The 105,476-nt window shown below is 50.9% G+C and carries 90 protein-coding genes, 2 pseudogenes and 1 other annotated feature (1 of these 93 running past the window's edge); of the genes and pseudogenes, 6 read left to right on the top strand and 86 right to left on the bottom strand.

Annotated features, from left to right (window positions below; translation table 11 throughout):
* Positions 1 to 146: 146 nt before the first annotated feature.
* Positions 147 to 378: a binding site (T-box leader), on the bottom strand.
* A 263-nt stretch (positions 379 to 641) separates the two neighbouring features.
* From NE473_RS04065 to NE473_RS04040, 6 genes and pseudogenes are all read right to left on the bottom strand, one after another.
* Positions 642 to 1,733: an immunity protein Imm33 domain-containing protein gene (locus NE473_RS04065; RefSeq protein ID WP_055650086.1), complete on the bottom strand. Its 1,092-nt coding sequence runs from the start codon at positions 1,731 to 1,733 to the stop codon at positions 642 to 644.
* 89 nt (positions 1,734 to 1,822) lie between these two features.
* Positions 1,823 to 3,175 (bottom strand): permease prefix domain 1-containing protein, encoded by a 1,353-nt coding sequence (locus tag NE473_RS04060; protein ID WP_055650085.1) that lies wholly within the window; start codon positions 3,173 to 3,175, stop codon positions 1,823 to 1,825.
* 162 nt (positions 3,176 to 3,337) lie between these two features.
* Positions 3,338 to 3,664 (bottom strand): annotated as a pseudogene (locus NE473_RS04055) (PadR family transcriptional regulator); the annotation flags it as partial.
* Between the two features lie 299 nt (positions 3,665 to 3,963).
* Positions 3,964 to 4,776 carry a hypothetical protein gene (locus NE473_RS04050; RefSeq protein ID WP_022033657.1) on the bottom strand — a complete coding sequence of 271 codons (813 nt, stop codon included), beginning with the start codon at positions 4,774 to 4,776 and terminating at the stop codon, positions 3,964 to 3,966.
* Positions 4,773 to 5,996, bottom strand: a complete 1,224-nt coding sequence (locus NE473_RS04045; RefSeq protein ID WP_055650084.1) for a DUF5716 family protein — start codon at positions 5,994 to 5,996, stop codon at positions 4,773 to 4,775. Before NE473_RS04045 ends, NE473_RS04050 begins: the two co-directional genes overlap by 4 nt.
* 15 nt (positions 5,997 to 6,011) lie before the next feature.
* Positions 6,012 to 9,626 (bottom strand): DUF5717 family protein, encoded by a 3,615-nt coding sequence (locus tag NE473_RS04040; protein ID WP_055650083.1) that lies wholly within the window; start codon positions 9,624 to 9,626, stop codon positions 6,012 to 6,014.
* Positions 9,627 to 9,982: 356 nt separating this feature from the next.
* On the opposite strand from NE473_RS04040, the gene NE473_RS04035 reads away from it, so the two are divergent.
* The 3 genes from NE473_RS04035 to NE473_RS04025 all read left to right on the top strand — a co-directional run bounded on the left by NE473_RS04035 (position 9,983) and on the right by NE473_RS04025 (position 12,144).
* Positions 9,983 to 11,137, top strand: a complete 1,155-nt coding sequence (locus NE473_RS04035; protein ID WP_055650082.1) for an NAD(P)-dependent malic enzyme — start codon at positions 9,983 to 9,985, stop codon at positions 11,135 to 11,137.
* A 24-nt stretch (positions 11,138 to 11,161) separates the two neighbouring features.
* A complete protein-coding gene (locus NE473_RS04030; protein ID WP_006775996.1) occupies positions 11,162 to 11,683 on the top strand; it encodes a DUF4364 family protein in 522 nt (173 codons plus the stop codon).
* A gap of 77 nt (positions 11,684 to 11,760) precedes the next feature.
* Complete coding sequence (locus NE473_RS04025) at positions 11,761 to 12,144, top strand: hypothetical protein (RefSeq protein WP_055650081.1); 384 nt, start codon at positions 11,761 to 11,763, stop codon at positions 12,142 to 12,144.
* Between the two features lie 52 nt (positions 12,145 to 12,196).
* Here NE473_RS04025 and NE473_RS04020 read toward each other — a convergent pair whose 3' ends face one another.
* The 21 genes from NE473_RS04020 to NE473_RS03920 all read right to left on the bottom strand — a co-directional run bounded on the left by NE473_RS04020 (position 12,197) and on the right by NE473_RS03920 (position 40,681).
* Positions 12,197 to 14,791: a family 78 glycoside hydrolase catalytic domain gene (locus tag NE473_RS04020; RefSeq protein WP_055650080.1), complete on the bottom strand. Its 2,595-nt coding sequence runs from the start codon at positions 14,789 to 14,791 to the stop codon at positions 12,197 to 12,199.
* Positions 14,792 to 14,836: 45 nt separating this feature from the next.
* The gene (locus NE473_RS04015) at positions 14,837 to 16,192 is read right to left on the bottom strand and encodes an MATE family efflux transporter (protein WP_022033668.1); all 1,356 of its coding nucleotides are present in this window, start codon (positions 16,190 to 16,192) and stop codon (positions 14,837 to 14,839) included.
* A 10-nt stretch (positions 16,193 to 16,202) separates the two neighbouring features.
* Positions 16,203 to 17,069 (bottom strand): carbohydrate ABC transporter permease, encoded by an 867-nt coding sequence (locus tag NE473_RS04010; protein WP_006775991.1) that lies wholly within the window; start codon positions 17,067 to 17,069, stop codon positions 16,203 to 16,205.
* Positions 17,059 to 17,970, bottom strand: coding sequence for a carbohydrate ABC transporter permease (locus NE473_RS04005; RefSeq protein WP_022033670.1), 912 nt, complete (start codon positions 17,968 to 17,970; stop codon positions 17,059 to 17,061). The genes NE473_RS04010 and NE473_RS04005 overlap by 11 nt, the downstream gene beginning before the upstream one ends.
* A 72-nt stretch (positions 17,971 to 18,042) precedes the next feature.
* On the bottom strand, positions 18,043 to 19,362 hold the full coding sequence (locus NE473_RS04000) for an ABC transporter substrate-binding protein (protein ID WP_055650079.1): 1,320 nt from the start codon (positions 19,360 to 19,362) through the stop codon (positions 18,043 to 18,045).
* Positions 19,363 to 19,475: 113 nt separating this feature from the next.
* The gene (locus NE473_RS03995; RefSeq protein ID WP_055650078.1) at positions 19,476 to 21,002 is read right to left on the bottom strand and encodes a response regulator transcription factor; all 1,527 of its coding nucleotides are present in this window, start codon (positions 21,000 to 21,002) and stop codon (positions 19,476 to 19,478) included.
* On the bottom strand, positions 20,983 to 22,746 hold the full coding sequence (locus NE473_RS03990) for a cache domain-containing sensor histidine kinase (RefSeq protein ID WP_055650077.1): 1,764 nt from the start codon (positions 22,744 to 22,746) through the stop codon (positions 20,983 to 20,985). The genes NE473_RS03995 and NE473_RS03990 overlap by 20 nt, the downstream gene beginning before the upstream one ends.
* Positions 22,747 to 22,905: 159 nt before the next feature.
* Positions 22,906 to 23,622, bottom strand: coding sequence for a cupin domain-containing protein (locus tag NE473_RS03985; RefSeq protein ID WP_055650076.1), 717 nt, complete (start codon positions 23,620 to 23,622; stop codon positions 22,906 to 22,908).
* A gap of 105 nt (positions 23,623 to 23,727) precedes the next feature.
* Positions 23,728 to 24,996, bottom strand: coding sequence for an ABC transporter substrate-binding protein (locus tag NE473_RS03980; protein WP_242866120.1), 1,269 nt, complete (start codon positions 24,994 to 24,996; stop codon positions 23,728 to 23,730).
* Positions 24,997 to 25,340: 344 nt separating this feature from the next.
* A complete protein-coding gene (locus tag NE473_RS03975) occupies positions 25,341 to 26,084 on the bottom strand; it encodes an amino acid ABC transporter ATP-binding protein (RefSeq protein ID WP_022033677.1) in 744 nt (247 codons plus the stop codon).
* A 2-nt stretch (positions 26,085 to 26,086) separates the two neighbouring features.
* Positions 26,087 to 26,881, bottom strand: a complete 795-nt coding sequence (locus NE473_RS03970) for an amino acid ABC transporter permease (RefSeq protein WP_171038682.1) — start codon at positions 26,879 to 26,881, stop codon at positions 26,087 to 26,089.
* A 112-nt stretch (positions 26,882 to 26,993) separates the two neighbouring features.
* On the bottom strand, positions 26,994 to 27,911 hold the full coding sequence (locus tag NE473_RS03965; protein WP_055650073.1) for a transporter substrate-binding domain-containing protein: 918 nt from the start codon (positions 27,909 to 27,911) through the stop codon (positions 26,994 to 26,996).
* 93 nt (positions 27,912 to 28,004) lie between these two features.
* Positions 28,005 to 28,595, bottom strand: coding sequence for a ribosome biogenesis GTP-binding protein YihA/YsxC (yihA, locus tag NE473_RS03960; RefSeq protein ID WP_055650072.1), 591 nt, complete (start codon positions 28,593 to 28,595; stop codon positions 28,005 to 28,007).
* 12 nt (positions 28,596 to 28,607) lie between these two features.
* Positions 28,608 to 30,941 carry an endopeptidase La gene (gene lon, locus NE473_RS03955; RefSeq protein WP_055650071.1) on the bottom strand — a complete coding sequence of 778 codons (2,334 nt, stop codon included), beginning with the start codon at positions 30,939 to 30,941 and terminating at the stop codon, positions 28,608 to 28,610.
* Between the two features lie 146 nt (positions 30,942 to 31,087).
* A complete protein-coding gene (gene clpX / locus NE473_RS03950; RefSeq protein WP_055650070.1) occupies positions 31,088 to 32,389 on the bottom strand; it encodes an ATP-dependent Clp protease ATP-binding subunit ClpX in 1,302 nt (433 codons plus the stop codon).
* Positions 32,390 to 32,435: 46 nt separating this feature from the next.
* Entirely contained in the window at positions 32,436 to 33,023 is a 588-nt protein-coding gene (gene clpP, locus NE473_RS03945; RefSeq protein ID WP_006776205.1) for an ATP-dependent Clp endopeptidase proteolytic subunit ClpP, read from the bottom strand.
* An 81-nt stretch (positions 33,024 to 33,104) separates the two neighbouring features.
* Positions 33,105 to 34,391 carry a trigger factor gene (gene tig, locus NE473_RS03940; RefSeq protein WP_022033682.1) on the bottom strand — a complete coding sequence of 429 codons (1,287 nt, stop codon included), beginning with the start codon at positions 34,389 to 34,391 and terminating at the stop codon, positions 33,105 to 33,107.
* Positions 34,392 to 34,491: 100 nt separating this feature from the next.
* Positions 34,492 to 37,542 (bottom strand): bifunctional diguanylate cyclase/phosphodiesterase, encoded by a 3,051-nt coding sequence (locus NE473_RS03935; RefSeq protein WP_155560766.1) that lies wholly within the window; start codon positions 37,540 to 37,542, stop codon positions 34,492 to 34,494.
* Between the two features lie 2 nt (positions 37,543 to 37,544).
* Positions 37,545 to 38,999, bottom strand: a complete 1,455-nt coding sequence (locus NE473_RS03930; protein WP_055650100.1) for an extracellular solute-binding protein — start codon at positions 38,997 to 38,999, stop codon at positions 37,545 to 37,547.
* A 19-nt stretch (positions 39,000 to 39,018) separates the two neighbouring features.
* A complete protein-coding gene (locus NE473_RS03925; protein ID WP_006777654.1) occupies positions 39,019 to 39,579 on the bottom strand; it encodes a DJ-1 family glyoxalase III in 561 nt (186 codons plus the stop codon).
* Between the two features lie 28 nt (positions 39,580 to 39,607).
* Positions 39,608 to 40,681, bottom strand: a complete 1,074-nt coding sequence (locus NE473_RS03920) for a galactose ABC transporter substrate-binding protein (protein ID WP_055650069.1) — start codon at positions 40,679 to 40,681, stop codon at positions 39,608 to 39,610.
* Between the two features lie 143 nt (positions 40,682 to 40,824).
* Here NE473_RS03920 and NE473_RS03915 point away from each other — a divergent pair, with 143 nt between their 5' ends.
* A complete protein-coding gene (locus NE473_RS03915) occupies positions 40,825 to 41,274 on the top strand; it encodes a CYTH domain-containing protein (protein WP_055650068.1) in 450 nt (149 codons plus the stop codon).
* 206 nt (positions 41,275 to 41,480) lie between these two features.
* Here the strand turns inward: NE473_RS03915 and NE473_RS03910 are convergent, their stop codons facing one another.
* The 51 genes and pseudogenes from NE473_RS03910 to NE473_RS03655 all read right to left on the bottom strand — a co-directional run bounded on the left by NE473_RS03910 (position 41,481) and on the right by NE473_RS03655 (position 92,682).
* Positions 41,481 to 43,136 carry an ABC transporter permease subunit gene (locus tag NE473_RS03910; RefSeq protein ID WP_022033688.1) on the bottom strand — a complete coding sequence of 552 codons (1,656 nt, stop codon included), beginning with the start codon at positions 43,134 to 43,136 and terminating at the stop codon, positions 41,481 to 41,483.
* 18 nt (positions 43,137 to 43,154) lie between these two features.
* The gene (locus tag NE473_RS03905) at positions 43,155 to 44,663 is read right to left on the bottom strand and encodes a sugar ABC transporter ATP-binding protein (protein ID WP_006777111.1); all 1,509 of its coding nucleotides are present in this window, start codon (positions 44,661 to 44,663) and stop codon (positions 43,155 to 43,157) included.
* A 103-nt stretch (positions 44,664 to 44,766) separates the two neighbouring features.
* Complete coding sequence (locus tag NE473_RS03900) at positions 44,767 to 46,083, bottom strand: substrate-binding domain-containing protein (protein WP_373237731.1); 1,317 nt, start codon at positions 46,081 to 46,083, stop codon at positions 44,767 to 44,769.
* A gap of 219 nt (positions 46,084 to 46,302) precedes the next feature.
* The gene (locus NE473_RS03895; RefSeq protein ID WP_055650066.1) at positions 46,303 to 47,334 is read right to left on the bottom strand and encodes a galactose ABC transporter substrate-binding protein; all 1,032 of its coding nucleotides are present in this window, start codon (positions 47,332 to 47,334) and stop codon (positions 46,303 to 46,305) included.
* 16 nt (positions 47,335 to 47,350) lie between these two features.
* Complete coding sequence (locus NE473_RS03890) at positions 47,351 to 48,358, bottom strand: substrate-binding domain-containing protein (protein WP_006776858.1); 1,008 nt, start codon at positions 48,356 to 48,358, stop codon at positions 47,351 to 47,353.
* Complete coding sequence (locus NE473_RS03885; protein WP_055650065.1) at positions 48,355 to 50,148, bottom strand: sensor histidine kinase; 1,794 nt, start codon at positions 50,146 to 50,148, stop codon at positions 48,355 to 48,357. The genes NE473_RS03890 and NE473_RS03885 overlap by 4 nt, the downstream gene beginning before the upstream one ends.
* Positions 50,149 to 51,771: a response regulator gene (locus NE473_RS03880; protein ID WP_055650064.1), complete on the bottom strand. Its 1,623-nt coding sequence runs from the start codon at positions 51,769 to 51,771 to the stop codon at positions 50,149 to 50,151.
* 17 nt (positions 51,772 to 51,788) lie between these two features.
* A complete protein-coding gene (locus tag NE473_RS03875) occupies positions 51,789 to 52,439 on the bottom strand; it encodes a precorrin-8X methylmutase (RefSeq protein WP_006776854.1) in 651 nt (216 codons plus the stop codon).
* Positions 52,436 to 53,995 (bottom strand): cobyric acid synthase, encoded by a 1,560-nt coding sequence (locus NE473_RS03870; protein WP_055650063.1) that lies wholly within the window; start codon positions 53,993 to 53,995, stop codon positions 52,436 to 52,438. Before NE473_RS03870 ends, NE473_RS03875 begins: the two co-directional genes overlap by 4 nt.
* The gene (locus NE473_RS03865; RefSeq protein ID WP_055650062.1) at positions 53,977 to 55,101 is read right to left on the bottom strand and encodes a pyridoxal phosphate-dependent aminotransferase; all 1,125 of its coding nucleotides are present in this window, start codon (positions 55,099 to 55,101) and stop codon (positions 53,977 to 53,979) included. Before NE473_RS03865 ends, NE473_RS03870 begins: the two co-directional genes overlap by 19 nt.
* Positions 55,102 to 55,153: 52 nt before the next feature.
* Positions 55,154 to 56,176: an adenosylcobinamide-phosphate synthase CbiB gene (gene cbiB, locus NE473_RS03860; RefSeq protein WP_055650061.1), complete on the bottom strand. Its 1,023-nt coding sequence runs from the start codon at positions 56,174 to 56,176 to the stop codon at positions 55,154 to 55,156.
* Between the two features lie 10 nt (positions 56,177 to 56,186).
* Positions 56,187 to 56,624 (bottom strand): bifunctional adenosylcobinamide kinase/adenosylcobinamide-phosphate guanylyltransferase, encoded by a 438-nt coding sequence (locus NE473_RS03855; protein ID WP_022033697.1) that lies wholly within the window; start codon positions 56,622 to 56,624, stop codon positions 56,187 to 56,189.
* A gap of 33 nt (positions 56,625 to 56,657) precedes the next feature.
* Positions 56,658 to 57,425 carry an adenosylcobinamide-GDP ribazoletransferase gene (locus NE473_RS03850; RefSeq protein WP_055650059.1) on the bottom strand — a complete coding sequence of 256 codons (768 nt, stop codon included), beginning with the start codon at positions 57,423 to 57,425 and terminating at the stop codon, positions 56,658 to 56,660.
* Between the two features lie 228 nt (positions 57,426 to 57,653).
* On the bottom strand, positions 57,654 to 58,292 hold the full coding sequence (locus tag NE473_RS03845; protein ID WP_256265166.1) for a helix-turn-helix transcriptional regulator: 639 nt from the start codon (positions 58,290 to 58,292) through the stop codon (positions 57,654 to 57,656).
* A gap of 19 nt (positions 58,293 to 58,311) precedes the next feature.
* The gene (locus NE473_RS03840) at positions 58,312 to 59,502 is read right to left on the bottom strand and encodes an aminotransferase class I/II-fold pyridoxal phosphate-dependent enzyme (RefSeq protein WP_022033700.1); all 1,191 of its coding nucleotides are present in this window, start codon (positions 59,500 to 59,502) and stop codon (positions 58,312 to 58,314) included.
* 14 nt (positions 59,503 to 59,516) lie between these two features.
* Positions 59,517 to 59,891 (bottom strand): RidA family protein, encoded by a 375-nt coding sequence (locus NE473_RS03835; RefSeq protein WP_006777268.1) that lies wholly within the window; start codon positions 59,889 to 59,891, stop codon positions 59,517 to 59,519.
* A 31-nt stretch (positions 59,892 to 59,922) separates the two neighbouring features.
* Positions 59,923 to 60,882 carry an ABC transporter ATP-binding protein gene (locus tag NE473_RS03830; protein ID WP_022033701.1) on the bottom strand — a complete coding sequence of 320 codons (960 nt, stop codon included), beginning with the start codon at positions 60,880 to 60,882 and terminating at the stop codon, positions 59,923 to 59,925.
* On the bottom strand, positions 60,875 to 61,843 hold the full coding sequence (locus NE473_RS03825; RefSeq protein ID WP_006777266.1) for an ABC transporter ATP-binding protein: 969 nt from the start codon (positions 61,841 to 61,843) through the stop codon (positions 60,875 to 60,877). The genes NE473_RS03830 and NE473_RS03825 overlap by 8 nt, the downstream gene beginning before the upstream one ends.
* Positions 61,844 to 61,858: 15 nt before the next feature.
* The gene (locus NE473_RS03820) at positions 61,859 to 62,938 is read right to left on the bottom strand and encodes a M24 family metallopeptidase (RefSeq protein ID WP_055650057.1); all 1,080 of its coding nucleotides are present in this window, start codon (positions 62,936 to 62,938) and stop codon (positions 61,859 to 61,861) included.
* A gap of 19 nt (positions 62,939 to 62,957) precedes the next feature.
* Entirely contained in the window at positions 62,958 to 63,854 is an 897-nt protein-coding gene (gene opp4C, locus NE473_RS03815; RefSeq protein ID WP_022033703.1) for an oligopeptide ABC transporter permease, read from the bottom strand.
* 10 nt (positions 63,855 to 63,864) lie between these two features.
* The gene (locus NE473_RS03810) at positions 63,865 to 64,824 is read right to left on the bottom strand and encodes an ABC transporter permease (RefSeq protein WP_022033704.1); all 960 of its coding nucleotides are present in this window, start codon (positions 64,822 to 64,824) and stop codon (positions 63,865 to 63,867) included.
* 16 nt (positions 64,825 to 64,840) lie between these two features.
* Positions 64,841 to 65,302 carry an aminopeptidase P family N-terminal domain-containing protein gene (locus tag NE473_RS03805; RefSeq protein WP_022033705.1) on the bottom strand — a complete coding sequence of 154 codons (462 nt, stop codon included), beginning with the start codon at positions 65,300 to 65,302 and terminating at the stop codon, positions 64,841 to 64,843.
* Between the two features lie 43 nt (positions 65,303 to 65,345).
* The gene (locus tag NE473_RS03800) at positions 65,346 to 66,608 is read right to left on the bottom strand and encodes a M20/M25/M40 family metallo-hydrolase (RefSeq protein ID WP_055650056.1); all 1,263 of its coding nucleotides are present in this window, start codon (positions 66,606 to 66,608) and stop codon (positions 65,346 to 65,348) included.
* A gap of 3 nt (positions 66,609 to 66,611) precedes the next feature.
* Positions 66,612 to 67,814 (bottom strand): M24 family metallopeptidase, encoded by a 1,203-nt coding sequence (locus tag NE473_RS03795; RefSeq protein WP_055650055.1) that lies wholly within the window; start codon positions 67,812 to 67,814, stop codon positions 66,612 to 66,614.
* A gap of 31 nt (positions 67,815 to 67,845) precedes the next feature.
* Positions 67,846 to 69,246, bottom strand: a complete 1,401-nt coding sequence (locus NE473_RS03790) for a M20/M25/M40 family metallo-hydrolase (RefSeq protein ID WP_242866118.1) — start codon at positions 69,244 to 69,246, stop codon at positions 67,846 to 67,848.
* Between the two features lie 91 nt (positions 69,247 to 69,337).
* A complete protein-coding gene (locus NE473_RS03785; protein WP_022033709.1) occupies positions 69,338 to 71,050 on the bottom strand; it encodes an ABC transporter substrate-binding protein in 1,713 nt (570 codons plus the stop codon).
* A gap of 276 nt (positions 71,051 to 71,326) precedes the next feature.
* A complete protein-coding gene (locus NE473_RS03780; protein ID WP_055650053.1) occupies positions 71,327 to 71,749 on the bottom strand; it encodes a helix-turn-helix domain-containing protein in 423 nt (140 codons plus the stop codon).
* A 216-nt stretch (positions 71,750 to 71,965) separates the two neighbouring features.
* On the bottom strand, positions 71,966 to 73,186 hold the full coding sequence (hydF, locus tag NE473_RS03775; protein WP_055650099.1) for a [FeFe] hydrogenase H-cluster maturation GTPase HydF: 1,221 nt from the start codon (positions 73,184 to 73,186) through the stop codon (positions 71,966 to 71,968).
* Between the two features lie 54 nt (positions 73,187 to 73,240).
* Entirely contained in the window at positions 73,241 to 74,656 is a 1,416-nt protein-coding gene (gene hydG, locus NE473_RS03770; protein WP_055650052.1) for a [FeFe] hydrogenase H-cluster radical SAM maturase HydG, read from the bottom strand.
* Between the two features lie 53 nt (positions 74,657 to 74,709).
* On the bottom strand, positions 74,710 to 75,789 hold the full coding sequence (gene hydE, locus NE473_RS03765; RefSeq protein WP_172682253.1) for a [FeFe] hydrogenase H-cluster radical SAM maturase HydE: 1,080 nt from the start codon (positions 75,787 to 75,789) through the stop codon (positions 74,710 to 74,712).
* Positions 75,786 to 76,037 (bottom strand): TM1266 family iron-only hydrogenase system putative regulator, encoded by a 252-nt coding sequence (locus NE473_RS03760; protein ID WP_006776790.1) that lies wholly within the window; start codon positions 76,035 to 76,037, stop codon positions 75,786 to 75,788. Before NE473_RS03760 ends, hydE begins: the two co-directional genes overlap by 4 nt.
* A gap of 344 nt (positions 76,038 to 76,381) precedes the next feature.
* Positions 76,382 to 76,960, bottom strand: a complete 579-nt coding sequence (locus NE473_RS03755) for a hypothetical protein (RefSeq protein WP_055650051.1) — start codon at positions 76,958 to 76,960, stop codon at positions 76,382 to 76,384.
* Between the two features lie 188 nt (positions 76,961 to 77,148).
* On the bottom strand, positions 77,149 to 78,093 hold the full coding sequence (locus NE473_RS03750; RefSeq protein ID WP_055650050.1) for a DNA/RNA non-specific endonuclease: 945 nt from the start codon (positions 78,091 to 78,093) through the stop codon (positions 77,149 to 77,151).
* Entirely contained in the window at positions 78,090 to 78,503 is a 414-nt protein-coding gene (locus tag NE473_RS03745; RefSeq protein WP_006776786.1) for a hypothetical protein, read from the bottom strand. Before NE473_RS03745 ends, NE473_RS03750 begins: the two co-directional genes overlap by 4 nt.
* A gap of 13 nt (positions 78,504 to 78,516) precedes the next feature.
* Entirely contained in the window at positions 78,517 to 79,167 is a 651-nt protein-coding gene (locus NE473_RS03740; RefSeq protein ID WP_055650049.1) for a GyrI-like domain-containing protein, read from the bottom strand.
* Between the two features lie 67 nt (positions 79,168 to 79,234).
* On the bottom strand, positions 79,235 to 79,885 hold the full coding sequence (locus tag NE473_RS03735; RefSeq protein ID WP_055650048.1) for a bifunctional adenosylcobinamide kinase/adenosylcobinamide-phosphate guanylyltransferase: 651 nt from the start codon (positions 79,883 to 79,885) through the stop codon (positions 79,235 to 79,237).
* A complete protein-coding gene (gene cobT, locus NE473_RS03730; RefSeq protein ID WP_432762475.1) occupies positions 79,879 to 80,964 on the bottom strand; it encodes a nicotinate-nucleotide--dimethylbenzimidazole phosphoribosyltransferase in 1,086 nt (361 codons plus the stop codon). The genes NE473_RS03735 and cobT overlap by 7 nt, the downstream gene beginning before the upstream one ends.
* A 60-nt stretch (positions 80,965 to 81,024) precedes the next feature.
* Positions 81,025 to 81,477: pseudogene (locus NE473_RS33065) on the bottom strand (GNAT family N-acetyltransferase); the annotation flags it as partial.
* Positions 81,477 to 83,504, bottom strand: a complete 2,028-nt coding sequence (locus tag NE473_RS03720) for a cobyrinic acid a,c-diamide synthase CobB (RefSeq protein ID WP_341465600.1) — start codon at positions 83,502 to 83,504, stop codon at positions 81,477 to 81,479. The pseudogene NE473_RS33065 and the gene NE473_RS03720, both read right to left, overlap by 1 nt.
* Positions 83,501 to 84,994 (bottom strand): precorrin-6A reductase, encoded by a 1,494-nt coding sequence (cobK, locus tag NE473_RS03710; protein ID WP_055650047.1) that lies wholly within the window; start codon positions 84,992 to 84,994, stop codon positions 83,501 to 83,503. The genes NE473_RS03720 and cobK overlap by 4 nt, the downstream gene beginning before the upstream one ends.
* Positions 84,987 to 85,727 (bottom strand): precorrin-3B C(17)-methyltransferase, encoded by a 741-nt coding sequence (gene cobJ / locus NE473_RS03705; RefSeq protein ID WP_081034863.1) that lies wholly within the window; start codon positions 85,725 to 85,727, stop codon positions 84,987 to 84,989. Before cobJ ends, cobK begins: the two co-directional genes overlap by 8 nt.
* Positions 85,724 to 86,812, bottom strand: coding sequence for a cobalt-precorrin 5A hydrolase (locus tag NE473_RS03700; RefSeq protein ID WP_055650046.1), 1,089 nt, complete (start codon positions 86,810 to 86,812; stop codon positions 85,724 to 85,726). Before NE473_RS03700 ends, cobJ begins: the two co-directional genes overlap by 4 nt.
* Positions 86,809 to 87,603, bottom strand: a complete 795-nt coding sequence (gene cobM, locus NE473_RS03695) for a precorrin-4 C(11)-methyltransferase (RefSeq protein ID WP_055650045.1) — start codon at positions 87,601 to 87,603, stop codon at positions 86,809 to 86,811. Before cobM ends, NE473_RS03700 begins: the two co-directional genes overlap by 4 nt.
* A gap of 2 nt (positions 87,604 to 87,605) precedes the next feature.
* Positions 87,606 to 88,283: a precorrin-2 C(20)-methyltransferase gene (cobI, locus tag NE473_RS03690; protein WP_006776912.1), complete on the bottom strand. Its 678-nt coding sequence runs from the start codon at positions 88,281 to 88,283 to the stop codon at positions 87,606 to 87,608.
* Positions 88,283 to 89,482, bottom strand: a complete 1,200-nt coding sequence (gene cbiD, locus NE473_RS03685) for a cobalt-precorrin-5B (C(1))-methyltransferase CbiD (RefSeq protein ID WP_055650044.1) — start codon at positions 89,480 to 89,482, stop codon at positions 88,283 to 88,285. The genes cobI and cbiD overlap by 1 nt, the downstream gene beginning before the upstream one ends.
* Positions 89,483 to 89,744: 262 nt before the next feature.
* Positions 89,745 to 89,957, bottom strand: coding sequence for an alpha/beta-type small acid-soluble spore protein (locus NE473_RS03680; protein WP_006776910.1), 213 nt, complete (start codon positions 89,955 to 89,957; stop codon positions 89,745 to 89,747).
* A gap of 192 nt (positions 89,958 to 90,149) precedes the next feature.
* Positions 90,150 to 90,341, bottom strand: a complete 192-nt coding sequence (locus tag NE473_RS03675) for a PspC domain-containing protein (protein WP_022029991.1) — start codon at positions 90,339 to 90,341, stop codon at positions 90,150 to 90,152.
* Between the two features lie 43 nt (positions 90,342 to 90,384).
* Positions 90,385 to 91,347 (bottom strand): DUF4097 family beta strand repeat-containing protein, encoded by a 963-nt coding sequence (locus NE473_RS03670; protein ID WP_055650043.1) that lies wholly within the window; start codon positions 91,345 to 91,347, stop codon positions 90,385 to 90,387.
* Positions 91,344 to 92,072 carry an HAAS signaling domain-containing protein gene (locus NE473_RS03665; RefSeq protein WP_006776599.1) on the bottom strand — a complete coding sequence of 243 codons (729 nt, stop codon included), beginning with the start codon at positions 92,070 to 92,072 and terminating at the stop codon, positions 91,344 to 91,346. The genes NE473_RS03670 and NE473_RS03665 overlap by 4 nt, the downstream gene beginning before the upstream one ends.
* Positions 92,069 to 92,389, bottom strand: coding sequence for a PadR family transcriptional regulator (locus NE473_RS03660; RefSeq protein ID WP_006776598.1), 321 nt, complete (start codon positions 92,387 to 92,389; stop codon positions 92,069 to 92,071). Before NE473_RS03660 ends, NE473_RS03665 begins: the two co-directional genes overlap by 4 nt.
* Before the next feature lie 41 nt (positions 92,390 to 92,430).
* The gene (locus tag NE473_RS03655; protein ID WP_006776597.1) at positions 92,431 to 92,682 is read right to left on the bottom strand and encodes a PspC domain-containing protein; all 252 of its coding nucleotides are present in this window, start codon (positions 92,680 to 92,682) and stop codon (positions 92,431 to 92,433) included.
* A gap of 243 nt (positions 92,683 to 92,925) precedes the next feature.
* Here NE473_RS03655 and NE473_RS03650 point away from each other — a divergent pair, with 243 nt between their 5' ends.
* Entirely contained in the window at positions 92,926 to 94,908 is a 1,983-nt protein-coding gene (locus NE473_RS03650; RefSeq protein WP_055650042.1) for a sodium-translocating pyrophosphatase, read from the top strand.
* A gap of 61 nt (positions 94,909 to 94,969) precedes the next feature.
* Here the strand turns inward: NE473_RS03650 and NE473_RS03645 are convergent, their stop codons facing one another.
* Positions 94,970 to 96,202 (bottom strand): D-alanyl-D-alanine carboxypeptidase family protein, encoded by a 1,233-nt coding sequence (locus NE473_RS03645; RefSeq protein ID WP_006776594.1) that lies wholly within the window; start codon positions 96,200 to 96,202, stop codon positions 94,970 to 94,972.
* Between the two features lie 227 nt (positions 96,203 to 96,429).
* Here NE473_RS03645 and NE473_RS03640 point away from each other — a divergent pair, with 227 nt between their 5' ends.
* Positions 96,430 to 97,824, top strand: coding sequence for a polysaccharide deacetylase family protein (locus NE473_RS03640; protein WP_055650041.1), 1,395 nt, complete (start codon positions 96,430 to 96,432; stop codon positions 97,822 to 97,824).
* A gap of 115 nt (positions 97,825 to 97,939) precedes the next feature.
* Here the strand turns inward: NE473_RS03640 and NE473_RS03635 are convergent, their stop codons facing one another.
* The 7 genes from NE473_RS03635 to feoB all read right to left on the bottom strand — a co-directional run.
* Positions 97,940 to 98,893, bottom strand: coding sequence for a TIGR03943 family putative permease subunit (locus NE473_RS03635; RefSeq protein ID WP_055650040.1), 954 nt, complete (start codon positions 98,891 to 98,893; stop codon positions 97,940 to 97,942).
* 4 nt (positions 98,894 to 98,897) lie between these two features.
* Entirely contained in the window at positions 98,898 to 100,106 is a 1,209-nt protein-coding gene (locus tag NE473_RS03630) for a CobW family GTP-binding protein (protein ID WP_055650039.1), read from the bottom strand.
* 182 nt (positions 100,107 to 100,288) lie between these two features.
* Positions 100,289 to 100,993 (bottom strand): hypothetical protein, encoded by a 705-nt coding sequence (locus NE473_RS03625; RefSeq protein ID WP_055650038.1) that lies wholly within the window; start codon positions 100,991 to 100,993, stop codon positions 100,289 to 100,291.
* Positions 100,965 to 102,020, bottom strand: a complete 1,056-nt coding sequence (locus NE473_RS03620; RefSeq protein ID WP_147418923.1) for a hypothetical protein — start codon at positions 102,018 to 102,020, stop codon at positions 100,965 to 100,967. Before NE473_RS03620 ends, NE473_RS03625 begins: the two co-directional genes overlap by 29 nt.
* The gene (locus tag NE473_RS03615; protein ID WP_006776158.1) at positions 101,986 to 102,501 is read right to left on the bottom strand and encodes an RNA polymerase sigma factor; all 516 of its coding nucleotides are present in this window, start codon (positions 102,499 to 102,501) and stop codon (positions 101,986 to 101,988) included. Before NE473_RS03615 ends, NE473_RS03620 begins: the two co-directional genes overlap by 35 nt.
* Positions 102,502 to 102,770: 269 nt before the next feature.
* Positions 102,771 to 103,040, bottom strand: coding sequence for a transcriptional repressor (locus tag NE473_RS03610; protein WP_006776160.1), 270 nt, complete (start codon positions 103,038 to 103,040; stop codon positions 102,771 to 102,773).
* A gap of 280 nt (positions 103,041 to 103,320) precedes the next feature.
* Positions 103,321 to 105,476, bottom strand: the 3' portion of a protein-coding gene (gene feoB / locus NE473_RS03605; protein WP_055650036.1) for a ferrous iron transport protein B. The gene runs 1 nt beyond the window's last position; only the last 2,156 of its 2,157 coding nucleotides appear in the window; its start codon straddles the right edge of the window (only 2 of its three bases are visible, at positions 105,475 to 105,476); the stop codon is at positions 103,321 to 103,323.

Here is a 105,476-nt window from a genome sequence, read left to right as displayed (position 1 = left end):
ATGATGGGAACAGTGGGTTTTTTATTTTTTAACCATCTCCTATCGTCTGATTGTGGTGCTCTGCAAAGGCAGAACACCAAGTTTACATAATTCCATTTTTACGAGAACTTTCCTATTACACAAAAAAACCCTCTGCATATATCTATGCAAAGGGCGAATCATCCGCGGTACCACCTTTTTTCCTGCGGCAGACTGTGCCGCAGCTCTCACGGTCTTTAACGCAAACCACGCGTGAGCACCTACTGAACACAACTACTGCATTTCAGCACTCCGGTTCCAAAGCTACCTTCTGCACACACTTCCTTAACCATCTTTCAGCCGGTGAATGGTTCTCTCTGTCAGGGTTATGAACATACTCCTCTTTTTCCTTACCTTTTTCTTTATGGTGATATCATAGGGGTTTTTTAATCATTTGTCAACCCCTGTAAATAGAATTTTGCTCTATGGCATCAAGTATAAAAAGCTTAAATCCCTGTCGATCTTTTTATTTTTTAATTTCTTCTTCGAGAATGTTGGTCCTGATTCTGGTCATTTCTATATTACTTTCAGATTTAACCGCGTCATCTGGCCGTCTGTTAATGATCTGATGTCCTTCGGCCAGGATCTCAATGTTACGATTCGTAACATTTTCAAGTGTAAGCTTAAACACCCGCATCCACATAGAATTCTCCGTCATCACCGCGGAAAAATGCCATGCCCGCGGGGGCGTCAAGCAGCGGAATGATATCGGGATCATAGTTTGCCACCGTGTTCAGATCATAGAGTCCGAAGTTCCCGCTGTCCTCACAGTATTCCCGGTCTTCCGATCCCTCATAGAAAATCCACCCGCTGTCCTCCGGGTGTTCCTCCTGCGGTTCATTGCGCACCATATAACCCACTTTAGAGCCTTCCACCATAATCTTGTCTGTAGCGATTCCAAACTGCCCGCTCTTAAGCAGCGGCTTTATCTCTTCCGCCTTCATGAAAAACTTTTTACGCCTCGGAAGCTCCGGCATGGGAATGTCGTAGGCCTCCGGGTCGATAAAACGGACCACCAGACACGCTTTGTCCCCATTCTCATCAAACCCCCAGTAGCCGCTGTACGCACCGTCACCGAAACCACTGGTAAAGAGAATCAAGTTTCCATCGCTTCCCGGCGGGCACCAGTCCAGATAATCGCCATCCTCCCGCTGATAACGAGGATATGCTTCCGCATAAGCCTTCATAACCTCCTCAAAGTAGTCGTCATAGAGGTTTTTGTCCGGATTCTTCCTGCGCCATTCTTTTATGAAATCATCATAGACGGCAGACACGGCACGGTCACAGATACAGGCCAGCCCCGTGTCTACGCCGAACATGGCAAACACTCCCGGTTTATCCTTATCTTCAATCGTACAGCCCTGAGGCATGGCCAGTTCATAGCGGACCGGCGTCTTTCCATTTACGTCCAGTTTCGCCGCCAGAAAACGGAATCCAAAGACCGGATGATCGATTACAGACAGGGATACCGGATAGCTTCCCGGCTCCACCGTCTCCTCCAGCGTACAGGAATACTTTGTATTCATATAGCAGAGCGGATCTCCAATCTCTATCCTGCCGGTATTTAAGCGCACCTCTCCGATCGTCAGCTGTTCATATGCGCCTTCACTGTCAAACAGGGTATTGAGTCCCGCAGTTTCCGGTTCTTTTTTCATTCGTTCCAAATTCTTTTCAAATATCTCCTGAAATACGTTCTGCCATATATTATCACCCATAGCATCCTCCTGTCAGAACGGTTCGCTCTCAGTATGACCGTTCAGATTCTACAGGCTTTAGTGTATCATATCACAGCAGTTTTTTCCACTTACGATTCTATCCGTTCCAGCCGTATCTTCCATTTTCCCCGGGTTCCATGTCTTTCAGAGACAATATCCTTGTTTCTGTGGACGCTGAGAATCAGTCCGAGCAATATGTAATTCACAAGGGTGCTCTGCCCTCCGTATGACAGAAACGGAATCGTCATGGGTTCTACCAGCGGTACGCCGAAATTGGCCGCCACATAGACCATCATCTGAATGGTCAGAACCACGGAACACGCCGTCCCTACGAGAAATCCAAGGCGGTTCTTCTGTCTCCGCGATATGGAAAACGCCTTCACCGCTGTGACGGCAAGTATGGACAGCATGGCGGTTCCGGCGGCAATACCGTATTTGGCAAAAACAAAAAAGACAACGTAGTCGCAGTTTAAGGATTTCATTGCCTTCGGCACCGGAGCCGTCGATGAGCCAAACATTCGAAAACCGGAGACGGACTCCCAAAGATAGGGAATAATCCCTCCATTGGAATTGTAATCAAGCATATCCGGACTGAACACGTACTGAAGCCTGGCCAGCTGGTAATGATGCAGCAGCCCCAGATCAGCTCCCTTCCAGTAAAGGAGGAGGGACGTGATCAGAGGCAGAGCGATCAGTGCTGCTATGGTCCGGGTCTTCCTGACATGGAAGATTCCTTTGCACACGGCAATCAGCAGAAGCAGGAAACAGCCGCCGGCAAGCTCCAGGCTGCCGTGTACCAGTATCGTCTTCAGTCCCACGAAAAACGGCATGAAGCTTAAGAGATAACAGACAGCTACCGCTCCGTATCCCTTTGAGCGGAACCTGTAGAGCACCCCCGCGTAGAGAGGCAAAAATAGTGTCAGATAGTTATAGATTCTCACTTTTCCCATGATTACGGTATGGGTATTTGCTATGATAAATATAACAGCAAAGTAACCAAACCACAAAAGGAGGGGATAGCGGCCGAGTATCGTGTAATCGACGATATAGACTGCGGCGAGGACGCCGAGCCCTGCGACGGTAAAGAAACACTGGCGTTTCCAGAAATAGTCTGCAAGATCGCTGGAAAAACCTCCGAAAAGTCCGGTATAACATGTCATGTATTGAAGCGCAAGGCCTAAAGCGCTTAACAGAAGCACCAGAATGAGGAATTTCCATTCCAATTGCGGCCGGTGAATCCGGTTTAAGGCAGTTCCCGTCTCTATAGGATCTCCCATCTGGCGGACCGCCTCTCTCATCGCCTCAGGAGCCATCATGCCATCGGCCTCATATGCTTCCGCCTGTTCCTGCACATGGTTTTTTAGTTCCTCCCTGACCATGGTTCTGGCCCTTTTGCAACGAATCTGCTCCGATACGGTATCAAGATATTCAGAAAGTTCCATAGACTGCACCTCCTAGTACTGCGTTGCATAAATAACTGGGTTATAGTGCCTGATATCTGCGTCAGGTGTGCGTCCGCGAAGCGACGGCGTAGCGGACCCTACGTCTAGCTTCGCGGGCGTGCTCCTGGCGTAGATAGCGGGTGCTATAGCGCAGGGATTTATGCAATGCAGTGCCAGTACTCCGGATACCGCTCCGGCGTATTGCTTCCATTCCTCTTCTTTTCCTTTTAGGTAACGCTTTCCCTCGCCGGTGATGCTGTAGTATTTGCGTACCTTGCCGGAAGCCTCCTCTTCATAGGAGGTTAAATATCCTTTCTGTTCCAGGGAATGTAAAAGAGGGTAGAGGGTTCCGGCTTTTAGTTCAAATACATCGTTGGATTTCTTCCGGAGGGTTTCTATCATCTCGTATCCATACATGTCTTTTTCCGTTAGAAGCTTTAGAAGAAGCATGGAAGTGCTGCCTGAGATCAGGCTTTTGTCGATGGGCATGGGGGGACCTCACTTTCTTTTTTGTGGTTTTTATGTAGATGATCTTTATATGTAGATTATCTATATATTAATTGATGAGGAAGAAAATGTCAAGGGGGAATGTGAACTTCTTTTAGAGCCTGGTTTGTAGTGTTGCCCGCTGGTCTGTTGTGTTGCCCGCTGGCCCGCAGTGGCCGCTCGATTCCGCTTTGCTCCATCTCGCTGACGGGCGTTCGCCCTATGAAAAAAGCCATAAGCAAATTTACTTATGTGCAAGCACAACGTAAATTTGCTTATGGCTTTTTTCGCACTGCTCAGGGCTATATCATGTTTCGGTACTCCCCCTTCCAGCTTTTTACCATGTCGGCGGCGCCTTTCATGCGCTTTATTGGATCTTTTAGAAATAACTCTTCTAGTTTTTCTAAACTCTCGGCCTTCTCTGCTGCTTCTTCCGCGTTCTTCATCTCTTCGTCCCATCCTGTCTTTACGTCTTCCGTAATCAGAGTCCGGAAACGGTCTTTTAAGACCAGATTGGGATTCCATTTCGATAAGTAGTAAATGCGCTTCAGCACGTCGCCGCTTTTTGCCAGATCAAAGGACTTCTGATAGGCCTGATACGCTTTCTCCATAGAAAATAACCGGGCATAGGCGGCCCCTAAGTTGTTATAGATCTTTGCATAAAATGCGTCGTCTGCGGAAGACTCTTTGGGCATCTCTAAAATCCCCTCGTATTCCGCAACCGCCTTGCCGTACTGTCTTCTCGTAAAAAGATAATCGGCTTTGGCCTTGGCAAATTCGTGCGGAGACATCTTTCGGTAGGTCTCGATCTTCTGACGGAAATGTTTAATCTCAGCCGCATTGTAATAGTCACATTCCGTCAGAATTAAAAACAGGAGTTCGTCCGCGTCTTCTCCGCTCTGCTGCCATTTTTCCAGCTTGGCGGCCATAAATCCCATCTCCAGCTCGTCACGGATAAATTCTATTAAATGCTCATCCACGAAATGATCCAGTACCAGAAGAGGATTCTGATAGATTACATAGCAAAGCTCCTGGGAGGAATAAAGGTGGACTCCCAGGCCTTCGAAATAAAAAGGATGTTTAACCGGCTCCTGCCGGCATAGGATCAGGCTCATATCATAACCTCTTGTCTGACTACGGCATCGGAGGCCGGGAACAGCTCCCCAAAGCCCTTGTCCTTAAGGACCACCGCCATCGTCTTCTCATCTAAAAATCCCACGCTGATCCCCACGCGCGTCGTCCTCGCCGGCCGCTTCGGGAATCCCTCCAGGGGAATCTTTACCAGTTTTTTCTGCTTCGGGTCCATAGGGGTTACTAAAAACTCTATGTAATCCTGGTTGTCCACGATTAAGTCCACGCTGCTTCTTGACTCATACCAGTTGTCACCGGCCGCCGCCACGATCAGCTGGCTCTCCCGGTTCTTATGCAGTACCTTCATCGAAATCGTCGAATGAAGCCTTCCTTCACAGACACAGACAAAGGGATACGACGTCTTCTCATGAAGATAATCCATGCCCTTAAAAGCCGCGCCTCTGGCAAACAGCTCCTGATCCATATAAACCTTCCGCCTGGAGCAGAGAAGCTTCATGAAATCCCCCGCCCAGTCCTGACGCTCGAATCCCTTTCCGGTCAGAAAAATGGAAGAAAACAGCTTCTTGGAGAGCAGCCGCTCCGCACAGGAGCTGAGGATCTTATCCGCCAGCTTTCCTCCGGACGGGGTGTTTAAAATATCGAGATTGAAGCTTTCCTCCAGCGCCTCATCCTCTGCCACCACGGTCATCTGCTTCATCCCCCGCTGAACCTTTAACTCATGGTAATGAAGCGAGTCCTCGGATAAATCGAAGACCGCCACCTGGTTGTTCCATACTTCCTTTTTCTGACTCAGAACGTAATAGACAAAGCCCTCCGTATGGCTGATAATATGTACCCGTTCTCTGGGAATCTCTAAGTAATCAGCACAGTACATCAGCGCGTCCATCAGCTTGACCTCCACCTTTTCCAGTGTGATCACCAGTTCCTTTACCTCATCGGAAAAAAATTCCTCCTTTGCCAGCGCCAGTATTTTCTTCAGATAGATCTTCAGCAGGGTGGTTCCCTCGTATTTCACGCCTCCCAGCGTAGCGGTCCCATCCTTCATGACCATCTTTATAAGCTTGTCTACAATAATGCCCTCCCCCACCAGGGTGTATGCGTAAGCTTCTTCCCCCACATACCACTCGTCATCGTCCTTCTTCCGGCAGATAACCGTCGGCAGACACCACGTTTTTTCACGTTCGTGACAGCACAGCCTGGTATAGGCATCACATAAATCAAGTCCAATTATCAATCCGTCCATCGACAATCCCCTTATCTACATCAGTGGAAATAATTCTTCCGCGGCAGCATTCTTCGTTAAATACTCCCGCATCCGTTTCTTAAGCCCTTCCTCATCTTTAAGGCTTAAGCACAGGCTCATTTCATTTAAACAGGCAAATCTGCTTTCCGTATCACCGGCCGCCGATACAGCGTCACAGCTGACGCTTCCTTCTTTTTTCAGCACCCACTGGCCGTCTTCCAGTTCACTGATCCGGTACTCCATGATTTCCCCTTCAAACAGGACCTTCTTCTTTACGAAGATCCCCTGGTATGTCCTTCCGATATCCTCACAGTGGTATTCCTCCTCATCAGGCAGAATCCGTACCTCAAAATCGATCCGCGCGTTCCTGTCCGAATGGTACTGGATCATAGCCTTATCCATGATATCCTCCGGCATGGGAACGTATTTCGCCAGCGTCTTGAAGTACGGGAACACCAGCCCCGCCTCTAAGAGAACCGCAGTCGTGCTTCGCAGCAGTTCCTTCTGCTCCTCCTCCAGCGAGGAAAGCTCTGAATAATATTTGGTCAACGCCAGCAGATAGATCGTCGGTATCCTCTCCTTATCCGCAGAGCTGTTGACCGCGCCTTCCAGATAGGCAAAAACCTTGTCGTCCGGAGTCTTATCTTCAAGGAAATATTCCGAACTCTTAATCGTAAAATAAGCCCGGACGATGTTGTCGCTCGTCTTCTTTTTATTCATATAAAGGCTGAAAACCCGGTCTATGGTCTCCGTACAGCCAGAAAACATCATCTGTGCCACCAGACGCTCCTCAAGATCATACGTCTCCACATGCTCGGAAATTCCCTGTAAAAGCACCCGGTACATCTGATTCGTCAGACCGTTGTAGTGTTCGCAGAGGTAATCCAGAATGACGCTGTCGCTCATGCCTTCCAGAAATACCCGGTACGACAGATGAAGAAGCAGCGGATCTTCATCAAAAAGATTCTTAAGTATCATCCTGGTACACAGCTTTAAGAGCCGCTTGCTCTGAATATCCTCGCATCCGAATTCCCGTATCATGTCAAAGGCTTCTTCGATATAATTACGGCTGATTAACGTCTCACAGATTCCCTGGCGCTCTTCCTTCGTAAGAAGACGCTTGTCAAGACGCACCAGATACGTATCTCCCCCGGAGCTGTCTTCATCTGCAGCCTGAAGCGGAATATGCTGGTAATACTCGATAATCCTGGAAAGCAGAAGTCTCTGGTACAGTGGCTGAAGCCTGCCGTCCTCCATGGCATCCTCCAGCATCTCCGCCTCCTTCTCATCCGCAATTCCCCTCTTTAAGACCTCATCGCACGCCCGGAGTCTGAGCATTGGATGATCGGGATACAGTTCAAAACAGCGCGCTTCCAGATCCGGCTTGTCCATCACCGGCGTCTTCTCGTAAGGAACCGTACTGTATCGGTTCCCAAAGGCATCCTGGAACAAAAGAATGCTGTGTTCGGAAAACAGAGGCACGTATGCCACACCGTCATCCAGAAGAAAGGCGTCCTCCTCCTGCAGCTCCTCGTAACAGACAATCACATACTTCATCTTAATGTTTTTGCACTCCACGCGGTAAGAGCGCAGAATGGATGGCAGCACCTTTGCCATGGGCAGGTCAATGACATCCTTATAAATCATGTGTTCGTAAATAACCGCCAGATTACTTCCGATTCTCGATTCAAACAGCTGCTCTGTGGCAAACTTTTCAATGTCGCGCTCGTATTCCTCGTACAGCGGATCCGATTCCTTTAAATAAACCAGTACATTTTTATAGAGCAGCGCCCTGCTGTGGCGGTCCAGTTCACTTCCGCCGTAGGAGAAATAGAGGAGCACTTCCTTGGGAAGCAGATAGCGGTAATCCTTTGGAAGCGCATACAGATAATACTCGTAAAGCCGCGTCAGGCTGATTCCCTCTTTGATTCCCTTCTCATACCACTTAAATGATTCCGCGCTCCTGCTCTCGCCCCGGATCAGAATGGAGCAGACTGCTTCCAGTATTTCTTTTTCCGGATACTTCTCATACAGGCGTCCCAGTGCCCTGTAGTGAAGCCGGTTAAAATGTCTGGAGGTCAGCGTAAGCCTCGCCGCCGCCAGCGCAAATTCCTTCCCTGCGGCACCGTATCTGGCGCCAAAGGACAGCACCTGCAGCTCGAACGGGCCAATGCTCCGGATCAGATCCGGCTCCTCCGAAAGCAGCCGGCAGGCATGCAGATAGAGAAACGGGCTTCTCATGCCCGCTTCGAACTGGCGTCTCATCATGGATAAGGCTCCGCCCGGATTCTCACTCATCCGGCGGTCCAGTTTTAAGAGAATCAGGAACAGATTATGGAGATCCGGATTCTCCTCCAGATATTTTCTAAGCAGACGGACCAGCGATTCCTTCTGGTACTCATCCGGCTGCAGAATCAGTCTCAGATACTGATAGTAACAGTAAAGTTCCAGCTTTTCCTGCCGCTCCGCCAGGATCTTCTCCCGGCATTCGTCCATCAGCAGGGCCGCCTGGCTTTCCCTGCCGTCTGAAAGGTATATCTCAGCCCTTAAAAGCTTAATCGCTTCCAGCTGTCCTTTCATCTCTTCGATCTCGTCCAGCGCCCGAAGCATCCGGTTATGAGGAACGTCCCCCTCATCCGTGTCCGCCGGAACGCGGAGCACGGCTTCCCCATATTCCTCCGCCTCTTTCTGCAGACGCAGATGGAGATACGCTGCCACCGCTTCCTTTGTGTAGGCATCCTCCGCAGAAATACCTCCGCCCGGATTCACCATCGCAGTCACGGGAACCACGAAACGCTCTTCAATTCCGGTTATAATAATACGGCCCTGGTTCAAGCCCTGATGCATACGTCCCGGATGGATCCGATAGACGATCTCACAGATGTCATCGGTAAAATCCTGATCCCCGATATTTCTCACCGGAATCTCTATAAAATCGCAGTCAGCCGTCACCTCCAGGCTTACGTATCCCCAGCAGCTTCTGGTTACCGTTATGCGTTCCTCAATTACTCCTGCCGGCTCATCAAACCGCCGTTCGCTCTCGTCTGCGGACAGTTTTACCGACTCCTTGACGCCAAGACCGGTTAAGAATTCCTCCAGTTCCTTCTTTCTGTCCGGTCTTCCTTTTAAGCCACCGTAAAGGGCCCTCACATGCAGATCCTTCATGAAGGGGGCCTCGTAGAAATCTCTATATTCAAATAAGCGAAGCGCTGTCTCATAGTCGTTCTTCGCTGTCGCAGCGAAATCCTCCGCCGTCTTTAAGTCGCTCAATGCTTTCCCTGACGTACTCAGTTCCACACGAAAAGAATAAGGGACTTCTCTCTCTCCACCATTGGTAACCAGATAAAAAGCTCCCTTAATCACATCTCCGTCTTCCAAAAAACTGGTATTCACCTCATAGACCAGATGGTTGTAGGTGCCGCCAAACGCTCCGTTTAAAAGCCTTACGCGGAAATTGGAAGAATATGCAAGTCCTTTTATATGCAGATTATTCTCACTGGTAACGACAAGTTCCCGCCTCGTGGCTCCGCCGGAACGCACCACGTCGGTGGTTTCTTTCGGAGTGACCTTAATCACGGGAACCTCCGAATCGATGATGCCTTTCGCCAGCCTGTTGATTCGTTCTCTCATAGTACCACCTGTATCTTGTGTTCTGTATCTTATGTTCCGTTTTTATGTTCTGTATCTTATACTCTATATCTCATATTCTATATCTAATCTTCTTTATCTGACAGCTTTAACCTCTCAGTTTAATTACTCTATATTCTAACATACTTTCTATTGATTTAAAACCCTTAATTCTCTGTTTCCACATTTTGCCCGCACACCTGTATTTCTTCTCCCGCTTTCATATTTGATTATCTGAGCCATATCGCTTTACAGCCTTTAGCTGCTGCCATATTGTAATATATTTGTAAATGATTCTTGATTTAGCCCTCCAAAATTGGTATGATAAAGTAAAAACTGGTAAAAGAAGGACGAGACAAATGACGACGAACGAAAAAGCATTATTATTACACGAAGAATGGAACGGAAAGCTGGAAACCACGTCCAAAGCCGAGGTGAAAAGCAGGGAAGATTTAGCCCTTGCCTATACCCCGGGCGTTGCGGAACCCTGCAAGGTCATCGCGAAAGACCCGGAAGCCGCTTATAAATATACGATCAAATCCAACACGATCGCAGTCGTTTCCGACGGCAGCGCAGTTCTTGGCCTCGGCAACATCGGTCCCCTGGCCGCTATGCCGGTCATGGAAGGCAAGGCGGTTCTTTTTAAAGAATTCGGCGGCGTCAACGCCTTCCCCATCTGCCTTGACACCCAGGACACGGAAGAGATCATAAAGACTGTGGTCAACATCGCCCCCGCCTTCGGCGGCATCAACTTAGAGGATATCTCCGCTCCCAGATGCTTTGAGATTGAAGAGCGTTTAAAAGAACTGCTCCCCATCCCAGTCTTCCACGATGACCAGCATGGAACCGCCATCGTCGTTCTGGCCGGAATCATCAACGCCTTAAAGGTAACCGGCAAGAAGAAGGAAGAATGCCGCGTGGTTGTCAATGGCGCCGGTTCCGCCGGAATCGCCATCACAAAGCTTCTCTTAACCTATGGGTTCCCCCACATCACCATGTGTGACCGCGCCGGAATCTTAAAGAAGGGTATGGACGGTTTAAACTGGATGCAGGAAAAGATGGTGGAGGTGACCAACTTAGAGGGCGCATCCGGCAGCCTGGCCGACGCCATGAAGGGCGCCGATATCTTTGTCGGCGTATCCGCACCGGGAATCGTCACGAAGGAGATGGCCGCGTCCATGAATAAAGATGCGATTCTCTTCGCCATGGCAAATCCTGTTCCGGAGATCATGCCTGACCTTGCGAAAGAGGCCGGAGCCAAAATTATCGGCACCGGAAGGTCTGATTTTCCTAATCAGGTCAATAATGTAGTTGTATTCCCCGGCATCTTTAAGGGGGCTCTGGAAGGACGGGCCACCGCCATCACCGAGGAGATGAAGCTGGCTGCCGCCGCTGCCATCGCAGGGCTGGTGGATGAATCCATTCTGGATGAAAACCATATTCTGCCGGAGGCATTCGACCCCCGTGTAGCCGATGTCGTCAGCCGTGCAGTGAAAGATCATATACAAAAGTAATAACTACTATATGGAGGGTGTCCTATGTTGTCAGAACCCATGACGCTTTATAAATTAATGATTTTGTATATGCTGAAGCAGGTCAATTTTCCCCTTACCAGCGCGCAGCTGTCAAATTTTTTCCTGGATCATGAATATACCACATATTTCACACTGAACCAGGCATTAAACGAACTTCTGGAGGCAAAGCTCCTCCATGTGGAGACCAACCACAACAGCAGCCGCTATGAGATCACACGGGAGGGAGAGGAAACCCTGTCGTTCTTCGGCAACAAGATATCCTCCGCCATCATTGAAGACATCGATGAATATTTGAAAGAGAACAAGTTCCGCCTCCGCAACGAAGTGGGTGTGACCGCGGATTTCTACAAATCCACCAGTCAGGATTACATCGTCCACTGTGAAGTGCGTGAGGGGAAAAGCTGTCTGATCGATTTACAGCTGGCCGTTCCCGACAAGGACCAGGCGGAGATCATGTGTGACCACTGGAAGGCCAAGAGCCAGGAAATCTATGCATTTGCCATGAAGGCGCTTATGAGCGATTAATATAAAAACCGTATAAGACCGTTTAAAAGAAGATCGCTTTTGAGTAAGAAACTATCGATTATCAGGGGGAACTTTTCATGCAGATTAAAAAACAGAGATCCATCATACAGGAAATCAGAGACGAGTACCAGGCCGAACTAAAAAGACTGAAGCGCAGGAAATTTCTCTTAAAAGCCAGGATCATACTGACTGTCATTCTTCCTGTTTTCATCATCCTGCTCTCGGTAAAGGTCATTAAAACCTTCATACGGATTAAGGTTCGCAGCCTCTTCGCCCAACCGCAGCAACCCCAGGAGGAGAAGAAAACACCGCCCAGACCGGCTGTTCCTGTGCCGGCTGAGATGAAACCGGTGGAAAAAGAGATCGTAAAGCCGGTTCCCGTAAAGCCGGTTCCCGTGGAGACGGCGGCCGTGGAGGAAACTGGCTCGGTGGAATCGGTTCCTATAGAGCCGGTTGGTTAAAATCATAATTAAAAAGGAAGGGTGCACGTCAAAGTGCTTCCTTCCTTTTTAATTATGATTCTATCCGGCACTGAAATTCGTATTTTCCCGATCCCACACTATGACTCTCTCCGCTTCCCGGCAGGGTAATACGGCAGGCAGTATTGGCCGGCACCGTCACGTGCAGAAGAAAATTTCCCGCCTCCACACTCCATTTTACCTCCAGAAGCCCATATGGAGTATGGCAGCCGCCCTCCGCCCAGGTGATCCCGCCTCCCGGCACCGGGGCCACGATACTTTCCCGATATCCCGGACCGTTCTCGGAAGTATCGATTCCCAAAACTGTGCTGTAAATCCAGTCGCCAATACAGCCATACGCGTAATGATTAAAAGAATTCATGCTGTCGCTCCAGAAACTTCCGTCCGTACGTATGCTGTCCCAGTGCTCCCAAACTGTGGTTGCCCCTTTTGTAACCGGGTACAGCCAGGAAGGGTATTCTGTTTTAGTCAGAAGACGGTAGGCTGCGTCCACTCTTCCGTTATCCCTCAGCACATGGCAGATATGCGGTGTACCCAGAAATCCGGTACTGAGCCCGTTCCACTCACCGATCAGTGTCTCCAGATCATCGATCGTCCTCTGCCTGTACTCTTCTCCCGTCAGATCAAAGGCCAGCGCAAGTACATGGGCCGTCTGTGTTCTGGCCCACAGATGCCCCGCCTCATTATAAAACCGGTTCCGAAACGCTTCTTTGATCCTGTCAGAGAGTCTGCCATACGTTTCGGCATCCTCATCCTCGCCAAGGATGACAGCCGCTTTTCTCACCAGTTCAGCCGAATGGGCATAATATGCGGTCGCTGTCAGCTCATTGGGCGTTTTTCCAAACCGGCCGCCCGGTTCGGCATCGAGAGCCAGCCAGTCGCCGTACTGATAGCCGGAATTCCAGATCACCCCATCCTCCGCCTGACTTTTTATATAGTCCACCCAGCGCTTCATCATGGGATACGATTCTTCAAGAAGCCTTCTGTCCCCAGAGTATAAGTATGCCATGAAAGGACACACCGTGGCTGCATCGCCCCAGCCGCTTGCCGAGTGGTTGGCTTCCGCGTCCCTCACATCCCTGTCCTGGTATGTCAGAATATCCGGAACCACATAGGGGATCCCTCCGTCCGGCAGCTGTGCCGCCTGCAGATCGCGAAGCCATTTTCGGAAAAAGGGGGCTGTCTCCATCAGATATGACGCTGTTCTTGCAAACACCTGAATATCTCCCGTCCACCCCATCCGTTCATCTCTCTGCGGGCAGTCCGTAGGAATATCGATAAAATTGCCCTTCATTCCCCATCGGATATTTTCTTCCAGCCGGTTAATGAGAGGGTTGGAACACTGGAAGAAGCCGCTCTGCCTTAAATCAGAGTAGATCACAACTCCCGTGAAATCCTTAAGTTCCGGAGTCCCCGGATAATGGTCGATTCGGACATACTGAAATCCCTGCCAGGTAAAATGAGGTTCAAATACCTCCGTCTCCTGCCCTTTCAGAATATATTTAACACGCTGCCGTGCCTCCCGCAAATTGCCGGTATAGAGATTTCCCTCCTGATCCAAAATTTCGGCATGGCTCAGTTCCACATAATCCCCGGCCTCTCCCGACACCCGGACCGCTACCCAGCCTACCATATTCTGTCCGAAATCAAGAATCAGATCGCCGTTCGGTGTACGGAACAGACGTTTTGGAGCCACAGTCTCCTTTCTTCTCACAAATACCCCGTCCATGGGGACAAGCGTATCAACCGGCTGGTCCGTCTCTGTAACAGGCGCCCATTTTTGCCCTGTCTCCTCCGCAAGTCTTGCATCCCAAATCTCTCCATGGTAAATCTCAGAGTATACGGCCGGCGAATAACACCACTGCCAGCTCCGGTCCGTCACGATCCACCGTTTTCTGCCATCCCTGTACCGGATCATCAGCATTGCATTAAAACCGGTCGTATGACCGTAAACTCCCCGCAGATGAATCCAGCCAGCCAAATCCCCCTTGTACCATCCCGGTCCCACATGAGCACAGATCGTGTTTTTCCCTTCCGTGAGCGCATCTTTCACATCGTACATCTGGAAAAGAAGCCGTTTCGCATATTCCGTCCAGCCCGGTGTCAGCAAACCATCCCCCGCCCGGATTCCATTGACAGAGACCTCATAAATCCCATGCGCAGTTGCAAAGAGATATGCCGCATCAACCTCAGCCACTGACAGTTCAAACTCTTTTTTCATATAGCGGCCGGAGGATGTGAATAAATCAGCTTCACTCTCGGCTGTGATCCATCTGCCTGCCCACGCCTCTCCCCCGGAAATAAGTGATGTCACAAAGCAGTGAACATCAGAGAATGGTCCCGCCTCCCCGTTCTGATCCCACAGACGCACCTTCCAGTAGTATTTTACCGCCGGCTCAAGCGGCACGCTGCCGTCATAAACAATGTGGACCGACTGCCCGCCCATCCGCTGTCCCGTATCCCACACGATCCTGGCAAATGCCCCGTCGATGGCGGCCACGATCTGAAAGGCCGACTGAAAGACCGGATCACAGTCCCCCTCCATTCTCCAGCTGAATGCCGGTTTTCCCGTTGCAACACCAACAGGATTTTCCTCATATTCACATAAAAGATGATATGCTTTTATCATACTCTGTCTCCTAATTAATCAGTATACGTTCTTTCCTGCCTGCTTCTACATGCGCTCCACCGATACGATTCCGCGTCTCCATCTCCCGGACAATACCCAGAAGCTGTACATCACAACAGAGGAAAGCGGTCCAATCAAAACGGCGGCCCCTACTCCGGGGAATCCATAGAGATGGCCAAACAAGAAAGAAAACGGAATTCGAAACACACACTGTGCCACAAAACCAACGGCGACGCTGGCTGTTACGTTACCCGTCCCGCGGATAAATCCGATCAGAGGACCGACCAGGGCAAACAGTACATAGGACCACACCGTCACATGGAGAAAGCATACTGTCCAGTTCACCACCTCCGGATCACGGTCAAACAGCCGGCTAAGCTGCGGTGCCGCCGCAAATACAATAACAGACGTGACTGCTGCGATGGCCGCAGATATCTTTAAGCATTCCTTCAGTCCCTGCATCGCCCTCTTTTCTTCACCTGCCCCGATATTCTGGGAGGCGAAAGAGGACATGGTCTGATTCATGGCACCATCGGAAAAGATTGCAAAGCTGTTGATCCTGCTCCCGATTCCGTAAGCAGCACTCTGTGCCAGTCCAAAAGAATTGGCTACACCGCTCACTGTCAGCATCGCTGCATTGACCATCACCTCGTTAAACGCGGTCGGAATGCCAAACCACAGGATAGATTTTAAATGGCGCCGGCTGAATCCCATATTCCGAATACGAAGCCTGATTACATGACCGCCTGTCTGAAACTCCCACAGTCCCATAAAGAAAGATACCATCTGCGCCGCCACCGTAGCCGCGGCTGCGCCTCCCGTTCCCATAGACAATCTTCCGACCAGCAGGTAATCCAGCGCAATATTCACAACAGCGGCCGTCACCACATAGCGCAGGGAAGATAAGGAATCTCCCAGTCCCCGCTGAAGCGCTCCAATTAAATTGTAGCCGAACAGGAACACAATTCCCAGAAACATTACCCGCAAATAAATGAGAGCGTGATCATACGCCTCCCGCGGAGTCTGTACAAGCATCAATACCTGCGGTGCAAACAGGAATCCTGCAGCGGTAACCACGGCAGCCATGAGAAAGTAGAGGGTAAACGCTGTATTTGCCGCATCTGCGATCTCCGCACTGCCTTTCCTTCCTGCCAGCGAGCCAATCACCACGGTGACTCCGGCCGACATACCGGACAGCGTTACGATCATCACGTTCATCACCGGTCCGCATACAGAGACGGCTGACACGCCCGCCGTCCCCGCATACGCGCCGACAAAATACATATCCACAGCGTTGTAGGTCGTCTGAATGAGATTTGAAATCATCAGCGGAACCGCAAATCCCAGAATACCGTTTACGACTGGCCCCTTTGTCAAATCGTACTGAAGCCTCCTCTTCATCCCGGTTTCCTCATCCCTTCACGCCTCCGGCTGTAAGCCCTGCGATAAAATATTTCTGTGTAAACAGAAACAGCGTATACAGCGGCAGAACAACGATAATGATGGCTGCGCACAACTGCGGCCAGTTCGTGGATATCTGTCCCTTGAAATTTAAAAGACCTACTGTCAGCGGAAGTCCCTTATCGGTCAGCAGTGTGGAAATCTGAGCCCACATCAGTTCACCCCAGACAAAATTTAAGTTCATGGTCGCCACTGTACAGATTGCACTCTTCATCAGGGGAAGCGTGATTTTAAATAAGCTTCTTATCTCTCCACATCCATCAATTCTGGCCGCCTCTAAGAGTTCCTGCGGCACGGTATCAAAAAAATTTTTCAGGATAATGGTGGAACCCGGAATGGACCAGCCCACATAAGCGAGAATAATCGGAACGTACTGCAGCCTCATAAAGCCAAGCTTAGTCATCTCCACGTAGAGAGGAATGATAATCGTCTCTGTCGGCAGAATCTGGAGTGCGAAAAAAAGGAGCAGGATCAGATTCGTATGCGGAATTTTCAGCCTCGTAAGTGCGTAAGCCGCCATAGTGGAAAACAACTGGATCAGGACAATGGACAGGACCGCAATCAATACACTGTTGAAAAAATATTCTCCGATCTTTCCTGTGTAGAACGCATCCACATAGTTGCGGTACAGGAATTTCTGCGGCATTGCCCAGATATTGGTATAGAATTCCGGAAGCGTCTTAAATGAAGTGATTCCGGCAAATATGATGGGGTAGACGTAAATTACAGCAAACACCACCAGTACAGCCCGGATCGTAATGCGAACCCAGTCCTCCCCGTTCCATTTTCTTTTGACAGCCGCCGAATCAGTACTCATAGATTTCACTCTTCATTGCCCTCCTCACTAATGTAATGCATACCAGCACAATCACGGTGAACACCAGGCCGATTGCGGAAGCGTATCCGAATTTATTGTAGGTAAACGCGTTCTGAATCATCGTAATCGGCGCTGTCTTTGACATGGATCCCGGTCCTCCCTGTGTCATGGTCCAGACCATATCGTACGTCTTGAAGGACCACATGACTTCCATGGAAAACACCATACAGATCGTCGGCTTAATCAGCGGCAGAATGATCAGCTTCACTTCCTTCCAGTAATTGGCCCCATCCAGCTTCGCCGATTCAAACAGTGATTCCGGTATACCCAGAATTCCGGTATAAACCATCATCATTATTGTTCCGCTGCCCTTAAAGCCGGATACGACTGCCAGGGTCGCCAACACCAGTCCCGGCTCAGACAGCCACGCATGCTGCAGTGATTTAAGCCCTACGACTGCAAATAAATTGTTTAAAAGTCCGTCGTCCGGAGACAGGACGAAGACAAATAAGAGACCTGCGACCGTCATCGGCATCATGCTCGGACTGTAAAAGATAAAGCGAAAAATCGAGCCTTCCCTCTTCCCCATCTTATAGATCATCAGAGCCAGCATAATCCCCAGCAGCATGGAAACTGCCGTGGATCCGGCCGCTACTACCATGGAATTGCCTATGGTTTTCATGGTCGGTTTATCCGTAAATACTTTTATATAGTTTTTCAGGCCGATAAATTCCATCGGACCATTGCCGTTCCACTCACAGAGTGATAATACGCCGTTCCAGACAATAGGAACGAGAGTAGTAAATATAATCAGAATTGCTGCCGGAAGCAGAAACACGATGCCGATTCCCATCAGGTGCCGGTCCAGCCTGCTGTATTTTTTCTTTGCCGGTCTGTTCACGAAATCCCCTCTTTTCCTTAATTTTATGGGGGTGCCCCGGGAACCTCATTCCCCAAGCACCCCCAACTGTTTTTACTGCGCCGAAGTTCTCAAGGATTCCAGTTCCTCAAGGGTACCTTCCTTGTCATAAAAATAGTTTGCACCGATATTATAATTGATGTAATCGTTCATCTCTGCAGAAATCGCCATGATCTCCTTCGGATAAACCTTGGACGAGTCGCGGGCAAATTCCTCGTCGGTTCCTCCCTCCACATTGGCCGGAACCACATCCCCATCATCAACCTGAAGTTCAAATGCTTCTTTGCTGGTTAAATACTTCAGGATATTGATGCTCGCCTCCGGATTCTTTGTATTGGAAGATATAAAATAGCCGTCACAGCCTCCCAGCACGTAATCACACTCTCCTGCCGCCATAGTCGGCCAGCTGATGGTGCGGATATTCGTTCTTCCAGCCTCTTCCATGACAGTGCGGATAGTCTTTCCGCCGTTATTCACATTGAAGAGCATCGCGATCTTTCCCTGTGAAAATGCCGCCTTTGTCTGATCCTTAGTCTGTGAGAACGCTCCGTTACCCGGATAGGCGTATTCCTTTGCGAACAGGTCGTTGATCTTGTCAAGAGCCGTCACAACGCGTTCGTCCTTAAAGGAAATCTCTCCCCGGTTAAACGCCTCCAGTTCCTCTTTCGTATCCCATATCTGCAAAAACGCGTTGCGCTGGAACCAGCCTACACGGGTATCGCAGATTGCAAACGGGAACACATCCGTATTCTGCTTGATCTTCTCACAGGCCGCCACAAATTCATCCCAGGTCCAGTGCTCCTTTACCTCCACTCCTGCTTCTTCAAAAATATCGACATTTACATCAATATCCGGATACACTGTCGTAATCGGCAGACAAAACAGCTTACCGCCGTATGTTCCGATGTCCAGGGCATTTTCCGTGAAGATACTCTTCCACTCGTCATCCATATATGGTGTCAAATCCAGCGCCATATCTGAGGAAATAAAAGTCTCCATCTGGTTAGGAAACCACTTTACAATGTCTACGGCTTCTCCGCCGGCAAATGCCGTTTTTACCGTCTTCTCCACCTGTGACTGATCCCAGGTCTTAGACGTGATACTGTATTCCGGATATTTTGCTCTGATGTTTTCCAGAAAGACCGGATAGTAGTTCACATTTGGCTCTTCGATCAGCATAACCAGGCTGGCTTCTTCCGCCGTTTTGTCCGGCTTCTCCGCCGCCGTTCCGGCAGAACTGCCTTCTGTGGTCACATCCTGTTTGCTCTCCGGAGCCGCCGTACCCGTGCTGCTCTTTGAGCCGCACGCCGTCATTCCCAATACCATACAGCCCGCCAGGGCCAGGGACAGCATCTGTTTCACCTGTCTTCTCATAACAATTCCTCCTATTTTTTTCGTTTTCCTGTAACTGATGGAATCATTATAAAATAACAGAACCGGATGAAATATCCGAAAAACCTACACAATAATGAAAAAATCTACGATATTTACAATTTCGACCGCCCGCGCATGCTGGTGGGGGAGATGCCTGTCATCTTCTTAAATACCTGAGAAAAATACGTATAATCACTGTAGCCTACCTGCTCCGCAATCTCATAGATCATCATATCAGACTCCTCAATCAGTTCCTTCGCCCGCTCAATGCGGTAATGGTTCAAATACTCCCGGAAGGTTACCCCTACTTCTGTCCGGAAAATACTGCTGAAGTAATTAGGCGTCTTCCCGATATAGGCAGCAACTTCTTCTACCAGCAGATCCTTTGCATAGTACTCCTGGATATAGGCAAGTGCCTTCCTGATATTCGCGGAATAATGGCCATTTCGGCTTTCCTCATACGAATTCACAATCCTCCGGCACTCTTCCTTCCATAGACAGAGACAGTCTGTAAGCCACCAGACGTCTTCCCATTCCCGGCTACAGTCCGTGTTCTGGCCCATCTCCTGAGCAAGACGCACGATCCCGTTTATCATCAGATTTTTTACCCGTCTCTGATCCGTAATTTCCTGCTTCGAAAGTTCTGCTCCAAAGTGGTCTATGGCATCCAAAATTTCCTCAAGTTCATGTTTTTTCAGCCCGCTCTCATATTCCGGTGGCAGGTGCAGCCCGGTTTCCTCCGGTTTTCCCTGCCTGTCCAGGATCTTACAGCTTCCCGGACCGTTTAGAAACCGACAGCCCAGCGCCTGCAGAGCAGTCTCATAGCCCACGGAAATTTTCTCGGCCGGCACCATGCCGGAAATCCCCGCCGATATGGAAAATCCGCGGCCTGTCCCATACTGCTTCATCTGATACCATACTGTTTTTAAATGATTTTGTCTTTCCAATGTATACATTGTGGAATCCTTCGTCTTTGACAGGACGACATACTGATTCCGGTATTCAAACAAAATCTGATCTTCTCTCAGAAGAGAGTTCAAATACGCCCTGTTCTCAGCACTCACAGCCGGAGTGGCACTTGTTCCCCCAGCCGGATCACCGGCCAGAATCATGCAGACAAGGTTCCTCGCGTCCTCCAGATGAAAATGCATCCGCAAAAGCTCTATGATAACGTTTCTGTCCGTAATTTTTCCTGCAAAAAGCTCTTCCACCATCTTTTCCCGGTAGGAGGCCGCATACCGCTCATAAGACTCCTTTCCCTGCTCCTCTTTTCTCACCAGCTCGATCATCTCCTGAATCTTCTGAATCAGGTTTCCCACCTTTAACGGCTTAAGCTCATAACCGGAGGCCCCCAGCTGAATCGCCCTCTGACAGTATTCAAAATCTGAATAGGCACTGATCAGGATAACCTTCACCGTGTCCGACCGCTCTTTTACACGCTTTAAGAATTCCAGGCCATCCATAGCAGGCATGCGGATGTCAGCCAGGATAATGGAAGGCGAAAAGGCGTCATAATCCTCCAGTGCCTCAATTCCGTCACCATAGCTTTTCACCCCCGTAATTCCGATCGTATCCCAATCGATCCCGTACTGTATTCCTTCCCGGATCTGTATATCGTCATCAACAATCATCAGCTTCATCGTTCTCCTCCTCCAGCGGCATCACAACCAGCACTCTCGTTCCCTCCCCCGGTTTCGACTCAAAACGGAGGCCGTAGGAATTTCCATACCGGAGCCCGATTCTGTCATCAATATTTTTCAGTGCGAACGTGTCCTTTCCGCCATCCCCGTCCTTCATCTTTTTCACAATCTCAGCCTCATCAGCTCCCACTCCGTCATCTTCCACGGCAATCACCAGCTTTTTTTCCCTCTCCGCAATGGTGATAAGAATCGTTCCACCCTCTTTTTTCGGCTCCAGACCATGCAGAATCCCATTTTCCACCAGCGGCTGAATAATGAGCTTCGGAATCATCACCTTCTCAAGCCCCGGTTCCGTCTGAATCTGGATTTTCACGCGCCGGCCGAAGCGCGACTCCATAATAGCCATATAGTTCTGGATAAATTCTACCTCGCTGGCAATCGTCACACAATCCTCGCCCCGGTTCAGCACATGACGAAAGATGGCTGCCAGTGCCTCCAACTGCTCACCGACAGAGTAATCCCGGTTCTTTATGGCCATCCAGTGAATCGAATCCAGCGTATTGTAAAGAAAATGGGGGTTAATCTGTGCAATCAGCGCATTCAGTTCTGCCTCCTGCTCCTTGATTTTTGTCGTATAGACCTCCTCGATCAGCCTCTTTAACCGGCGGGACATCTCGTCAAATTCCTGATTTAAAGCGCCGATCTCGTCGCCGGGATAGACAGTGTCCTCCTCCGTAAAATCGCCCTCCTTCACCCTGTCAATCTTCACCACCAGTTCCCGGATAGGGCCTATCACGAATCGCTTCTGAATCAAAGCAAATGTGATGCCAAAAAATATACACAGCAAAAAAGAGCAGACGATTACCAGCATGCTGGTCCGGCTGCCCGTAAGAAATGCGCTTCGGGGCACAAGATTTATGAAATACCAGTCATTTACAGAGCTTTTCACGTAAAAGGCCACCACCCTCTGACCTTCCAATCCGGCCGTCACGTAGCCGCTTCCCTGCTGTCTCCACGCCTTCGAAACCGTATTAAATACAGGAAACACGGTTCCCAGCATCTCCTTGTCAGTAGAAGAAAGCACGGTTCCCTTCCCATCTGTCAGGCAGGTAAGCAGAGACTGAGGAGTCACAAAGCCGCTGTACCTTCGGCTCAGCTCCGCCTCGTCCACATTGACGATCATGGCTGCCTCAACTTTTCCAATCTGCTCATAATTATTAATCCCACAGTAGTACGATAATACCATATCCTCCTTCTGCATTCCACCTCCCGCCACACGCTTCGCCTGTCTTGGGCCAATCCAGAACCCGCCGGACACCCTGGCCTTTGCCTGGCGGATTCGTTCCTCCTCCTCACTGACGAGATATGTCCCCCGCTGGATCATCACCTCACTCTCATCTGCGATACAGATGGAATGATAGCATTTCTCATTGCGAATTATGGAATCGAGCCAGTTTCCAACAGAACTGTAGTCAGCCACATTCCCTTTTCCCGTAATGATATCCTGCAGGCTGAAATCCGTCAGACAATCGTACTTCAACTCCTGTACATTGTTCAGAAGCTCATCTAAATCACCCGCCACCTCACTCACCAGCGTCTGGTTGATCTGATACTCCTTTTTTCTCGTATTCCCCGCCACGTAAGAATTCAGAAACAGCCCCAGTACAGTCAGCGGTACGACAATACAGATGATCAGTGCCGCAACCAGCTTTTGCTGCAGCGGATAATCGCGGTAACGTTCCATCAGCGGCCTCCCCCCTTTTCCCCATTATACTACATCATACAGATTTCTTCAAAAACACCCTGCAGCGAAGCCGAAACAAAGACAGGACAGCAACAGCTGTGGCTGTCTTCGTTCCGGCCCCTCCCGCAGGGCCGTCCATGAAAGCTTATGCGGCTGCCTTTAAGAGGGCTTTACCTCTGCAACCATGTGTTCGAACCAGATATAGAACACCTTTTTTCCTTTTTCAGAAACGAGGGAATGATCCAGACCCGCCGGAACGTAACTCCAGTCTCCCTCCTTCGTATTGATCGTCTCCCCGTCGACCGTGAGCTCAAAATCTGCCCCTTCCAGCGCGTAATTATACTGTGCCACTGACGGGTGGCCTTTCTCGATGGTTCCTTCCCCTTCCGCACAAACGATTCCCATTAAGACTCTCGCCAGATTTCCGCTGTGGATTACGCTCCAGCTCCTGGTATTTGGTCCCTTGCAGCTCTGATCGTACGGCTCCGTCTCCGAGAAACGTTTAAAGGCTGGCAGTACCATGTGAGTATCCTCATATGCCGCCTTGTCCGACTCCAGCAAATCTACAACAATCTTCATAATTTCCATATCGCTGACTGCATGAATACAGAACTCTCTCGAAAAATCCGGAATATAGAAACTCAGTTCATCAATGTTGTATGCCTTAAGTCCGTCCGTTATGTAGCCGGTCCCTCTGGTAAAACAGTATATGGCGGTTTTATCCGCATATACCTCAGGCTTTACATCATGACCTGCCTTTAAAACACACTTAAATCCACGGACCAGCGGATACACGCCCGGAAGTACCTCAGTCTCACCGTATCCGTTCTCAACCCTGTACTGAATTTCATTGGCTCTCGCAATTGCAATCGACATTTCTTATTACCTCCCGATAATTATTTTTGATGGTTATAGAATAACACCACCGTCTCCGCAGAGGTATTTGGCATAACTACGAAAATATGTAAATATCTATAACGTTTATCTCACGCTTACAGCCTCCAGGCGCATCGTTTCCAGTTCCTTCAGCGTATTTTCCTTATCCATATAATAAGCGGCAGGAAGCTCATAATTTATATAATTGTACAGCCTGGAAGATAAATTCATCAGTTCCTGGGAAAAGACCTTACCAGAATCCGAAGTGATCTTTTTCTCCTCCTCCCCAAGGTTTACCGGCACCGTGAAGCCCTGGTTTTTCAGTTCCGTAAATATCCTGCTGCTTGTCAAAAATTTCAACAGGCGGATGGCTTCATCCGGATGGTCTGTGTTCGAGGGTATAAAAAAGCCCTCGCAGCCACCTAACAGATAATCGCAGTCTGCCGAAGCCATAGTCGGAAAGCTAATCACCCGGATTCTGCCTCTGCCGGCGGCTTCCATACGCTCCAGACTTTCCTTTACACTGTTGTTGACATTAAACATCATGGCGATCTCGCCCCTCTCGAAGGCTGCATCGATCTGCTCGTTCGTCTGAGAGAACGCTCTCTGGCCCGGATAGGCATAATCCTGGCGGAACAGGCTCGTGACACGGTCAAAGGCCTCCGCGATTCTGGAATCATAAAAGGAAAGTTCTCCGGACTGAAACCGTTTCATCTCTTCCGCGTCATCCCATATCTGCAGAAGAGCATTACGCATAAACCAACAGACACGGGAATCCCGGATTCCAAAAGGATACACGTCCGTACGGCTCTTAATCCGCCCGCACGCTTCCACGAACTCTTCCCATGTCCACGCTTCCCTTACAGTGACTCCCGCTCGTTCCAGGATCTCCTCGTTCACTTCCAGCACAGGATAGACCACGACGGAAGGAAGACAGTAGACCTTTCCGTCATACGTACCAATATCCAGAGCCCCGTCCTCCCATATATTTTTCCACTCTCCGTCCATATAGGGAGTCAAGTCCATGGCAGCGCTGCTGGATATAAAATTCTCCATTTGATTGGGGAACCACTTTACTACCTCAATGGACTCCTTGCGTGCCATTGCCGTTTTTACTGTCTTTTCCACCTCCGGCAGACTCCATTCGATGGAGTGGATCCCATATTCCGAAAATTCCAGTCTCAACTCCTCAACCATATCACGGTAATATAACACCGTGGTCTCATCGATCATCACTGTCAAATCCACGTTTTCAGTCTGATCCGCTCTGCTGCCTGCGGACTCAAGCGTTCCCATCTCCACACCTGTACAGGCGGTCAGTAAAAGCACCGCTGACAGCGCCGCCATTACACAGACTTTAGTACCCCTTTGCATAAAATTCACCGAATCCTTCTCGTTTTTTATGATACGGTCAGCAGCCTTTGCCGCCAAAAACATATCTTATATTTATTACTCTTTTATCATAGCGTAGTTTTTGCTGGCCGTACATAAGAGAAAACTACAATTCCTTTAAAATATCCATGATTTCGCATCCTCAATCCAATCCCTCCCATAAAACTTTCCGGCATAATTTCTTCCTCCTGACTGCTGTCATATTTGAATTTATGCCCATTATAGAAAGAGGACTGTGCAAAATCAACAGACTTTGCACAGTCCCTATATCGGATTGCGATTTCCATATATAATCTTTAGACCGCCTGAACCAGGCGCGCGATTTATTACCCCTGCATAAACCTGCTCAAAAATTCCTTTGTCGAAGTCTTCTGCGGATTTCCGAAGATATCCGCCGGCGCTCCCTCTTCCTCAATGACACCGTCAGCCATATAGACCACATGGTTCGAGACATCTCTGGCAAACGCCATCTCGTGGGTTACAATGATCATGGTCAGCCCTTCCCTCGCCAGCGTCCTCATGACGGCCAGTACCTCCCCGACCATCTGCGGATCCAGAGCCGAGGTCGGCTCATCAAACAGTAGAATCTCCGGTTCCATGGCAAGCGCCCTGGCGATGGCCACACGCTGCTTCTGGCCGCCGGAAAGCTGTCTCGGCTTTGCATTAATATACGGAGCCATCCCTACCTTTTCCAGGAACCGCATGGCATTGCGCTTCGCATCTTCCTTACTTTTCTTTAAAACCTTAACCTGGCCCACCATACAGTTGTCCAGAACCGTCATGTTGTTAAATAAATTAAAGCTTTGGAACACCATGCCCACTTTCGTCCGGTATGACGCGGCGCTCATCTTTCCGCTGGTAATATCCGTATTGTGATACAGAATATCCCCCGTAGTCGGTGTCTCCAGTAAATTTATGCAGCGAAGCAGCGTGGATTTACCAGACCCGGAGGCCCCGATAATACACGTAACATCCCCCACTGCAACGGAGAAATCAATATCCCGGAGGACCACATTGGTCCCGAAGGTCTTACTTAAATGATGGATTTCCAATACTGTTGATCCAGCCATAATTACTTGTCCTCCTTCTCATTTGGATCAGGGAATTTCACCATGCCGCTGGTATAGGCAAGCGTATCGGTGGTCGCAAGATCGTAGCTGTCCGGACCATCCATTTTCTTTTCCCAGTACCGTAAGATTCTGGAGCAGGTGAACGTGAGGATAAAATAGATCACCATGGTGATGGTAAACGCCTCAAAATACGTATAATACGCACCGGCAACCCCCTTCGTGGCGTAGAACAGCTCTACCACACCGATCACGGACAGCACGCACGTATCCTTGATATTAATAATCAGGTTATTGCCGATCTGCGGCATGATGTTGCGCAGCGCCTGAGGCATAATGACGTTAACCATAGTCTGGAAATGCGTCATGCCGATGGCTTTCGCTCCCTCAGTCTGGCCCGGATCGATGGAAAGGATTCCCCCTCGCACCGTCTCCGCCATATAGGCGCCCGTATTGATGGAAACGATAAAATAGGCGGCAAACATCGGAGACATGTTAATGTCGAAAAGCACGGAGGATCCATAGTAAATAAACATGGCCTGGACCATCATGGGCGTTCCGCGGAATACCTCCACATACACATTCAGTATCAGCTTAATAAAACCCAGGATCACCCTTTTTACCGGGTTGTCCGACTTATCTACAGGGATCGTCTGAACAATTCCGACTGCGAAGCCAATCAGGCAGCCGATAAGGGTGCCAACGATGGCAATCACCATGGTCTTTCCTGCACCGTCTAAAAATGATACCCCGTACTTCTGCAGGATAAACACAATCCTTCCAAAAAAATCTGAGGGCAGTGACATAAGATTCTTCTCCTTTTTGCAAATTTTTGTCCGAACAGAACAAGCGGCACGGAAATCGACTACACTGTCCCGTGCCTGCAAGCCCTGAAGATCTCTCTTATTCTAATTATTCAGATAACGGCTGTACGGAAATCGCCTCTTCCATCATCCTGTTAAAATCATCCTCGGTCATCGCAGCGAGCACGCCATCGATGGCTTCCTTCAATTCTGCATTTCCCTTCTTTAAAGAGATACCAATGTTGATGTCTTCATCTGATACCTTGAATTCACCCTCGGTACCGGTAAAATCAAGAAGCTTGAAATCCGGATATGCAATAAGCGCGGCCTGTCCCGTAGGCTTATCGGTCACCACCAGATCACATCTGCCTGAGCTTAACGCTACCAGCATGGCCGGTGCGGATTCCTGTGCCGGCTGAATGGTTGCATCCTGGATCTGCGGCAGACAGTTGTCATACCAGATTGTATTCATCTGGGAGGTAGCGGTTGCACCTGCAAGATCTGCGACACTGGCCGCATTCTCATACTTGCTTCCTGACTTGACCAGAGTCACGATTGTTGCATAATAATACGGCTCTGTAAAATCGACGGACTGAAGACGCTCGGAGGTGATCGACTGGCCTGCAATCACACAGTCTACCTTTCCGGACTGTACTGCCGGCACCAGGGAATCCCAGTCCAGCTTCACGATCTCCAGTTCATACCCCAGCGTATCAGCAATCTTCTTCGCCATCATAACATCGTATCCGTATGCAAAATCAGAGCTTCCCGAGATCGGCACGGCTCCGTTGGCATTGGTAGGCTGGGTCCAGTTGTACGGTGCATAGCTGCATTCCATTGCAACCTTTAAGACCTTCTTCTCTCCCTCATTCCCGGCAGCAGCGTTCTCTGCTCCCGCCGCAGTCGTCTCCGTTCCGGCGGCCGCTGTATCCCCCGCCGGGCTCTTGCTTCCACATGCAGTCAGCGCCGACACGGCTAAAACCGCCGCAAGACACGCTGCTGCCAGACTTTTTCCTGTTTTTTTCATAACCGTTTTCTCCTCTTCTCTTATGAAATGAAACCTATGTATCAAAAAGCTATATCATAAATAGGTTCATTATAAAAAGATTTTTACTTCTTGTCAAGACTCTCCAGTCATTTCCTCAATCAGGGTCCATATTTCTTCTCTGCCCTGCTTTGTCTCAGCAGAAAACGGAATAACCGTTACCTCCTGGCCAATCCCCAGTCCCTGGCGCACCATTTTCAAATGCTTCTGCACCTGGCTTCTCTTGATCTTGTCCAGCTTCGTCGCTATAATCACCGGCTGATACCCGTTAAAAACAACCCAGTCATACATGGTCTTGTCGTTCACAGACGGCTCATGGCGAATATCTATCAGAAGAAAGACACACTTCAGCATTGGGGATTTGTGAAGGTAGTTTTCGATCATCTTCCCCCACTTGGCCTTTACCTCCTGTGTTACCTTTGCATAGCCGTAGCCGGGTAAATCCACGTAGTAAAGAGTGTCGTTAATGTTGTAAAAATTAATGGTCTGTGTTTTGCCCGGCTGGGAGGAAGTTCGCGCATAAGCCTTGCGGTTCATCAGCGCATTGATTAACGACGACTTTCCCACATTGGATTTCCCTGCAAATGCAAACTCCGGCCTTGTATTTTCCGGAAGCGTGCTGGTGATTCCGCACACAGTCTCCAGTTCTACGGTTTTGATAATCATATTGATTCCTTTCTATTCGCTCACTGGCGCAGGTGATACCAGAGCTTCCTTAAGCACATCAGCCATATCCTTCACAAAAATAATGGTCAGCCCTTTTGTGATCTCCTTCGACAGCTCCGCAATATCAGGCCTGTTCTTATCCGGTACGAGAACTCTCTTCATATGAGCCATCCTGGCTGCCAGGATCTTCTCCTTTAAGCCGCCGATCGGAAGCGCCCTTCCGCGCAGCGTAATCTCACCCGTCATAGCCAGCTTTGCATCCACTTTTCTTCCTGTCACAGCCGAAAGCATGGCGGTTGCCATGGTAATGCCGGCTGAAGGACCGTCCTTCGGCACCGCTCCCTCCGGAATATGGAGGTGAATATCGTGTTTTTCAAAGTAATCGTCCGCTACGCCGTATTCCGGGCAGATGGAACGAATGTAGCTTAATGCCGTCTGAGCCGATTCCTTCATCACATCGCCCATCTGGCCGGTCATCTGAAGCGTTCCCTTCCCCGGCATAACGTTGACCTCGATCTGTAAGGTATCTCCACCCACACTGGTCCAGGCCAGTCCTCTTACGATTCCCACCTGATCTTCCTCGTTGACATCCTCAAAGGTAATCTTTTCCTTGCCCAGATACTTTTCCAGTCCGTTTTCCGTGATCCGGATTGCCTTTTTCTTATCTTCCAGAAACTCCCTGGCCGCCTTCCTGCAGATATCGCCGATCCGGCGTTCCAGATTTCTCACTCCCGCTTCCCTGGTATAATTATGGATAATCTTCTCCAGAGCCTTATCGGTGATGGAGACCTGTTCCTCCGTCAGTCCGTTCCGTTCCAGCTGCTTCCTTACCAGATAGTTTTTCGCAATATGGAACTTTTCATTCTCCGTATAGCTGTTTACTTCAATTACTTCCATACGGTCGAGAAGCGGACCCGGAATCGTCTGCGTCGTATTTGCCGTTGCGATAAACAGCACATTGGACAGATCAATGGGCAGTTCCACATAATGGTCCCGGAACTTCACATTCTGTTCGCTGTCCAGAACCTCCAAAAGCGCCGATGAAGTGTCTCCCTTATAATCGCTGCTCACCTTGTCGATCTCATCCAACAGCATCAGCGGATTGCTGACGCCCGCCTGGCGCATGGCTTCCACAATTCGGCCCGGCATGGCTCCGACATACGTCTTCCGGTGGCCTCTGATCTCCGCCTCGTCATGGATTCCTCCAAGGCTGATGCGGACGTACTGCTTGTTCAGCGCCCTTGCCACGGACCGGGCGATGGATGTTTTACCGGTTCCCGGAGGTCCCACCAGACAGATAATCGGGCTTGTCCCCTTCTTCGTCAGAATGCGGACAGCCAGATATTCCAGAATCCTCTCCTTCACCTTTTCCAGACCGTAATGATCCGCGTTTAGGATCTCTTCGGCGTGAGTCATATTGTTGTTGTCCTTCGACATTTTTTTCCACGGAAGATCCAGCACCGTCTCCAGATACATCCGGAGTACATTGGCTTCCTGGCTGCCTCCCGGCATGGCCTTAAACCGCTCGATTTCCCTGTGGATTTTGTCCTTCGTCTCCTTGTCCGCCTTCAGAGCCTTCAGCTGCTTCTCATATTCATCCGCATCGGACAAAGGATTATCCTCCCCCAGCTCCTCGCGGATTACCTTTAACTGCTCCCGCAGGATATAGTCCTTCTGGTTCTTATCTACATTCTCCTTGACACGGCCCTGGATCTCCCGTTTTACGCGGGTAATCTCGATCTCTGTCAGGAGATTTCCCATGACAGTCTCATACCGTTCTTCCAGCAGTACACATTCCAGAATCTGCTGGCGGCTCTTGTAGTCCCACGGAAGCTGGATCGCAATCTGATCCAGAAGCTCGCCTAAATCTGTAACCATCATCAGGTTCGGGAAGACTTCCTTCAGCATCCTGGGGTTTTCCCTGCCGTATTCTTCCAGTTTTTCCTTCAGGATCCGAACCATGGCCTGTCTCGTAACGCAGTCCAGGGAATCATCCGATTCCGTCAGACCTTCAATTTCGCCTACAAGCATGGGTTCCTCGCTGTCCAGTCCCAGAAGCTCCACTCGTTCCAGGCCCTCGACCATGACGCGTACCACATTGTTCGGAATCTTCACCAGCTGCTTGATCAGCGCCACACAGCCTACCTGATAGAGCTCATCGATTCCCGGATCTGCTTCCTCGCTGTTCTTCTGGGTAACGAGGCAGACTTTCTGGTCTCCGATCATCGCCTTCTCCACAGCCGCGATGGATTTACTGCGGCTGATATCGAAATGTATCATCATTTTAGGAAGGACAGTCATGCCACGCAAAGCAATGACCGGCATCGTTATTGTCTTATCTTCCATTTTTCTCTCCTTTGCATCCCGACAGAACGGACGGGCCCATCTGACTTTCTGCCCGCGCGTCCGTTTGGCTCGCTGCCTGCGGAAATAAGGAAAGGTGCTGCAGCAGTTCTTCCTGCTGTAACACCTTTCCGAACTTTCTCTGGATCCTATGCAATCTCGCCTGTCTTATCTTTTCTCAGTTTCTGTGCCAGGGATTTTCTGGGCACCGTCGTATCTCTGTAGATGATCTCCGGCTCTCCCTCTTTGTTCACGACAGCCTTGGTAATCGTACAGATGCCGATATTGCTGTCGGATGGAATCTCATACATGATATCCATCATGACGCTCTCCATAATAGAGCGCAGGCCTCTGGCTCCCGTCTTTCTCTCCACTGCCAGCTCCGCAATCCTTTCGATGGCTTCCCCGGTCAGTTCCAGCTTCACATCGTCCAGCTCAAACAGCTTCTGATACTGTTTGATTAAGGCGTTTTTCGGTTCTGTCAGAATTTTTACCAGAGCCTCTTTATCGAGAAGCTCTAAGGAAACCGTAACCGGCACACGGCCGATAAACTCCGGAATCAGACCGAATTTTACAAGATCCTGCGGAAGGACTTTCTTCAGCAGATCATCAATATCGGTTCTGTTCTTATCCACGATCTCGGCGTTAAATCCGATGGAACCCGCGCTTAAGCGGCTCTCGATGATCTTCTCAAGCCCGTCGAAGGCTCCGCCGCAGATAAACAGAATATTCGTGGTATCGATCTGAAGAAGCTCCTGGTGCGGATGCTTTCTTCCGCCCTGCGGCGGAACGCTGGCAACCGTTCCCTCCAGAATCTTTAAGAGTGCCTGCTGCACCCCTTCACCGGATACGTCTCTCGTGATGGACACGTTCTCGGATTTTTTCGTTATCTTATCAATTTCATCGATATAAATAATACCGTATTCAGCCCTGCTGATATCGTAATCTGCTGCCTGAATCAGCTTGAGCAGAATATTCTCTACATCCTCGCCCACGTAGCCCGCCTCTGTGAGAGCGGTGGCATCCGCGATGGCAAACGGCACATTCAGCACTTTTGCAAGCGTCTGCGCCACGTACGTTTTTCCGCAGCCGGTTGGCCCCAGCATCAGGATATTGCTCTTCTGTACATCCACATCCATGCTTCGCCTGGACGTGATTCTCTTATAGTGATTATAGACCGCTACAGACAATACTTTTTTTGCACTGTCCTGCCCAATGACGTAGTCATCCAGAAATGACTTGATCTCCTTCGGCTTCATTAAGTTGATGTCGCTGAAATCAGGCCCTTCTTCTTCATGACTGTCGAACTCTTCTTCTAATATCTCTGCACAGAGATCGATACACTCATCACAGATATAGACATTATTGGAACCGGCAATCAGTTTCTTTACCTGGTCCTGCGTTTTCCCGCAAAAAGAGCATCGGATTTTGTCGTCCGTTCTGACCGGCATATACACACCTCATTCTTTCTCATTTAATCACTAACTTCATTCTGGCTTAATGCTCGTGGCTGTAAATAATTTCATCAATCAGGCCGTAAGCTTTTGCTTCTTCTGCGTTCATGTAATTGTCGCGCTCTGTATCGCGTTCGATTACTTCATACGGCTGGCCTGTGTTTGCAGCCAGAATCTCGTTCAAACGCTTTTTGATCTTTAAGATGTTTTCTGCAACAATTTTGATCTCCGTCGCCTGTCCCTGTGCGCCGCCGGAAGGCTGATGAATCATAATCTCTGCGTTGGGAAGAGCGAATCTCTTTCCCTTTGCACCGCCGGACAGTAAAAATGCGCCCATGCTGGCCGCCATGCCCATACATACGGTGGAAACATCACACTTGATATAGTTCATCGTATCGTAGATCGCCATACCTGCGGTTACGGAACCGCCCGGGCTGTTGATATAGAGGTTGATGTCCTTATTGGGATCCTCCGCCTCCAGAAACAGAAGCTGGGCTACAACGATGCTCGCGGATACATCCGTCACTTCTTCACCCAGGAAAATGATTCTTTCTTTTAAGAGTCTTGAATAAATATCGTAAGAACGCTCGCCCTTACTCGTCGATTCAATGACATAAGGTACTAAACTCATATTGTTTCCTCCTGTCCTTATATTACGAAAGCCGAGCAGACTCCAGACTTTGTCAGGAATCTCCCCGGTCTTCTGAACGTATTAAACTAACTTTGCCTCAGCAACCAGGAAATCAACTGCCTCCTGAACCGCTAAGTCTTCCTTCATCTGCTCGATGCCGTTCTCACCCATGTATTCCTTAATCTGGGCAACTTCCATCTTGTAAGATTCCGCCATATCTGCGATCTCTTTCTCAACAGCTTCATCGGAAACCGTGATATTCTCAGCCTTCACGATCGCTTCTAATACGAGTCTGGTCTGAATTCTCTTAACTGCCTGCGGCTTCATCTGTTCCTTTAAAGTCTCGATTGTCATACCTGTAAACTGCATGTACTGTTCAAGGGAAAGGCCCTGGCTCTGCATTCTTCTTGCATAGTCATTCACCATGTTATTCACCTGGCTGTCGATCATCGGCTCCGGAATATCCATCTGCGCATTCTCAACTACCTTGTCAACAACGTGATTCTCATTCTCTGTAGCGGCGTCTTTCTGCTTCTTTAAAGAAAGCTTGGACTTTACATCGTTCTTGTACTCTTCGAGAGTCTCGAACTCAGATACCTCTCCGGCAAACTCATCGTTTAATTCCGGAAGCTCTTTTCTCTTGATCTCTTTAACAGTTACCTTGAATACTGCCGGCTTACCCGCCAGTTCCTTTGCATGGTATTCCTCCGGGAAGGTTACGTGAACTTCGCACTCTTCGCCGATGTTCTTACCGATTAACTGCTCTTCAAATGTATCGATGAAGGAATGGGAACCGATGGTTAAAGGATAATCCTCGCCCTTTCCGCCTTCAAACGGGGTTCCGTCTACAGATCCTTCGAAATCAATAACAGTCTGGTCTCCGTCTTCCACAGCTCTGTCCTCTACGGTGATCAGTCTGGAGTTCTGCTCCTGAACCTTCTTAAGCTCTGCCTCGATGTCCTCGTCAGTCACTTCAGCGGATGCCTTCTCTACTTCGATTCCTTTGTATTCGCCGAGTGTTACCTCCGGCTTAACAGCAACAGTCGCTGTGTAGATAAGTTCTTTTCCCTTCTCAACCTGTACAACGTCGATTTCAGGTCTGGATACAACCTCCAGTCCGCTCTCGGTAACGGCATCGCCGTAAGTAGCGTCGAGCGCCTCATTGATGGCATCCTCATATAATACCTCTACGCCGTACATCTTTTCTACCATGGCCTGAGGAGCTTTTCCTTTTCTGAAGCCAGGTATATTGAATCTGCTCTTATTCTTATTAAAAGCCGCGGTGAGCGCTTTCTCAAACTGTTCAGCTGGTACCTCTACGGTTATTTTTGCCATGTTCTTTTCTAATTTCTCTACTTGTAAACTCATTCTATGGGTTCCTCCTTGAATATATATGTGAACCGCCATACCGACAGGGCGTTACACTTCAATTTAGCATTATAGCATACTCATTCGGTAAATTCCAGTACTATTTCTGTGAAAAGTCCGATTTTTCGGCGAATTCCTGCATTTTCCTGACGATGTACGGATCGATTGGACGGATTTCCATCTGAGGCCGTCCAATGTAGTATCCCTGGAACAGTTCTACTCCGCACTGGATCAGGAACTCCAGCTCTTCCTTCGTCTCCACGCCCTCCGCCAGAACCGTGATATGATTCTGTGCCGCGAAGTCCAGAATATTATTCAGGATCAGCTGCCGGTTGGGATCTTCATGGATCCGCTGCACCAGGCTCATGTCCACCTTGATGATATCGGGCTCCATGTCGAGAAGCACGGTTTCACTGTTGTATCCGGCGCCGAAATCGTCGATGGCGATCAGCCCGTTCCACGCTTTGGTCACCGCAATCTTCTGCCTCATATACTCCTGGTTGACGGGTTCCCCCTCCGTAAGCTCCGTCACAACACGCGACAGATAGCGGCCGTAGCGGTTCCAGAGATCCGCTTCCTCCTCCTTCGACATACACGCGCTGGCGATGGAATTGATGAAGAGCCGTTCCGTCTGTCCCAGCGCTCCCGCCTGATCCTGCTTTTCCACAGCCTTCAGTCCGGCATACCAGGTAAGCGTCTCCATCTGCGTAAGCTTCGCCTGTGCCCGCGCCAGATTCAGGACCTCCTTTATTCCCTTTAAATTCGTAAAATTGGGCCGCATCAGCAGTTCGTAGCCAAAGACGCTTCCATCCCGCCTCGTAATCGGCTGGAATGCAAAATCCACCTCCCGTGTCTCCAGCATCCGGTTTAATTCTTCCCGGCCGGCCAGCATGTAGGAATTATTGGAGTAGTCGTTGGAATCAAATTCCATGATAATGCCCTTCACGCTGTGTTTCACCATGTACATGGCAAAATCAGCGTAATTTAACAGTGTGTCAAAATCCACGGCGTCGTCCGGATACCACGCCATTCCTCCGGAAACACGGATCGGGATCTGATACCCGCCCTTCATCTCAAGGCTGACCGTCTGTAAAAACTGCATGAAACCGGTGACTCTATGCCGGATCTCCTCTTTTCCGCCGCTCCCGTAAATCAGCGTGACGAACTCGTCGCCGGAATAACGCGAGACAATGGCGCCTTCCTTCTCCAGCCGTTTTAGACAGCTGGCAAACAGAACGATATAGCGGTCGCCCTCGTCATGGCCGTACGTATCGTTGATATACTTTAAATTATCGAGATCCCACATGGCCACAGCCGCGGTCTGAATGCCGCCATCCGCCATGGCTACCACCAGCTGCTCCCGGAAAGCCCTTCGGTTATAGAGATTGGTGAGCAGATCGTAATTCCTCTCCCGCTCCAGCTTCTCCTTTTCCTCCACGTCACTTGTCACATCCGAGAGCACGCCGAGAATCGTTCCCGGCTCCTGCTTATCCAGGATCAGCCGTACCCAGCGCCCCCGGCTGAATGCTGCCGGCCCGCAGGCCACGCCTGCCTCCCCCGTATCGTCTGACGCCGGAGAGACGTTAATGTGAAACAGGTAATTGACACCATCTTTTTTTGTATTTCGGATTGCCTCTTCCATCCGCTTCTGAAACTCCCCGCTGCTCATATAGCAGTAGGGCTCCTCCGGTTCAGCCCAGCCCATCATCTCGAAAATAGAACGGCTGCAGAATACGCTTTCGTTCGTTTCTTCATATTCAAACACGCCGATCAGCACATTGGCATGCTCCAGAATGCTGGATATCTTCGATGCGGACCGTTCGACATCGGCGCTCAGCTGTTCGATTGTCTCAGTCAGCTCGTCGATTTCCCCGATGTGAACCCGGGTCAGTGTAAGACCGTGCTCCCCGGAGCGCTTACGCACTTCGTTCACGAGACCGCGGATCGGATCGGTTACAATCTTTCCGATCACGAAGACTCCGAATACACTCAGAATAATCGGAATCAGAATAGAGCTCAGCAGCATGCCGCGGATAGAATTGTAAAAGGACAGCAGGTCATTCTTCCTGGCCATACCGACCAGGACCCACTCCTCCTGTTCAAACGGTGTATTATAATTATATACGTCCAGCTGTTTGACACTGGCATACCAGCCGGCCCGGTCGGAGGAGCGGAGTTCACCGATCCCCTCCTCCTCATTATCCGTATATTCCAGATATTCGTCGCCCTTAAAATACTGATTATAGAGATAGCCGGAGGAGGCGACCGGAGTGATGATGTTCTCACCTGCCTGGCGGACTCCCAGGGCGTAGCAGACCTCAAAGCTGCTCTCCGTCCTGTCGGCGCTCAGTACCTGTTCGATCCTTCCGATCCCCATCTCCAGTCCGAATACGCCCACAACACTGCCATCCTCCAGAATAATGGGGGCAGAGTATGTGATAACCGGAATATCTTTCGGACTCAGCCGAAACGGTTTGCTCAAATACGCAAAATTCAGCCGTTCTCCGGCCTTTGCCTGATTTTCCACTGCGGAATCAAACGGTTTTTTATAGTAATCGGTGCTGCCGTCATCCGCAGTTACGTCAAACCCAAGATCCCAGAAGGAATCCAGCGGAATCCCGTATTTATTGGCAAGAGAAGGAAGCCCCCGTTCCAAAAGCAGGGACGAATTATCCTGATTATAACTTCTGCCCGGATTCGAATCACGAATATAAAACCCGGCCTTCGTATTTTCCGTACTGTTCTGCGCGGCCGGACCGTTTAACACAACAAATATGCCCGTACCGTAGCTGCGGCGCATGAGATCGACAGCCCGGTTGATAATCCCGTCGGCAATCTTCCGGTTTAAATCGTAATCGTTTGAAATACAGGACGCATCTTTATGCTGTTCGTCTAAAACTGACTGAATCTCAGACGCCATTGATCCGGAATCGTTGATGACGTTAATCCACTGGTGGATCGTCTCCTTCTCCAGATACAGTCTGGTATTATCCGTATTTTCGCTTAAAATATGGATTTCATTATTCTTCAGTTTTTTAGAAACACCGCCGAACAGAACCATACCGGCCATAATCAGTGCCTGTATAATGAGCAGCACTAACAGCGGCCAGAGCAGATGGGTTCTGATGGATTCATTCCTGCTTTTTTTCATAACTACTCTCCAATAATGGTCTCCAGTTGTTCTTTTGTATCTTCATACCACCGTTCAAAATTTTCTTCCGTGGTAAACTGTGCTGCCGCTTCCTCCCTGGGCATTCCCTGCGCCATGAGAGACAGCACGGTCTCTCTGTCCTCCCCGGCCTTATCCGCCATGGTGGCGTTTAACACCGCGCGGGCGCGGTCTCCGCCTTCGAAAGGCTTCGTTGTATACAGCTCATATTTGTTGGCAGTCTCCAGACCGATCAGCAGATTGTCACTTGCCGCATCTTCCTCACCGGCTTCCGCCAGCACGGTCTCCAGCCGCTCCTTCACTCCCGCTTCCTTCTTCACCGGCAGATAACCGGAGGATACGGAAAATCTGATGTTATTGTCAACACCCGTAAACCATTTCAAAAAAGTGGCAGCCGCATACTCTTTCTTTTCCTCAGATTTCAGGATCATCATGCCTGCTCCCTGCTGAACGGCGCACGGCTCCGTGCCTGAAAAGTTAGGAAGAGGATAGACCTTGCTTTCGATCGGATAGCTGGTACCATCCTCCAGAGTGACACTGGTCGGAAAATATGCAAATCCACTGGTTGATCCCACAAAGGCATCCAACTGCCCCGTCTTCACATCGTCGCTTCTGAACTTTCCAAATGCGCCAAAGTAACCGTTGACGTATGGGACATAATAATTATCCCAGAGCCGCTTCATCGCGGTCCGGTCAAAATCCATGATTACTTCTCCGTTTTCCACACGGAAGATCTCATGCCCCAGCTGCAGGCTTCCTATAATGATATAGTTGGCAAATGCGTCTCTTCCGAAGAATGCCTTTCCATCGTCAGGCGTCTCGGTCAGGCTGTCCGTCCATTTATAATACTTCTCTGCCACACGCGTGATTCCCTCCCAGGAGGAAAAAGCCGCGTCTGTCTCACCGGTCGCCTCTGCAAATTTATCCCAGTCTGTCTTATTAATCGCAAAAACTTCCGTTGATTTCGCCACCGGGAATACCTTGATTCCCTCGCTTCCGTCAAACCTTCCTTCTTCTATGTAGGCGTCGACATACTCGCCGATCTCTTCCGCAGTCAGATATTTGCTGATATCAACCGCCATCCCTCTCCGGTCAATCTCATAGACTTTATCGGCATACGCCGCAAAAACATCCGGAATCGGATCAGAGCCTATCTTCTTATCAATGCTGTCCGTCACCGCCTGGCTTAAATCATCGATGCTGCCTTTGCTGTAGGCTTCCACGATAATTCCCTTTTCCCGGCCTTCCGACTCGTTAAATGTCTGTACCAGCTGATCAAAGCCCTCCTTCTGAACACCGTTGTAATAGTGCCAGATCGTAATCGTTACAGGATTCTTTGCCGAAAGGCCGTAAGGATCCTTCTTTTCACACCCCGTTAAGCCGGAGGCTAAAATCCCCGCAGCCAGGACCGGCAGTACCCAGTTTTTTTTCATCTTCATCCCCATCACGTCCTTATCCTCACATTGGAATCTGATCATACTGGATCGATTCTTTGATCTGAGCCGCATGCTCCCTGTCCGTCAGAAGCGCCAGCAGTTCGATTCCCAGATCCAGTGCATAGCCCAGACCTCTGGCGGTCGTCACATTGCCATCCGTTACGACGCCCTGTCTCGTATATTCCGCACCCTTCAGTTCCCCTTCAAAGCCCGGATAACACGTGGCCTTTCTCCCTTCCAGGATTCCCAGTCCCCCGAGAACACTTGGACCGGCGCAGATGGCTGCCAGCCTCTTTCCTGCCCTGTCTGCCTTTAACAGTTCGTCACATAATCCCCGGTGAGCCGCTAAATTTCTCGTTCCCGGCATTCCGCCCGGTAAAAACAGAACATCCGCGTCGGAAAAATCCGCCTCTGAAAATTCGAGATCTGCCTGTATCTTAATCTGATGGGCACTAACCACGTCTCTGCTTCCGGTAACGGAAACCAGCTTCACGTCCTGCCCTCCTCTGAGCAGTACATCCACGACTGCCAGAAGTTCCACTTCCTCTGATCCATTTGCAACAAATGCATATACTTTTCCCATGATCCTGTTCCTCTCTGTTTCTTCATTTTTATTTTTGCAGGGTGCTGATGGTTGAAATCTTCACATAATCCACCAGATACCTTGTCTCTGCCTCATCACCGTGAATCATCTTCATCAGCACATCGGCGGCCGTGTGGGACTGCCCCGTATGGTCATTCAGCACGGTCCCCGTCACTTTGCCTTCCTTGATATACTGAACCGTCTCCTCCAGAGCGTCCACCCCCACCAGATAGATGTCTTTTCCGGTTTTTCTTCCCGCTGCGTCGATGGCTTCCCAGGCACCGTTAGCCATGGCGTCATTGTTGCAGAAAATAACCTCAATCCGCCGGCCATAGAGCGCAAGCGCCTTCTCCGCCAGCTTCCGCCCCTCTTCCTTATTCCAGCCGGCATATCCGGAATACAGTTTTTCCGTCTTCATACCGCCCGCCTCCAGTGCCTTTATGGAATACTCGGTGCGGCTGACACTGTCCTCGTTATCCTTTTCCCCCATAATCATAACATAGGATACGATTCCGTCGCGGTTTAAATCTCCGCGCGTATCCGTCTCCAGTATGATGTCTCCCTGATAGGTCCCGGCCTGCTTCGAATCCGTTCCGATACAGGAAACAGCCATCTTCTCCGCCTTCCATCGGGCCTGCTCGTCTGCTTTGGGCTCCCGGTTTATGAACACAAGGGGAATCCCGGCCTCATGGCAGGAATCTGCAATTACGCCGGCATGGTCCGTATCCACCAGATTCACGATGATTCCGTCGTATCCGGCCTCGATAAAGTCGTTGACCTGGGAGATCTGTTCTTCCTGCTCCCCTCTGGCGTTTCGCACCACAACCTCCGCCTGGTACGTTTCCTCCAGATACTGCCTCAGTTCCTCCCGGTACAGCTTCATAAAATTATCGTCATACCGGTAAATGGTAACGCCGATCCGCAGTTTCTTCTCCGTCGCTTCCGTACTGCCGCCGCTGTCCTCCGTACTCTCCGTCTCACGCCTCGCCGCTTCCAGCGATTCCTGTGTTCCATCCTGACCGGACGCACATGCCGCCAGAAAGCAGACGGCCAGAGCCAGTAAAAGGGCGATGGAAAAGATGCGGCACTCTCTCTTTTTCATGATGTATTCTCCTGTTTTTTGTCTGTAATTTCCATATTACCACTTTTAGGTTATTTTTTCTACCCCATCTGCTTGAGTCGGAAGAAATCTGTGATATAATATCTCAAGAACACACGATATTACATTTCCGGAGGTCATTTAAAATGGAGATAGAACGCAAATTTTTGATCACGAATCCTCTTTTCAATTACGATACTTACCCTTTTCATACCATCGAGCAGGGGTATCTGTGTACGGAGCCTGTGGTACGCGTGCGCAGAGAGGATGACACCTGTTATCTCACCTATAAGTCAAAAGGGCTGCTCTCCAGAGAAGAGTATAACCTGCCCCTCACGAAAGAGTCGTATGACCACTTGATTTCAAAGGCTGACGGCAATATTATCTCAAAGAAACGGTACTTCATTCCGATCGAAGGCACGGAATTGACCATCGAATTCGATGTATTTGAGGGGAAATTTGAAGGACTGATGCTGGCTGAGGTGGAATTCGAAACCGTGGAAGAGGCGGAGGCCTTTACACCGCCGGAGTGGTTTGGACGGGATGTGACGTTTTCCGGGGAGTATCAGAACAGCAGACTGGCCGGGCTGGATTAAAATGGGATTGTGCGGTGTGACGGGGAATCTTGATTTCAATTTCATTGTGTTGCCCGCTGGTCCGCAGTGCACCTCGGTTCCGCTGCGCTCCACCTCGGTCACGGGCTTCGCCCTATGAAAAAAGACATGGAAGAATCTGCTTATGTGCGAGCACAACGCAGATTCTTCCATGTCTTTTTTCGCACTGCTCATTGCCAGCGCGCACGTTATTTCTTCTGAACGTACTTGAGACAGTCCAGTGTTACTGCCGTAATGATGATGATTCCTTCAAATACGAACTGCAGGTTTGTATCGATACCCAGGATTGTAAGGGAGTAGATCAGTACGGTGAAGATCAGGACACCGACTACTACACCTGAAATCTTACCAATACCGCCGGTAAAGGATACGCCGCCTACTACACAGGCTGCAATGGCGTCCATCTCCCAGCCCTGGCCGTAAGCTGCGGAGCCGGAGCCGACCATTCTTGCACATTCCAGCCAGGAACCAAATCCGTAAAGAATACCAGCCAGGATAAATGCTCCCATGGTTACCCAGAATACGGAAATACCGGAAACCGATGCTGCTTCCGGATTGCCTCCGACCGCATATAAGTTCTTGCCAAATGTTGTCTTATTCCAGATAAACCATACGATTACGATTGCTGCAATTGCCCAGAGGATAATCGTCGGGAATCCGTTTAATCTCGGAATGATCATCTTGGGAATCGACGGGTCAATCGCGCCGAAGGATACACCTTTTGTCGCATACGTAACAAGGCCGAAGATTACCAGCATGTTCGCCATCGTAGAAATAAAAGGATGCATTTTGAATCTGGCAGTGAAAAAGCCTCCGATTGCAGTAAAACATGTACACAGAACGATACACATAAACAGTGCAAAAATTACTCTCACACCGATGGGCAGACCCGTAAAATCAAATACATGCCCGAATACCATACCTGTATTCACACCCTGGTGCATGATGATGGTAGCGGTTGTCATACCCATACCTACCATACGTCCGATGGAAAGATCCGTACCGGTAAGGAGGATCAGTCCTGCAACACCGAGTGCAAGGAACATTCGCGGTGATGCCTGCTGCAGAATGTTTAACACGTTGTTATAAGTAAGCAGAGGAACGCCTTTGATGATCGGCGTTGCGATACACAGTGCGATAAAAATCAGAATAATTGCAATATACAGACCGTTCGCCAGCAAAAATGCCCTGCGGTTGAATGTATATTTATAATTCTCCCATTTCTGCGCCCTGGACTCCATGAAGGTAAATTTGGAGATGCGCAGCAGATCGATCAGATGATACTGCCATGCGAATGCCGCGTGCCTTCTGTCCTTGATCTGCTGAAGTTCCTTCTCCAGCTCCATCTTCGCATCAAACATCCGGTTCTTATGAACATACTTTTCATCCTTCACTTCCTGGTGATCCGTAAGCTTTGACAGATTACTCTGATGTTCTTTCTCCAGCTCTGCAATTTTTTTCTGATACTTTTCCTTTGCAAGAACTTTTTCCTGTTCGCAGCTTTCTTTCAGAGGCTGATAATAATCCTTATCAAAGTGTGCCTTTAAGTATGCTGTCGCGTCAGAAATTAATTTTGAAATCTCGTCTTTATTTTTTGCTTCGACTGCTTTTGCTTTGTCAAGTTCCGTCTTATAAGCTGCAATCCGGTTTTCTTTCTCTTCCTTCGGAATGCTGCGGTCCCTCTTTATTGCGTCAATATTATTCTGAAGAGCGACTGCCCTGTTGGTGCCATCCGCTCTGAGGTTGTCGATCTTACTCTGAATCCTGCCAACATAATCCTCGATCGGCTGGCGCAGCTTCATTTCCTGTTCAGCCGTAAGAGTCTTGCTGTTTCCTTTCGCCATATCCATCCATCTCCCCTGTTATAGGTATTTTGCACTGAGTCTCAAAAGCTCTTCCTGGTTTGTCTCTTTCGTATTCACAATTCCAGACAGCCGTCCATTGGACATAACACCAATACGGTTCGTTATTCCCAGAATCTCCGGCATCTCAGAGGAAACAACAATGATTGTCTTTCCCTGCTTCGCCATATTGATGATCAGCTCATATATTTCGTATTTTGCGCCAACGTCGATTCCTCTTGTAGGTTCATCCATCATGAAAACCTGCGGCCCGCGCTCCAGCCATTTTCCAAAAATCACCTTCTGCTGGTTTCCTCCGGAAAGGCTTGAAATCATATCGTCAGGCCCCATACACTTGGTGTGCATGATCTTGATTTCGTTGGCGGTCGCTTTTATCATCTTTGCGTCAGAAAGCGCCAGTCCGGACTTATACTGATTCAGATTTGCAATGGTTGTATTAAATGTAAGATCACCCTTCAAAAAAAGCCCGTTTGCCTTTCGTTCCTCGGTAATCATGGCAAATCCGTGTTCCATGGCTTCCTTTGCACTGCTGAAATTCATAAGACGGTTATGGAAATAGACACGCCCTGCCGCTCTGGTGCGGACACCGAAGATCGTTTCCAGAAGCTCCGTACGTCCTGCGCCCACCAGGCCGTACAATCCGAAGATTTCCCCTTCTTTTACATCAAACGTAACGTCCTGTAAATGAGGTTCAAACTTCGTGGACAGATGCTGAATGGACAGAACGACATCCTTTGGAGTGTTGTCAACCGGCGGAAACCGGTTGTCAAGGGAACGTCCGACCATGGCCGATATCAGTTCGTTCATATTCGCATCCTTCGTGCTCTTCGTCATAACCAGATTGCCGTCACGAAGCACTGATATCTCATCACAAATCTCAAAAATTTCATCCATCTTATGAGAAATGTAGATCAGGGCAATCCCCTGTTCCTTTAACATTCTCATCATCTCGAAGAGTTTATCCACTTCCTGTACCGTCAGAGAGGATGTGGGCTCATCAAGAACAATCACCTGGGAATTATAGGAAATCGCTTTGGCGATTTCACACATCTGCCTCTGGGATACAGACATATTCCGCATAGGCTGAGTGAGATTGACGGTCATGCCCAGCTTTCTGAAAAGCTCGGAAGCTTCCTTTTTCATTCTGCCTTCATCAACTACACCCATGGAATTGACCGGATAGCGTCCAAGGAAGAGGTTGTCAATGACATTCCTTTCCAGACACTGGTTGAGCTCCTGGTGAACCATTGCAATACCGTTTTCAAGGGCATCCTTCGGTCCGGAGAAGCTTACTTCCTTCCCCTTTAAGAAGATATTGCCCTCGTCCTTCTGGTAAGTACCAAACAGGCACTTCATCATGGTGGACTTACCGGCGCCGTTCTCACCCATAAGCCCCATAACGGTTCCGCGCTTCACATCCAGATTGATATGGTCCAGAACTCGGTTTCGGCCAAAGGACTTGCTCATTCCGCGTATTGATAAGACGATTTCATCTTTCTTATCTGCCATTATTTTTACTCCTCTGCTTATATAAACGCCTGATTATCATAAGAGGTTTTCAGGGAGAATTTCTTCTCCCTGATCGCCTGCTATTCTTAAATTTTACTGGATATTACTGATCAAGTAAAGATGTGTAAGAAGCTGCATTGTCTGTCTTAACCATGTTGATGGCAAATGCATCATACTGGCTCGGATTTCCAAGACGGTTTGTGATATTAGACTCTGTCTGGCCATCGCCGCCGATGTAATCAACCTTCAGGTTCAGAAGCTTATCGTATTTCTGAAGAAGCGGCTGATATGTAGAGCCTAAGAAGTTATCAGCAGAGTTGTAGATATTCAGCCATACATTCTTTGTCGGATGAGCACTCTCATCAAGCTGGTTTGATACAGGAGCGTAAACCATGGTGGAATCCATGAAATCCTGATAGTTGTCAGATGTAACGGCTACATTCAATGCGTAGTAGGAACGTTCGTCTGCTTTATATACGTATACGTCATCACTCAGAACGTTGCCTGCGTCGTCTGCTGTGCTGATACCGGTGTTGATATCAACTCCGTCAAGAGCGTTGCGGAGAACGCGGAGTGTTAAGTATGCCTGTACGTCTGCATGCTGGCTGATGGTTCCGCCGTAGCCTTCTGCGATCGCTGCTACTGCATCACTGTTCGCATCGTAACCAAATGTAGGAACGTTGTTGTCCTTTGACCATGCATTGAACATGGACATGCCCATACCGTCGTTATTGGAAGCTACGATATCGATCTGATCGCCAAAAGAAGAAGCCCATGTACCAATTCCGTTTCCTGCCGTAGCTGCATCCCATGTAGCACCTGCAGAGTTCTTCATTTCCTGAGAAGCAAGCTCACGAACGATGTAGCTCTTTCCGTTTACTTCAATCTTTCCATCCTGTACGATGGTGGAGGTGCCGTCTGTATTGGTACCAATCGGATCGCTGTTGATGTTGCCGTCTTTCTCTACTGCCGTTCCAAGTGCCTTACGAACGCCTCTTGTACGTGCGATCGAGTCATTATGTCCGATGTCGCCGATAGCCAGAACGTAACCGATAATGCCGTCACCGTTGCGGTCAATGGAATCAATATTTTTCTCGATGTAGTCTTTTACCATGGTACCCTGAAGTTCTGCACCCTGATTGGCATCGAATCCTACGTAGTAGGTATCCTTGTTGTAGTTTAACGCCGTCATGTCAAGCTGGCCTGTGGCACTGCTGGATGGCTGACGGTTAAACCATACTAAAGGTTTATCCTTGTTTTCTACCTTGGCGTTAGGATCCTTCGTTTCTGCTGCTGCCGCTGTCGTCTCTCCTGCTGCTGTGGTTTCTGCTGCAGCTGCTGTCGTCTCTGCCGGAGCTGCCGTAGTTTCTGTTGTCTTGGAGCCGCATCCTGCCATGGTGAATACCATTGTGGACGCCATACCTACTGCTACTACTTTTTTGAGTAATCTCATGATAAATCCTCCCTAGATATAGTATAGTATTTGCCGATTCGTCATTTTCTCTCATCGACACCCATATTATATCTTTATTTTGGGCACATTTCCATATGATTTTTTTCGCTTTTATATAGAATTTCTTAGATTTCGTATTTTTTCCCTGTTTTTTTCCGTTTTCAAGCGCAACATGCACAACGTCCTCTAATTTTCCCCGGCTGTTAGTGCAGTCTGCCTGCAATTATAGTATTTTCCATCTTCCAAACTCACAATTTCCTGTACATTCTGCCCAAGTCCGGCTGCGGCGGCTATCTGGAACATCACGCTTCCGTACTCATCGCTGTCACACTGGACAGTTCCAAAAAGCTTTCCCGACTTAAGTCCTTCTAATCCCTGGGGTGTTCCGTCGATCCCGACAATCTTGATGGGCCTCGTGATTTTCTTCCTCTCCAGCGCCTCCGCCGCGCCAAGCGCCATGTCGTCATTATTGCTGATAACGAGTTCGATTTCGTCCGGATACTCATCGAGCCACTTCTCCATCCACGCGGACCCCTGGCTCTTCTCCCAGTTTCCAATCCCCCCGGTGATCTTTTCGAGCGGCACTCCGCCATCCTTTAAGGTCTGGATCGACCATTCCGTCCTGATCAGCGAATCCTGATGGCTCGTCTCCCCCTCCAGAAGCACATAGCTCACCTTTCCGTCTCCGTTTAAATCCAGGGAAGCAGGGTCCTTTTTATAGGCCTCCACCAGAATATTCCCCTGCAGAACCGCGGATTCTTTGGCGTTTTCCCCCACATAGTACAGCTTTTCCCACCGGTTCATGTCCTCCTCCACCGGCTCCCGGTTGAAAAACACCACGGGGATATCGCCCTCCATGGCCCTGCTTATGATGTAGGAGGCCGCCGAGCGGTCCACCATATTGACGCAGATCACGTCCACTCCCAGGGAGATAAACCGGTCCACCTGGCTGTTCTGCGTGTTCTGACTGCCTTTTCCATCCACAACATCGAGAATCACCTTGACTCCCGTCTCCTTCTCATAGCTCTTCGCCTTCTCCTCCATCTTTCCGCAGAGATTGTTGATAAAGGAATCATCCCCCCGGTACAGAGTCACGCCGACCCGGAGCGTCTTTTTCTCTTCCCGCTCCTCATGACTCCGGTTCTGAAAAACGATACAGCCGGCCGCAAGGAGAAAGGCGGCCGCCAGTGCTGCAAATAATAAATAGTTCTTTTTCATCTGCCCCTCCGCTGATTTACTCGATCGGATAAAGAATCTTCTCAAAATGTGTTTTTTTCAAGTCTTCTTTCTCGATGTAATACGATTCCAGTTTGATCTGCTCCCGGTCACCGCGCTTTTCGATCGCCTCCACTGCCTTCACAATGCTTAAATATCCGGCATCGAACTGGTTGGTAACGACAAGGCCTTTGATCACTCCGCGGTCCATCTGATTTAATATTTTTGTGGTGCTGCCGAAGCCGTACAGACGCGGAAGGTATCTTCCGTAGGCCGGGCTTCCGGCTATGATGTCAGCGGTTATATCCAGGCTCTTTACATCCAGCGCTGCGATTACGGCTTCCCCGCCCGGATATACAGTTTCTTCCATAATCCGGCGGAAGATTTCCCCATTCTCCGCTGCATCAGGCTCTGTGATGCCGCTCTTATCCATCTCGTAGAGATGAAGCTGGAATCCCGCCCGGGAGAGCACGCCCAGAAGTCCGTCGTACACGTCCCGGTTATAGCCATACTCCAGCCCCTCCGAAAATAGGAACACCGGCTTGTCCGGAGTATTTTCCGCCGCGATGGCTTCCCCCAGCATTTTTCCAGCTTCCTGACAGTCCTGCGAGATACCGGTCATTCCCCAGTCGCCCGGAAAGATAGTTCCCATGACGATCAGAGGGCTGGCCAGAACCATTCCGTCCAGTATTTCACTGCACTCCTTCTGCTTTAAGGGCACCAGCACCACCGCCTTTGCCCCATCGTCGATCTCGCGCTTTAAAAGCTCCATCTGCTCTGTGACATCCCCCTTTTCATACAGCGTGATGAAGTTGACATCCACGTTGTACTCATCCGCGGCCTTATCCACGCCCTTGCGGAAATTCGTGTAGTAATCATCCGTTGTTTCCCCGATAATGACAGACACCGGATAGATCTCCGTCTTCTTCTCCTTAATAATCAAATCGGTGGAGGACAGCAGAAACAGAAGGATCAGCACTCCTGCAAACAGACTCCATATAATCTTTTCCTGCCTTGTCATTTTCATAGTCCCCCGCCCTCCGTCAGAATCCTGCTGTATGGAACGGCCGGGAGATGTATGGTGATCTCCGTTCCCTCGTCCGGTTCCGAATGGATCATCAGTCCGTATTCCTCTCCAAAATAGAGTTTGATCCGTTCATTTACATTTTTAACGCCGATCCCGGAGCCCTTTTTGGAGGTCACATGGATCGAATCGGAAAACAGGCTTTCCACCTGCTCTGCAGTCATGCCGAGGCCATTGTCGCGCACGCTGAAGTAAAGGTCCTCCTCTTCCTTCCACACCTTTAAGGTGATCTCGCCGTCGCCGTCCATAAATTCCATCCCATGGTAGATCGCGTTCTCCACCAGCGGCTGAAGCATCAGCTTTAAGCTGGCCAGATCCATACAGTCCTCCGAGGCGTCGATATAGTAGGAGAATTTGTTCTTAAAGCGCATGTGCTGGATCATTAAATAGTTGCGGACGTGTTCCAGCTCATCCCGGACGGTAATAATGCTCTTTCCCTTGCTTAAGCTGATGCGGAAGAAGCGGGCCAGCGCAGTCACTACCTTAACCGCCTCTGCTTTCTGCTCATTTTCTATCATCCAGACGATAATGTCCAGCGTGTTATAGAGGAAATGGGGGTTGATCTGGGACTGCAGCGTATCGAATTCCTGCTTTCTCTTGGCCTCATGCTCCGTCACAATATCGTTCATCAGCACCCGGATCTGTCTGGCCATGCTGTTGATGGAGGTCCCCAGGTGCTGTATCTCATAGGACCCCCCGATGTATACGGGAGTCTCTAAATTGCCTTCCTCCAGAATCCCCACGGATTTTTCCAGTTCCTTGATGGGGTTGGTGATTCTGGACGAAATATAGGAGTTTATCAGCGTCAGAATAAAGAGAATCAGGGTAATCAGAAAGACAATGAACAGCCTTGTCTTGATGGTATTTAAGGATACCACATTCTTCGGAGTCACTCCCACCACCTTCCAGCCGGTATAGCCGATGGATTTCACGGTGATGATCCGCTCTCTTCCCTCGAACTTTTCCAGATGGTTTCCGTCCTTGTATCCGGCTGCCGCCAGATTGTTCTCCACAACCCGCCCCGAATCGATCAGCTGGATCTTCGGATGATAGAGAATCTCCCCGTCATTGCTGATCAGATAGACGTAACCGCCGGTGCCTGTGGTCACACCGTCAAACAGATGCGCCAGGCTGGAGTAGCTTAGATCCACCAGCAGCACGCCCTGGGCCGTCGAGGTTCCTTCCGTCAGCTCCACAGCCCGTGACAGGGAGATCACCCAGCGGTACTGGCTCTCATTGCCGTCAAAGATATACTGGACGTGGGGATTGGAAAAATGCTGGTTCTCCGTCTTCTCCAGTGCGTTGGAAAACCAGCTGTCCCCGGTCACGTCCAGATTCGTCTTGATTCTGGCCGCCGGCACCGCCTCTTTTAAGGTTCCATCCTGGGAAAACAGGGCGATGTTGTCCACATTGTCCTTATTGTTATCGTACAGCAGGGTGATCTCGCTGTTGATGGATTCCGAGGATAAATCTGCATTTTTGACCGCGCCGTAATACAGGGAATCCGACAGCTTCATGACCGTGCGTAAATAGTTCTCCACGGACCGCGCCACCTGGCCGATCAGGCTCTGGTTTTCTTCCATGACCGTCTCGGACACCTGGCTCGCCAGACGCTGGTAGATGGAAAAGGTTATGAGTAAGCTGGCCGCCAGGGCGGTCACGGTAAAATACGTAAAAATCGTATACCGTATGCTGCTATTGTGAAAAATTTTACCTTTTTTCTTTTTATTCATTTATCTGGCTCCACGAAATTTCGTCGGTGACACTCCAAATTTTTTCTTGAATACGTAACTGAAATAGTTCTGTTCCTGATACCCTACCTTGGAAGCAATGACATACGTCTTGTCGTCGGTCTTATTTAGCAGCTCCACGGCTTTATTCAGGCGGATTTCCGTCAGGTAGGCAATGTAGGCCTGGCCCGTCTCCTTCTTAAACATGGTTGAGAAATAAGCCGGACTCATATGCAGATGGCGGCAGATCATCTCCACGGACAGATCCGGATTCTGATAGTTGTCCATGATATACTGCCTGGCCTGCTGGATCACCTGGCGCGTCGTCATATCACGCTCCTGGTTGATGGCCTGGTTCATCTTGCGCGCCGTCTTTAACAGCCACTCGCCAAACTCCTCCCGCTTCTGAAGCTTGTCTATCACGCTTAAGTATTCCAGCTCGCCGCCCAGAATCTCCTCCAGGTTTAAGTCATACTGCTGAATCATCTGAATCACGGTATTTAAAACGCCGAACACGTAGACCTGCTGCTGACGGTAATGCACCCTGGCCGATTCCAGCTTGCCGGAGATTCTGACCATTACGGCTTCAATCTTCTCATCCGGACCGAACTTGACAGCAGAAATAAAATCAGACTCGTCCGAATTGTCAAATTCCAGTTTGCCGCTGCCCACCGGCTCCATATCATTGATATAGATCGTGATTCCGCTGCCCACCACCGCCTTGTATCCCAGGGCTTCCACCGCCGACTGGTAGGACCCTGCGATCTTCGAAAGCCCGGTAACGCTGTGGCCGATGCCGATGGTGACCGGAACCTCCAGAATACGTTTTGTCTCTTTGCAGATATCTCCCAGAACATCGATGAGACCAGTCGTCGTATTGTCATCGTCAAGAGCCGCGATCACCACCATCCCGGCTTCGGCTGTGGACTGGAATAAGGAGAACCGGCAGTAGCTTTTCAGTTTTTCCCGGACAATCTGCATGACAGAGATCGGAATCAGTTCCTCCTCCTCGTGGAGTGACAGCGTCTTTTTGCTTCGGTCATCGCTCTTTTCCACATCGATGGCCGCGATAATCCATTTTCTGGCTCCCGTAATCGGGATATCGTATTCCCTGAGCTTCAACTCGATCAAATCATCAGCCAGCCTCCGGTGCACCATATCATTGAAAAACTGCTCGCGGATAATCGGCAGGCTCTTTCTGTAATTTTCACGAAGCCGGCTGACGTTGCGCTTCTCTTCGATCTCCTCGTCTAAGTTGGATTTGATCCGCTTCAGGATAGAGGTCAGTTCCTCTACATTTACCGGTTTTAGGATATACTCGGTCACATTCAGCTTAATCGCCTTCTGCGCGTATTCAAAGTCGTCGTAGCCTGAGAAAATGACCACCTTCGTAGATGGATATCTCTGCCGGATCTTCTCAGCCAGCGTAAGTCCGTCCATATAAGGCATGCGGATATCGGTCAGAACCACATCCGGCTCCAGAACCTCGATCTTCTCTAAGGCATCCTCCCCGTTCTCGGCATCCCCTACCACCTGAAATCCAGCTGATTCCCAGTCGATCTGTTTGATAATACTCTTGCGGACCTCTTCTTCGTCGTCCACCAAAATAATGCTGTATAAATTCATGATGTACTCCCCTTCTCTTAAGCTTCAGGCACACTCTGGCACTGATACAACAGCGCATTGCAGATGGCGGCCGCCACATTGCTTCCGCCTTTCCGCCCTCTCGCCACAATAAACGGCGTATCAGGCAGTGAAAGAATCATTTCCTTTGACTGAACCACATTGACAAAGCCTACCGGCACGCCGATCACCAGCTTCGGCTTCAGCCGTCCTTCCCGGATCAGCTCATACAGCCGGATCAGGGCCGTGGGGGCGTTGCCGACAGCAAAGATACAGTCTTCGCCTAATTCGGCCGCCTTCTCCATGCTGGCACACGCTCTGGTGGTTCCAAGCCGCTTCGCCGCCTCCGCCACGTCTTCGTCAGCCATAAAGCAGTCCACCCTGCAGCCGCATGCCTGGAGAGCGGACCGGTTGATGCCCGCTTTCCCCATATTGGTATCGGTAATGAAGCGGACACCCTGCCGGATCGCCGCCTTCGCCTGCTCCACCGCGTGTTCGGAAAACATCAGGTTGTCCGCGTAATCGAAATCAGCGGTGGTATGGATCACACGTTTGATGACCAGCTCATATTCCGGATTCAGGATACGGTCTCCCAGTTCCTCCGTGATCATCTCAAAGCTTCTCTTCTCTATGTCGCCGGGAAGCACCCGTTCCAGTTCTGTCTCTATCATTCTGAATCTTCCTTTCTGCTGTCCGGCATGGAATTGCCGTCGATTCCCATCATCCCGTAAACCGCCTCCATGTCAAAGCTCTCTCTGATGACTGCCGCGAGACGGTCGTACTGCTGTTCCCGGTATGCAGCATATTGAAATTCTCCGCCTGGAACTGCGTCCAGTCCCTTCTTTTTAAGGAGTGCGTTCACAATGGTCTCAGCGATTCCCTCCCGGTCAAAGAATCCGTGCAGGTACGTACCGTAGACATGATTTCTCTGGCAGCCATCCATCTTGGCCAGATGAGAGCCGTTCTGTTCCATCACATAGGTCAGAGGAGGTACTGCACGTACCGTCCCGCCCATGTGAATTTCGTATCCCTCGATCTCCATGCCCGACAGATCTTCAAATATTCCGCCCACGGAGGCACAGGAACCGGTCACACGGGTTCTCGTCTTCTCTTTCCCGAAGACGGTTCTCACCGGAAGCAGCTTAAGCCCCTCCACCGGCCGTCCCCGGTACCGTTCCGTCTCTGCGCCAAACGGATCCTCCAGGCTTTCCCCCAGCATCTGAAAGCCGCCGCAGATCCCGAAGACAGGAACGCCGGCAGACGCCAGTTTCAGCACTGCGGCCTCCAGGCCATTCTCTCTCATCCAGAGTAAATCCTCTATGGTATTCTTCGTTCCGGGAAGCACAATCAGATCCGGTTTTCCCAGTTCCGACAGCCGTTCCACATACGTGAGGCCGACTTCCGGCATACAGGAGAAGATCTGAAAATCCGTAAAGTTGGAGATTCTGGGCAGACGTATGACGGCGATATCAACCAGCGTCGTTTTCCCCTTCTCCGTTCCTTTCAGATGGTGACCCAGGCTGTCCTCATCCTCGATATCCACATCGGCATAGGGAACGACTCCCGTAACCGGTATGCCGCACAGATCCTCGATCATGGTCAGCCCCGGTTCCAGGATCGTCTTATCCCCTCTGAACTTATTGACAACGAGTCCCTTGACCCGCGCCCGCTCTTCTTCCGACAGCAGGGCGACGGTTCCGTAAAGCTGGGCAAACACGCCGCCCCGGTCGATATCCCCCACCAGAAGAACCGGAGCGTCCGCCATCTTTGCCATCCCCATATTCACGATATCATCCTGCTTTAAGTTGATCTCCGCCGGACTCCCGGCGCCTTCGATCACAATGATATCGTACTCCTGTGCCAGTCTCCGGTACGCGTTCTCCACCTCGGGCACCAGAGACTTTTTGTATACAAAATACTCTTTTGCCGGCATCGTTCCGACCGGAACTCCGTGGACTATAACCTGGGAGCCGGAATCGGAAGTCGGCTTTAACAGAATCGGATTCATGTCGGCCTGCGGTTTAATTCCCGCCGCTTCTGCCTGCACCACCTGGGCGCGCCCCATCTCCAGACCTTCCTCCGTAATATAGGAATTCAGCGCCATATTCTGTGATTTAAAGGGAGCCACCCGGTAGCCGTCCTGCTTAAAGACACGGCACAGTCCCGCCGCGATCAGACTTTTTCCCGCGTTGGACATCGTGCCCTGTATCATGATTGATTTTGCCATCTCTGTTTCCTTTCCTCCATCGCTTCCCGGAGTACCCGGTAAAGCGTTTCATTGTCCGCTCTGTCCTTAACGCAGATCCGGTAAAAGCGGCTGTCAAGTCCCCGGTAATTGGCACATGAACGGATCAGGACTCCGCGTTCCAGACAGGCGTCATAGAGGCTCCGCGTTTCCGGCGCCCCGGCCTTCCCTGACCGCTGGTCCATGAAAAATATGTAGTTTGCCCTGGAAGGATAGACAGAAAACCCCAGTTCCTCCATCTGCCCCATCAGGAGACTTCTCTCCCGGCTTACCAGTTCTCTCGTCCGGTCCACATACGCCCGTTCCAGGAGAGCCGCCTCCCCGGCCGCCTGGGCGGGACCGGAGACACTCCACGGCTGTCTGCTGCCGTCCATGGCCTCCAGAAGTTCCCGGTCCAGAGTAATCCCGTACCCCAGCCGCAGGCCTGCCATTGCATATATCTTCGTAAATGCCTTCAGAATAAACAGGCGGCTGAACCGCCCGGAACGGAGCTCTTCCATCACGGAAAAGCATTCCGGCTCGTCCAGAAATTCAACAAAGCACTCATCCAGTACGCAGACAATGCCGCATTCCTCGCAGTATTCCAGAAAAGGCAAAAGCTCCGCCCGTTCCACTGCCAGCCCGGTTGGATTGTTCGGATTGCAGAGAAATACCATGTCCGGCCGTTGTCCGGCCGCCGCCTCCCTCTTTACATGTGCAGTGAGCTCCGGTACAGAGAGGGCAAAGCCCTCTTCCTCCTTTAAATCGAACCAGGAGATCTCACAGCCCCCGTTTTTTAACGCCTGCTCATATTCCAGAAAGGAGGGAGCGATCAAGAGCGCCCGTTTTGGGCGTCTGGCCTGTACAATCAGAAAAATAAGCTCCGCCGCGCCGTTTCCGCAGATCACATTCTCCCGGTCGATGCGGTGAAAGGCCGCCAGCTTCGAGCGAAGCGCTAGGCACCGGCTGTCCGGATACACGCTGCAGCGGTCCGCCGCCCTGATATATGCAGTTCTCACCCCTTCGGGAAGTCCGAGCGGGTTTAAGTTGGCGGAATAATCCAGTTCCACCTGATTCGTATAAATGTCTCCTCCATGCTGGTATTCCATGATGTCATTCTCCATTCTGTCGTTTTACACTCTGTATCGCGGTGCAGCCGGCTTAAACAAACAGGAAAAATCCGATGACTGCCGTCATAAAAAGCGCCGCCGCGTACGTTCCCGTCATCAGTGCGTTTGCTCTCCGGATATCCGCATATTCCACAGGCCGGTCTGCATCTCCGATTGTCGGTTTTTCGTACAGCCTGCCGAAGTAGCAGGCATTTCCGGCCAGCCGGATTCCCAGCACGCCGGCACAGACCGATTCTGTCTGGGCGGAATTGGGGCTTTTATGGTTATAGCGGTCCCGTTTGAATATCCGGATTCCCCCGGTGCCGCTGTAATGCCGGATTCCGGCTTCGTCTCCTTTTTTCAGCCGCCTTCCGGCTCCTTCTGCGGCTTCCAGGAAAAAGCCCGCCGCGATCATGAAGAATGCCGAAAGCCGGGCGGGGATGTAATTACATCCGTCATCCAGTCTGGCGGCTGTTCTTCCGAAGTTTATGTATCTGTCGTTTTTATAGCCAACCATGGAATCCATGGTATTGACCGCCTTATAGAGAAAGATCCCGGTTCCTCCTCCCAGCACCATATAAAAGAGCGGGGCGATGATCCCATCCGAGGTATTCTCTGCCACAGTCTCCACTGCGGCCTTCGTGATTCCCAGATCCGAAAGGCTGGCCGTATCCCTTCCTACGATCATGGAGACCGCCTTCCTGGCGCCTTCCACATCGCCGGCCGCCAGAGCGTCATACACCTTCATGCTTTCCTTTCTCAGGGAACGCCAGGCCATCATCTGTCCGCACATCACACTTTCCACGGCCAGTCCGGCCAGCGGATGGACCGCATAGGCCGCTGTCAGGATCAATGCAGCGGCAAGACCCGTGATAAGCAGGACCGAGGAGACCATCACCGCTCCCGCTCTTCTCTCCGACTTCGCGTCCGCCGGGAACCATTTGCGAAGCCGTGCTTCCAGCCATGCGATCAGAGTTCCAATGCCGCAGACCGGATGGGGAATCCTGCGCGGATCTCCAAACAGTGCATCGAGGGCGCAGCCCGCCAATGCAGCCAGTATATGGTAACGTATCATCTGTTCTCCTTCACTTCAGTCTGACGGCGATTCCGCAGATCATGCGGTACACCGCATCGGAATCCGCCGCCAGTATTTCAGCCGCCCTTCCGGCCGCCTCCCGCCACGCCCTCTCTTCCGGGTCTGCCGGGACGATTCCGCAGCCCAGCTCGTCTGCAGTAATCACGGCGTTGGGGTTCTTCTCCCCGATCGCGGCAATAAATTCATTGACATCCCGCTCTTCCCGGAGCAGCCGTCTCACAAAATAGTGAAATCCACTGATCACCGGCCGCTCGAAGGCCGTTTCAAACGGATCGCTCCGTCCGCAGGCCACCGGGACCGCTTTCTTTTCTGTTATGGAGCCGGCACAGCTTACGCGTTCTCCTGATTCCATCGTGACGAAATCGGCCGCAAGTGTTTCCGCAAACGCCGTTTTCCCCTGCCATGCTCCTCCAGTAATAAATATCATAGACACTCTCCCGCCTTCCATCTCATGTTCCGCTTATGCCAGTATCCCTCTGGAAACGGCCGCAAAGACTGCTGTCAGCACCAGCTCGCACACCTGAAGAAAATATCCGGCAAGATCTCCGGTAATTCCTCCAAATTCTTTTTTTGACATCCGGTAATAGTACAGAAACGTGAGCGCGGCTGCTGCGGCTGTCATGACGGCAGCTGCCATTCCACCTGTATACAGTATCCAGCACTCTGCGAAAGCGAGATACAGCCACATGGTGACCGCAACCGTCCTCTTCTGCGCCTGTCCGGAAAATGAGGCGGCAAGGCCGCTGTTCTTTGCCATGGGAAAGGTCACCACAGCAAGTCCGGAAAGCGCCCTCGTGATCACAAAGCTCCCGCCGTAGGCCGTCAGGATCACCGGCTTCATTTCCCCGAAAAACGCCGTATAGAGAAGCAGATAAACACCGCAGCCGATGATGGCAAACGCCCCTGTATGAGGGTCTTTTAAAATCTCCAGTTTTTTTTCAGCCGGCGCGTGCGAGGCTCTGGCATCCGTGACGTCGAGAAACCCATCCATATGAATTCCCCCCGTAACCATAAGAGGTACAAGAACGGGAAAGATTCTGGCCATCCAGTCCAGCTTCAGGGCCGTAAGCACCAGAACAGAACCGTATGTGATGGCGCCGATCACCACACCGATTAAAGGGAAGAAGCACATGGCGTATTTCATCCGCTCCTTCGTCCAGGCCACTGTGGGCATGGGAATTCTGGAGTACATGGAAAACGCGATTGCGAGGCTGCAAAACAGATTCATTGTTCATTTCCTCCCATTATAAAAATTATCTCTATTATCATACAACAAAACGGGGAATTCGTACAGAGAGCAGATATATTTTAAGAAAATTCTGGAATAATTTTTGAATGTGAATCCTCATCAGAGGGATGAAAAAAGGCCGGGGAGCTGCTGCGGAAAGACAGGCAGTACCTGCTTCCATACCGGGCTCTTTATATGCCCGGAGGGCCCCCCGGCCCGTCTTCGTCATTATTTGTGCTTTGTCCTGATTTCTTTTAAATAATTATAAACAGTAAAGTTTGTCACGCCCAGACACTCCGCCACGTACTCCACGGAGCCTTTCACATCGAAGACCCCTTTGCGCTCCAGATCATCCACCAGAGCCAGCTTGTCTTCCTTCTGCATGTAGGCCACCGGCTTATTCATAAGCGCCAGTTCGCTTCCGACCATCGCTTCCATAACCTCGGAAATATCCTGTGCGAACATTTCCTTTGGAACTTCATGCTCCTCACTCTTAAACTCCACCAGCCGCTCGAGCAGCCGGTTGGCCACCATAAAATCGGTCAGATCCTGGTTGATACAGAGCGAACCAATGATTTTTCCGTCATTGTCTCTGATGAAGATGGTCGAGGAACGCAGTACCCGGCCGTCAGGCATAACATTTTTGTAATTGATGCTGTCTTTTGCCTCATCCCCGTACTCTCTCAGCAATTGAATCAGATAATTCGTAGCCGGTCCCCCAATCTTTCTGTGGGTGATACATCCTTCTATTCCGACAATGGAGCTTTCCACATGACTTAAGTCATGCAGAATCACCTCATACCTGTCACCGAGCATCTGATGGATGCTCCTTAACATTGTTTGAATTACCTGAAGATTTTCGTGCATCATAAACTCTCCGTTTTTCTTATTTTTTTTCTTCCAGAAACATTTTTAATCCTGTTTCCAGCCGGTTTAAGCCTTCTTCCAGAATCTCGCGGCTGGTGGCAAAACAGATTCTCATGGCGCCTTCCGATCCCGGACCGAAGAACGTTTCTCCTCCCGGAACCAGCGCAAGGCCCGCATGTTCAATCAGATAATCGGTAAACTGGGCGGAAGGTACTCCCAGACCGCTGATATCCACATAGAGCAGATACGTAGCCTGCGGCTTATGGCAGCTGATGACCGGCATGCTGTTAATTCTCTCCACCGCATAATCCCGGTTCTTTACCAGATGGCTGATAAATTCATCTACCCAGTAGTAGCACTCCTTTAAGCATGTAATTCCTGCAATCTGAGAGACAGAGGCGATACCGCCCGCCGTCGTCATCACCGCAGACTTCTCTACAAGACGCTCAAACACCGCTTTGTCGGTGCAGTAGATCATTCCTGCCCGAAGTCCGGCTATCCCGAAGCTCTTGGAGAATCCGAATACGCTCATGACGCGTCCCGTCCGCTCTTCTCCGAGAGAGAGAATGCTCAGAAACTCCTGTTCCGGATATACAATATCAGACCAGATCTCATCATTCATGATGTACAGATCGTATTTCTCACAGAGGCTCATGATATGCTCCAAATCCTCCGGGCGGTACAGAACGCCATATGGATTGTGAGGATTACACAGCCCGATCATCTTCGTCTTCGGCGTAATATAACGTTCCAGTTCACTTAAGTCGATATAGCCGTCTTTCAGCTTTGCCGGGAACAGGACGGGCACGCCGCCTGCCGCAAGGCAGGACTCCTTAAACAGGTAATCCACCGGGTCAAATACGATCATTTCATCGCCTGGTTTTAAATATGTCTCAGCGATAATATACATCCCTCTGGCCGCACTGTCAATCGGAAGGATACAATCCTGGCTGATTTTCTCGTGCTTCCGCTCCCACAGCGCTCTGGAGGCCGCCTCCATAAACTCCGGATATCCCATCTTCGGTGTGTAGGAAAAATAGCCGTTGTCGACGTAATCCCGGAGCGCCTTCCGAATCTCCGGCGCCACCGGATAATCGGGATCGGCAGCAGTCAACGGAATGGTTCCCTCCGGCACCTCGGCCCAGCGGTAATTGTAGGCCCACTTTTTCAGCACATCCAGTTTTATATTATTTCCATCAAATAAAGCCATGGTCATCTCCTCTTCTATTCCTTATAGGCGATCGCTTCAATTTCGCACAGAACGTTCTTCGGCAGTGTCTTAACTGCAACGCAGGAACGTGCAGGACTGCTGACAAAATACGACTCATACACCTGGTTAAATACAGGGAAATCCGCCATATCCGCAAGGAAGCACGTGGTTTTAATCACACGCTCCATACTGCTTCCGGCCGCTTCGAGAACGGCCGCCACATTCTTACAGGACTGAGCAGCCTGCGTCTCAATGGAAGTCCCCTCTATCTCTCCCGTCGCCGGATTTACCGGAATCTGTCCGCTGGAAAACACCAGATTTTCAAATACCATCCCCTGTGAATACGGCCCAATCGCCTTCGGTGCGTTCTCTGTTACGATCTTGTTCATTGTTCTATCCTCCAAAAATTGTAATTGATTTTTATTCCATATCCAGATGGCAGGCCACCAGCGTGCCGTCGGCCATCTTTTTCAGTTCCGGCTTCTTTTCTTTGCAGATTTCCATACAGTAGCCGCATCTCGTATGGAACGGACAGCCGCTGGGCGGATTCACCGGACTGGGGATATCCCCCTGTAAGATGATCCGGTTTTTGCTGCCCTGTCCCTTTACATTGGATACCGCTGACAAAAGCGCCTTTGTATAAGGATGCCTCTGGTTCCCGTAGATTGCCTCCTTGGTACCCAGCTCGACGATATTGCCCAGATACATAACCATAACCCGGTCACAGAAATGCTTGATGATCCGCAGATCATGGGAAATAAACAGATAGGTCAGCTGGTACTCTTTTTTAATGTCCTGCATCAGATTGATTACCTGCGCCTGAATCGATACATCCAGGGCACTGACGGGTTCGTCGCACACGACGAATTCCGGATGAAGCGCTATCGCTCTCGCAATGCCCACACGCTGGCGCTGGCCGCCGGAAAATTCGTGAGGATACCGCAGGATATGCTCGGGACGCAGTCCCACGCACTCGATTAACTTCTCCACCTCGCGGTAGATATCTTCCTTTCTCATCTCCGGATGGTGAATCCAGAACGGCTCTGCCAGGATCTGAAATACCGTCTTTCTCGGATCCAGTGACGCATACGGATCCTGGAAGATAATCTGCATCTCCTTTCGTAAGGAGCGCATCTCTTTTCCCTTCATCTTTCCGATGTCTTTCCCCTTGTAGAGAACGCTTCCCTCCGTACAGTCGAGAAGCTTTAAGACCATACGGCCGGTGGTGGATTTTCCGCAGCCGGATTCCCCTACCACGCCCAGGGTCTCGCCTTTGTAAATATCAAAGCTGATATCATCCACAGCTTTTACAACCTTGCCTCTGTCACTGGTGGGGAAGTATTTTTTAATATTCTTTGCCTGAATCAGGATTTCACTCATGTTCATACCTCCTGCATCTGACTTCCCGCTGGTCTGAAAGCCTGGTTAACTGACTGTGGTTCTTTCCGCATTCTTCCGTATAATACTTGCATCTCGGGCCGAACCGGCAGCCGGAAGGCATATCGTAAAGGCTGGGAACCAGCCCCTCCAGGGTCTGAAGACGATCCACCTCCTGATCGATATCGGGGATGGAGGCCATCAGCCCCTCCGTGTAAGGATGCTTCGGATTATCGAAAAGCTGGCGCGTCTCCGCCTTTTCCACAATCTCCCCCGCATACATGACGACCACCTCGTCAGCCATCTCCGAAATCACACCCAGGTCATGGGTAATGAAGATGATGGCCATGCCCAGCTTATCCTTCAGCTCATTTAACAGCTCCAGGATCTGAGCCTGTATGGTCACATCGAGAGCCGTGGTCGGTTCGTCTGCGATCAGCAGCTCAGGGTTGCAGGACAGCGCCATGGCGATCATCACCCGCTGCCTCATTCCGCCGGACAGCTGATGCGGATACTCATCCACCCGCTTTTCCGCCTCCGGGATTTCTACCAGCTTCAGCAGCTCAATCGCCCGCTGGCGCGCCGCATTCTTGTCCAGACCGAGATGCAGCATCAATGCCTCCTCGATCTGATAACCGACGGTAAACACGGGATTTAAAGAGGTCATGGGTTCCTGGAAGATCATGGAGATTTTGTTTCCGCGAATCTTCCGCCGTTCTTTTTCCGAAAGCTTGCTTAAGTCCTCCCCGTGAAACAGGATTTCCCCGCCTTCATGCCTTCCGGTCACCGGATCCACCAGCCCCATAATCGATAAGCTGGTCACGCTCTTGCCGCAGCCGGACTCGCCCACGATGCCCAGCACCTTCCCCTTATCCAGGGAGAACGATACGCCGTCCACCGCCTTCGCACAGCCCGCATCCGTGTAAAAATATGTTTTTAATTCCTTAACTTCCAATAAGCTCATTAACGGTCTCCTTTCCTAGTCAATATGAATCTCATGCGGCGTATGGGAAAGGTTTTCCACTCCGCTTTCCGTCACCAGAACGTCATCCTCCGTGCGCACACCGCAGACTCCCGGAAAATAGAGGCCCGGCTCTATGGTAAATATCATATTCGGCTTCAGTACCGTGTCCTTTCCGATCTGGACTCTTGGACATTCGTGGATCTGCAGGCCGATTCCATGCCCCAGTCCGCGAAGCGCGTAGTCATCCAGCCCCTCTCTGATAAATACCTCCCTGTGAGCCGCCTCCACTTCGTTTACGTGCACGCCCGGCCGCACCGCTTCCACGGCCCGTTTTCCGGCTTCCAGAACCAGATTGAAAATTCTCATATTCTCCCGGGAAATATCGCCGAAAAGCAGCGTCCGCGTCATATCGGAACAGTAACCGTCGTACATGACTCCAAAGTCAACGACCACCATATCACCGTTCTCAATGACCTTGTCCGTCGGAAATCCGTGCGCCATGGCTCCCCTCGCCCCGGAGGCGACAATGGTTCCAAAGCTCATGGCCTCGGCGCCCTCCCGGTTCACCAGATAATGAAGTTCATCCGCTAAATCCTTTTCTGTCATGCCGGTCTTCAGCCTGGGAATCAGCCGGTCAAAGCCCGCCTCGGCGCGCCGGATGGCCTCCCTTACGGCTTCTGTTTCCCATTCGTCCTTCACCATGCGCAGTTCCAGGAAGTACTCATCCTCCAGTACGGTCCTGTGGTCCCCTAAGTACTCCTTCAGGGAAAAATATTCCCCGGCAGTCATACTGCTTTCCATGACGGAGGAAGTGATTCCAAGGCGCTTCATGGTGTCCGCCACCAGTCTCAGCCGGTCCTGGCTGTGCTCCACGATCTCGCAGTCCACAGTCTGCTCCTTCGCCTGGGTCGTGTACCGCTTATCCGTTATGAGAACGACATGGGTCCGTGTGACGATAAGGTAACCGCTGCTCCCTGTAAATCCACAGAAATACCTGCGGTTTTCATACGAAGTGATCAGGGCCCCCGCAAGGCCGTGATCCTCAAGGTAAGCTCTGAGGCCCGACAGCCTCTTTTCATATTGTGTCTTCTTCATCTAAACTCCTGTTCCGCAGTTACTTCTTCTGTCTTGCGTCAAACGCGTCTCTTAAGCCGTCACCGATAAAATTGATGCTCAGTACTGCCAGGAAGATACAGACTCCCGGCGGCACCCACTGCCACGGGCGCAGCGTCAGCGTGGATAAGTTATTGGCACTCATCAGCATATTTCCCCAGCTGGCTGTCGGCATCTGGACACCGACGCCCAGATAACTTAAGGAAGCTTCTGTCAGGATGGCCCTCGCCATCTGAAGAGTGGCTTCCACGATAATCGGAGCCATGATATTGGGGATGATATGATGAAAAATGGTCCGTCCATCCGTCGCCCCCAGTGAGATGGAGGCCTGAACGTATTCCAGTTCACGGACCCTTAAAATCTCGCCCCTGACAAACCGCGCCGTCCCGGTCCAGTTGCAGAGGCCGATGATAATCATAATATTATAGATGCTGGGCTTTAAGATCGTTGCGATGATGATAACCAGGAACAGCACCGGAAAGCAGTAGACCACATCAACCACACGCATGATGAAGGTATCCACCCAGCCGCCGAAATAACCGGCCAGCGCACCTAAAAGAATACCGATGCCGGTGGAAATGCCGACAGCCACCACGCCAACACTCATGGAGACTCTCGCTGCATAGATCACCCGGCTGAAGGTGTCACGCCCCAGGCTGTCCGTTCCCAGGATCGTACCGCTCTTGGCCGGAGAGCTGTTTTTCAGAATGAGGCCGTTTGCGTCGGTTAAGGACACATACGGATCGTTCTGAACGATGAGGGGTGCCAGAATGGCCGCTGCGATCATGAGAAGAATGATGATGCTTCCAATCAGTGCCAGTTTATTTTTGCTGAACCGCTTCCACGCATCCGTTTTGAAGAGATTGGTCCGTCTTTTATATGTAATTTTTTTCTCCATGGAAGCCTCCTTAGTATCGTATTCTCGGGTCAACGAAGGAATAAAGGATATCCGCGACGAGATTGCCCACGAGAACCAGAATCGCCGTAAACAGAGTCAGTCCCATCAGCACCGCGTAGTCTCTGTTTGCGATGGCGTCAACGCCCAAAAGCCCCATACCCGGCCAGCTGAACACCTTTTCTGTGATATAGGCGCCCCCGAACAGGTTCGGAATGGATAAGCCGAAGATGGTGATAACCGGAATCAGGGAATTCTTCAGTGCGTGGCGGTAGATCACCACCTTTTCCGAAAGTCCTTTGGCCCTGGCCGTGCGGATATAATCCTGATTCAGCGTTTCTACCATGCTCGACCGGGTAAAGCGCATGACCGTGGCTAAATTGGCCAGGGACATCACCAGAGCGGGCATGACTAAGTATTTCATCTTGTTGAGAAAGAGGGCCATCCCGGTTCCCTTAAAGGTGGTATCGCCAAATCCGGACGTCGGAAACCATTTCAGCTTAATGGCAAAGATATAGATTAAACCCATGCCGAAGAAGAAGCTGGGAATCGATATTCCGATAAAGGAGAAAATGGTGAGGCCGTAATCTCCGGCCGAATACTTATGGGTTGCTGAGTAAACCCCCAGCGGTATCCCAATGACAAAGCTTAAAACAAACGCAGTTACCGTGAGCAGCAGCGTCGCCGGAAGCCGTTCCAGTATCATGGCAAGAACCTGCTGGCCTGAGTTGGTGCTGTAACCGAAATTCCCCTGCAGCAGCTCTCTCAGCCAGTTGACATACTGAATGATGATCGGCTTATTTAAGCCCATCGCTTCCTTGGCCCTCAGTATGGATTCCGCCGAAGTACGCGGATTAATCATGTTGGCCAGGGGGCCGCCCGGCGCCAGTTTCATGATAAAATAGGTCAGTATTGTAATACCGAACACCACGGGAATTGACTGTATTAACCGTTTTCTTATGTATTTTCCCATCGATAACCTCCTGATCTTATTGGTGGACTGCAGCCTTCACCTGTGGGATAAACAGATCGGAGCTGACCTCTGTATACTCCATCTGCCCCTTGATGTGAGACTTATAATGTTCATACCGTCCCAGTGTCAGTCCGTCGCATTCCGCATCCGTCTCGGAAAAATCAAGCGCCACACGCTTCGGATTCAGCCGTTCCAGAAGGCCGGCTACCGCGCTTTCGTAATCCTGGTAGCGGACTACCTCATCAAACAGGCCGGATTCCTCCACGTCCTGAGCGTCTATGGTAGATGCCACGCCGTACCGTTTTCCTTCCTTTGTAAAGAAAAATGCTCCGGATCCCACGGTATCGACTCCGGGAATAAACCGGGTCATCTTATCGCTTCCTTCGCTGGTAATGATTAAATACAAGTCAATGTCCAGTTCTTTCAGTTTTTCAGTCACATCATGGATCACACGATTATGAAATTCAAAGTTCTTCATTTTTACCTCCATTTTATGTAATAGCAGGCCGCTCTTTCACGGCTTACAAACAGTTTTTCTCAATGAAACGGTCCAGTACCCTGCAGCCAAAGAGATAGGATTCCGTGGATATGCTTTCATCATTTCCATGAACCTTCGGCAGCACTACGTCAAAGGAGTCGTCCATCAGAAGAGGGGAGCAGCCATAAACCATACTTCCTTCCGAACCGAAAAAGCGGCCATCCGTGCGCCCCAGCGCAAGCATGGGAAGAACCTCACAGGAGAAGCCTTCCTCTCTGCTGATGGTCTTTAAGTCCTCGATCACGCTTTTTAGAGCAGAGTTGTCGAAATTGCTTTCGAAGCCTCTCTCAAAGCTCATGATTTCATACTGTACCCCATCCGTTACATGGCGTCTTATAAACGCTTCAATCTCCTCTTCCCGGGTTCCCGGAAGGACTTTAAATTCCAGAACCACTTCCACCGCGGCCGGAATCACATTGCTCCGGTCTCCAATCCGGTAATCCCGGAGCCCGATGGTATTCTGGCCAGAGTACCCGAAAATGTCGGCTGCCACCGGGTTGTCGCAGTCACGGCTTCCCAGAATCCGCGCCATGGTCTCCTGTGTCGCGTGGCTTCCAAAGTCCAGCTCCGCCTCCGCGCCAAAGACTTCCTCCAGCACGGCGGCAAGCTTTAAAATGGCCTGATCGCCGCCGGGCGCGCTGGCGTGGCCGCCGCGTCCCGAAGCCGAAAGCTTTACCTTGCACACGGCCTTTTCTCCCACCGTCACCATCATATAGTCTTTTCCGTTAATCCGAAGGGGAAAACCACCGCCTTCGTTGATGACTGCGGCATGCACAAACAGGTCCGGTTTTGCCTCTTTTACGTACTCCATGCCGAATGTACTTCCCGCTTCCTCATCGATGGTTGCCAGGAAATAGACGTCGCGCTTCAGCTTCCGCCCCGACCGTTTCAGGTTCAGAAACGCGTTCAGCTCCATCACGGTCAAATGCTTCGTATCCAGCGTTCCCCTGCCATAGATCCTGCCTCCGTCTTCCACTCCGCCGAACACCGGCCAGTTCCATTTGTCAGCATCGCCATCCACCACATCGACATGGGAGATCAGCACAAGGGGCTCCTTTTCCGGCTTCTCGGCCGGTAAATGAGCGAGAAGATTTAAGCGTTCCGGATCCTTATAAATCCGCTCTGTCTCAATTCCCTCTTCCTTTAAGATCTCTTCGAGGTACATGATGGCTTCCTTCTCGGAGGGAGAAGCGGTTACCGAGGGAATAGAAATGAGATGAATCAGTGTCTCTTTCACATTATCCATGAATTAAGCCTCTCTGTACGGAATCTCGATTAATGCAGTCTGGCGTTTGCTGATGAGCCTGCATCCGTCATCGGTCAGGATTACATCATCCTCGATGATCGCGCAGGGAAGTCCATCCGGCTGAAGTACGGTCGGTTCCAGCGCGTAGATCTCATTCTTTCTTAAAACGCCCTGGCAGCTGACCTTGGCCTTGTTTGGCCCGAGGGTCGTTCCGCCGTCGTGCACTTCTAACCCCACCTGATGGCCTACGGAATGAGGAATATTGGGATAACCGCTGTCCAGAATGGACTGTCTTCCAACCGCGTCCACCTCGTAGCCCTTCATGCCCGGTTTGATCACCTTCATAACCTCACCGACAGCGCGGATGGCCCCGTTTGCACAGTCGGTGACCTCCTTCGGAGCATGCTTCTCGCCCGGTTTTAAGAAGTACATGGTGCGCGCAATATCGGAGGTATAGCCGTTAAAGCGGATGCTGAAGTCGATCACCAGCATATCACCCGGCATACAGATATTCTTCGCGTTCGGCTTCCTGTGGGACATGCCGCCCTTGACGAGAAGAACCAGCGGATATTCCGGCGGATTTCCGAAAGCGGTGACTACGTTCCGCTTCGCACACTCTTCCATCATGATCTCTCCCACATCGATTTCACTGAGTCCTACATGGAGACGTTCAAAAAGTGCGTCGTATATATTGGTCGTCAAACGGCTGCACTCCTCCATAATGGCAACCTCGCTGGGAGTCTTTACCGCGCGGAGTTCTTCCAGCATCCGGTAGCTTCCGGTCTTTAACGCCTTCATGCGGTCCTCCCCCAGCGCGCCGCATACTTTTTTATAGAGCCCCAGCCCAAGACCGTCACAGCGGGAATCCTCGGTGGAGTCGTTGACCGCGATCCGGTTTGGCTTCTTTTCGTCACATACTGCTGTAAATTCCTTCATAATGGTGTCCGGCGTCACCGTCTTCACACAGGTAAAGATCCCGGAGGCTTCATAAACCGCCGCATCGGACGCTTCCGCAAATGCCATCCGGTCTCCTTCTGCTGTCAGCACAAACAGGACCTCATTCTTCGTATCGGTATTGAACATCAGTTCCAGCGACGGATCCTGATTCTGCCTGGAATAAAACATCCACATATCGATCTGATTTTCTTTTAACATCTGGACTGCACGGTCCATCTTCTCAACCGCTACATTTTTTCTGTCTACCATAATGTTCCCCTTCTTCCTTTTTTACAATTATTCATTCACCGTGACTGCCGCAGACTGCCTGACGGACTGCACGTTCAAGAACCCGGCATCCAAACAGCACCGATTCCCGGTGAATCTTTTCATCGACGCCGTGAACCATGGAAACGGCCTGATCAAAGGTCATATCCCAGGGAAGCACCGGACTGTAGCCGTATACCTTCGCCTTCATGGGCACCAGGAAACGGCCGTCGCTGGATCCCATGGAAATGAACGGAAGCAGCTCCGCCCGTTTTCCGGCTTCTCCCAGTTCCATCCTTGTCGCTTCCTCCAGGCAGCCGATCAGCCCGCCTTCCGGCTGGCTTTCATAGCCCTCGCTGAAGGATAAAATCCGGCAGTCCGCATCCCATTTTTCCGCCAGACTGTCCGTAAGTTCTTTCAGATATTCGGTTCCGTAACCTGGCAGAAGCCGCACATCGCAGATCACCTTCACCTCGCTGCTGTTTTTCCCCTGTATCATGGTTATGGTCATGGTATTCCGGTTCATGGCCGTTAAAATATTGTTCATAACCGGGGAAAGTACCTCTCCGAGACGAGCGGCGTCCTGCCCTGCATCCGGTTCACCGTGACTGCCGCCGTCCACGCATTGGGAAAGCCGTTGTTCAAAGTGCGCGACCGTAGGCAGCTTCCTCTGCTCCAGTTCCATGGACCCGATATCGGCCACCAGCTTCATGGCTCTTACCATCCCGTCTCCGCTTCCGAAGAACGGCCCTTTTGCCAGTCTGGCCGCCACCGTAAATTCCACGGTGCCGCATCCCTTCTGCCCCGACTCACATAAGTAAAAAGCCGTATCTCCCACCAGAATCGGGAAGCCTCCGCCTTCGCTGATTACCTCACTGTTTTCAAAGAGCTCTCTTCCTGTGATGGAACGGCTTCCTGCCGGGATGGTTTCCTCCAGAAATGCGGAAAGCCCGCAGGCGCTTCCGCTCTCCTCATCACAGGTCACCAGAAGGAAGACATCCCGTTTCCTCTGTTCTCCATTTTCCGCCAGCGCCAGAAAAGCCGCCAGTTCCATGACCGTCAGCTGCTTCGTATCCACGGTGCCGCGTCCGTAGATATAACCGTCCTCCTCCACCGCGGCAAAGGGCGGATGCTTCCACTGGGACTCCTTGGCCAGAACCACGTCAATATGGCTCATAAGAATCAGCGGCCGGTCCGCCGCTTCATCCTCAGCCGAATCCCGCTCAGGTCCGGCGCCCTCATCCATATGGAAGGAAGCCGGAAGGCAGGCCAGGAGATTTCCCCTGCCGGGAGCACTCTCGTAAATCTTCGAATTGATCCCTTCCTGTTCAAGAATCTGCTGAATGTAATCAAGCGCCATTTTTTCATTTCCCGGTGGATTTGTGGTATCGATTCTGACCAGATCCTTTAAAACTTCTGTATAATCGTATTTCATTTGCCTCTCCATTGGTGAAATGGCCCAAAACAATGTGCTTTGGGCCATTTCACCTCATTCATTTAGTTCCGCAGGCAGCGGTATTTTAGACTTATTGAGCCACGCTCCATTTTTCGATCTGGAAGGTAATTCCACGGAAGTCTGCTGCAAAGTTCTGTACCTTCTCGCTGACTCCTGCAAGGCTCTTCTTACCGTATAACGGAATCCACGGCACATCTTCGGAAATCAGCTTGCCGATCTCATGGTAGCATTCTGCTCTCTCCTCAGGCTTTGTGCTGTAGAGCTGCTTTTCGAATAATTGATCAACCTCAGGATTGCTGTATGTAACGAAGTTCCAGGTACCTGGCGCATCAGCTGTGGTTAAGTACATTCTATACTCGTCCGGATCGGCCTCCATGCCGAAGCCTAAGGTGTAGCAGGCAAAATCGTCTGCCGTTACGCGGCGCGGGCTGCCGCTGTCATCAGATGGGAACAGCTTCGTATAAGCCAGTGTGGAGAAATCCTGCTCGATGATCTCCATCTCCACGCCGATTTCCTTCCACTGCTGCTGGATCAGCTGCGCAACGGAATTGCCGTCCGTGCTGGTTACAAGATCATAGGTCAGATGAAGTGTTTTTCCATTCTTCTCGTAAAATCCGGTTGATGCGTTCATGGTGTATCCGGCCTCTTCCAAAAGGGATTTTGCTTTTGCCGGATCATACGGATACTTTGTCACATCGTCGCTGTAGGTCCAGTGATTGCTCGGGAAGATGCTGTCCTGAACGTAGCCGCTCTCCCCATAGACGGTCGCTACAATCTTGGCTTTGTCAATACCGTAAGCCAGGGCCTGGCGTACCTTTAAATCGCTTAAATCTTCATTTAACTGGTTTAAGCCGATATAATATACGCTTAACATATCATACGTTTCCACTCTGACTCCGCCCATCGCCTCTACGGTCTCGATCTCTGAAGCGCTTAAGCCGTACAGTACATCCAGCTCGCCATTGATCAGGGACGCCGTCAGTGTAGTCTCATCACCAAACTTCACATAGACACGGTCAATGCTTGGCTTTGCACCGAAGTAGTCCTCGTTCTTCTCCAGTTCAATGTACTGGCCGGATTTCCACTCAACGAATTTATACTTGCCGGTTCCGATCGGGTGACGGTTAAAATCGTCGGTATCCCATGTGCCCGGATCCACATCTCCCAGAATGTGCTTCGGCAGAATACACGTATACATGTTTCCGATAAATGCGGCGTTCGCCTCTTCCAGTTCCACAACAACCGTCTTGTCATCCGGTGTCGTAATGCCGGAGACGCTGTCCGCGCTTCCCTCCTGGTACGCCTTGGCGCCGACGATGGAGACGATACGGCTGTCTGCGCCGCCCTTGTAGGTCGGTGCCGCTAAGGATGTCAGTGTAAATGCAACGTCCGCAGAAGTAAACGGTTCTCCGTCATGCCATTTGACGCCATCTCTCAAATGGAAGGTGTACGTTCTGCCGTCGTCCGACACATCCCAGCCTTCCGCCAGAGCCCCTACATAGTTCAGTTCTTCATCCGGAATTACCAGATAATCAAAGATCATACACTGAACATTGCTGTCCGGTGTTCTCGGCTGAATCGTCGGGTTTAAGTTGGCTACCTCAGAGGTCTGGCCAATCTGCACCACGGTTTCTTCCCCCGTATTTCCCGCTTCCGATCCCGCTTCAGCCTGAACGGTTCCACCCCCGTTCGTCTCTGTCGTGCCGCCGCCTCCGCTGCATGCGGTTGTAAGAGCCATCGCTGACAGTAATATTGCTGCAAGTACACTTCTACGTTTTCTCATAACTAATCCTCCTATGACCGTCACTTTAGTTCACTAAAGCAAATATTTACAAAAAATGCAGAAAATGAACTCCATTTTCTGCTTCTTTGCATTTGTTGGGATTAGTATAACAATAATGTCGTTTCTTGTCAATCCATTAATTTTAAGTATTCAAATTTTTTAGTAAATAAACTTTTTTAGTAAATTATCTGTAATTTTTTTAGCTGCTTCCTTACAAAATTTAAGAGGGGACCGCCAGATGGTCTTCATCGTCTCCGGCAAATGGTCTGTTCTCCCTCACTCCTCCTTCGATGAAGCCAGGCTGACAGCGTACTTGATCAGCTGTTCCATGCTGTACCGCTTCTCGCGGGGAACGTCCTGGAAATTAATCGGAAGTACAGGAATTGTCTCACCTGTTATCAGGTAATTTAAGTCAATATCCATGGTCTCATTCAACAGAGCCAGTTTTTCCAGGGCAATACTGCTCTCTCCCCGCTCAATTTTTCCATAGAACGCTTTCGTAATGCCGAGACATTCCGCCATCTTATCCTGAGTCCAGTTTTTTTCCAGTCTGATCTGCCTTAAGCGGTTTCCCATTTCGCGCAGCAGCTCCTCTTTGTTTCGTCCGCCCTTCGCAGCGCGTCCCGGGCCCTTCACTTCGGTCTGTTCTAATGGAAAATTCCGTACTCGCGGCTGATTTTTACTTCTGTTATCGTTCATGTAAAATAAATCCTTCCTGATGTAAAATACTTCTTTTATTATTTTACATGAAATAATCAGTATTTGGAACTCACGCTGAGTAGTCCTAAAACTCCATTTATGGTATTTTTTTCCATTTATTTCCGTGATATCAAAAAGCAGGAAAGCTAACGGCGATCCCGTTAACGTTCCTGCTCAGTTTTTATTCATAACCGGACATGCTTTTCCCCGAAACAATCACCGGGCCTTTTGGAAAATTTCCAGACTCCGCTCCAGGATTCCCTTCATCTGTGCGATGACCATACCGTAATTTGTAAAGGGAACGCCTGCATCCCCCGCACACTTCATGCGGTATCTGACTTCTCTTTCATTGAGCATGCATCCGCCGCAGTGAATTACCAGACGGTATCCGGACAGATCTTCCGGAAAGCTTCGCCCGGAGGAAGTTTCAATGATCACATTTTTACCTGTATAGTTCTTAATCCAGGCCGGAATTTTTACCGTACCGATATCATTGCACTGCCTGTGATGGGTGCAGCCCTCCGATATGAGAACCCGGTCCCCATCCTGCAGCCGGTCCACGGCCTTCACTCCGCTCGCCGCCGTCTCCAGAAAGCCTTTGTATCTGGCCATCAGAACGGAAAATGAAGTGAGCAGCACATGATCCGGCACCACCGCAGCCACTTCAGAAAACGCCTGGCTGTCCGTGATGACCAGATCCGGATCCCGGCCCAGTTTCTTAAGCGCGGCCGAAAGCTCCGTGTCGCGCACTGCGACGGACAGGGCGCCCGCCTCCAGAATATCCCGGATGGCCTGCTGCTGGGGCAGAATCAGCCGCCCCTTTGGCGCCGCTTTATCTATAGGGACCACTAAAACCACAAGATCCAGTGGTTTTAAGAAATCACCGACCAGACGGCAGCCATGTTCCTTCTCCTTTACAAGGCCGGCGATCTTTTCCTTTAACTCCTGTATGTGGTAGCTGGTTTCGGCGCTGACAGTGATACCGTTCTCTTCTGTCTGTTCTTCTGCCGTGCATTGCCCCCCGTGAGACTCGTTCTTCTCCAGCAAATCCCACTTATTATAGGCAATCAGAAAAGGAATCTCTTTTTCCTTAAACAGGGAGAGCAGTTCTTCATCGGCCTTCGTCTTTCCCTGAAGAGAATCGACCACCAGCACCGCACAGTCCGCCCGGTTTAAAATCTCCCTGGTCTTTTTCACACGCAGCTCTCCGAGAGCGCCCTCATCGTCAAAGCCCGGAGTATCGATAATCACCACAGGGCCCATCGGCAGCAGCTCCATGGATTTATAGACCGGGTCCGTGGTTGTCCCCTTAATATCAGAGACCACCGACAGTTCCTGGCCCGTGACCGCGTTTACAATACTGGATTTTCCCGCATTGCGGCGGCCAAAAAAGCCGATGTGGAGGCGCTCTCCACCCGGTGTATCATTAAGTCCCATCATTCTTCACCCCGCAGTTCTTCCAAATTTGCCGTTCCGGCGGACCGCACCTTATCAGAACCGGAAGTCGCGGATTCCCTGTTCAATCTGATCCAGATGATCCTTACAGATCTCCCGCACCTTATCCTTCGGTATATTGGCCAGCTCCGCTTCTATGAGTTTTTCTCCAATGGCCTCCGTATCCTCAGAAGCGTAATCCATCAAAAATTCTTTTAATGTCATTAGTGCGTTGGGATGACAGCAGTTCTGGATCTGTCCGCTCTTACAGAGGCTCATGAAACGGTCTCCGGTCCTGCCTTCCCGATAGCAGGCGGTACAGAAGGACGGAATGTATCCCATCTCCATCAGCCAGCGGACCACCTCGTCGAGACTCCTCTGATCCGAAACATCAAACTGCTCCGTATCGGTCGGACGAATCTCTTCCTGATAACCGCCCACACTCGTTCTGGATGCGCCGCTGATCTGGGATACGCCGAGGCGGATCACTTTTTCTCTCACCTCCTGGCTCTCCCTCGTGGATATGATCATTCCCGTATATGGCACGGCAAGACGGATCAGTGCGCAGAGTTTTGCAAAGATGTCGTCGCTAATGCTGTTGTCAAATGCGCTGGGATCGATGTCGTCGGCATGCTTGATACGCGGAACGCTGATGGTGTGAGGTCCCACGCCGTGAACCGCCTCCAAGTGCTCGGCATGCATCAGAAGACCGGCGAATTCATATTTGTAGAGTTCCAGTCCAAACAGTACCCCAAGGCCCACATCATCGATTCCGCCCTCCATGGCCCGGTCCATCGCCTCGGTATGGTAGGCGTAATCGTGCTTCGGTCCCGTCGGATGGAGCACTTCATAGCTCTCCTTGTGATACGTCTCCTGAAACAGAATATAGGTGCCGATTCCCGCGTCCTTCAGCTTCCTGTAGTTCTCAACCGTGGTTGCGGCGATATTGACATTCACACGGCGAATGGCTCCATTTTTATGCTTTATGGAATAAATGGTATCAATACATTCCAGTATGTATTCGATGGGATTCCTCACCGGATCTTCCCCCGCCTCAATGGCCAGACGTTTATGGCCCATGTCCTGAAGAGCAATCACTTCCTTTGCCACTTCCTCCTGCGTCAGTTTTTTGCGGGCGATGTGTTTGTTCTTTCCGTGGTACGGACAGTAGGTGCAGCCATTGATACAGTAGTTGGATAAGTAGAGAGGGGCAAACATGACAATACGGTTTCCATAGAATTTCTTCTTGATTTCTTCCGCCAGGCCATACATTTCCTCAATTTTATCCGGCATCTCGCAGGCCAGCAGCACGGAGGCCTCCCTGTGGCTCAATCCCTTTAACTGCCTTGCCTTTTCGATGATCGAGTCGATCAGTTCCCTGTTTTCTTTGTTTTTTTCCGCATAGTCAAGTGTCTCGAGGATCTCCTCGTGTGAGATAAATTCCTCCGCTTTTAATGATTCTGGATTATACATGATTCCTTCCTTTCTTCCGGGTCAGCGAGTGCTTTTCCGTCAGTTCATAATTTTTATATTACAAGACTGTCGCCTCGTGAGACGGCAATCCCATAACCAATTTTACTTAAGGATTCCCTTAAAAGATTCAGGCTCTCCGCAGCCTCGGAGCCGGAGGACAGCTTGTTGTCGTAGAGCATATACTTTTTGCGGACGCCTGCCGGGGACAGATTCGGCATAACCACATTGGCCCCGCTTAAGATTCCGGCTTCCCTGCCGCCCTCCGTCACGGTACCCAGCGCCGTGGTGGCCGGCAGCAGCACCTTCGGCATCATCAGACGGATGATGGACAGTAAATACAGTGTAAGTTCTGCAGTCCCATTTTTCCTGTCGCGAAACGGAGTGTCCTTATGAGAGAGAAACGGACCGATCCCGATCATGTGGGGACCGAACTCCTTCATAAACCGCAGATCCTTAACCATCATAGCCGCCGTCTGGTATGGTGACCCAACCATAAAGCCGCATCCGGTTTGATAACCGATCTCCTTCAAATCCCTAAGTGCTGCCATCCGATGATCAAAGCTCATCGACTCCGGGTGAAGCATTCCGTAATGGCAGCGATCAGCGGTTTCATGTCGGAGCAGGTAACGGTCTGCGCCTGCGTCATAGAGACGCTGGTAGCTTTCGAAGCTTCGCTCCCCTGCCGACAGGGTAATCGCACAGTCCGGAAACCGCTGACGGATTGACGATACTATGGTACAGAGACGCTCGTCCGTAAAGTAGGGATCTTCACCTCCCTGGAGCACAAACGTCCGAAACCCCAGGCCATAACCGGCTTCACAGCAGGACAGAATCTCTTTCTCTGTCAGCCGGTAGCGCTCCGCCTCCCGGTTACTTCTCCTGATCCCGCAGTAGTAGCAGTCATTTTTGCAGTAATTCGTAAATTCGATCAGTCCGCGAATGTAAACGACGCGTCCATACATCCGCTCACACAGCGCCCTTGCTTCCTGTTTCAAAAACTGTGCCGTCGCTTCGTCACGCTCCGTGATCAAAGTGTATAACTCCTCATCCGGCAGATCGTGATGCTCCGCCAGACGTACGGCCGGGTCCATGATCTTTCCCGCGGTCTCACTCATGACTTTACTCCTGATCATGACTTTACTCCTGAATAAGCAGTTTTTGAGCTGACTCCTTTCAGCTTTCCGACCTTACCGGAAAGGGCCGATATAATACTCTGGGGCGCATCCACTGCAATGCTGATAATGCTGATCTTCTTTTCATGGTAGGGAATTCCCATCCGACCGATGATATACTGGCGGTATTCATGGAGAATTTCATTGAGTTCTTCCACGGATTCCTCCTCTTCCACCACAATTCCCACTACTGCGATTCTTGTTTCCATCGTAACACCTCCGGGATTTTATAATACTTCATGTCAGTGGGGGATACCGGTTTCTCTCCGCCCGCCACTGCCGTTAAACTTGTTCCTGGCGTCCCATTCCTCCCCCTGCAAAGGCGGGGGAATTCTCGCTTGTTTTGTTAAAATAAAAATGCCGTACCCCAAAAAGGTACGGCAAGAACAGAATGCCCTCTGCACTCCATGTTATCTTTCTTAATCTCAAGCCGAACCTTTCACCTCAAAACATGTTTTCAGCGTCAGGATACAGTAACAGCATATCACGGCCTGGCAATATTTTCAATTGTTTTTCTGCCTTTTACAAAATTAGCCTCGAAGGAACCGTCAGCTTATGAATATAAGACCTTTCTTTCCACTTTTTGTAATCTCTGCTCTACATTATCCTGCCGTTTCATAAGAATTTCCACAGCCTCACTGCTGTATCGCACGGATGTCATATAATTACGCAGATCCAGTATTTTTTTATCGACCTCTTCAAATCTGCGGTTAAGCCTCTGCTCTGTGGAATCTATTTCTGATAAAATCAAATTCATTTCGTGCCTCAGGCCATCGTTTGTCACAAAAGACTTCAAATCGTCTTTTGTTGCAAATGACTTCAAATCGTCTTTTGTTGCAAACGACTTTAAATCGTCTTTTGTCGCAAAGGGCTTCAAATCGTCTTTTGTTGCGAAGGACTTCAAATCGTCTTTTGTTGCAAAGGACTTCAAATCGTCTTTTGTCGCAAAGGGCTTCAAATCGTCTTTTGTCGCAAAGGGCTTCAAATCGTCTTTTGTTGCGAAGGACTTCAAATCGTCTTTTGTTGCAAAGGGCTTCAAATCGTCTTTTGTTGCAAAGGACTTCAAATCGTCTTTTGTCGCAAACCCCTCCATTTTGAGCAGGAGCAAATCAAGTTTTTCGCTGTCTGTCATATGCACACCTCCATATGAGTAAACTGAATCGTACTTTGCCAATCCAATTATCGGTTTCCATTAACATGTATTCATGTATATTATACTATATTCAAGCGTATAAAGTCTATAGAATTTTTCATGTTTTATGTTCAAACTCATGTTCCTGCCATCTGGTTATCATCATACAACGGCACAGCATTTGTTTATTAAGGTTTACACCGTCCGCAAGGCTCATAGCCCTGTGCGATCGCCTCTTCCCGGCTTCCGGTGAAGCTTTGTTTGCTTGATTCATTCATCTGAGAAACACTGGAACAGGAAGGATCGTGAAATTTATGAGTATTGGTATTGAAAATATAAGTATTCTCCTGCTGCCCGGCAGCATCGGCATGATAATCTGTATTACTGTCCTCTGACAGGTTGCTGTCTCCGGTCGCATAGTCTATGGCAACTCCCGGCTGGACATTATAGACAAATACACAGAATAAGATTCCATCGCCCTCGTCCTCAACGGATTCCGCCTCCATCAGGACGCCGTCTGCAACCAGATTATCCCCTTCAAAAACAGGGGTTACACGGTACAGGACATGATTTTTCGTCTCCTTGACATAGTCGGCTACCATATTCTCAAACGGCAGCATGCCATCCACATTCATATACCGGGTTCCCGTGATCAGATTCCTTTCATTGGCATTCTCCCCGGTCAGCTGAAAGCCGATTAAATGGCACCGGTTATAGAGATACTTCCCATCTACGAAATCGTATTTCACGGTCTGCCAGCCTGAGGGCTTTACCTGCCCGATGGAACCGCGTTTTTCTGTCGGCATTAAGTCTGTGCCAACATTGGCAAAAGCCGTACCACATCTTCCAAGGCTGTCTAAATCACTGTAAGTCTCAAATGATTCCGTGGAATAATCCGACTGATCGAAGTAAGGGATATTACCGTTTACTGCAGCATACGCCGCACCCGAAAAGACAGGAATATCCGATACTGAAAACTGCTTTGGCCCCGTGCTTCCCACAAGCTCTGTCTCATTCGCCAAAACTCCGGCTGTATAACCGCTTCCGCCCGTCTGAACAGGCGCCGGCGCACACCCGGAAAGAAACAGTGCCGCCATCAATAAAACTGCAATATAAGTCCTTATTCTCTTCATCTTTTATACACTTCTTTTATTATTTTTTCGTGGGAGCTTCCCTCAAATTCCTCGGATTCTGTCATACTCCACCCGCGAGACAGGATTTCCACAGGGAAATAAAAATCTGCAGGATAACTGCGGTTCCATCGAAACAGAACGATCGCTTCAAGTTCTGCTTCATAGGGCAGAATATCCCTGTCCTCCACAAAACAGTACTCCCCGCGTCCTGCCCTTTCCAGAAAATCCGGTCCGACCGCCAGCTGATCCCGGCTCTCCCCCGGAAACAGCCGGTAAGAATACTCACTCATCCAAAGCCTGCTGCTCTCTGCACATCGAAGCACCCGTTCAATCACCGCACGGTCTCTGCTCTGGCGGCGATGATTGAACATCATGCCGTTATGATCATCGATACACACCATGACTATCATCTTATTCGCTCCCTTAATCGTTTATGCTGTTCTGGCTCACCGGATGCCTGATTACCGTCTTCATACGCTCCCGTGGAACCTTCCTCGGGTCACTTAAGTATATCTCATGGTGACGCCGAGTCTCGGAGAAATCGTTCACATAACCGTGTTCTTCCAGATAGCGGTCCATCTTCGCAACGGTTGCCGGTTCCTCGTCGAAGCTTCCGATATGAAGGCACTGGACGCACCGGCCTTCTGAAACCGTGATCAGTTCTGCCGGTCCCATATCGATCCCCTTCTTACGCTGCGCCTCCTCCTTCGCCCAGGAAAACACCTCTTCCGTGACGAAATCCGGCACTCTTATGATGGAGATCCAGTTAAATCCGGACTTATTTCTGTAATCAACGCCCGGTACACCGCCTTCCATCCACCAAAACCCTTCCAGGGGAGGAACGACGTACTCGAAGAAACCGTCAATCTTCCGGCTCCCTTTATAGCTCATCTTAATCGTATAGGATATCCCGTACAGAACTGCAATCGCTCTCCCATACTCGCCGCCTTCCTCATTGGGATTCCCACAGCCTCTCACTGCCGCATACTGCATCGGCGGGACATCTATGACTGAAGGTGTATCTTTCGGAAGATAGAGTGCCCTGTACTCTTTTTTATAATCAAATGCTGTCATACTGCTTCCTCCTTTATTCAAACATGCTTTAGTATAGCATGGTAAACACGACAGCTGTATGACATGATTATTTAATAATCACAGGAATTCCGGCTGTCACCTCTGTCACGCGGTCTGCAGCGGCTCCCAGGCGGCAGTTTACTTCTCCCAGAACCTTTAAGTAGAGTGCTGTGGACTCATCCCAGCCGCTGAAATCCCCTGACTCCGGACATTTTCCGCCCTCATACCAGTGTTCTCCTTCATGCCGGTTCTCACCGATTGGATTTCTGCGGTAATCACCGGCAGAAAACACCTCGTTCGTCACGATGACGAGATCGTCCGCCTGTCTCATCAGCCTCATGATTCCGCCCACCACCAGATCCGCTGTCGCAGAACCGTATTGGGAGGAGAGACGGTCCGGACAGTCATCTTCTCCGGTTCCAAACAGTTCATTGGAAACCAGATTGGATAGGCATTCTAAGAGGACGGCATTTCCTGCCTCCCCCTCTTTTCCTGCGGCAGGCAGTTCCAGCCTGTCTAAACCGCGGTAACACTCTATGGTCTCAAACTGTTTGTCCGCCCGCATCACACGGTGGCGTTCGATCCGGCGGCGGCATTCTTCATCCCAGGGCTTCATGGTCGCAATGTAAATCCGTCTCCGCGTTCCAAGCTTCACGATCTCCTGCTCGGCAAAGGCTGATTTGCCGCTGCCGCTCCCTCCCGTTACCAGGGTTACCATTGCTTGTACTCCTCAATCCGGATATCCTGAAATGTGCTCATTTTCGTATAAACCTCCAGCGCCATGTCGAGAAGCGGGATCGATGCTACCGCCCCCGTTCCCTCTCCCAGGCACATCCCTGCTGCTACAAACGGTTTTAATCCGAGTTCCTCTAAAATCATTTTTCCCGCCGGTTCCGCCGAAACGTGGGTAGCCAGCATATAATCACAGGCGGATGGCGCCAGCTTTGCGGCGGCAAGCGCCGCGGTTCCCGAGATAAATCCGTCGATCAGAACAGGAATCCGGTACACGGCACCCCCTAAAAAGACGCCGGTAAGGCCAGCGAGATCCAGGCCGCCCACGCAGGCAATCACATCGATGGCATCACGGCATTGTGCTTCATACCGTTTCACGGCTTCCCGGATGACAGACACTTTTTTCCTCAGGCCCTCATCCGACAGCCCCGCTCCCCGTCCGGTCATTTCAGCAGGATCACGCCCCAGCAGCATGGCTGCCACGGCGCTGCTCGTCGTGGTATTGCCGATCCCCATCTCTCCGGTTGCGATCAGGCGGTATCCTTTTTCCTTCAGTTCCCCGGCCATGCAGAGTCCTGCTGCGATGGCCGAGACCGCCGTTTCCCGGCTCATGGCCGGTTCCTTTCGGAAATTCTTTGTTCCATAAGCCAGCTTTTTTCGTATCAGCGGATTCCTGGTACCGGAACGCAGATCTCTGCAGACTCCGATGTCCACCGGAAACACATCCACTCCCGCCCTCTCGGCCATAAGGCAGACGCTGCTGTTTCCATCCGTCATATTTTCAGTTACCACGGCAGTGACTTCCTGACCGGTCTGGGTCACCCCCTCTTCCACAATACCGTTGTCGCCGCACATGATGATCAGAGCCCGTTTTCCGATATCGACGCTGGGACTGCTTGAAATTCCGGCGATCTTTATCACATCCTCTTCCAGTATCCCCAGACTGAACAGCGGCTTCGCCACATGGCTCCAGGTAAGTGCGGCAAGCTCCATCGCCTCGGAGGAAAGCGGTGAAATCCGTGATAACAGGCCGTATAAGCACTCTCCCGCCGTTTTCTCATACAGCTTAAACCAGGGAAGGCCCCTGGATCCCAGTCCAAGATCCACAGTTGCAGTATAGTGGTAGCCCTGCCGTTCATAGAGCCTGACTGCAGGTTCGTTCTTCTCGTATACATCAAGGCGGATCGTCTTCTTTCCTTCCTTTAGTGCCTGCACCTCCGCGAATTCCATCAGCAGTTTCCCCGCGCCGGATCTGCGAAAATCCGGATGGACAAGAAAGGTATGGATCACCATCACTTCCCCGGGAGCCGCATCCACGCTCCAGGAGGCCTCGCTGTACGCCGCTTCCTGTTTTTCATTTAAAATGATGGAACCGATGATCCGGCCTCCGGCCTCTGCCACATAGAGTGTACCGGTTTTTACGCCCTCTTCGGCCGCAGCCTCTCCCGGATAGACGCCTTTTTTCCAGCCCGGATAGTTGACATGGCTCTCTAAGTGTTCTACCGTCTCCTCGTATAACCGGACCAGTTCCGGAATGTCCTTTAAAACGCCCTGCCGTATGTTCAATTCTTCTGTCATCATTCAGTTCCTTTCCTGCATAGCTCCAGCCACCGCTCTGCGGCAGACGGATTTGACGGGTAATAAAGGTGAGGAAAACCGGCCAGGAAACCGCCGTTTGCATGGATGCAGTCCCAGCTTCTCTTTCCCCCCGGCTTCACCGCCTTCATATCGGTTCCGCATGCCGTGCTGTCCCAGTAGTGAAATTCATGGCCGCGGATCCGCTCTCCCTCTTTCAAAAGCGGGGTGTCCCCATATGGGACAAGCTCGATATATCCGAATCTGGACAGCTTTCCAGTTGGATATGCCCGGCCGGAGATGACTCCCGCCATGGGAAAGACCTCCCCCTCTTTCGTCTCCAGTTCCTCATGAAGATAGAGAAAGCCCCCGCATTCTGCAAGAATCGGCATCCCGCTGGCCGCCGCTTCCCTTATTTCCTGTAAAATCGGGCGGTTGGCAGACAATTCTCCGGCATAGAGTTCCGGATAGCCGCCTCCAAACATCAGTCCCGCAATCCCCGGTGGAAGATGCTCATCCCTCATGGGATCAAATTCTGCAAATTCTGCGCCCAGACTCTCAAAAAGCTTTAAATTCTCCTGATAATAGAAACAGAAGGCCTCATCCCTGGCGATGCCGATCCTGACACGATCCGGGCCGGCGGGCACACGGTCATGCATCTCTGGTTTTCTGTCTGCCGTTTTGCCATCGGGTTCATGCCCGGTGCCGCCTGATGCCCTGTAACCGTCGTCCTGCAGCGTTCCTGCCCCGCATGCCAGCCGGAAAAGTCCTTCCACGTCCACATTCTTCTCAATCTCACATGCCAGTCTGCCGAGGCTCTCCCGCAATGCCTTCGATTCCTCCGGAAGCACCAGTCCGAGATGGCGGCTGGTGACTTTCGCCGCATCGCATTCCGGCAGACACCCATATACGGCAATTCCCATTTTTTCGATCTCCGGCACAAGGCGCTCCGCCATAACACGGGATACCCGGTTTAGAATAACGCCCTGTATGCGGCTGTCTTTTTTATATTCCAGGAATCCTTTTATCTCCGCTGCCAGGGAAAGTGACGCTCCCCTGCCGTCCAGGATCAGCACTACGGGGGTGTCGATGGTACGGGCTGTATCGTAGGAGCTGGCCCACGTATCGTTTCCTCCAACTCCGTCGTAATACCCCATAACACCTTCCACCACCGAAAGATCCGCACCGGCTGCAAGCTCTTTAAACTGATTTCGCACCGCTTCCTCAGACAGAAAAAAGGTATCTAAATTTCCGCCGTCGATTCCCAGCACATACTTGTGAAACATGGGATCTATGTAGTCAGGGCCGCACTTAAACGCCCGGCAGTTCAGTTTCCTTTTCTGCCATGCCGCAAGCAGTCCGCAGGTCACCATCGTCTTCCCGCTTCCGCTTTTCGGCGCGGCAAGCATAAGACGGGGATATTCCGTATTTTTTGTCTCTCTTTCTGCTCTCCCCGGCGCATTCCAAAGCTGTGCCGGTCTGCCTCCAAAGGAAATCACATAAACAGGATTCTGAGCCATCATCATATGGACCCGTCCAGCCGCCTTCGCCCTTGAAACTGACACCAGAACGATATCAGCCTCGATGCCGCGGCCGGCAGTCCATTCTAAGACCTTCGAAACAGATTCCAGGGTAATCGCATTTACCACCACCCGGACTTCCGGGTTCTTCTCCAGAAGCAGAGAAAGGATATCCGCCATTTTACCGGAGGTTCCCCCCAGAAATGCATGAGTCGGCGCCTCCAGTCCCTCTAAAGCCTCCGGAGCTGCGCCCTCTACGATCCGTATCCGCTCCGCCCGGAACTTTTCCCTGTTTTTTTTCAGCAGTTCCACAGCCTCCCGTTTTTTCTCAATGGCATAAACCGTCCCTTCCGGAAGAAAAGCCGCCGCCTCCACAGACACGGAGCCGGTTCCAGCCCCGATATCATAGAGGACCGAGTCAGCCGAAAGCTCCAGCTTCTCCACCGAGACGGCGCGGACCTCGCTCTTTGTCATGGGGACCTCTCCCCGGATAAACCACTCGTCTCTCATCTGGTCCCTTCTCTCCCTTCATCCCGTTCCATCATAACAACAGCCAGACTGGAAAATTCCATGGCTGCCAGCTGCTCCGGCGTTCCCGCCACAATCCTCTCATCGGAGTATGACAGCCTCTCTCCCACAGTCATTCTCACATTGGAAAGGCCATGGTTTAAAAGCTGTTCACACAGTTCCTTAACCGTATGTACCCCGCCCAGCAGCGTGAATACGGCCGGATTTTGGGAAACCTCCAGGGAAACATCACAGTCCCGCCCGTGCAGGCTGATCAGCTTCACCTGCTCCCAGCTTCGCCCCATTTTCGCACACAGGTACGATACGGAGGAAATTCCGGGATAAATACAATAATCATAGATATCGCAATACGGTTCCTGCAAAAGCATGGCTGCCATACCGGAAGCACCGCTGTAAAATCCCGTGTCACCGGAATACAGGACACCGGCATTCCGATACTCCGGATGGTTCTCAAGCCATTCCAGAATTTCACGGTTCCCGTAAATGGGGATGCGCAGGATTCCGTCTGCCAGTGCTCCCAGCGTTTCAGCTGCTTCCGTCATGCGCTTCGCTCCGAATAAAACGTCACACCGTTTCAGTTCTTCTGCAGCTGCAAGCGTCATCTGCCCTCTGCCTCCCATTCCCGTTCCCATAAGAGAAATTTTCCGTTTGGCAGAAGTGTTTTCACTTCCTGCCATAGAGCGTGTCTGAAGCTTGCTTTCCATCAGAAGCTTTTTTGCCTCCTCCAGGGAAACACCGTCTCTATCCTCCGACGGTCTTCCGATCACAACCGTGGTCACAGAAAGTGCAGAAGCCGCAGATAATTTTTCCAGAAATCCTCCTGCCGTCCCCGCCTCCTTGGTTACCAGGTAACGGACTCCGAGCTGCTTCATCATGGCACGGTTCAGTTCCTCGGAAAACGGCCCCTGCATGGCGATCACATGTTTTCCTTTTATGCCAAGTTCCTCACAGGCACAGATCACAGCAGCGGATGGAAGAACCCGCGCAAAAAGCCGGTCCTCATATCCCGGGATGGCTGTAAAAGCGGCGAGCTCCCTGCTTCCCGTAGTCACAAGAATCCCTCCCTCTCTGTCCTTTAAGTAGCGAGCGGCCTCAGAAGCAGAATCCACATAGACGGTTTGAGAAGCAGATGCTTCACGGCCGCCTCCGCCATTCTCTGCCGCCGATTCCCTCGTCACCCTCACGTAAGAGGCTCCGGAACGCTTACAGGCTTCCCTTATATTTCCGGTTGCCTCCACGGCATACGGATGGGTCGCGTCAAAGACGGTTCGGATGGACTCCCGGCTCATGAATTCTTCCATCTCTTTCTCCTCCATCCGACCGGAGACCACGTGAATCAGCCGGCTTTCCGGCAGTAAGTCCGCCCCGTAGCCGCTGACGACGCTGACACAGACAGCGATTTCCTGCTGCATGCAGTATTCGGCAAGAAGCCGGCCTTCCGTGGTGCCTCCGAAGATCAGGATCCTACACATTCCGGTACCCTCTCGGCGTCACCATCTTTCCGTTTATCACCTTTGTCTTCTCATTGCCGATGAACACGGTGGTAAACATGTCGGCGGGGGTATCTCTTAATTGAGAAAGCGTCATCACTTCCATGGACTCTCCCTCCCTGCCGATATTTTTCGCAATCCCGCAGACCGTATCCGGTTTCCTGACGGTAAGCATTATTTCGCACGCACGCTTTAAGTAATCCGACCGCTTCCGGCTGGATGGATTGTAGATACACACCGCCAAATCCGCCTTTGCCGCATGGAAAAGCCTGTCTTCAATCAGTTCCATCGGCGTAAGTAAATCACTTAAACTGATCACGGCGAAATCGTGGCCCAGAGGCGCGCCGAGCAGGGCTCCGCCGCTTAACGCCGCAGTCACGCCCGGAATCACCTCCACAGCCGGAGAATCCGCTTCTCCCACCAGCTCCAGTATGAGTCCGCTCATCCCGTATACGCCAGCATCCCCGCTGCAGATCAGCGCCACCGTCAGACCGGATCTTGCCTTTTCGATGGCCATACGGCACCGCTCCGTCTCCTGTCTCATGGGAGTGGTGATCCACTCTTTTCCGGGGAAATGCTCCCGCATCAGATCTGCATACACCGTATAACCGACCACCACCCGGCTCTCTTCCAGGGCACGGACCGCCTTGATCGTCATCTGCTCGTAGGAACCCGGTCCGATTCCCACCACATATAATTTTCCTGTCTGATTCACAGCTTCACCTTCCAATCCCGGACTGCGGCCGCCACCGTGACGCCGCCGCCCGCCTGTTTTTTTATCATCAGTCTGCCTCCTCCCAAGTCCTCCGCCAGGCTTACTGCGGCCCGTTCACAGACATTATCCACGCCTGTGATCTCCCTGACGAAAGAAGACGGGGAGAATTCTCCCTCCGCCTGCAGCAGCCGTCCGGCCGGGTACGTGTGAAAGGAGAGGCCATGGTCCCGGACATAGGAAAGGAGTCCGGCTTCCTCTTTTTTTATGTCGATGGTGGCCACGGCGGCGGCACTCTCCGGTTCAATGTTCCACCGGCTCAATGCCTCCCCCACGGCCGCTTCAATCTGCTCTTTCCCCGTCCCCTTCTTACAGCCGATACCCAGAATTACAATCCGCGGAACCAGCCGCAGCACTTCCCCGCCTTCCGGCAAAAACAGCTTCAGGAAACCGCCCTCCTCCGGATCACGCTTCACCGTAATCCAGACATTCCTCCTGCAGCTTTCCTTCTGGGTAAATCCTTCCGGCAGGCTTCCCATAACCGGGAAATCGCTGAACAGCCCCACCGGCTCACCGGCCAGAACATCAGCAGACACCGCCTTTGCCGTCTTCATATCGGACATCCAGAGTCCCTGCTCTTTTGCAAAGTTATCCACTGCAAAGCGCCCGTGAAGATCCGTGGCCGTGGTAATCACAGGGATGCCCCCTGTAATCTTTGCCGTCTCTTCCGCCAGACCGTTGGCCCCTCCCAGATGGCCGGAAAGAAGGGAAATGGAGTACCTGCCGCAATCGTCGATCACCACAACGGCAGGATCCGTCCTCTTGTCCTTCACCCACGGTGCAATCGCCCTGACCGCAATCCCTGCGGCCCCGATAAATATCAATCCGTCCCGTGCCGCAAACTGCTCCCCCGTCCATTCCCGGAGCGGGGTTTTCAACGGTTCCAGACCGTTTGCCTCATGAAACGGATTTAAAAACTTCTCCAGCACAAAACCGCGGCACTCGTGACCGCTGAACTTTAATTCCTTTAACAGCCGGACGCCGAGTTGTGCCCCTGCTCCTGTAAAACAAATCAGCGACAGCCTCATACCTCATCCTCTTTTTGCCCTTCGGCTCCCACCGAATCACTCCTCCGCCTGTATTCCGTAGAAAATCCCGGATCATACAGCTTCGAGAGGGCATATCCGCTCTGGCTCACCGCGTTTCCCACAATGATCAGGGCCGTCTTCGTTATCTTCTCGCCGGCTGCCCGTTCCGCCAGTGTTCCCACGGTGCACAGAACCTTCTTTTCATCCTCCCACGTTGCCCGGTAGACGATGGCCGCCGGGGTATCCGCCCCGTATCCGCCCCGCATCAGTTCTTCCGCCAGCTTTGTCAGAAGCCCTGAGCTTAAGAAGAGAACCATGGTCGCCCCATGCGCCGCAAAAGAAGCTACGGATTCCCGCTCCGGAACCGGAGTTCTTCCCGCCATCCTGGTGATTACGACGCTCTGGGATATCTCCGGAAGCGTATATTCCATGTTTAAGGCCGCGGCCGCGCCGCAGAAGGAGCTGACGCCCGGGCAGACTTCATAGGAAATCCCCAGACGGTCCAGTGCATCCATCTGTTCCCGGATTGCCCCATAGATACAGGGATCCCCCGTGTGCAGGCGAACGGTCATCTTTCCCTCTGCCTCGGTCTCGCGGACCGCTTCGATTACCTGTTCAAGCGTCATATATGCGCTGTTTAGAACGCGGCAGCCTTCTTTTCTGTACTCCAGCAGCGCCGGATTTACCAGCGAACCGGCGTAAATAATTGTATCCGCCTGGGAAATCAGTTCCTTTCCCCGGACGGTAATGAGGTCCGGTGCTCCCGGACCTGCTCCTACGATATGTACCATCTCTACCTCACAATCAACAGCGAATAATATCCCGGCTCATCCGGAATTTCCTCTAAGGACGCAAAGACCCGCTCATCGGCCATGCCGCAGTTTTCCACCATGACGGCGCTGGCACCGCATTTACGAATCTCTTCCTTAACTGTCTTCATCTGTTTTCCCGTTTTCATCAGCACCTTGACGCCCGGAAGCTTCAGCGCATCCTTCACCTGATACGTAGCCGGGATCACGTGCAGTTCCTCCGCTCCGGACACCAGCGGTATGCCAAGTCTGGCCGCCGCCGCTGAAAATGAAGGGATTCCGCATTCCAGCCTCGTCGCATACCCCCGGTTCCACAGTCGTTCCAGCAGATAGCTGCAGGTGGAGTAGATGCTCACATCCCCCAGTGTTATGAAGCCCACATCCTCTCCTCTGTCCAGCCGTTCCATCACGGCGCCGGCCGCCAGATCGTGGCTTTCATCCAACACCTTTTTATCCTTTGTCATGGGCATGGGAAGATAGAGGCACTCCTTTTGCTCCATCTCCGGCACCGCCTGACACGCGATCTGGTATGCCGTGCACAGCTCCTTTGATCTGTGGGGAATGGCAATCACTGTGCATTCCCGTATTCGCCTGACTGCTTTTATGGTCATTAATTCCGGATCTCCCGGACCGACTCCGATTCCGTATAGAATACCAGACATTATCGTTTCTCCTGTTCTTTCTGTATTTCGTTTGCTTTCTCCCGGACGCGGAACGTATCGATCATGGCCACTGCCCCGCGGGTCATTCCAAGGATACCGTAACCGTTTGTAAATGTCACCACCTCGGCGCGGACCGGTCTTTCGGACCACACTTCCAGGTAATGCCTGATACGCTCCACCGCAGTTTCCATCGCCGGTTTTAACATTCCGGCCTCATTAAGCCGCCTGACCGCTTCCTCCGTCGTGTTGGAGTCAAGCACCTGCTCTTTCAACCGGCTCCTGTCACGCTCTGACAGTTTTCCGCAATGGCTCCTGGCACAGTCCCACATAATTTCCATGCGCCTGTCCCCGTATTTTGAATGCGTATTGCCGACGCCGCCGGCCACCTTAATCAGTTTTCCGATGTGACCGACAAAAAGAAGCCCGTCCATCCCCTCGTCCGCCGCCATCAATACGGATTCCCTAACGAAATTGCTGCACTGGACTCCCTGGGACAGAGAAAGCTTTAACGTCTCCCTCAAAAAATTCTCCCCGTAATTACCGGGTGTTAAGATCACTTCCCGCTGTCCTTCCACCGCCTTCATGTGGAGTTCCAGCTGTATGGTGGCCTTTAAGGCGGCCTCGCTCATCGGCTCCACAATCCCGCTGGTTCCCAGCACGGAGATCCCGCCCTCGATTCCCAGCTTTGGATTAAAGGTGCTTAAGGCCAGACGCTCCCCCTCCGGAATCCAGATTCTGACAAGGAGGCCTCCTTCACAGCCCGCAAGGTGCGCCACCGCCTCCACCTCATCAAAAATCATCTTCCTGGGGACCGGATTGATGGCATAAAAACCTACGGGGCAGGCAAGACCCGGCTTCGTCACGATTCCGACTCCCTGTCCTCCGGTTAAAAAGATGCGGTCGTTCCGGTAACAGTTCTCCGGATCACCGCCGTCTTTTATGTACTCCACAGAAGCATAAATCAGGGCCTTATCCGTCACATCCGGGTCATCACCCGCATCTTTTCTGACGGCGCACACGGCTGAGTTCTCCGTTATCACCGCTTCCTCCGGAAACAGTTCTGCTCTCGTCCCTCCAGGCGTCATAACCTGAACGCTTTCCACCGCTTCCTGCTTAAGCAGCATGACCGCGGCAGCCTTCGCCGCACAGGCAGCGCATGTTCCGGTGGTAAATCCGCTTCTCAGTTTTCTCTCTTCCATTGCCTTTTCCTCTTTCCCGTATATTATAATGGATAAGAGGTGGGGTGGCAAGTTTTTTTAAACAGCAGGCTTTCCACAGGATATCAAAGAAGAGCGCCTGATTCTGACCGAATTCCAATAAAAAGCAGGGGCTGGAGAAAAGACAGAGCTATATGAACTCCGTATTTCACAGCCCCCGCAGCTGCCGCCGGGGAGACAGGAAGCCGTCTGTTCGTCAGACCCGGTCTCCTGTCTGCGCTCCCCTGGCTTTGTGGCATAGTACCTATTTTTCTCCCAAAGCCTCCTGTTTTAATTCACGTTTTCGTTTCGTAATGAGACCTCCGATACGGCCGCTTTCCTTTGCGGTAAGGGAACGCCAGCCGCCGGTGATTACTTTGTCACTGAGCCCTAACTCCGTGGCAATTTCGAATTTAAGTATTTCCTCTGGTTTTAAATTGTGAGGATCGAATGGTTCGTTCTTTTTTCCTTTTGACATAATTACGGGCTTGCTCCTTTCTCGAATCTAAAGAGAGTATACCCGTTATAAGCCCCCCTAAACATCCGGACTGAAGGGATTTCTGTTTTACGGAATGGCAGGGCGGCCCGAATGCGGTATGCAGGATCCATAAAAAGGCTCCTGACCGCAAAAGCAGCCGGAGCCTGAATGGTATTCCTGTCCGCGCGATTCCTATCTGCGCGGAATAATGATTGCTGCGATGAAATAGGCCACAACGCCTGTGCCGGAACAGGCCAACACCGCCCATAAGAGGCGGATCAGCGTAGGGTCGACGTTGAAGTACTCACCGATTCCTCCGCATACGCCGCAAATCATCTTATCTGTATCTGAACGATATAATCTTCTCGTCTCTCTGTCATCCATCTTTGAATCTCCTCTCTGTTATCCCTGTATGTGTTCCTTTGCTTCAATGAAATTTAACTTCAATCGCTCCTGTGCTGCAGTCCAGTTCCATCTTTTTTGCTGCCCCGTTATTTATCTTTCTCTCCTTGGACAGTCCGGAAAAGCCCTCGCCGTCAACGGTAATGCTGCCTACCCTGCACTTGATCTCGTAGTTAAAGTCCGCCTTTTCTCCTGCCAGATCGAGTTTGACAGCGCCGACGCTGCATTCCGCGTCCACATCTCCGTCTACATTTCCTTCAAACTTTACGGCTCCCACATCGGAATCAACCTCCAGCTTTCCTGCATCGGCTCCGGTCACACTTACCGCGCCTACTGCCGCGTCGATCTCTATCTTGTCGGCCTTTAACGCCTCGGCTGTAATGGCGGGACCGTTATCACTGTTTATCACCCTGTTGTTTTTCTGGGCCTTAACCTTCAGTTCGACCTCCTCGAAACGGTAATCCGCCGGAACGTGGATATAGACTACCGTATCTTCATAGTCATAGGAATCCCAGGACTTGGACCCAACGGTTACCTTCAGTTCATCCTCTTCGCTGTAGACATTCCAGCGTGACATATCTTCCCCGCTGGAAACAACGATCTTATCCGCTGGGGCGTCATATGTGATAAACGCCCTGCCTCTCCGAACCTCCAGATCCAGCTTTCTCGCATAGATCCCGGAAAATTCACTCTCGTTCAATTCCCCGTCATTCACCCCGTCATGGCGGCGGCCAATCTCATCAAATTCCCGGTCCAGTTCATCAAAGCTGTCGTCAAACTGATCCGATAAGTCACGGCCAAGATCATCCATCTCTGATCGGAGGTCGCCAGTGATGTCACCGACAATATCCCGGCCGAGCCATCTGTAATTCCAGGATGGCAAATCCGACAGCCTTCCACCCATGGCGGCCGCCACAGTGGTAATTCCGCCTCCGATCAGGATGCAGACGCCGCCTGCGACCAGACATACCTTCATAAAATTCTTCATGAGCGACTCCTCCTTCCGTAGAGCAAACCACTGATTCCGTTCACAATCGACCGGAACAAAAACGGCAGAAACTTACCATAAAACGCTCCGCATAAAGCCAGGCACGCAAAGGCAAATCCTAGCGTCAGTACGGAAATGCCAATCATCAGAACTCCGCTTAGCGGATGAATCACCATCGATACGATTCCCACAATCAGCAGTGCAATCCCGCAGATAAACAGCGCAGCTGTAAGGACGCCCACAACCACCACTGCCGCTACCAGAAGTCCGAAGAGGCCGCCGAACATTCCGACCAGTCCTCCGCCGATTCCAAACAGAACAGGAGCCGCCACAATGATTAAGATAATCCACAGGATAAGCTTCACCGTACGGTTGGTTCTCGGCTGATTCTCTCTCTTTTCTTCCCGTTCCTCTGTCTTCTGCCCTTCCACGGCGTCCGGTAAATCATACCGCTTCGCCACCTGGTAATTCGGATCGCGGAACCGTTCGTCCTCATATCCTTTATCCGTAAACTCTCCGCCGTCCTCCAGATGCCCCGATAAATCGGAACGGATAATCGCCGCGATGCGCTCCGGACTTCCGAATTCCCTGATTGCCGCCTCCTCATTCTCCTCTCCGGCTTCCTCCAGATAATCTCTGTAGTAGCCGATGGCTTCCGCCTTTTCTTCATCCGGAATATCAGAAAGCAGATATTCCAGCTCCTTCATAAACTCTTCCCTGTTCATATGAATGCCTCCTCAAAGATTTGAGATATCTTCCGGGAGTAGCCTGCCCACTCACCTTTGTACAGCTTCAGCTGTACTCTGCCCTTTTCCGTAATCTTGTAGTATCTGCGGTTTCTTCCGTCGATCGCCATATCGTATACTTCCAGACACTCTTCCTTCTGGAGCCTGCGAAGCACCGGGTAAAGGGTTGATTCCGAAATGTCTATGACATTCCTCACATCCTGTGTAATTTTATATCCGTAAGTCCCTTCCTGTTCCTTTGACACGACCGCCAGTACAATCGCATCAAGGAGGGCTGCACCTGTGTTAAAAACCATATTCCCACTCCTATCTTCTCATTCAGTCAGATCCGGACAGCTCAGCAGCTTCCGTCATCCGAGGGCGCCCGCGGTATAATGACTGCCGCAATGAAATAAACGACCAGGCTTCCGCCGATGAGGGAAAATCCCGCAAACGAATGGAACAAATGGCGCCATGGCTGGAAGAACATCAGAATCACCCATATGAGCCTTATAATAACCGGGTCCACATTAAAATACTCTCCGATACCGCCGCACACGCCGCAAATCACTTTATTCTTTACTGAACGGTATAAACGCTTCGTCTCCATACTCACTCGACCTTTCTCTTATTGTTTAGTATAATATTGTTTTATGTTCTATATTATATCTTGTATAGTATGTTTATATTATATATCGTATAATATTGTTTGTCAACTAAATTGAAAAACAAATAATCCTAAATTATTTTTAGGTTATCTAAAAGTTTTTGTTGTAATATCGCAGTTTATCTGATACAATAAGGGACACAGGTATCAATTTGCACAAATATCATGAAAATTGGGAGGGTTATTATGGAAAAAATGATACTGTCTGTCCCCGTCATCGGCCTGATCGGCCTTTTATTCGCTGTTTTTCTGCGCATTCATGTGATTAAGCAGGATCCGGGCAACGACCGGATGCGTGAGATTGCGGACGCCATTGCAGAAGGCGCCAGGGCATTTATGACGTCGGAATACCGCGTCCTCATCATCTTCGTCGCCGTCCTCTTCGTTGTGATCGGCCTTGGAACGCGCAGCTGGACTACGGCCATCTGCTTCCTTGTGGGCAGCGCCTTCTCCACCATTGCCGGTTATCTTGGAATGAGCGCGGCAATCCGCGCCAACTGCCGTACCGCCAATGCCGCAAGAACCTCCGGCATGAGCCGGGCCTTATCCGTGGCGTTCTCCGGCGGCAGTGTCATGGGTATGGCCGTCGTCGGCCTGGGACTCCTGGGTGTCGGAACGCTTTTCCTGATAACAAAGAATGTGGAGGTGCTTGCAGGCTTCAGCCTCGGAGCCTCTTCCATCGCATTATTCGCCCGTGTCGGAGGCGGAATTTACACCAAAGCGGCCGATGTAGGCGCCGACCTGGTTGGAAAAGTGGAAGCCGGAATCCCGGAAGACGACCCCAGGAACCCGGCTGTCATCGCAGACAATGTAGGCGATAATGTAGGTGATGTGGCCGGTATGGGAGCCGACTTGTTCGAGTCGTATGTGGGATCCCTGATATCTGCGCTGACGCTGGGCGTCGTATTTTATCGGGAGGCAGGCGTAATCTTCCCGCTGCTGCTCTCCGCATGCGGGGTTATCGCGTCCATAATCGGGGCTTTGATTGTGAGAGCGGGCAACAATTCCAATCCCCACCGCGCACTGAAATCCGGAGAGTACAGCGCCACCGCCCTGGTTGTGGCCGCCGCATTCCTCTTAAGCCGCATGTACTTCGGCAGCTTCAATGCCGCATTTGCGGTCATCGCCGGTCTCCTTGTGGGTGTTATGATCGGATTCGTCACGGAAATCTATACCTCCGGGGATTACCGCTTCGTGAAAAAGATTGCCAGTCAGTCTGAGACCGGATCCGCCACCACAGTGATCAGCGGAATTGCCGTTGGTATGCAGTCTACTGCGATTCCGATCCTTCTGGTCTGTATCGGCATTCTCGTCTCCTACCGTCTGATGGGCCTCTACGGAATTGCCTTAGCCGCGGTCGGAATGCTCTCTACCACCGGTATCACCGTCGCAATCGACGCCTACGGTCCCATCGCAGATAACGCCGGCGGCATCGCGGAAATGGCAGGCCTCGATGATTCGGTCCGTGAAATCACCGACAAACTGGATTCCGTAGGCAACACCACAGCCGCCATCGGCAAAGGCTTCGCCATCGGTTCTGCCGCCTTAACCGCCCTGGCCCTGTTCGTCTCCTATGCGGAAGCAGTCCATTTAACCACCATAGATATTTTAAATGCTCATGTGATCATTGGACTGTTCATCGGCGGAATGCTCACCTTCCTCTTCTCTTCCATGACGATGGAGTCCGTGTCAAAGGCGGCCCATCAGATGATCGAGGAAGTGCGCAGGCAGTTCCGTGAAAAGCCGGGTATCCTGAAAGGGACCGACCGGCCGGATTACGCTTCCTGCGTATCCATCTCCACCACTGCGGCGCTCCGCGAAATGTTCCTCCCCGGCCTTATGGCAGTGCTCGTCCCACTGGCCGTCGGACTAATTCTCGGACCGGAAGCACTGGGGGGACTTTTAACCGGTGCACTGGTAACCGGTGTTCTCACCGCCATCTTCATGTCCAACGCCGGAGGCGCCTGGGACAATGCAAAGAAATACATCGAGACAGGCCATCACGGCGGAAAAGGCAGCTCTGCTCACAAGGCGGCTGTTGTCGGTGACACGGTGGGGGATCCGTTTAAGGATACTTCGGGACCGTCTATCAATATCTTAATTAAGCTGATGACAATTGTTTCCCTGGTATTTGCTCCACTGTTCCTGCAGTATGGAGGTCTTCTTTAAAGAAACGGGAGGAAAAGCAGCGCCTGCTTTTCCTCCCGTTTTCATTTCCGGCCGCACTCCGTCAAACTGCAAATCCCGCCAGCACTCTCTTAAAGTAATCCAGGAATCCGGCTTCCTTCACCGCTCCCGCCGTGAGTACCGGGACCTCTCCCAGCTTCTTCCCCGCCAGGCTGTACTGGATTACACCTGCACTCTGTCCTTCCTCTACCGGCGCCGCTATGGATTCCGGCAGTACCAGTTCCTTCTCTATGGCAGCCAGATCTTCTCCGTTTAAGCTTAAGTAAGAGAAGGTGCCGCCGTATTTTAAGGGCACGCTGTCCGTCACACCGTTATCCACTGCCAGTTCCGGAAGCGGAAGCATCTCCTTATCCTCATACAGCCGGCAGTTGGCGTAGCCGTAATTCAGCAGCGTCTGCGCATCTGCAAACCTGGCCTTATAATCGGGTGCCGCCATGATGGAAGCGATCAGACGGACCCCGTCTTTTTCTGCGGTAGCAGACAGACAGTATTTTGCCAGAGAGGTAGACCCCGTCTTTAAACCGGTCACCTGAAAGTTCGTCGCCATTTTTAACAGCTTATTTGTGTTGGACAGGCCGAACTCCTTCGTCCCCTGCTTCGTCACGTGGGTGATGTTCTCCATCCAGATGGTGGAGTAATTGTGGATCTGGGGATACTTATTAATCAGTTCTCTGGACATGAGGGCAATATCTCTGGCCGTCGTCACATGATCAGGAGACTCGGTCAGACCGCAGCAGTCCTCAAAGTGCGTGTTGGTCATGCCAAGCCCTGCCGCTCTCTCGTTCATCATTTTCACAAATTCCTCTTCTGTCCCGGCTATGTATTCCGCCATGGCTACGGAAGCGTCGTTTCCGGAAGCCACCACGATGCATTTGATCATGGTCTCTACCGTCTGGGTCTCCCCCTCTTCCAGAAAGACCTGGGAACCTCCCATGGACTTGGCGTGGGCGCTGGTAACCACCTCGTCGGTCATTTTGATTTTCCCGGAATCCAGAGCGTCAAAAATCAGGATCAGCGTCATGATTTTCGTAATACTGGCGGGACTCCTTTTCGTATCTGCATCTTTTTCGTATATTACCTGTCCGGTGGATGCCTCCATTAGAAGCGCACTGGGCGCCTGTATGGACGGCCCTCCCTCGGCGTTTACGGCCTTTGCTTCTTCCGACCGGATTACCATGTCCGACGCCACGGCAATGTCCGGCTCCTGCCCCCACGCAGCATGAGACGGACAGAGGAAAAGCAGCATGCTTAAAACAAGAGCTAACAATCGTTTCATAATTTCCCCTGATTAAATCCTTTGTTTCATTGTATGGATGGGATTTCCCTTCCTATGCCAGTTTTTGCCAAAAATTTTTCCTTAATTTTCCCGTGATACGATTTCATCCTGTCTGAAAGTATGATATACTGAGTCAGGAGTTTGTACTGTGTCCGGTATCCGGGCCGGTCCCGAGTGATCCGGCCTCCCAAAGCTCCCTTCAATACACTGGAAAAAGAGGTTATAACATGAACATGGAAGAATACCGCGAACGGCGTCAGCAGGAAAAACGCCGCCGCATGATACATAATATACTTGTCATTGTAACAGGATTTTTACTGATAGCCGCCTTAGTCACGGGCGGCATCATACTGGGCCGGTACCGCTCCGGGTTCGGCTCGGTCAAAGCCTCCGTTCATCAGACCACGGCGGAAACCACCGCTCCGGAGATCATTACAACGGCGGCTGAGACGGAGGACACCGGTTTAACCGACCTCCTGGCACAGGCGGAAAGTCTGGCCGCACAGTACGATTACGAAGGTGCCATCAATTTAATCACCTCCGACAGCCGCTACGCCTCCACAAAGGAAGCTGCGGATGCCGTCGCCGCCTACACGGATCAAATGGGCCGGCTGGTACGGATCAATCCGCAGGAAGTCACCCACGTGTTCTTCCACTCTCTGATCGTCGATACCTCCAAAGCCTTCGACGGAGACAGCCGGGAGGGCGGCTACAACCAGATGATGACGACAAAAGACGAGTTTATCAAGATGATGCAGTCCATGTACGACAGGGGGTACGTTCTCGTAAAGATCCATGATCTCGCCTATGAGACAACCGATGAAAACGGCAATCCCAAGTTTGTCTACGGTGATATCATGCTCCCCGAAGGGAAAAAGGCTTTTGTCTTGTCGCAGGATGATGTATGCTACTATGAATATATGAAGGGGGACGGCTTCGCCACCCGCATGGTGATCGGGGAAGACGGTTATCCCACCACCGAGATGGAGCAGGAGGATGGAAGCGTCATCACCGGAGATTTCGATCTCGTTCCCATACTGGAAACCTTTATTAAGGAACACCCGGGATTTTCTTATAAGGGCGCAAGAGCCATTATCGCCTTTACCGGCTATAACGGAATTCTTGGATACCGGACAGATGAATCTTATAAGGACACCAATCCCAATTACGAGGAGGACTTAAAACAGGCGGCCGCCGTCGCCCAGTGCCTGAAAGACCATGGCTGGGAACTGGCTTCCCACAGCTGGGGCCACCGCAACTTGGGTACGATCAGCATGGAGCATTTCAAAGTGGACGCGGACAAATGGGAAAAGAATGTGGAGTCCCTGATCGGCCCCACTGATATCATTCTCTACCCCTTTGGCAGCGATATCGGAACCTGGAAGCCTTATACGGATGACAACGAACGCTTCACCTATTTGAAATCACTGGGATTCCGCTATTTCTGCAACGTGGATGCCAGCACGCCTTACTGGATGCAGCTGGGCCCCGATCATTTCCGTCAGGGCAGACGGAATTTAGACGGCTACCGCATGTACTACTACCCGGACAGCTTAAGCGACTTATTCAACGTCCCGGATGTATTTGATCCGGCCAGGCCGACTCCGGTGCCCCAGATGTAATCTTCCGGACGTATTACAAACTCAAAAATAGCTGTGAAGCGGAATCGCAAACGATCCGCTTCACAGCTATTTTTCATTCTAAACTGAAACTGAAATCCTCACTTTCAGTTTTTAATTAAAACTGAACCACTTCTCTGATGGGTTCCGCTGGCTGGACGGTTTCCGCATAGAGCACAGGGCCTTCCCCCTCATAGTCTTTCCAGAATTCATAGGCGATCTTTGCCCGGACCTTCACCCACTGTTTCGTCTGTAAGTCCTTGGCCTCTCTGGCCTTTGTGACAAATCCCAGGAAGGTCATGTCGGCTTCACAGCAGGTCATGGCCATACGTCCCGGAACAAAGTAATTTTTCGGGAATTCCGGGCTTTTCAATACCATGGCCGTAAATTCCACAATCTTTCCTTCGTAGCGGTCACGCCGGTCCATACAGTCGATATACCAGATACCATAGGCTTCCGGCGAAATTTCAATGACATCTGCCCCCAGATCGTAAGGGAGATCCTCATCTGCAATCTCATTGATCTCTCCCTCGGAGTCCTCAAAGACGATCTCGCCTCTCTGGCACATGGATTTTAACGTTCTTCGGTAGCCTGATAAATCCTCAATTCCATCACAGCGGTTGCAGATAACCAGTTCAGAATTCTTAATCATGGCATACAGCAGAGGCTTCATATTTGCCACATATAAGTCAAAGGTGGACATATCGATGATGGTAATCTGCTGATAAACACGCCAGTCATCCGGCAGCTGCAGTTCATCCTGATTCCACATGCCGTTCCACTCGATTAAAACCCGTTCCGGATTATAAAGGAGCTCCAGCTCCAGAAGGCGTTCCGGAGTAAGCTCAGCCATACTTTCGATGAAAATTCCTGCCGTTTTGGTGCGTTTCAACAGCTCTGTGTCATACTCCGTATCCCCGTCCTCACAGACGATCAAAAGAGTCTTTCCATCGGTCTGAAAATAATCCTGCTGCATGGTAAACTGGAGAAACTGGGTCTTACCGGCCTCCAAAAATCCATTGATCAAAAAGACCGGCATAAAATCGTCATCTAATGTATCCGTGTATTCCATCTTCTCACCTGCCAAACGCTTTCTTTAATTCATTTTCTTTCAGTTTTGCACCGATTACGCATACCTTGCCCGTATATTCCGGAGCTCCGTCACGGATCTCATACTGCTCCGGCACAAGGTCGAAGTAGAGCCAGCTTCCCTCTTTTTCTCCGGGAACCATACCTTTGGCCCGAAGCACCTCCCCGTACTGGTCACCGTATGCCAGTTCGTCCAGAATCCGGTCTAACTCCTCTCTCTTCATCGCCCCAACGTTCTCAAGGCCCCAACTGGTGAATACCTCGTCCGCATGGTGATGGCCGTGATCATGACCACAGCTGCACGCTTCTCCATGCTCATGGTCATGGTCGTGATGATGATCATGGTCATGACCGCAACCGCACTCTTCTCCATGCTCATGATCATGGTGATGATCATGGTCATGACCGCAGCCGCACTCTTCTCCATGCTCATGGTCATGGTGATGATCATGGTCATGACCGCAGCCGCACTCTTCTCCATGCTCATGGTCGTGGTGATGATCGTGATCATGGCCGCAGCCGCACTCTTCTCCATGCTCATGGTCATGATGATGACGGCGGTGCTCCTCAACTTCCTTCATTAAATCTTCCGCCATCGTATCCGGTTTCTCAATAATCTCCAGAAGCTGTGCGCCGCTCAGCTGGCTGCACGGTGTCGTGACAATCACTGCAGCCGGATTCTTCTCACGGATCAGTTCTACCGCCTGGTTTACCTTGTCCACAGCAGCAATGTCGGTACGGCTTAAGACAACCGTTCCCGCGTTCTCAATCTGATTATTAAAGAATTCCCCGAAATTCTTCATATACATCCGGCATTTCGCCACATCCACGATGGTGACTGCGCTGTTCAATGTAACCTCGATTTCCGCAGCCACATCTCTGACCGCCTTCATGACGTCAGAAAGCTTGCCGACGCCTGACGGCTCGATAATTACACGATCCGGTTTGTACTTTGTCAGCACTTCCGCCAGGGATTTCCCAAAATCTCCGACCAGAGAACAACAGATACAGCCGCTGTTCATCTCCCGGATCTCGATTCCTGAATTCTTCAGGAATCCGCCGTCGATGCCGATCTCACCGAATTCGTTTTCAATTAAAACCACCTGCTCTCCGGAGATAGCCTCCTCCAGCAGTTTTTTAATAAAAGTCGTCTTACCCGCTCCAAGGAAGCCGGAAATAATATCAATCTTTGTCATATCGTTTAAGGACCTCTTTTCTTTCCAGGTTTTTCATTCATTACAACTACCTATTTTGTCACAAACCTCCTGTAAAGTCAAGCCGGAGACCCTCATTGTCAGGATAAACTTGTAAACTTACAGAATTATGAAAAGCTGCTTTCGTCAATTACTTTAGCCGGGATTTCGGGGTTTTCGTTCCGTCAGGGAGCCGGGGCCGGAGCGCTTTTCAGTTCTTCCATGCATTCGGTCAGGCCGTTATCCTTATAAAACACCACATCCCCGGCCCCCCGGTTCATGTAGATCAGCCCATCTTCTATATGAAAGATGGGATCATACCCGTGGAAATACTTATCCGGAAATGAAAACCAGACAAACGAGCGTTCCTTCCCCCCGTCTCTCACAAGCTCCCGCAGCTCCTCCTGTCTCTCTGCCGGCTGCCGCTCCAGGGAAAAGGCCAGCGCCTGAAGCCGTTCCAGCGTCTCATCCCCGGCCGCCAGCTTCATCTGTTCTGTCCCGTCCTCAAAACAGATCCAGGCGGAAGCCGCAGGCTCCTCCGTTCCCCGTTGTACAATCAGCCTGCAATGATATACGAAACCGCCCAGTGCACAGTCGGCAATCAGAAACCCGGCCAGTCCTGCCGCCGCTATATACTTCCGTTTCTGCCGCCGATGCGCCAGCACTGCCATCACAAGCAGCGCCATAATCAGTGCCCAGAACAGCACTGTCCCGTATCCGCCCGGCAGGTTCATGGTACTCATCTTATCCGGCATGAATTTCTGCATAAAATCCAGGATCTTCCATTGAAAAAAGCGTACCACTGCCACATAGACCATCAGTGCCGCAAACAGAAACGCCAGACACCAGTCCTTCCCTGTTTTAATTTTCCATCCCTCCGGCTTCTTCATTCTCACCTGCCTCCTCCCCGTAGTACTCTTCATATATGGACTCAAAACAGTCCTCCTGGTATTGCGTCATGTATCTGGAGAATTCTTCCGGTACCCGATAAACCGTACCGCGCTCCGTCACCAGATAGTGTTCTTTCGGATTTAACCGGCAGATCATGGAATCCCGCCGGTATTTTCCCAGAAAGATCTGAAGCTGCAGTTCATCCTCCGGCTCTCTTACCTCAGCGCCTATACGCTTCAGGGGATTCCCCTCCTGATAGAGGGCATCCCGGAGAAGACGGAAAACAGTGTCGTTCGCTCCCGGCTCCTTCTCTTCATAAAAACCGTTTCCCTGGCTGTCTGTTGCCAGAAAGAATCCGGTCACATCCTCCATGCGGTCATCCTTTGCCGCCAGCAGCGTGTCCGCCTTCAGCAGCGCCCCTGTCCACAGAAGAACCACGGCCGCCCATATGGCAGCAAACTTCAAATACCGCCGCAGGGTAAAGATCCTGGAATCCCCGGTAAAATAGGCGAGGCTTCCATAGACGGCGCCACCGATCAGAACCGGCGTAATCCGCTCCGCCAAAAAGGTCAGAAGGCCTCTTCCCGGAAAAAATTCGTTGAATTCTGTAAACATTCCGTTCCCGCCATAATAACTGTAGGGATGGGAATGAAACAGATTGTGCAGCATCTCACTGGCCTTATACGGAATGGCCAGAATCACCTTTGTCACGAGAAAGGAATCCGTAAAATATGCGATGGAAAACCAGCCCAGCACAAAGCCGACCAGGGTAAACACCAGGATTCTTCTGGTTCCTTTTTCAAAATGGACTACCCGCTCCTTTAGTTCCTCATCCGTCCCTTCATAACCGGCCTCCGGTATGTCCAGTTCCTTCTCTTTCTCCAGATACCCCTCCACCAGCGCGCGGCACTCCATGCATTCCTCTAAATGCCGTTCCACCCCGGGGTCCTCGGTATTTTCCCGCAGATACTTCAGAACACGCTCTCTGTAATCACATGCCACAGCCGTCACCTCCTCTCTGTTCATACCGGCTCCGGTATCGGAGTCTGGCCCTGTGAAGCCGGACCTTTACCACGGTTTCTGAAAGCCCTGTCACCCTGGCAATCTCTGCATATGTCATTTTTTCATAATCCCGAAGCAGGATGATTGTCCTGTCATCGGCATTTAAGGAGGAAAGCACCTCCCGGATCAGCTTTGCCTTCTCTTCCTCCAGAAGCTTTTCCTCCGGTCCTCTCTCGTATCCGGCCTCCAGCCGTTCCATGTCACCTTCCTCCAGAAGCACCGGCTGTTTCTTTCTGGCAAAGGACAGAAAGGTATTCCGTGCAATCGTCAGACACCACGTTTTTTCACTGCAGTCCCCCTTAAATCCCTTAAGCCCCAGGTAAACCTTTAAGAAAGTCTCCTGCGCCAGGTCTTCCGCCGTATCTTCATCCTTTGTCATATAGGAAAGGTAACCGTATACCGCATGTTTCTGTCTTTGGTAAACTTCTTCAAATCTCACTCCCACGGATGTCTCTCCTTTGCTTTTTCTTAAATCATACAGCCCTCACCTATATAGACTCCTGTTTCTCCAAAAAGTTACATCTAAAAAACGAAAAGCATGCAGCTTCCATCATATACGATTTTCCTCTATAAATCTACCTCTCTCCCGTTCCGGAAATGAACAAACCGTCCGTGATACTCATGCATCTTTCTGCATGGGTGTCACGGACGGTTCCTGTTATTCCTGATAAGACAGTGCCGGGCCTTTCATTCCTGCCCGGAATCCCGGCCTCTTTATGCACTGTCTCCCTCGATCCGGTAGAGATTCTTTCTCCGGATCAGTCCAATCTCCTCCAGGGTCTTCACCATACGGTACACGGTTGCCATTCCGATGGTGGGATCCTTTTCCAGTGCCTGATAATACATTTCCTTACAGCAGCAGCATTCGTCCTGGAGAATCACATCGATCAGGATCTGCCTCTGGTTTGTGATTCTGCATCCATTTCTCTTTAATTCACGAATCACATAGCTTCGTTTCTCTTCGAGGGCATCAGTCTGATTCATTCCATCAACCTCCCCCTTACGAGTGCGGCTTATGGACCGGAGCGCAGCCATGGCAGCAACTGCACTGTCCGCCGCAGCCGCTCTTGCTCTGGCAGCTGCAGGTTCCCCGATTCTTATAGACAGAACGAACCGCCAGTCCCGTAAGCGCGAGTATTATCAGTGATATTATAATTGTTGCCGCATTGGCAGCTAACCAAGTTACCATAAGTATCCCTCTTTTCTATAATCAGTCACAAAACATTGGTTTCAGCTTCCTCTGTCACACCGCCGATTCATATTCCTAAATTCCGGCCGCTGCAGTTTCTGCCTTTTTACCCGCTCCGGGAGCCGGACGAAACAGCAGATACAGTCCGGCAGCAAGAACTATGACAGCCACTGCCGTTCCAATACCGAACCCTCCGCCCATGGCGAATGATCCCAGCTGGTAGATCATCAGGCATACCGCATAAGCGAACACATTCTGGAAGATAACGGCAAATGCGGTCCAGCCCTTATTTCCCATCTCCTTCGCCATGGTGCTGATTGCAGCCAGGCACGGAGAATCCAGTAAGTTAAAGGTTAAGAAGGTAAAGCCTGCAAGAGCGCTTCCGTGGAAGAAATCCGTCATAACATACTGCCACAGAGCCGCATCTGTCTCCGTTGCCTCCGCCATATTGGCGAGAACACCCATCGTACTGACGATGCCCTCCTTTGCCACGAAGCCGGAAAGGGAAGATGCAACCGCCTGCCAGCTTCCAAAGCCCAGCGGTGCAAAGATCGGGGCCAGGAAGGTACCGATGATCGCGAGGAAGGAAGCCTCCATATCCTCAACCATGCCAAAGGCGCCGTTTTCCACACCGAACGTAGCCAGGAACCACATCACCATACAGCAGAGGAACAGGATTGTTCCCGCTTTCTTTAAGAAGCTCCATACACGCTCCCATACGTGAAGCAGCACGGTCTTCACTGACGGAACGTGGTACTGCGGAAGTTCGATTACGAACGGTGACGGATCACCTGCAAACATTTTCGTTTTCTTTAAAATAATACAGGATACGATAACCGATGCAATTCCGATGAAATACATGCTGGGTGCCATCCACCAGGCCCCACCCATGATCGCACCTGCTACCAGTGCGATAACCGGAAGCTTTGCGCCGCAGGGAACGAAGGTCGATGTCATAATGGTCATACGGCGGTTTTTATCATCTTCAATGGTTTTAGTGGCCATGATCGCCGGAACGCCGCATCCGGAAGAGATAAGCAGCGGGATAAAGCTCTTTCCCGATAATCCGAATCTGCGGAAAATACGGTCCATGATAAATGCAACTCTCGCCATGTATCCGCAGTCTTCCAGGACAGATAAGAACAGGAAGAGAATCGCCATCTGAGGAGCGAATCCGATTGGAGCCGCCAGACCTCCGATGATACCATCCACAACCAGGGAAACGAGCCATTCGGAAGCGCCTGCGGTTTCCATTAAGCCCTGAACGGCCGGCTGGATCCATGCGCCGAACAGCGTATCATTGGTAAAGTCGGTAACAATGGTTCCTAATGATGTGACAGAAACGTAATAAACCACAAACATCACGGCTACGAAGATCGGAAGTGCCAGGATTCTGTTCGTTACAATCCTGTCAATCTTGTCCGAAACAGTCATTCCCTTACGATTCTTCTTTAAACAGCCCGTAATGATTTTCGATATGTATTCGTATCTCTCGTTGGTGATGATACTCTCCGCATCGTCATCCATCTGCTTCTCGGCATCCTTCACGATTTCCACAATGCGCTTCGAGGAATCGGCAGAAAGCGGGGTCGTACCCAGGACCTTCTCATCCTGCTCGAACAGCTTGATGCTGTACCAGCGCGCCAGGTGGTCCGGAACGGAATTGGGAAGAAGGTCTGCAATATCGGCCAGACAGCCTTCCACCTCTCTGGAAAACTCATGCTTCGGCACCTGAATGGTTTTGGCATTTGCCAGACGAACCGCACGGTCCACCACTTCAGTCAGTCCCTCGCCCTTTAAAGCCGAGGTAGCAACCACTTCACATCCAAACGCTGCCGCCAGTTTCTTCTCGTCGATCTTGTCGCCGCTCTTCACCGCCAGATCCATCATGTTCAGGGCGATGACAACCGGGATACCGAGTTCCAGAAGCTGTGTCGTCAAATATAAGTTACGTTCCAGATTCGTGGCGTCCACCAGGTTAATAATCGCGTCCGGTCTCTCATTGATTAAATAGTCACGGCTTACCACCTCTTCCAGTGTATACGGTGACAGGGAATAAATTCCCGGAAGGTCTGTGATAATGATGTCTTTCTTTCCCTTCAGTTTCCCTTCCTTCTTCTCAACCGTAACTCCAGGCCAGTTTCCAACATACTGGTTGGAGCCTGTTAAGTTATTAAACATGGTGGTTTTTCCGCAGTTCGGATTACCTGCCAGTGCAATACGGATTGCCA

It is taken from the genome of Hungatella sp. SL.1.14, assembly GCF_024460495.1.
GTDB lineage: Bacteria > Bacillota > Clostridia > Lachnospirales > Lachnospiraceae > Hungatella > Hungatella hathewayi.
Note: the sequence above shows the minus strand (reverse complement) of the source record. Positions and strands in the feature narration are given on the sequence as shown.

Coding starts and splice junctions, on each gene's coding strand:
- NE473_RS04065 (WP_055650086.1), bottom strand. CDS start 1,733: ATGGGTGATAATATATGGCAGAACGTATTTCAGGAGATATTTGAAAAG.
- NE473_RS04060 (WP_055650085.1), bottom strand. CDS start 3,175: ATGGAACTTTCTGAATATCTTGATACCGTATCGGAGCAGATTCGTTGC.
- NE473_RS04050 (WP_022033657.1), bottom strand. CDS start 4,776: ATGAGCCTGATCCTATGCCGGCAGGAGCCGGTTAAACATCCTTTTTAT.
- NE473_RS04045 (WP_055650084.1), bottom strand. CDS start 5,996: ATGGACGGATTGATAATTGGACTTGATTTATGTGATGCCTATACCAGG.
- NE473_RS04040 (WP_055650083.1), bottom strand. CDS start 9,626: ATGAGAGAACGAATCAACAGGCTGGCGAAAGGCATCATCGATTCGGAG.
- NE473_RS04035 (WP_055650082.1), top strand. CDS start 9,983: ATGACGACGAACGAAAAAGCATTATTATTACACGAAGAATGGAACGGA.
- NE473_RS04030 (WP_006775996.1), top strand. CDS start 11,162: ATGTTGTCAGAACCCATGACGCTTTATAAATTAATGATTTTGTATATG.
- NE473_RS04025 (WP_055650081.1), top strand. CDS start 11,761: ATGCAGATTAAAAAACAGAGATCCATCATACAGGAAATCAGAGACGAG.
- NE473_RS04020 (WP_055650080.1), bottom strand. CDS start 14,791: ATGATAAAAGCATATCATCTTTTATGTGAATATGAGGAAAATCCTGTT.
- NE473_RS04015 (WP_022033668.1), bottom strand. CDS start 16,192: ATGAAGAGGAGGCTTCAGTACGATTTGACAAAGGGGCCAGTCGTAAAC.
- NE473_RS04010 (WP_006775991.1), bottom strand. CDS start 17,069: ATGAGTACTGATTCGGCGGCTGTCAAAAGAAAATGGAACGGGGAGGAC.
- NE473_RS04000 (WP_055650079.1), bottom strand. CDS start 19,362: ATGAGAAGACAGGTGAAACAGATGCTGTCCCTGGCCCTGGCGGGCTGT.
- NE473_RS03995 (WP_055650078.1), bottom strand. CDS start 21,002: ATGAAGCTGATGATTGTTGATGACGATATACAGATCCGGGAAGGAATA.
- NE473_RS03990 (WP_055650077.1), bottom strand. CDS start 22,746: ATGGAACGTTACCGCGATTATCCGCTGCAGCAAAAGCTGGTTGCGGCA.
- NE473_RS03985 (WP_055650076.1), bottom strand. CDS start 23,622: ATGTCGATTGCAATTGCGAGAGCCAATGAAATTCAGTACAGGGTTGAG.
- NE473_RS03980 (WP_242866120.1), bottom strand. CDS start 24,996: ATGCAAAGGGGTACTAAAGTCTGTGTAATGGCGGCGCTGTCAGCGGTG.
- NE473_RS03975 (WP_022033677.1), bottom strand. CDS start 26,084: ATGGCTGGATCAACAGTATTGGAAATCCATCATTTAAGTAAGACCTTC.
- NE473_RS03965 (WP_055650073.1), bottom strand. CDS start 27,911: ATGAAAAAAACAGGAAAAAGTCTGGCAGCAGCGTGTCTTGCGGCGGTT.
- yihA (WP_055650072.1), bottom strand. CDS start 28,595: ATGATTATCAAAACCGTAGAACTGGAGACTGTGTGCGGAATCACCAGC.
- lon (WP_055650071.1), bottom strand. CDS start 30,941: ATGGAAGATAAGACAATAACGATGCCGGTCATTGCTTTGCGTGGCATG.
- clpX (WP_055650070.1), bottom strand. CDS start 32,389: ATGCCGGTCAGAACGGACGACAAAATCCGATGCTCTTTTTGCGGGAAA.
- clpP (WP_006776205.1), bottom strand. CDS start 33,023: ATGAGTTTAGTACCTTATGTCATTGAATCGACGAGTAAGGGCGAGCGT.
- tig (WP_022033682.1), bottom strand. CDS start 34,391: ATGAGTTTACAAGTAGAGAAATTAGAAAAGAACATGGCAAAAATAACC.
- NE473_RS03935 (WP_155560766.1), bottom strand. CDS start 37,542: ATGAAAAAAAGCAGGAATGAATCCATCAGAACCCATCTGCTCTGGCCG.
- NE473_RS03930 (WP_055650100.1), bottom strand. CDS start 38,999: ATGAAGATGAAAAAAAACTGGGTACTGCCGGTCCTGGCTGCGGGGATT.
- NE473_RS03925 (WP_006777654.1), bottom strand. CDS start 39,579: ATGGGAAAAGTATATGCATTTGTTGCAAATGGATCAGAGGAAGTGGAA.
- NE473_RS03920 (WP_055650069.1), bottom strand. CDS start 40,681: ATGAAAAAGAGAGAGTGCCGCATCTTTTCCATCGCCCTTTTACTGGCT.
- NE473_RS03915 (WP_055650068.1), top strand. CDS start 40,825: ATGGAGATAGAACGCAAATTTTTGATCACGAATCCTCTTTTCAATTAC.
- NE473_RS03910 (WP_022033688.1), bottom strand. CDS start 43,136: ATGGCGAAAGGAAACAGCAAGACTCTTACGGCTGAACAGGAAATGAAG.
- NE473_RS03905 (WP_006777111.1), bottom strand. CDS start 44,663: ATGGCAGATAAGAAAGATGAAATCGTCTTATCAATACGCGGAATGAGC.
- NE473_RS03900 (WP_373237731.1), bottom strand. CDS start 46,083: ATGGCGTCCACAATGGTATTCACCATGGCAGGATGCGGCTCCAAGACA.
- NE473_RS03895 (WP_055650066.1), bottom strand. CDS start 47,334: ATGAAAAAGAACTATTTATTATTTGCAGCACTGGCGGCCGCCTTTCTC.
- NE473_RS03890 (WP_006776858.1), bottom strand. CDS start 48,358: ATGAAAATGACAAGGCAGGAAAAGATTATATGGAGTCTGTTTGCAGGA.
- NE473_RS03885 (WP_055650065.1), bottom strand. CDS start 50,148: ATGAATAAAAAGAAAAAAGGTAAAATTTTTCACAATAGCAGCATACGG.
- NE473_RS03880 (WP_055650064.1), bottom strand. CDS start 51,771: ATGAATTTATACAGCATTATTTTGGTGGACGACGAAGAAGAGGTCCGC.
- NE473_RS03875 (WP_006776854.1), bottom strand. CDS start 52,439: ATGATAGAGACAGAACTGGAACGGGTGCTTCCCGGCGACATAGAGAAG.
- NE473_RS03870 (WP_055650063.1), bottom strand. CDS start 53,995: ATGGCAAAATCAATCATGATACAGGGCACGATGTCCAACGCGGGAAAA.
- NE473_RS03865 (WP_055650062.1), bottom strand. CDS start 55,101: ATGGAATACCAGCATGGAGGAGACATTTATACGAATCAGGTGGAACTG.
- cbiB (WP_055650061.1), bottom strand. CDS start 56,176: ATGATACGTTACCATATACTGGCTGCATTGGCGGGCTGCGCCCTCGAT.
- NE473_RS03855 (WP_022033697.1), bottom strand. CDS start 56,624: ATGATATTTATTACTGGAGGAGCATGGCAGGGGAAAACGGCGTTTGCG.
- NE473_RS03850 (WP_055650059.1), bottom strand. CDS start 57,425: ATGAATCTGTTTTGCAGCCTCGCAATCGCGTTTTCCATGTACTCCAGA.
- NE473_RS03845 (WP_256265166.1), bottom strand. CDS start 58,292: ATGCACGAAAATCTTCAGGTAATTCAAACAATGTTAAGGAGCATCCAT.
- NE473_RS03840 (WP_022033700.1), bottom strand. CDS start 59,502: ATGGCTTTATTTGATGGAAATAATATAAAACTGGATGTGCTGAAAAAG.
- NE473_RS03835 (WP_006777268.1), bottom strand. CDS start 59,891: ATGAACAAGATCGTAACAGAGAACGCACCGAAGGCGATTGGGCCGTAT.
- NE473_RS03830 (WP_022033701.1), bottom strand. CDS start 60,882: ATGAGTGAAATCCTGATTCAGGCAAAGAATATTAAAAAATACTTCCCC.
- NE473_RS03825 (WP_006777266.1), bottom strand. CDS start 61,843: ATGAGCTTATTGGAAGTTAAGGAATTAAAAACATATTTTTACACGGAT.
- NE473_RS03820 (WP_055650057.1), bottom strand. CDS start 62,938: ATGAAGAAGACACAATATGAAAAGAGGCTGTCGGGCCTCAGAGCTTAC.
- opp4C (WP_022033703.1), bottom strand. CDS start 63,854: ATGGAGAAAAAAATTACATATAAAAGACGGACCAATCTCTTCAAAACG.
- NE473_RS03810 (WP_022033704.1), bottom strand. CDS start 64,824: ATGGGAAAATACATAAGAAAACGGTTAATACAGTCAATTCCCGTGGTG.
- NE473_RS03805 (WP_022033705.1), bottom strand. CDS start 65,302: ATGAAGAACTTTGAATTTCATAATCGTGTGATCCATGATGTGACTGAA.
- NE473_RS03800 (WP_055650056.1), bottom strand. CDS start 66,608: ATGGATAATGTGAAAGAGACACTGATTCATCTCATTTCTATTCCCTCG.
- NE473_RS03795 (WP_055650055.1), bottom strand. CDS start 67,814: ATGGTAGACAGAAAAAATGTAGCGGTTGAGAAGATGGACCGTGCAGTC.
- NE473_RS03790 (WP_242866118.1), bottom strand. CDS start 69,246: ATGAAATACGATTATACAGAAGTTTTAAAGGATCTGGTCAGAATCGAT.
- NE473_RS03785 (WP_022033709.1), bottom strand. CDS start 71,050: ATGAGAAAACGTAGAAGTGTACTTGCAGCAATATTACTGTCAGCGATG.
- NE473_RS03780 (WP_055650053.1), bottom strand. CDS start 71,749: ATGAACGATAACAGAAGTAAAAATCAGCCGCGAGTACGGAATTTTCCA.
- hydF (WP_055650099.1), bottom strand. CDS start 73,186: ATGGGACTTAATGATACACCGGGTGGAGAGCGCCTCCACATCGGCTTT.
- hydG (WP_055650052.1), bottom strand. CDS start 74,656: ATGTATAATCCAGAATCATTAAAAGCGGAGGAATTTATCTCACACGAG.
- hydE (WP_172682253.1), bottom strand. CDS start 75,789: ATGATCAGGAGTAAAGTCATGAGTGAGACCGCGGGAAAGATCATGGAC.
- NE473_RS03760 (WP_006776790.1), bottom strand. CDS start 76,037: ATGGAAACAAGAATCGCAGTAGTGGGAATTGTGGTGGAAGAGGAGGAA.
- NE473_RS03755 (WP_055650051.1), bottom strand. CDS start 76,960: ATGACAGACAGCGAAAAACTTGATTTGCTCCTGCTCAAAATGGAGGGG.
- NE473_RS03750 (WP_055650050.1), bottom strand. CDS start 78,093: ATGAAGAGAATAAGGACTTATATTGCAGTTTTATTGATGGCGGCACTG.
- NE473_RS03745 (WP_006776786.1), bottom strand. CDS start 78,503: ATGATAGTCATGGTGTGTATCGATGATCATAACGGCATGATGTTCAAT.
- NE473_RS03740 (WP_055650049.1), bottom strand. CDS start 79,167: ATGACAGCATTTGATTATAAAAAAGAGTACAGGGCACTCTATCTTCCG.
- NE473_RS03735 (WP_055650048.1), bottom strand. CDS start 79,885: ATGGTAACCCTGGTAACGGGAGGGAGCGGCAGCGGCAAATCAGCCTTT.
- NE473_RS03720 (WP_341465600.1), bottom strand. CDS start 83,504: ATGAGAGACGAGTGGTTTATCCGGGGAGAGGTCCCCATGACAAAGAGC.
- cobK (WP_055650047.1), bottom strand. CDS start 84,994: ATGTGTAGGATCCTGATCTTCGGAGGCACCACGGAAGGCCGGCTTCTT.
- NE473_RS03700 (WP_055650046.1), bottom strand. CDS start 86,812: ATGAGGCTGTCGCTGATTTGTTTTACAGGAGCAGGGGCACAACTCGGC.
- cobM (WP_055650045.1), bottom strand. CDS start 87,603: ATGGTACATATCGTAGGAGCAGGTCCGGGAGCACCGGACCTCATTACC.
- cobI (WP_006776912.1), bottom strand. CDS start 88,283: ATGTCTGGTATTCTATACGGAATCGGAGTCGGTCCGGGAGATCCGGAA.
- cbiD (WP_055650044.1), bottom strand. CDS start 89,482: ATGGAAGAGAGAAAACTGAGAAGCGGATTTACCACCGGAACATGCGCT.
- NE473_RS03680 (WP_006776910.1), bottom strand. CDS start 89,957: ATGTCAAAAGGAAAAAAGAACGAACCATTCGATCCTCACAATTTAAAA.
- NE473_RS03675 (WP_022029991.1), bottom strand. CDS start 90,341: ATGGATGACAGAGAGACGAGAAGATTATATCGTTCAGATACAGATAAG.
- NE473_RS03670 (WP_055650043.1), bottom strand. CDS start 91,347: ATGAAGAATTTTATGAAGGTATGTCTGGTCGCAGGCGGCGTCTGCATC.
- NE473_RS03665 (WP_006776599.1), bottom strand. CDS start 92,072: ATGAACAGGGAAGAGTTTATGAAGGAGCTGGAATATCTGCTTTCTGAT.
- NE473_RS03660 (WP_006776598.1), bottom strand. CDS start 92,389: ATGGTTTTTAACACAGGTGCAGCCCTCCTTGATGCGATTGTACTGGCG.
- NE473_RS03655 (WP_006776597.1), bottom strand. CDS start 92,682: ATGGAGACGAAGCGTTTATACCGTTCAGTAAAGAATAAAGTGATTTGC.
- NE473_RS03650 (WP_055650042.1), top strand. CDS start 92,926: ATGGAAAAAATGATACTGTCTGTCCCCGTCATCGGCCTGATCGGCCTT.
- NE473_RS03645 (WP_006776594.1), bottom strand. CDS start 96,202: ATGAAACGATTGTTAGCTCTTGTTTTAAGCATGCTGCTTTTCCTCTGT.
- NE473_RS03640 (WP_055650041.1), top strand. CDS start 96,430: ATGAACATGGAAGAATACCGCGAACGGCGTCAGCAGGAAAAACGCCGC.
- NE473_RS03635 (WP_055650040.1), bottom strand. CDS start 98,893: ATGGAATACACGGATACATTAGATGACGATTTTATGCCGGTCTTTTTG.
- NE473_RS03630 (WP_055650039.1), bottom strand. CDS start 100,106: ATGACAAAGATTGATATTATTTCCGGCTTCCTTGGAGCGGGTAAGACG.
- NE473_RS03625 (WP_055650038.1), bottom strand. CDS start 100,993: ATGAAGAAGCCGGAGGGATGGAAAATTAAAACAGGGAAGGACTGGTGT.
- NE473_RS03620 (WP_147418923.1), bottom strand. CDS start 102,020: ATGAACAGAGAGGAGGTGACGGCTGTGGCATGTGATTACAGAGAGCGT.
- NE473_RS03610 (WP_006776160.1), bottom strand. CDS start 103,040: ATGAATCAGACTGATGCCCTCGAAGAGAAACGAAGCTATGTGATTCGT.